Raw genomic sequence first — 96,132 nt, 5'->3', positions numbered from 1 at the left:
TTTCGGTTTGAATAGCAATGCTCCGATGAAGCCGAAAATAATAGCTGCGGATACACCGGCGCTTGTTACTTTAAACATGCCGGTAATAACGCCAACGATGCCATGTTTTGCGGCTTCTTCCATTGCGCCGTGAACGAGGGCATTACCAAAGCTTGTAATAGGTACGGTTGCCCCAGCTCCAGCGAAGTCAATTAATGGTTCATACAAATTGAATCCATCTAATATAGCTCCAGCAACAACGAGTGTTGCCATTGTATGAGCGGGCGTTAGCTTGCCGACATCAAACATAAGTTGGCCGATTACACATATGAGTCCGCCAATGACGAAAGCCCAGAAAAAAATCATTGCGTTGCACCTCCGAATTCAATTGAAACGGCGTGAGCGATGCACGGAATCGTTTCTTCTTGTTGGAATGTAAGTGGAGATAGTAAAGCGCCTGTCGCAACGACAAGTATTTTTTTGAACTCTCCTCTTTTCATTCGGTTTAATAAATGACCGTACACGACTGTTGCGGAACATCCTGGTCCGCTAGCCCCAGCTATGACAGGTTGCCCTTCTCTATAAATGAGTAGCCCGCAATCTTGAAACTGTTCGCTCGTTACTTTCGTTCCGTGTTTATGTAGTAAGTCATAAGCAATTTCACGTCCTACATGCCCGAGGTCACCGGTTACGATTAAATCGTAGTAAGAGGCGTCAATTTGACGTTCGCGTAAGTGAGCTTCAATTGTATCGACGGCGGCTGGAGCCATTGCGCCTCCCATATTAAACGGATCTGTTAATCCCATATCAACCACTTTTCCGATTGTTGCGGATGTTACCCTAGGGCCATGTCCAGTATCGCTTAAAATAGCGGCTCCTGCTCCAGTTACTGTCCACTGTGCGGTAGGTGGCTTTTGTCCACCATATTCGGTAGGGTAGCGGAACTGTTTTTCTACAGCGGTGTTATGGCTTGATGCCCCGGTTAATAAATATTTTGCGCCTTTTGCATTTACGATACTCGCCCCAAGTGCTAAACCTTCCATAGAAGTAGAACAAGCGCCGAATAATCCGAGATAAGGAGTGCCCAGTGTACGGCAAGCAAAGCTTGTAGGGGTAATTTGATTAATTAAATCTCCTGCGAGTACAAATTGGATATCATCTTTACGAAGTTCTGCTTTTTCAGTGGCGCGGCTACAAGCTTCTTCGAATAAAATTTTATGTGCTTTTTCATAGGAATCTTGTCCGAGCCATAAATCTTCATGAAGGATATCGAAGTCTTCTGGGATTTTTCCTTTTGCTTCAAACGGCCCGCCGACGACTCCTGTCGAAATAATAACTGGTTTGTTTTCAAATACCCACGTTCGGTGTCCTTGTAACATTTATAGCCCTCCCCATTGAACGAGAATCGTTTTAATAAGTGCGATGACGAAAGCTGAAAATACACCAAATAAAATAACGGAGCCGGCTAATTTAAACATGTTAGCTCCAACACCAAGGACAAATCCCTCTGTTCGGTGTTCGATGCATGCTGCGATAACAGAGTTACCAAATCCAGTGACAGGTACAGCTGTTCCAGCACCTGCAAATTGACCGAGACGATCATATACACCGAATCCAGTTAGTAACATCGAGATGAAAATAAGAGTTGCTACTGTTGGATTCCCTGCTGAGCGTTCAGTGAAATCGAAATACGTAATATAAAAAGTAGAAATGAGTTGCCCAATTAGGCAAATGAAACCACCAACGAAAAAGGCTTTTATACAGTTTTTTAAGACAGGACGCTTCGGTTCGCGTTCTTGCTCGAATTTTTTATATTCCTGTTGTACAGGGGTTAAGTTTTTATCTTTACTAGACATTTAAATCCTTCCTTTTCTATTCGAAAGCGTTAAGTGTTAGATTCCATTTCTGATCCGATAAGTTTTAACTGTTTTTTGATTTCATCTTTAGATATTTCTTTTTTCTTGATTCTGTTTTCAAGCTTTTCGAGTAACATAAAGATTTTTTTATCGGTGCTAACACGAACATCGAAAGTGGGATATTCGTCACTTAGTTGCTTTTGAAGTTTCTTGCGTAAAGGTTTTAACCCAAATCGTTCATGATGCTCAGGCTTAACTGCTATGTAGAGATCTAAATTTGAATTCACAGCTGCGCTCTTTATAATTTCATCCATAGCGAGAGCTCTTTTCTTCGCTCCCTGTGATATAGATTGATTAAAGGATTCCGTACTCGTCTTTGTTAATTTGGGACCTTTCTCTTTCTCTGTTCGTTTTGCTTCTTCTTTTTTTACCTTTTTATCTAATGGGCTGTGATCACAACCGGTAAAAGAACTAAATAGAAGTATAAATAACGCGGTAATGAGTCCGATCTTTCGCATAATCATCATTCCATTTCTATTGCAATATGTAATGTGATAGAAAAAGGATGACTGCATATCACCCTTTTTCTATTTCACAGCAAGACTGATTCGTTATTGCTGTGAGTATTGTGGTTCTTCTTGTTGGACTTCTTCAACACGTGGGTTTAAAGAATCGATAATTGTTTGTGTTTGCTGCGCAGCTGTTTGGAAAAGTTGCTTAGCTTGTTGGTTATCCGTATCAAGAGCGAATCCCTCTAAGCTAGCTTGTGCACTTTTTAATCCAGAAACAGTTTGCTTTAATTTCGTAATTACAGTCATTGAATGAAGCCCCCTTTGGAATATCAATTCAAAGATTATAATTTGTGAGTTGGAGTGAATTTATGATTGGGAATTTTAGGGATGAAGCATCTGAGCATTACAATTTTGTAATGAACATGTAAGGAAAAGCGATAGTGACAAAAACTTTTTTCTCCTAGAATAAAGAAGGTAAAATAAGTTAAAAGCATATTTTAAGGAGAGAAAAATGAAGAAATTATTATTGGGTTTAATTGGAGTTTTTATATTAGTTATTGGTGTGGCAAGTGTTTCTCATAATGAGATAACAGATAGATACAATCCGCTTGTGAAAGAGGACTTTGTATATGTAAAAGCGAAAGAATCTGGCCGACTATCCAAAATTGGAGAGGTAGCTGGGGATTATAAACTAATGGGTTATTATACTTCAGGTGAAGAGAGAGATGTTAAGTTTTATGCACCTCGTGGACTTAGAGAGGGAGCGTATGTAAAGGTTAAAACAAAAGGTGAATATATTGAAACATATCAAGAAGTACAGCCGAATGAAATTCCAAAAGAGATTAAAGAGAAACTAGATAAATAAGACCGTTAAGAATTGCCTCCTAAATATAGAAATTAGGGGGCTTTTTTATGTGAAAAATAGTGTATATATAAAGTGCAATCAAAGAGTTTTTATTGATTTAAATGGTTTTTATTGCTATTATTATGAAGAGAAAATGAAGTGTATTTTATAATCATGCGCCCATAGCTCAGTCGGATAGAGCGGTGGTTTCCGGTACCACGTCTGCCGGGGGTTCGAATCCCTCTGGGCGCGTCAAAAAGTCCTAACTTACGTTTTGTAGGTTAGGACTTTTTTTATTTCCCTCTTGTTATATCTGATAATAAGATTTACTATTAGTACTTGGTTATAATTAAATTCCGTTATTATTTTCTTTCAATATTATTCAAATTTCGGTTTTAAGTTGTAAATCTCATTAATACATATAAATTAATAATATTTTGGAATGGGTGTCTGTGATAGCATTCTCCTTTTACCAAACTTATTGTACAATAGAAACAAGGGGGAGATTAGTTTGAAGGCAAGTCTTTTACAAGAACAAAGCTTACGTTTGGCAATGACACAAGAGTTAAGGCAAGCGATTACAATGCTCCAGTATAATGTACAAGAATTATCGGAGTTTTTGTATGAGCAATCGTTAGAGAATCCCCTTATTGAGTTAGGTGGTTTTGAGAGGGAGAAGAAAAAGAGCTCTAACAACAGTAAAAGTACCAGCAAACAAGTCGAGAATCAGATGGAAATCTACAGTGTGGATTCTACAACGATTCAGCAACATTTATTAAATCAAATACAGTATTATAAAATAGAGGAAGAAGAGCGAAAAGTAGCTTTTTTCATTATTATGAACATGGATGGAAATGGGTATTTACAAGAAACGAATGAGGAGTTAGCAAATCTCCTTTCCGCACCGCTACATGTAGTTGACCGCTCTGTAGAGCTTGTCCAATCACTTGAGCCAGCAGGGGTAGGAGCGCGTAATATTCAGGAATGTCTAACTTTGCAATTGAAGCGCTTACAAAGACGAAATGGATTAGCAGAAGAGGTTGTAGAAGATCATTTCGCTTATTTCGTGAAGAAAGATTGGCGAAAGCTCGTTCAAGTGCTGAAGTGTAGTAATGAGGAATTGCAATCGGCGGTGAACTGTATTACGTCATTACAGCCGAAACCAGGTCTTGCGTTTTCTTCTGATAAACCACTTTATATTGTGCCTGATATGGCTGTGAAAAAAGATGGTGATCGTCTCGTTTTACAAATGAATGAGAGAAATATGCCGAGAATTGAAATTCATTCTGAATATAGTGCGCTTCTTAATAATAGTGAAAGTGAAGTAGCATCTTACGTTTCAGAAAAGTATCAGCATGTACAGTGGATTATGCGTAGTTTGAAACAAAGAAAACAAACGCTTTTGCAAGTGATGACCATTATTATGGAAAAACAACGTGATTTCTTCTGGAAAGGTCCGGAGTATTTAAAGCCACTTGCTTTAAAAGAAGTAGCAGAAGAGTTAAGCGTCCATGAATCGACAATTAGTCGGGCAACGCGAAATAAATATGTGCAAACACCACACGGTTTATTTGAGATGAAATCGTTCTTTAGTAATGCCGTTTCGACTACTGAAGATGAAGCGGTTTCTACAAAGCGTGTAAAACAATTTATTCAAACGCTTGTTGAGGCGGAGAATAAGAAAAAGCCACTTTCAGACCAAAAGATTTCAAAATTGTTAGAAGAAGAGCATGAAATCGTTATTTCTCGAAGAACAGTGGCGAAGTATAGGGAGCAAATGCACATCCCAGCGTCGTCATTACGAAAAACGATCGGATAGGTGAAGAAGATGAAAGTTGTACTGTATACAAAAAATGATTGTGGCCTTTGCGTGAAGGCGAAACAAGTTTTACAGGAAGTACAATGTGAATATTCTTTTCAAATTGAGGAAATAGATATATATGAAGATAATGACCTTTTAGAAACATATCACCTAATGATTCCGGTTGTAGAAATAGACGGAAAACAAGTAGAATATGGTAACATTCACAAAGGTGTCATAATAAACTATATAAAGAATGCAGTTAAGAGTTGAATAAGTTTCTATCTCCTGTTACAATAATACACGTAGCAGGGATTATTTTTTTAACCTATGTGGGACACAAAATGTCACTACGGGACGTAAAGTGACCACGAGGGAAAATGAACCGATGTAGTGAGGAGAAAAGATATGCGCTCATGGATTCAGAACACAAAAAAATTATTACCTGATCTGCTACCTGTTATGCAAACGAGAATGCAAATTCTTCAATACATTAGGCTTATGCAGCCGATTGGAAGAAGAAATTTATCAGCAAGTCTCGGTATGACAGAACGAGTATTGCGAAGTGAAGTTCAAGTTTTGAAAGAACAAAACTTAGTTCACGTCGCTTCTTCTGGAATGACTTTGACAGAAGAAGGAACAGCTTTAGTTCTTGCTTTGGAAGACTTTATGAAAGAAATTTCCGGGTTAAAGGTTTTAGAAAAGCAACTTAAGGAAACATTAGACTTGGATGAAGTTTTCGTTGTCCCTGGTGATAGTGATGAATCGCCTTGGGTCAAACTGGAGATGGGCCGTGCTTGTGTGACTTGTATAAAAGACCGTCTGACAGCGAATAATATCGTTGCTGTGGCTGGAGGAACTACGCTAGCTGCTGTTGCGGACATGATGCAGCTTGATTGCAAAGATTTACATATGCTATTTGTCCCAGCACGTGGTGGAATTGGAGAAGGCGTCGAGTTAGAAGCCAATACTATTTGTGCCAAGATGGCGCAAAATACGATGAGTAATTATCGCTTATTGTATGTTCCAGACCATGTTAGCAGCGAAGCATATGCGTCTATTGTGACAGAGCCTTCCGTGAAAGAAGTTCTTGAGTTGATTCGATCTTCCAATATCGTCATTCATGGAATAGGTGATGCGTTAACAATGGCACGTCGCAGAAATACTTCAGAAGCAGATTGGTTAAAGATTCAGGCAAGCGAAGCAGTTGGCGAAGCTTTCGGTTACTACTTTAATGAACAAGGAAATGTTGTTCATAAAGTAAGAACAGTTGGTATGCAACTAGAGGATTTACAAAATGTATCTCACGTTGTTGCAGTCGCTGGAGGTTCTTCAAAGGCAAAGGCAATACAGGCTGTAATTAAACAAGGGCACACTTCAATTCTAATTACAGATGAAGGTGCAGCAAAACAATTAACAAAGGGTATTACCCTTTAATATAATCCCCCAAGGAGGAAATTCAAATGACTAAAATTGGTATTAATGGATTTGGACGTATCGGACGTAACGTATTCCGCGCAGCACTTAACAACCCAGAGGTAGAAGTAGTAGCAATCAACGACTTAACAGATGCTAAAACTTTAGCTCACCTTTTAAAATATGACACAGTTCACGGAACTTTAAACGCAGAAGTATCTGCTAACGAAAGCAGCATCGTTGTTAACGGTAAAGAAATCAAAGTTATCGCTGAGCGTGACCCAGCACAATTACCATGGAGCGACTACGGAGTAGAAATCGTAGTAGAATCTACTGGTCGTTTCACTAAAAAAGCAGACGCTGAAAAACACTTAGGTGGATCAGTTAAAAAAGTTATCATCTCAGCTCCAGCTTCTGACGAAGATATCACTGTAGTTATGGGTGTTAACCACGAACAATACGATGCAGCTAGCCACAACGTAGTATCTAACGCTTCTTGTACTACAAACTGCTTAGCTCCATTTGCTAAAGTATTAAACGAAAAATTCGGCGTAAAACGCGGAATGATGACAACAATTCACTCTTACACTAACGACCAACAAATCTTAGACTTACCACACAAAGATTTACGTCGTGCTCGTGCAGCAGCTGAAAACATGATCCCAACATCTACTGGTGCAGCTAAAGCAGTAGCATTAGTATTACCAGAACTTAAAGGTAAATTAAACGGTGGCGCTGTACGTGTTCCAACTGCTAACGTTTCTCTAGTTGACCTAGTTGTTGAACTTGACAAAGAAGTAACAGTTGAAGAAGTAAATGCAGCATTCAAAGCAGCAGCTGAAGGCGAATTAAAAGGTATCCTTGGATACAGCGAAGAGCCATTAGTATCTATCGACTATAACGGATGTACAGCTTCTTCTACAATCGATGCATTATCTACAATGGTAATGGAAGGTAACATGGTTAAAGTACTTTCTTGGTACGATAACGAAACTGGTTACTCTAACCGCGTAGTAGACCTAGCAGCTTACATGACTTCAAAAGGTCTTTAATTCTTAATTATATAAGTTATCAATGACAAAACGAGGGAGAGGGTTTGTTCCCTCTCTCTCTTCTTTCGTTTTAAAAGCAAATGTGTTAAGCTTTTGAGTGGGTTTTGTCAATCCTAACTAGTAGTCGGAGGGAAATCCAATGAACAAAAAATCAATTCGTGACGTAGATTTAAAAGGTAAGCGTGTATTTTGCCGCGTTGACTTCAACGTACCTATGAAAGAAGGCAAAATTACAGATGAAACTCGTATCCGTGCAGCTCTTCCTACAATTCAATATTTAGTAGAGCAAGGTGCGAAAGTTATTTTAGCAAGCCACTTAGGCCGTCCAAAAGGTCAAGTAGTAGAAGAAATGCGTTTAACTCCAGTAGCAGCACGTTTAGGCGAGCTTCTTGGTAAAGACGTTAAAAAAGCAGACGAAGCATTCGGACCAGCTGTACAAGAAATGGTTGCAGCAATGAACGAAGGCGACGTATTAGTTCTTGAAAACGTACGTTTCTATGCGGGCGAAGAAAAGAACGATGCAGAACTTGCGAAAGAATTTGCAGCTCTTGCTGACATCTTCGTAAACGATGCATTCGGTGCAGCTCACCGTGCTCACGCTTCTACAGCAGGTATCGCGGACTACCTACCAGCAGTATCTGGTTTACTAATGGAAAAAGAGTTAGATGTTCTTGGAAAAGCACTTTCTAACCCAGATCGTCCATTCACAGCTATCATCGGTGGTGCGAAAGTAAAAGATAAAATCGGTGTAATTCGTCATCTATTAGACAAAGTAGATAACTTAATCATCGGTGGCGGACTTGCTTACACATTCGTTAAAGCTTTAGGTCATGAAATTGGTCTATCTCTATGTGAAGACGACAAGATTGAACTAGCTAAAGAATTTATGCAACTTGCAAAAGAAAAAGGCGTAAACTTCTACATGCCAGTTGATGTTGTAATCACTGAGGAATTCTCTGAAACTGCAACAACTAAAATCGTTAATATCGATTCTATCCCTTCTAACTGGGAAGGCGTGGACATCGGTCCTAAAACACGTGAAATTTATGCAGATGTAATTAAAAACTCTAAGCTTGTTGTATGGAATGGACCAATGGGTGTATTCGAAATGACTCCATTCGCAGAAGGTACAAAAGCAGTAGGACAAGCATTAGCAGATGCAGAAGGTACATACTCTGTTATCGGCGGTGGTGACTCTGCAGCAGCTGTTGAAAAATTCGGTATGGCTGATAAAATGAGCCACATTTCTACTGGCGGCGGTGCGTCATTAGAATTCATGGAAGGTAAAGAGCTTCCAGGTGTAGTTTGTCTTAACGACAAATAAGTAGCAGCCAAAGAAAAAGGACGGTGCAAAGCATGCGTAAACCAATTATCGCAGGTAACTGGAAAATGAATAAAACTCTATCTGAAGCAGTTAGCTTCGTAGAGGAAGTTAAAGGTCAAATCCCAGCAGCTTCAGCTGTTGATGCAGTAGTTTGCTCTCCAGCTCTATTCTTAGAGCGCCTTGTAGCAGCGACTGAAGGAACTGATTTACAAGTAGGTGCACAAAACATGCACTTCGAAAAAAATGGTGCATTTACTGGCGAAATTAGCCCAGTAGCACTTAGCGACTTAAAAGTAGGCTACGTAGTACTTGGCCACTCTGAGCGTCGTGAAATGTTTGCTGAAACAGATGAGTCAGTAAACAAAAAGACTATCGCAGCATTTGAACATGGTTTAACACCAATCGTATGTTGTGGTGAGACTTTAGAAGAGCGCGAAAGCGGAAAAACATTTGATCTAGTAGCAGGTCAAGTGACAAAAGCACTTGCAGGTTTAACTGAAGAGCAAGTTAAAGCAACTGTTATCGCTTATGAGCCAATCTGGGCTATCGGTACAGGTAAATCTTCTTCTTCTGCAGATGCAAACGAAGTATGTGCGCACATCCGTAAAGTTGTTGCAGAGGCTGTTTCTCCAGCTGCTGCAGAAGCTGTTCGTATTCAATACGGCGGTAGCGTAAAACCAGAAAACATTAAAGAGTACATGGCACAATCTGACATCGACGGCGCTTTAGTTGGCGGTGCTAGCTTAGAGCCTGCTTCGTTCTTAGGTCTTCTGGAGGCGGTAAAATGAGAAAGCCAACAGCTCTAATTATTCTTGACGGTTTCGGACTTCGTGAAGAAACTTACGGGAATGCTGTAGCACAAGCTAAGAAACCTAATTTTGATGGTTACTGGAACAAATTCCCTCACACAACGCTTACAGCTTGTGGTGAGGCAGTAGGTCTTCCAGAAGGTCAAATGGGTAACTCTGAGGTTGGTCACTTAAATATCGGTGCTGGCCGCATTGTATATCAAAGCTTAACACGCGTAAACGTTGCAATTCGTGAAGGTGAGTTCGACAAGAACGAAACGTTCCAAAGTGCAATTAAAAGCGTAAAAGAAAAAGGTACTGCACTTCATTTATTCGGTTTACTTTCTGACGGTGGTGTGCACAGTCACATGAACCACATGTTTGCTCTTCTTCGCTTAGCAGCTAAAGAAGGCGTTGAGAAAGTATACATTCATGCATTCTTAGATGGCCGCGATGTTGGACCAAAAACAGCACAAAGCTATATTGATGCAACAAATGAAGTAATTAAAGAAACAGGAGTAGGACAATTCGCGACTATCTCTGGTCGTTATTACTCCATGGACCGTGACAAGCGTTGGGATCGCGTAGAAAAATGTTACCGTGCTATGGTGAATGGTGAAGGCCCTACTTATAAATCAGCAGAAGAGTGTGTAGAAGACTCTTATGCAAATGGTATCTACGATGAATTCGTATTGCCGTCTGTAATTGTTAACGAAGATAACACGCCAGTTGCAACAATCAATGATGATGATGCAGTTATCTTCTATAACTTCCGTCCAGACCGTGCAATTCAAATTGCTCGTGTATTTACAAACGAAGACTTCCGTGAGTTCGATCGTGGTGAAAAAGTACCTCACATTCCAGAATTCGTATGTATGACACACTTTAGTGAAACAGTAGATGGTTACGTGGCATTCAAGCCAATGAACCTTGATAACACTTTAGGTGAAGTTGTTGCGCAAGCGGGATTAAAGCAACTTCGCATCGCGGAAACTGAAAAGTATCCGCACGTTACATTCTTCTTTAGCGGTGGTCGTGAGGCTGAATTCCCAGGAGAAGAGCGTATTTTAATTAACTCACCGAAGGTTGCAACGTATGACTTGAAACCTGAAATGAGCATTTACGAAGTAACGGACGCTTTAGTAAATGAAATCGAAAATGATAAACATGATGTTATCATTCTTAACTTTGCGAACTGTGATATGGTTGGCCATTCTGGGATGATGGAACCAACAATTAAAGCAGTAGAAGCAACTGACGAATGTTTAGGAAAAGTTGTAGAAGCGATTCTTGCAAAAGATGGTGTAGCACTTATTACTGCTGACCATGGTAATGCTGACGAAGAATTAACTTCTGACGGAGAGCCAATGACAGCTCATACAACTAACCCGGTTCCTTTCATCGTTACGAAGAACGACGTAGAATTACGTGAAGGTGGTATCTTAGGTGATATCGCTCCAACAATGCTTACACTTCTTGGTGTTGAGCAACCGAAAGAAATGACAGGTAAAACAATTATTAAATAATTTGCTTATATAAAAAGGAGAGAATTTATTATGTCAACAATTATTGATGTTTATGCTCGCGAAGTCCTTGACTCTCGTGGTAACCCAACTGTAGAAGTAGAAGTTTACACAGAAAGCGGCGCTTTCGGACGCGCTATCGTACCAAGTGGTGCATCTACTGGTGAACACGAAGCAGTAGAATTACGTGACGGTGACAAATCTCGTTACCTTGGTAAAGGTGTTGTTAACGCAGTAAACAACGTTAACGAAATTATCGCTCCAGAAATCGTTGGTTTCGACGTAACTGACCAAGCTGGTATCGACCGTGCTATGATCGAATTAGATGGCACTCCAAACAAAGGTAAACTAGGCGCTAACGCTATCCTTGGTGTATCTATGGCAGTAGCTCACGCAGCAGCTGACTTCGTAGGTCTTCCATTATACCGTTACCTTGGTGGATTCAATGCAAAACAATTACCAACTCCAATGATGAACATCATCAACGGTGGTTCTCACGCTGATAACAACGTAGACTTCCAAGAGTTCATGATCTTACCAGTTGGTGCTCCAACATTCAAAGAATCAATCCGTATGGGTGCTGAAGTATTCCATGCACTTAAAGCTGTATTACATGACAAAGGTCTTAACACTGCAGTAGGTGACGAAGGTGGATTCGCTCCAAACCTTGGTTCTAACCGTGAAGCATTAGAAGTAATTATCGAAGCTATCGAAAAAGCTGGTTACAAAGCTGGCGAGAACGTATTCTTAGGAATGGACGTTGCTTCTTCTGAGTTCTACAACAAAGAAACTGGTAAATATGACCTTGCAGGCGAAGGCCGTACTGGCTTAACTTCTGCAGAAATGGTTGATTTCTACGAAGAGCTTTGCAAAGACTTCCCAATCATCTCTATCGAAGATGGTTTAGACGAAAACGACTGGGATGGTCACAAATTATTAACTGAGCGTATCGGTGATAAAGTACAATTAGTTGGTGACGACTTATTCGTAACTAACACTCAAAAACTTGCTGAAGGTATCGAAAAAGGTATCTCTAACTCAATCTTAATTAAAGTTAACCAAATCGGTACTTTAACTGAGACTTTCGAAGCTATCGAAATGGCTAAACGTGCTGGTTACACAGCAGTTGTATCTCACCGTTCTGGTGAAACTGAAGATGCTACAATCGCTGACATCGCAGTTGCAACTAACGCTGGCCAAATCAAAACTGGTTCTATGAGCCGTACTGACCGTATTGCTAAGTACAACCAATTATTACGCATCGAAGACGAACTAGGCGAAATCGCTGTTTACGATGGTATCAAATCTTTCTACAACATCAAACGATAATTGTAGAAAATAACGACAGACCGTGAGAAATCACGGTCTGTTTTTTTATGTTAAAATTCTTCCCCCGTCATAAGTGACATGAAATGTTTAAAGAAGCGGTTATAATCAAAATCAATTGCGATTTGATGAATCGGCCGATCAATAAATGGTTTAGATTCTTCTAAAGAGCGGAATTCCCCAATGCTTGCCCCTTGTGCATAAGATTCGGTCATGATAACGATAGGTGATTTGTGATACGTAAACATAGAGTTATCAAGTAAAGCGAGTATTGGCATTGTGTCATGGAAGGGGCTACCCTTTAAATGTGGTAGAGCATTTTTATAATAACTATAGTAATAATGATCGAATAAAGGTTTGACGAGTGGGGCTTTTCCTTTTGCTTCAATATATTCAGCCATTTCTGGTGTAATGATGGAATATTGGGTGACGTTTAATGGATAGATGTACATGTTAGGTGAGGATTGAAGGACTATATTAGCGGCAGCAGGATCACCATAAAAGTTTGCTTCAGAAATAGGGGTAACATTACCCGGGTGTAAAAAGGCACCGCCCATTATGTAGTAAGATTTAATTTGCTTCATTAACTGTTTACATACGATGAATAAAATTGCGAGGGAGGTAAGTCTTCCTAAACTTACAATGATTACTTCACCTTTATACTGTTCAATAAGAGGAATAACTTCGAAAAAATTCTCCATTTCCCCGTTAGTTACATTCCCTTTTGGAATAATTGGCCCGAGCCCTTGTTTCCCATGTACATCGGTAAAAAAAGCAGGTGGGGCACCAGTAAGTGGACGCTCTGACCCACCAAATATCTTAATATTTCTATTCATTGTTTCATTCTTAAGAAAATGAGCATTTTGTACGGCCATCTCTTTTGGAACATTGCCGTAATCAGCAACAATGCCGATGATTTCTATTTCATCAATAAAGAATGCTAAGAGGAGAGCCATCGTATCATCAATCCCAGGATCACAAAAAATGAGAACTTTTTTGGGCATATGTTCACCACCTATCTTGTTTATCCCACTTTAATGGGCAGTAAGACCTCCACCTCGAAATACAGCGAATTAGTTCAACTAATAATCAGTGGGGGATAAAGAACCCCCACTGATTAAAGTTTCACTTTATATATATGTAAGCTTAAGGATAAAAAGATTATTTTATTGAAATAACAACCTTTAAAATTCAGAAAATAAAAACTTCTTATATTAGGTCAAGGTTTTTGACTTAATTTTCTTTTAGAAATGTAGTCATATCAAGGTTGTAAGCGTATAACATAGGCGTTTTTTGCTGTCAAGTTGATAAATTGCAGCTTTTTACAATTTATACTATGATAAAGATATTAACAGAAGATCGTATAAACAAGAGGGATGATGAACATGAAATTTACAAAGATTCTTGTCCAAATTGCTGCTCTTTACGTTTTTTATATGGTTGGAACTTGGGTACAAGAAATGTTAAATATTCCGATTCCAGGAAGTTTGATTGGAATGTTCCTCTTACTTGTTTTACTTAGCCTAAAAGTTCTTCCAGTGAAATGGTTCGATTTAGGAGCAGAAACACTCGTTGCTATTATGCCGTTTTTATTAATTCCGCCAACACTTGGCCTAATGAATTACGGTGCTTTTTTTATGAGTAAAGGAATTTCTCTTTTCATTACAATTGTAGCGAGTACATTTTTAATTATTATTGTCGCAGGACATACAGGACAATATCTTGCGAATAGAAAGGAAAGAGAGTCGCGATGAGCCAAATATTGATCGGAATCGGTTGGGTTATTTTTACGGTGCTATTATACCAATTATCTAAAAAAATCTATAAATTATTTCCAACACCATTCACCATTCCAATGCTTGTAGCAACAGGATTAATGGCTTTCTTATTTATTATGCTTGATATACCGTATCAACATTATATGGAAAGTGGTGGCGGTTGGATTGCAAAACTGCTCGGACCCGGTGTTGTAGCATTTGCAATTCCTCTTTATAAACAACGCCACGTTCTTCAAAAATATGTTGTACCGATTGCCGGCGGGGTACTAGTAGGTACAACAGTTGCCATTGCAAGTGACTTTGCTATTGCGTCACTTATGGGAACAGATAAAAGCTTAATTTTATCTTCTTTACCAAAATCAGTGACAATGCCAGTTGCGATGAGTGTTTCAGAGCAAGTTGGTGGTGTACCGTCATTAACAGCAGCCTTCGTTGTTATTGCAGGTATTACTGGAACGATTACCGGCCCGCTTTTATTAAAATGGAGCCGCGTTACAAACTCAGTTGGTAAAGGTATCGGATTTGGATGTGCTTCTCATATTATGGGCGTGATGAGAGCGATGAAAAATAATGAACATGAAGGTGTTATTGGATCGGTAACAATGACATTAACAGCGATTTTAACATGTTTGCTCGGGCCGCTATTTGCAATGATGTTCATGTAATAGAAGAAAAGCGAGAGCAACCTTATAGCTCTCGCTTTTCTATAGAATTTATGCTACAGTTACAATAACTGAATCTTTGTAGGAGGTACGCCAAGTGCATACGTTATTATCCGTTTTACTTATTATTGTATCGATTTTAATGATTGTTATGGTACTTATGCAGTCTAGTAATAGCTCAGGCCTTTCAGGTGCAATTTCAGGCGGTGCAGAGCAATTATTTGGTAAGCAAAAAGCACGTGGAATTGAAGCGGTATTAAACCGTATTACAATTGTTTTAGCTGTATTGTTCTTCGCATTAACAATTGGTGTTACGTACTTAAACTTATAGAATTGAAAGAAGAAGCGTTAGTAAGATGTACTAATGGTTCTTCTTTTTTTTGTTTTGTCATTTGAAAGATGTTTCTAATTAGATTATAGAAATATAAATATGGTACACTAGATATAGAAAGAATACGACTAGATTACAGAAGAGAAAGAGGAGAAGTACATGATGAAATTAGCATCTCCGAAACCATTTACATTTGAGGGTGGAGACCGCGCTGTTTTATTACTACATGGATTCACAGGAAACTCAGCTGATGTACGTATGTTAGGGCGTTTCTTAGAAAAGAAAGGCTACACTTGTCATGCCCCAATTTATAAAGGGCACGGTGTACCACCAGAAGAGCTTGTTCATACAGGTCCTGAAGATTGGTGGCAAGACGTAACGGAGGCATATCAGCTTTTAAAAGATAAAGGTTTTGAGAAAATTGCTGTCGTTGGATTGTCACTTGGCGGTGTATTTTCTCTAAAATTAGGTTATACAGTACCGGTTTTAGGTGTAGTGCCAATGTGTGCACCGATGTATATTAAGAGTGAAGAAACGATGTACCAAGGTATATTGGCATATGCCCGCGAATATAAAAAGCGTGAGCAAAAATCACCAGAGCAAATTGAACAAGAAATGTTGGAATTCCAAAAGACACCGATGAATACATTAAAAGCATTACAACAATTAATTGCTGACGTACGTAACAATGTGGACATGATTTATGCCCCAACATTTGTTGTACAAGCGCGTCATGATGAAATGATTAATACAGATAGTGCGAACATTATTTATAACGGTGTAGAATCAACGTTAAAAGACATTAAATGGTATGAAGACTCTACGCATGTCATTACACTTGATAAACAGCGTGACGAGCTACATGAGGATGTATATAACTTCTTGGAGCAACTAGATTGGTAAGATCTAGTTGCCTCTTTTTTTCATAAGGAATTTTTTGTGAAAACTGTAAAAATCATAAGGGGAGTATTGAAGTTTCGCTTTATACATCCCCTATCTTTCGGATACACTAAATAATATAAGGTTTTAAAGGAGGTATTTTTGCTTGGAAGAAATCATACAAGAACATATTGATAAGTTGTTATTATTTATGAGAGAAGAAGCGTATAAACCGCTAACGATACAAGAGTTAGAAGAGGCATTTGGAATTGAAGGTTCTGAGGGCTTTAAAGATTTCGTAAAGGCACTTGTAATGATGGAAGAGAAGGGACTTATTATTCGTACTCGTAGCAACCGTTACGGTCTGCCTGAAAAAATGAATTTAGTACGTGGTAAGTTAATTGGACATGCACGTGGCTTTGCATTCGTTGTACCAGACGAGAAGAAAACAGGAGACGACGATCTTTTCATCCCGCCTACAGAATTAAACGGTGCGCTTCATGGCGATACAGTATTAGCACGCCTTAGTTCCCAATCGAGTGGTTCGCGTCAAGAAGGTTCCATTGTACGCATTTTAGAACGCGGAACGAAAGAACTAGTTGGTACATATACAGAATCGAAAAACTTTGGATTTGTTATACCTGACAATAAGCGCTGGACGAGTGACATTTTCGTATTGAAAAGTGCATCAATGGGCGCTGTAGAAGGGCATAAAGTAGTTGTGAAAATTACGAGCTATCCAGAGAATCGTTTAAGTGCAGAAGGTGAAGTTATTCAAATTCTAGGTCATAAAAATGACCCAGGAGTAGATATTTTATCTGTCATCCATAAACATCATTTGCCTTTAGCATTCCCTGAAGAAGTGATGGAGCACGCAAACAGTGTACCAGAAACGATTTCAGAAGAAGATTTAAAAGATCGCCGTGATCTTCGTGACCAAATGATCGTAACAATTGACGGTGCAGACGCGAAAGATTTAGATGACGCTGTTACAGTAACGAAGCTCGAGAACGGTAACTATAAGCTTGGGGTTCATATTGCAGATGTAAGTCATTACGTTCAAGAAGGTTCTCCAATTGATGTAGAAGCAGCGGAGAGAGCGACGAGTATATACCTTGTTGACCGTGTAATTCCGATGATTCCGCATCGTCTATCTAACGGTATTTGTTCATTAAATCCGAAAGTAGACCGTCTGACGTTATCTTGTGAAATGGAAATCAACAATTTAGGTGACGTTGTAAAGCACGAGATTTTCCAAAGTGTAATTAAAACGACAGAGCGTATGACGTATGCTGACGTAAGAAGCATTTTAGAAGATGAGGACGAAGAATTAATTAAACGCTATGAGCCGTTAGTACCGATGTTTAAAGAGATGGGGCAATTAGCACAAATTTTACGTGAAAAACGTATGCGCCGCGGTGCAATCGACTTTGACTTTAAAGAAGCGAAAGTATTAGTAGATGAAGAAGGAAAACCGACTGATGTTGTCATGCGTGATCGTTCAGTATCAGAGAAGTTAATTGAAGAATTTATGCTTGTCGCGAACGAAACAGTAGCAGAGCACTTCCACTGGATGAACGTACCATTCATGTACCGTGTCCATGAAGATCCGAAAGAAGATAAGCTAGAGCGTTTCTTCGAGTTTGTAACGAACTTCGGATATGCAGTAAAAGGACGTGCAAATGAAGTACACCCTCGTGCGCTACAACAAATTCTTGAAATGGTTCAAGGGCAACCAGAAGAAGTAGTCATTTCGACAGTAATGCTTCGTTCTATGAAGCAAGCACGTTACGATGCAGAAAGCTTAGGACATTTTGGTCTATCAACTGAGTTCTACACGCATTTCACATCACCAATTCGTCGTTACCCAGATACGATTGTTCACAGATTGATTCGTGAATATATCATTAACGGTAAAGTCGACAATGAAACGCAAGCAAAATGGCGTGAAAAATTACCTGAGATTGCAGAGCACTCTTCTAATATGGAACGTCGTGCTGTTGAAGCTGAGCGTGAAACAGACGAGCTGAAAAAAGCAGAATATATGCTTGATAAGATTGGCGAAGAGTATGACGGTATGATTAGCTCTGTAACAAACTTCGGTTTATTCGTAGAGCTTCCAAATACAATTGAAGGTCTTGTACACGTTAGCTACTTAACGGATGATTACTATCGTTATGATGAGCAGCACTTCGCAATGATCGGAGAACGTACAGGTAACGTATTCCGCATCGGTGACGAAATTACAATTCGTGTTATTAACGTAAACAAAGACGAGCGTGCAATCGACTTTGAAATCGTTGGTATGAAAGGTACGCCTCGTCGTAAGTTCAAAGATCGTCCAGTCGTGATCGAACAACCAAGAACAGGCAGAAAGAAACGCGGCGGACGTAGCGAACGCAGTAATGAGCGCGGCGGAGAACGTGGCACAGGTAGAAAATTTGACCGTGGTGGCAAAGGTAAAGGAAGAGGATCTGCATCCGCGTCCGCTAGCCAACCAGGGAAAAAAGATGGTAACGGCAAGAAGAAAAAAGCATTCTTCGAAAACGTACCAGGATTCAAGAAGAAGAAGAAAAAGCGTAAGTAAGAAAAGGATGGCTTCGCTTTGATAAAAAGCGAGGCTTTTTCTTTTTTATTGGTGGCTCGAGAACGAGTCACTTTCGCTTTTTATGGGAATCCAGCTACAGTGGCTAGAATGTTCGGCGGCTTCGCTTCTTCCCGAGAGGCAAAGGGCGCCTCAAGGTCAGAAGCTCCATCCACCTCACATTCTAAGCGAGCCACTTTCGCTTTTTATTAACATTTGTTACAATAGTAAAAATAGAGGAGGGACGTTATATGCCAAAAGGTTCAGGTAAGGTTATTGCACAAAATAAAAAAGCATTTCATGATTATTTCATCGAAGAAACATACGAAGCAGGGCTTGTCCTTCAAGGAACGGAAATTAAGTCGATTCGCGCTGGACGCGTGAACTTGAAAGATGCATTTGCTCGTGTACATAATGGTGAAGTATGGGTTCATAATATGCATATTAGTACGTACGAGCAAGGAAATCGTTTCAACCATGATCCGCTTCGTACGAGAAAGTTACTTCTGCATAAAAAAGAAATTGATAAATTAGCAGGAGCTGCAAAAGAAACAGGATATGCATTAGTTCCACTTAAAATCTATTTGAAAAATGGATTCGCGAAAATGGCACTTGGTTTAGCAAAAGGTAAGAAACAATATGATAAGCGTCACGATTTAAAAGAGAAAGAAGCAAAACGTGAAATTGCACGCGCGTTCCGTGATCGCCAAAAGATGTAATACAGATATTTACATTTGTAAAACGGCGCGCGTATGTTATAATAACTTATGTAAGATTGTTGCACATTGAAAAACAGCTCTTAGTAGCTATCACGAAATTTTCTTCGTATGCTCCATTTTTATCATGGGGACGTTACGGATTCGACAGGGATAGTTCGAGCTTAGGTTGCGAGTCGAGGGGATCGGCCTCGTTAAAACGTCAAAGCCTATAATTGGCAAACAAAACAATCTTTCTTTAGCTGCTTAATTGCACTAAAGGTTCCTCCCTCCATCGTCCATGTGGTAGGGTAAGGGACTCAAACTAAGTGGACTACGCCGGAGTTCGCCGTCTGAGGACAAAGGAAGAGAACAACCAGACTAGCAACTTGGAAGCCTGTCGATAGGCCGAAGAGTTCGCGAAATGCTAATATATCGACTACACTCGTAGAAGCTTAAGTGCCGATATTTTTGGACGTGGGTTCGACTCCCACCGTCTCCACCAATACATATTTGGTGGTTTTTTATTTTGTATGATATGAACCATAATTTTGCCAGTTTGGTGAGGTTATGGTTCTTTTTGTTTTGTGCTTTTATAAAATACTTAAGTTGATAGGGATGAGGCAGTACCCCTGAAACAGAAAATAAAGAAATGGTTATGGATGATAAGCAGGTAGATACTATAGCTGCTCGTAAACGCCTGATTGGTGAGTTTCTATTAATAAAATCACTTTATTTAAATGTTAATATATTTTGTCTTTTTATCCATACCTATTGTAAGATTATATAGAGTTCTCCTAATAAGCTGTTATAATGACTTTTTTTAGGAGTTTAATACCTATAAATTTTAAATTATTTTTGGGGAATAATTTTTTATTTAACCAAGTTATATTGAAGTAGAGGTGAACCATCGGTGAGGCAGGTGTTAGTAATTAAGAATGAACGGTCTTTAGCGAAGAAAATCGTAAGTGGTTTAAAGCAAGAAGGCCATTTCATTTTAAAACTTCACAATGAAAACGAAGGTTTAAATATAGTATATGAACAAGATTGGGATATTATCATATTAGATTGGGATTCATTAAGCATATCCGGACCAGAAATTTGCAGGCAAATACGACTTGTTAAAATGACACCGATCATTATTGTGACCGACAATATTTCTAGCAAGGATTGCGTAGCAGGGTTACAAGCAGGAGCGGATGATTATATAAGAAAACCATTTGCGAAAGAAGAATTAGTAGCAAGAGTTCAAGCTATTTTAAGGCGAAGTGATTATACTCAGCAAAATGAGCCGAATTTTGTTCAGTTTAAAGATCTCCTTGTTGATGTATCTAGCAATATTGTGAAAAAAGGCGGTAAAAATCTCTCGCTTACGAAACGCGAGTACGACTTACTTGTATTTTTAATCAAGAATAAAAACACAATATTGAGCCGTGAAATGCTTTTGAATCAGGTTTGGGGATATAACGTAGTAGTAAATCCAAATGTAGTAGACTTATATATTGGATATGTAAGAAAAAAGTTAAAGTGTGAGAAGAAAGACAGATATATTCAAACGATACATGGCAGAGGCTATTCAATGATTGAATGATAAAATAGTTTATGTGAAATATAAAAAATTAGCTATTAATGGTCATTTTTTTTACAGTAGAAATCACAGTTTATAAGGTGCTAATCTACTGGTTAGTACGTGTGGGGGATGAATTTGTTGCGCATTAGTTGAGATTATATCTAAGTTATGTTTAATTTTATTAACTCACACCATTCACAAGATTTTCACAGAATTAATGACTATACTTATTTACAGGATATTCAAATGAAAATGATTATCAATATTGATTTAGGTGAATAGTAGTTACTATCTAATTCAATCTTTGGAAGTCATCATTTTCGAAATAAATTACATAATAAGGAGTATACGTATGAAAAAAACTATGCTTTTAAAATTAGTAAGTATTCTAGCAGTTTTCACTTTAATGTTAGTAGCCTGCTCAGATGCAGGTAAAGAAACTTCGAAGGCTACTAAAGGTAATGGTAGTGATAAGCCAAAAACGGTTGAAATCACTGATGCGCATGGAAAAGTTACTGTTCCTGTAAATCCAAAGAATGTAGTTGCTTTAGATAATAGAACTTTTGAAACTTTATCTGATTGGGGAATTAAATTAGCGGCTGCTCCAAAGGATGTAATGCCCGCTGATTCAGCATATGTAAAAGATAATTCAGTTCAAAATATTGGGAATCACCGCGAACCAAATCTTGAAATTATTGCAGCTGCAAACCCTGATCTTGTAATCGTTGGCCAAAGATTCGCTAGCCATTATCAAGAAATTAAAAAATTAGTACCAAATGCAGCAGTTATTGATCTTAACGTTGATGTTTCTGAGAAAGCTACTAAGCCTGGTGAAAACTTAGTAAAAGGACTTAAAGATTCTACAATTACTTTAGGAAAAATCTTTGATAAAGATAAAGAAGCTAAAAAATTAGTAGCTGATTTTGATAAATCTATTGAAAATGCAAAATCTGCTTATAACGGAAAAGATAAAGTTATGAGTGTTATCGTTACTGGTGGTAATATTGGTTTTGCTGCGCCGCACTCTGGTCGCGTTTGGGGACCAATGTATGAAATTTTCGGTTGGACTCCAGCGTTAGAAGTTTCTAATTCTACTGCAGGTCATAAAGGTGATGACGTTTCTGTTGAAGCTATCGCACAAACAAATCCTGATTGGCTGTTCGTATTAGATCGTGATGCTGCAACATCTGATGCAGCTAAGTCAGCTCCTGCTCAGGATGTTATTTCTAAATCACCAGCTCTTCAAAACACAACTGCTGTTTCTAAAAAACAAGTTATTTATGCACCAGCAGATACTTACACAAATGAATCAATTCAGACTTATATAGAGTTATTTGGAAATATCGCAAAAACTTTAGCTAAGTAGTGTAAAGGGGTACGAAGCAGTGTCAAAAAATATAATTTCTAGGGTTGAGAATATTTCTCAACCCCAGTTTTATAATCACAATAAATTATGGACAAAATCTTTTATAATAGCGATTATAGTTGTTCTAATTTTAGGGATTATATCACTGTTTACTGGCGTTTATGATATACGTGGACAAGAGGACGGAATGGAGATGTTTTTCATCACTCGTGTTCCGAGAACAGTTGCATTAATGCTTACTGGAGCTGCAATGGCGATGGCAGGGCTTGTCATGCAACTTATTACACAAAATCGATTTGTTGAACCTACTACAACGGGGACTATTGAATGGTCAGGCTTAGGCCTGCTTTTTGTGTATTTACTATTCCCTGCCCCAACTTTAGTTCAAAGAATGACTGGTGCAATCATTTTTTCTTTTATAGGAACTATGATTTTCTTTCTATTTTTAAGAAGAGTTAAGCTTCGTTCGTCTTTAATTGTCCCGATTATTGGATTAATGCTTGGAGCAGTTATTTCTGCAGTGTCTACTTTTTTGGGACTCCTTTTTCAAATGACGCAAAGTATTGAAACTTGGTTTGTAGGTTCTTTTGCTAACATTCAGGTCGGAAGATACGAATATTTATGGCTGATTGTTATCGTTACTTTGCTTATTTTTATGTATGCGAATAGATTGACTTTAGCTGGACTAGGAGAAGATGTCGCAACAAGCCTTGGCGTTAATTACAACCGAATTGTTCTTTTTGGAACAGCCCTTATTTCTTTTGCCGTTGGGATTGTTGCAGCAGTTATTGGAAATTTACCTTTCTTAGGGTTAATTGTTCCAAATATTGTTTCCATGTTTAGAGGTGATGATCTTAGAAGTAATTTACCTTGGGTGTGTCTGATCGGAATGGGTACAATAACTGCCTGTGATATCATTTCTCGAACAATTATAAAGCCTTTTGAATTACCTGTTTCTTTAATACTTGCATCAGTGGGAGCAGTCGTGTTTATTACTATTTTATTGAGAAAAAGAAAACCAAGGAGGCCACGATGATCACATTAGATTATAGAAATAAAGAAAATGTCGAAGTCGATTCTAGCCTTCATAATGAAAGTAGATCAGCTAGCGCTTTTCGTTCTAAGAAGGAAGCAAGACGTTATTGGATTGTACTGATAACATTGATTGCTTTAGGCCTCCTTTCTTCATATGGACTGTTAGTGTATAACAATCCAGTTCCGATAGATTCACCTTCTTTTATCCCAGTTGTTAAGAGAAGGATTGTAGCTATTGTTGCAATGATTATTGCAGCTGTTTGCCATAGCTTGTCGACAGTTGCTTTCCAATCCATTACGAATAATAAGATTATTACTCCTTCACTGTTAGGTTTCGAATCACTTTATTCAGCAATTCATACGAGCACAATATTCTTCTTTGGTGCTAGTGCATTGATCAATTTTAATGGAATTGGATCATTTTTATTTCAAGTCGTTCTTATGGTCCTCATGAGCTTGATACTTTATGGATGGTTACTTTCCGGTAAATACGGGAATTTACAACTTATGCTTTTAGTCGGAATTATTATTGGTGCGGGACTAAATTCTATGTCAACTTTCATGAGAAAGTTACTTGCGCCTTCAGAGTTTGATCTTTTACAAGCAAAATTATTTGGTTCTGTTAATCATGCAGATCCTGCATATTTTCCTATTGTCATTCCGATGATCATAATTGTAGCAGTATTAATTTTTGCTCATTCTAAGAATTTAAATGTGTTATCACTAGGAAAGGATGTTGCTACTTCCTTTGGAGTTAAATATCAACCTAGTGTAATTTATACGCTTGTATTAGTAGCTATTTTAATGTCTATTTCAACAGCTCTAATTGGGCCACTTACTTTCTATGGGTTTTTAGTAGCAACTTTGAGTTATCAGGCGGCGGCAACTTATGATCATAGATATATTTTCCCAATGGCTTTTGCAATCGGATTTTTAATAATGACGAGCGCATACTTTTTAATGTATCATGTATTCAATGCTCAAGGTGTAGTTTCAGTTATTATTGAATTATTTGGTGGAATTATATTCTTAACTATAGTTTTAAGGAAGAGGGCTTTATGATAAAAATCGATAATGTTAAAAAGTTCTATACTGATAAGGTAAAAATAGGACCTTTGGATATTGAAATACCAAAAGCGGGCTTTACTTCTTTAATTGGACCAAATGGTGCTGGAAAGTCTACGACACTTTTGATGATAGGAAGACTTTTAGATATGGATGAAGGTCAAATCCAAGTAGCAAATATGGATGTTTCTGAATCCAAATCAAAAGACTTAGCAAAAGTTTTGACTATATTGCGACAAGAAAATCATTTTGTAACGAGGCTTACTGTTAGACAATTAGTTGGATTTGGACGCTTTCCTTATTCAAAGGGAAGATTAACGAAAGAGGATGAAGTTATTATTTCTAAATATATCGACTTCCTAGATTTAACGAATTTAGAGAATAGATATTTAGATGAGCTTTCTGGTGGTCAAAGACAAAGGGCATATGTAGCGATGGTATTGTGCCAAGAGACGGAATATGTACTTTTGGACGAACCTTTGAACAACCTTGATGTTGCTCGTTCTGTTCAAATGATGGAGCATTTGAGACGTGCAGCTAATGAATTTGGAAGAACAATTTTGACTGTTATGCATGACATAAATTTTGCAGCAAAATACTCTGACAAAATTTGTGCTATGAAAGATGGACAAATTGCTGCTTTTGGAACAGTAGAAGAGGTTATGGACCCAACACTTTTGACAGATATTTTTGAAACAAAAATAGAGATTATTGATGGTCCTTATGGGCCGATCGCTGTTTATTAGTTATAAAATGTATACTGTAGCTGCTGTCTATATTTTGTAGGCAGCAGCTTTTTTGCGATTGCATTTATAAAAAAGTTATTTTACATAAGGTGAATGTGATTCTCTCGTTTTTAAAATGTCGTAATCAAAAGGGAGGAGTAACATTATGCTTACAGTGCGATTTTAGATGTGGTGATATACTGTTTATGAGTGTTTGTTGTGTCGTTTTTTGTCGGTAAGTCGATATATTATGAAAATCGCTGATATAAATTGAGTTGCGCTGATATATTTCGAAAATCGCCGATATAATTGGAGTTGCGCTGATATATTTGAAAAATCGCTGATATATTTTGGAGGGGATAAAGATGATTGTGAAAGAACGGAAAATGCCCGTACATTTGCTCCAATTAGAAGCTTTACTTAGAAGATTGCCTGCTCATCATCCAAAAAGGAACGTGGTGGCTGAAAATTTAGCGAAATTTATGGCTGGCTATAAAGGAGAGCAGGCAATTGAATATCCGCTTAGTTTTCTATCTGAAACAAAATATAGCATTTTACATGACATTAGATTGTTTGATCAGAAACATTATTTCCAAATTGATGCCCTCATAATTTCTTCATGTTTTCTTCTTTTTCTTGAAATAAAAAATATCATTGGTACGTTAATTTTTGATGCAAAGTTTAATCAACTCATTCGAATCGTAGATGGTGCTTCAGAAGAGGGTTTTCCAGATCCGCTTTTACAAGTGAAACGGCAAGAGATGCAGCTGAGAAAATGGCTGAGTTTGCATGGTTTATATAATATTCCGATTGAATCTCTCATTGTAATTAGTTCTCCTCGTACAATTATTAAAACTTCAGATGAAATGCTTCCTAATAAAATTATCCACGGTGCAAATTTACCTAATAGAATCAAACAGATGGAAAATCAATATAAAGAAGATATAATTGGTAATGTAGATGGACTTATAAATCAGATTATGAATGAGCACATTCCGCAACGACAAAATATTTTTGCACAATATAAATTAAAAAAAGAGGAATTACTAAATGGCGTGCAGTGTGAGGAATGTTTTACAATGGCAATGTTAAAAGAAAAACAGGGCTGGCGTTGCTCAAACTGTAATAGTACGTCTAAAAATGCTCATTTACGTGCTTTACAAGACTACACACTTCTGTTTGGAACAATAACTACCAATAGCAAATTGAGGGACTTTCTTAATATGCAATCTAGTTCTGCGGTTAAAAGACTCCTCAAAACAATGAACATCCCACACACCGGCACCAACAAAGGGCGAAAATATGATTTAACCCACCTCCAATTATAATTTTGCTATAATAAATAAGTATTTACGTGAAGGAGAGTGTGAAATGAAGTTTAATATCGATCATTACATAGCTAGCGTTTTACAGTGGATATTGAATATAGCGTTAATTATATTATCCATTGTCTTATCTATCTTTTTAATTAACGAGACTATCACATTTATTCAATACATATTTTCAACAAAGGAATATACGTCGTATAAATTGGTTGAAAGTATCATCGTCTATTTCTTATACTTCGAGTTCATCGCATTGATTATTAAGTATTTTAAGTCGAACTACCATTTTCCGTTACGTTATTTTATTTATATTGGAATCACGGCGTTAATTCGATTAATTATTGTGTCTCATGAGGAACCGATGGAGACGTTATTATACGCAGGAGCAATTCTTATTTTAGTTATCGCTTTATACATATCTAATATGAGGGATTTGAGAAAAGAGTAGTAGTGCAGACAAAGGTTTGCACTACTTTTTTATCCCGCTTTAATGGGCAGTAAGACCCCCACCTCAAAATGCAGCGAAAGCAAAGAAGTTAGGTGGGGATCGGGCTGATTAAATCTTGACCTTTAAGTTACTTGAAAGTTTACAATGTAAATAGGGCGTTTGAAATTGAAAAAAATTGAGAAATTAAGTGAAGAGGTTTCTTTTACTTGGAGGTTATAGAAATGAGTCAGGAATTGAAATTGCGTCCATTAGAGCGAGAAGATTTAAAGTTTGTACACGAACTGAATAATAATGCACATATTATGTCGTATTGGTTTGAAGAGCCGTATGAGGCATTTGTAGAGCTGCAAGACTTATACGATAAACATATACATGATCAAAGCGAACGCCGATTTATCGTTGAAAAGGACAATGAAATGGTTGGATTAGTTGAGTTAGTGGAAATCGATTATATTCACCGTAGAACGGAATTCCAAATTATTATTGATCCGAACTATCAAGGATATGGTTATGCAGCGGAAGCGACGCGTTTAGCGATGGATTACGCTTTTTCTGTATTAAATATGCATAAACTCTATTTAGTTGTTGATAAAGAGAATGAAAAAGCTGTACATGTTTATAAAAAGGTTGGATTTATGGTGGAAGGTGAACTGTTAGATGAGTTTTTCGTGGATGGTAACGATCATAATGCAATAAGGATGTGTATGTTCCAAAAGGCATACTTTGGAACGAAATAACCGATTGAAAAAGCTATAGATACTATTGTGTCTATAGCTTTTTTGTAATGTAAACAGAAATCATTTATCGAAAAACAATAAATAATTATTGACTTGTGATACCGCTGGGCTTATTATGATGGTAATAAGATCAATGAAAATTAAAGGAGAGTACAAGATGAAAAACAAATATGTAGTAGCTATTTCTTTCATGATTTTAGCGATTATTACTTTAGCTATACATGCTTCAAACAGTAAAGTAGGAGCGAATGGATTCCTTGAAGAACCTTTCTTTTTCCTAGTACCAATAAGTTATGTATTGTTCTTTAGTGGTATTGGTGTATTATTATTTGGATTTATTACTTCAAAGCTGAAAAAGGGCAATAGATAGGGACTACCAATAGGGACAAAACACTCACTATGAGATAGAAACATACCATATGGAAGAAAAAGAATAAGTGAGATGAATCATGATGAACCATCATTTTTATAATGGAAGACAAGTAGGAGCAGCTATTACTTTGGCTGGGGCACAGGGAACCATTCATGCTGTGAATCAAGTGATTCAAATGCAGCAACAAGCATATTTGGCACAAATGATGCAAGGACAGTATATGCCATACTCACAACTTCCAATGCAAAGTGTGCATTATGATGTGCATCCAGCGGGGTTACTTTCCATTCCATATGGCGGGACTTACTTCTTATAAAAAGAAAGCGACTGATAAGAGTCGCTTTTTTTATATTCCGCCTAGCTGCATTCCAAGGAATGCAAAGAGGATACCAATGATATAAGTAGCACTTAAATATAGAAATAGTATGCTAAGGTTTTTACGATTGAAGAGCTGAATGGACTCTAGCTTAAATGTTGAAAACGTCGTGAAGGCACCCATAAATCCAGTGCCTAACAATAATTGCCAACCTGTAGTGACTCCGTTGCCAATTATATATCCGAGTAAAAATGCTCCTGTTATATTAATGAGAAATGTAGCGATTGGAAAGGAAGTTTTAGTTCTTTTTTTAAACCAATTGCTAATTGCAAATCGTGTAATCGCACCGAAAAATCCTCCTGTTGCTACTAATAAAGCTTCTATCATAAATGATCACCTTCCGTAAGATGTTTCTTAATTAAGAAATCACCTAATGTATAGCCAAGACCAGACATAATGAGACCACCAAGTATGCTGCATGATACATATAAGAAGGCTATGCTCCACTCAGAATGATTGATCAATTGAATAGTCTCTACACTAAATGTTGAAAACGTCGTAAAGGAACCGATGAATCCAGTCCCGATGCTTGTGATAATTTCTGAAGGCAAGATGTTAAGCTTAGCGATATACATAGTCAGCCATGCTAATAAGAAGCATCCGGCTAAGTTAATGAGTAATGTAGCTAATGGAAATGTATGATACCAAAATTCATGAATAGTAAGACCTAAATAATAACGAGAAAGGGCTCCTAATATACCGGCAATGCCAACGATAATATAAATCAATTTTCTCACCTCTTTAAATAGCTTGCTCAAAAAAATAGACTCCTACCAGTAGTGATACTGGTAGGAGTCATTAGCTAAGCAGCGTTTATGGCGAACTCCATCGCCTATAATTATTACATATAGTGTACTAAACATTGCGCTTGATTTCCAGTGAAGGAGTTAGGGGATTTTGTATTTTTGATAATGTAAGAGCAAGAGTTATTGTTTATAAACTAAATATAGTGATATAAGGTTTTTGATATGATAAAATATTTGTTATGTCTGTCATTCAGTTTTAGTTAACTGAAAATAAAGATAATTAAGTTATGTGTTTTAGAAAAGGGGCGTTTATTTGAAGAAGTTATTAAAAATAGTACTTATATGTATTTTAGTAGGGGTAGGAGTTGTAGGTGGTTTTTTAGGGTATATGACACTTACTAAAGAACAGCCTGCTGATGTTGTAAGTTTGAAGGTGGAAAATAATAAAGAGCGCGTATTAGCGACAGGAAATGAATTTAAAGTTACAACATTTAATATTGGATATGCCGGATTAGATAAGGACCAAGACTTCTTTATGGATGGAGGAAAGGGGTCTGGTTCAAGTAGTAAAGAGCAAACGGAAGTTAACCTAAAGAATATGCTTTCGTTTTTACAAAATGAGAATAGTGATTTTGCGTTATTACAAGAAGTCGATATAAAATCAATGCGATCTTTTGATGTAAATGGGCATGAATTTTTGAAAAATGGATTACCTGATTATGCTTCATCATTCGGAAAGAACTATGATACAAAATGGGTCCCTGTCCCAATTACAAGTCCAATGGGATATGCGGAGGCTGGATTAAGTACATTTTCTAAATATAAAGTTCAAACAGCGGAGAGGTTCCAACTTCCTGGAATGGAGCCTTGGCCGAAGCGTTTGTTTGATTTAGATCGAGCGATTGTTGAGCATAAAATTCCTGTTAGTAATGGGAAGTTTGTTAGACTCGTAAATTTACATTTGTCTGCGTATGATGAAGGCGGGAAAATTAGAAAACAGCAAGTAGAGTTTTTAAAAGAATATATGAACAAGCATTATAAAAATGGTGATTACGTAATAATGGGCGGAGATTGGAATCAATTACTTTCTAACGTTCAATTAAGTGATCCGAAGTTTGTGAAAGAGCGTCCTGAATGGTTGGTAGAGTTACCGAAGGACTTTACTGATGGTGGCTTTAAGTGGGCTGTAGACTCATCTGTTATGACGGTGAGAGACGATGTGAAGAAGTATGTAGAAGGTGAAAACTTCGTCACGATTATTGATGGCTTTATCGTTTCACCGAATGTTGAGATTGTAAATGTGCAAGGAAAAGATTTAAAGTTTGAAAATAGTGATCATAACCCAGTGAGTGCGGTATTTAAGCTGAAGTAATTAGGTGCAGAAGGTGGGACTATATATGGAATGGTTAAAGAAAACTTGTTTTTCTAACCTTGAGAAAGAATCACAGAAAAATCATTTATTGCTGTTTATTACAATTTGTAGTTTCTTCCTTGGAATCATCGCGATTGGGTATTACGGATATATTTTTACAGAGAGAGCAATCGCGTTTTGGGTTTGTGGTATTTCTGTCGTTGTATTTGGAACGCTTCTTACTTTTATAGAAAGCATGGAAGCGATGTATAAATATATCATGACGTTTATGTTACTTACGATGTCTTTCATTATGGTACAAGCTTTTAATGAAAGCCCAGCTGTATTTCAAATGGTCTATTTTACACTAGCCGTTTCACTTATTTATTTAAGTGAACGTCTCGTTGTAATTCTCGGCGGAGTGGCAGTTGTAATCACATTTATTCTTTGTAGTTATTGGCCCGAGCAATTCTTTGCTTATACAGCAGCATCTGAAGCTGCAAACTTCGCAAGCTTGTTAGCGATCGTGACAATCGCTATGTGGGGCGTCACGAAAATTGGTTCTAACTTACTGGCTCGTTTAAGTGATGAGAAGCAAGAAGTAATGAGAAAAGCTCAGGAGTTAGAAGAAACGCAAAGGCTTATTGAGGAAACGGTTGTGAAACTAGATCGTAATTTCAATTATTTAAGACAAAATATGAATACATCGATGGAGTCAATGAGTGAAATCAATTTTGCTTTTGAAGAGGTAGCAGTTGGCACGCAATCACAATCAGAGATGATGCATCGTTCGGTAGAAGTATTGAACGATATGGAGGGAAATATTGAACAAATCATTTCTCAAGTAAGAAATGCATCGATTCGTGTTGATGAAAGCTTAGAAATTTCAAAAGGTAGTGTACATACTCTACGAAGTTTTGAAGCGAATATGAGAAGTTTAAATGATGTTGTTTCACAATCAGGAATTATATTTAGAGATTTAATGATGCAATCGAAACAAATTAATGAAATTGTAGATGTAATAACGAATATTTCAAGTCAGACGAGTTTGCTAGCTTTAAATGCAAATATTGAAGCTGCAAGAGCAGGTGAGCATGGAAAAGGATTTGCTATTGTAGCGAATGAAGTATTAAAGCTTGCTGAGGAATCGAATCGTTCTGCGGGAAGAATTCAAGGGATTTTGAAGGATTTTAGTAATCAAGCAAGTAAGGTAGAAGTGCAAGTAGAGAAATCAGAAAGAGTACAAGAAGAATGTAATGAAATGCTAGTTAGTGTTTTAACAAATGTAACGGATTTAGGGAAGTTTATTGATGAAATTAATGATGTAATGAGAGAAATCGTTGGTCATCAAGAAAGTTTCCAAGTTAAAACGACGAATATCGTAAAGGATGTTACACATGCTTCCAATGTAATCCAGCAAACTTCTGCAGCTACAGAAGAAGTGTTAGCAAGTGTGGAAGAAGAAAAACATCGAAATGATACATCTGTGAAGACATTACATACTGTTAGCGAGCAAGTGAAATTGTTAGAAGATATTTTAGAAAAGTAATATCACTTAAAAAGGGCGCAACGTTTGTGCCCTTTTTTCATTTAAACGAAGACTTGCTCGGATTTTAATTGCTTTTCTGCTCGTTTTCTGCCAAGCTTAAGAAGATGAAATTCAGCTAATAGCGGAATTAAAATACTTCAAAGAAAGAATTAAATAGGTGACGTATATGATCGAAGTTAAGACTTCTGAACTTAGTGATGGAGAATTTAATAGAGGTGTATTTGCAACTCGTGATATTAAAAAAGGTGAGTTGATACACGCAGCGCCAGTTATCTCTTATCCGAATGAACAGCATGAACACATTGAGAAAACATTACTTGCTGACTACGCATTTGAGTATGGGATTAATCATACGGCAATCCTTTTAGGATACGGCATGTTATTCAATCATTCATATACACCGAATGCGACGTATGATATTGTCTTTGAGAATCATACATTTAACTTCTATGCTTATAAAGATATAAAAGCAGGAGAAGAAATCTTAATCAATTATAATGGTGAAGTGGATAACGATGAACTGTTATGGTTTGATAAAGAAAAAGAAGAGAACGAAAAGTAATTTAAAATAAGTAATGAAAAAGATGTTTTTACATAGGTAAAAGCATCTTTTTTATTGATGAAAATAAAGCAAAAATTACAAAAAAATACCACTTTATTTTCGTGTGGTATAGTAAGATACTGAAGGGTAGTGTTTTGAAAAAGTAATATATTTTACAAATTGTTGTCTTTCTGATGACATGTCAAGTTTAGTAGCCTATTTGGGTTGCTTTATTATGCAATATATATTTTAATATGAGTGGCACCTCTTATAAATTAAGAGGTTAATAGGTGTCTCGAATTGATTTTGGGTACACTGTATCCACCACTTTAGGTTCATTTCATGTATGTGGGGATATTATGGGCCCGTATAACGGGATAAAAAGAATATAGAAATAGAGGAATCGTAAAATGAATATGCAAGAGGTTTATGAATATTTAAGTACGGTATTGCCTGAAGGTCATGTGAAACAAGATGAAATGTTAAAGAATCATACGCATATTAAAGTTGGCGGAAAAGCAGATGTTTTTGTTGCGCCGACAAATTATGACGAAATTCAAGAAGTTATTAAATATGCGAACAAATATAATATTCCAGTTACGTTTTTAGGAAATGGATCGAATGTTATTATTAAAGATGGTGGAATTCGCGGGATTACAGTAAGTTTAATTCATATTACAGGTGTTACTGTAACAGGAACGACGATTGTAGCACAGTGCGGTGCAGCAATTATTGACGTATCACGTATTGCGTTAGACCATAACTTAACGGGTCTTGAATTTGCTTGTGGTATTCCAGGTTCAGTTGGCGGAGCATTATATATGAATGCAGGTGCATACGGCGGTGAAATTTCGTATGTATTAACAGAAGCTGTCGTAATGACAGGTGATGGAGAGCTACGTACTTTGACGAAAGAAGCATTTGAATTTGGATATCGTAAGAGTGTATTTGCGAACAACCATTACATTATTCTTGAAGCGAGATTTGAACTTGAAGAAGGTGTATATGAAGAAATTAAAGCAAAAATGGATGATTTAACGTTTAAACGTGAGTCAAAACAGCCTCTAGAATATCCTTCATGTGGTAGTGTATTTAAACGCCCACCTAATAACTTTGCTGGTAAATTGATTCAAGAATCAGGACTACAAGGTAAGCGAATTGGTGGAGTGGAAGTTTCTCTAAAACACGCTGGATTTATGGTGAATGTTGATAACGGAACGGCACAAGATTATATCGATTTAATTCACTTCGTACAAAAAACAGTTGAAGAGAAATTTGGCGTGAAGTTAGAGCGTGAAGTAAGGATTATTGGAGAAGATAAAGAATAACATATACGTATGAAACTGCGAATTATTTTAAAATAACATTTGGGTATTGTTGACAATTTGTTTGCAATTCAATATAATGGCTAATAATTTAACAAATAACATACGTTGAAAGAGCCCAGTAGCAGTTTGTCACTGTTAACGAGAGAGCTAGGGGATGCTGGAACCTAGCACAAACAAACTTGTGAATTACACTCTGGAGTATCTTAGGTAATGCTAAGCGGATTGGCAATCGATATTATTGCTGAGAGTGGTATGAGTAGCTATGCTATTTATACAAACTGGGTGGTAACACGGTGAATCATCGTCCCTATGTCATAGACATAGGGATTTTTTGTTTTTAAAAAATAAAGGGGATGACAAAAGATGAACATTATTGATGAATTAGAATGGCGCGGCGCCATTAATCAACAGACTGACGAAGAAGGTTTACGTAAGCTAGTAGAAGAGAAAAAGATTTCGCTATACTGCGGAGTTGATCCGACTGGTGATAGTATGCATATCGGACATTTGATTCCGTTTATGATGATGAAAAGATTTCAGTTAGCTGGCCATCATCCGGTTATTTTAATTGGCGGAGCCACAGGAACAATTGGTGATCCGAGTGGACGTCAATCAGAACGCCAACTTCAAACGTTAGAAGTAGTTCAACATAATGTGGATGCGTTAACAGCGCAAATGAAAAAGCTATTTGATTTTGGCGGAAATAGCGAAGTAAAGATGGTAAATAACTACGATTGGACACATGAAATAAATATTATTGAGTTTTTACGTGATTACGGGAAAAACTTTAGCATTAATAGTATGTTAGCAAAGGACATCGTAGCAAGTCGTTTAGATACAGGAATTTCTTTCACAGAATTTACGTACCAAATCCTGCAAGCGATGGACTTCCATCATTTATACACGAAAGAAGATGTTCAACTGCAAATTGGCGGTAGTGACCAATGGGGAAATATTACGAGTGGTTTAGATTTAATTCGTAAGTTAGAAGGGCACGAAGCGAAAGTATTCGGATTGACGATTCCGTTACTATTGAAATCTGATGGTACGAAGTTTGGTAAATCAGCAGGTGGTGCCGTTTGGCTTGATCCTGAAAAAACAACACCATTTGAATTTTACCAGTTCTGGGTGAATACAGATGACCGTGATGTCGTTAAATACTTGAAATACTTTACGTTCTTAACGAAAGAGCGCATCGATGAGTTGGCAGTGAAGGTAGAGACAGAGCCTCATAAACGTGAAGCGCAAAAAGTATTAGCGGAAGAAATGACGAAATTCGTTCATGGAGAAGAAGCATTGCTGCAAGCTGTGAAAATTACAGCAGCGTTATTTAGTGGAGATATTAAATCGTTAACAGCCGATGAAATTGAACAAGGCTTTAAAGAAATGCCAACATTCCAGTCTTCAAAAGAGACGAAAAATATCGTAGAATGGCTCGTTGATTTAGGAATTGAACCATCTAGACGACAAGCACGCGAAGATATTAATAATGGAGCGATTTCCATGAATGGCGAAAAAGTAACGGATGTAGGTACAGATGTTACGGTAGAAAATTCATTTGATGGACGATTTATTATTATTCGTAAAGGGAAGAAGAACTACAGCCTTGTGAAGTTAGGATAGTAAACAAGACGGAAAAATTATATCGGCGATTTTTTGAATATATCGACCGTAACTAGAATTATATCAGCGATTTTCTCAATATATCGATTTACCGACAAAAGGTGACAATAAAAGCTGTTCCAAAACGGGACAGCTTTTATTGTGAAAAAGTCAGTATATTTAGATAAATTTAAAGGGTATATCATTTTTTTGACGAATAAATAAGTTAGAGAAAATTACGGATAAAGTGAAACTTTAATCAGTGGGGGTCTTACCGCCCATTAAAGCGGGATAAAAATAGCCCGAACCATGCAGGGCATGATTCGGGCTTATATTCAGATTAGTAAGCTAAGCTGAATAGACCTTTAATGTGCGATAAGTAACGAACGTTACTTGCTTCTTTCATTAATGATGCTGGTAAGCCTTTAAGTGGAGTATTGCTTGCTCCGATTGTAGCAACAGCATCTTTACGTCCTAGACTAGCAAGTGTTCCAGAGTTTACAGGTGCGAACTCTTCGAATGCTTTGCCTTCTAGTGCTGCGTATAAGTTGTATCCAATTAACTCACCCATTTGCCAAGCGATTTGTGCAGTTGGTGGGTATGGACGTCCGTCTGGAGCGAAGACAACAGCGCTGTCTCCAGCAACGAATACGTTTTTGTGAGAAGTAGATTGTAGGTATGCATCAACTGTTGCACGACCACGGTTTACTTCAAGACCTGATTCACCGATTAGTGGGTTACCTTGAACGCCACCTGTCCAAACGAATGTGTTAGCAACAAGTTTTTGACCGTCTTTTAAGTCAATTTCATTGCCAGCAACGTTTGTTACAGGAAGACCAGTTAAGAATGTAACGCCGCGTGCTTCTAGGCTAGTAGTTGCACGTTCGATTAAGTGGTCTGGTAATACTGGAAGGATTTTTGGACCTGCTTCAACAAGAAGAAGTTTAACTTCTTTTGGATTTACGCCGTGGCTTTTTGCAAGTTTAGGCATAATGTCAGCAAGCTCACCAACTAGCTCAACGCCAGTTAATCCGCCACCACCGATTACGATTGTAGCATCAGCTTCGTTTTTCGTTTTCGCGTATTCACGAATACGGTCTTCAACGTGTTTGTAGATTTTGTTTGCATCAGCAGCAGATTTTAATACCATGCTGTTTTCTTCTAGTCCTGGAATACCGAAGTAAGCAGTTTTACTTCCTAAAGCAACTACAAGTGCATCGTAAGATAAAGTAGTGCCGCCAGCTAATTTGATTTCTTTGCTATCAACTGAGAATGACTCAACTGTTGCGATTTTAAGATCGATATCTTTACCTTTGAAAAGCTTTGTAAGTGGCATTGCAACTGCTTGCTCAGACACGTTACCAGCTGCAAGGCGGTGTAGTTCAGTGATGATTTGGTGTGTTGGGTATTGGTTAATCACTGTAACTTGTGCTTCTGATTTGCTGTAATATTTACGTACGTTTAAAGCGGCAAGAAGACCGCCATAACCAGCGCCTAAGATGACAATTTGTTTTGACATAGTATGATATCCCCCGTCTTTACTAATTGTTGTTATAAGTTAACTTATTTATTGTTACGTTCTGCACTAATTTGAAGATATGCGTTCACAAAGCGGAACATTTTTTGTGCTTGTGGATCTTTTAGTAATTTTAAAAGACCGAATAGGCCGATAACTTCGTTGCTTTCGTCAGCACGGTCTTTCGCTTCGATTGCAGTTGCAGCCATGCTTTTCACTGTATCTTTTACAGGTTCTACAAGCTCTGTGATTGCACCAACAGTGTCGCTTTTTAATACTTCATCAGTAGCAACAGTTTGAGCGAAGTCATAAGACTTAGTTAAAATGTTAACAAGCTCAGTTAATTTTGGAAGCTGTTCTACTAGTGTTGTTAATGATTCTTGTACCTCAGGTTTTAACAACTGATCAAGTACATCAAGTTGTCCTTGGCTAGCAGAAATTTGTACAGTTTCTTGTTCTGGCTTTGTTTGAGTCATAGTTTCTGGCATCTCCAATTCTCCTTTACGATAGCAATACTCTTATTTTTGATAAGTAAGATAGTAAACGGTTACGAAACTTTATACAAAGTTTCACAAAACACAATAAAATGCTTTTAAATTTATGACAGCAAGTAAGCTGCAAACATAAATCTAAAACCATAACGTCTTACTTATTATTTATGAACTGTCCGATATATGGCTTGTCCGCATAATGGAAAAGCTCCGTTACCGGAAAGTGTATATAATATATATCCTATATTATATACTATATACACCTATGTTAACATAAAAATGATTCCTAATTATTTCATATCGAGCGTATAACGTAGTACTGACAAGGTATGAAAGCGTATAAAATATTTTGTTTCAGTTAGAAATGTACATATATAATAAGAAAAAAAGGAAAAAATGAACAAATTCATGTTCGTTTTTTCCTTTTTCCTATTATTCACCTTCCGCAATTAGCATCGATGTCTTACCTTCTTTTTCAAGATGGCATTCGCCCCAAGAACAAAGAGAATCAAGAATGGATTCTAAAGACCAACCGTAATCAGTAAGAGAATATTCTACTTTTGGTGGGACTTGGTTGTATACTTTTCTTTGAATAACGCCGTCGTCTTCTAATTCACGTAATTGTTGTGTTAACATTTTTTGTGTAATACCAGGCATTGAGCGTTTTAATTCACTCGTTCTCTTTGTACCTTTCGTTAAGTGACAAAGGATAACAACTTTCCATTTGCCGCCGATAACTTCTAAAGTTGCCTCTACAGGAATATTGTATTGCTTCATATGAAACCCTCCCATTGTGAGTAAAATAAGTTAAATCATACAAATGTTACTTTTTAGTACCTATAGCACTTTAAAGTACGTACTTTTTATCATGTTAAATATGTTTCATAATAGCACATGTAAGAGGCAAATGAGTAGTACGGTACTGAAAAGTGACTATGTTACTTTTTGGTGCCTATCATACTTTAAAGTGCGTTCTTCAAAAAAAGAATGAAACCATTCATAATAGCATTTGTAGAGATTAAATATATTTTTTAGAAGATAAAAGGGCCTTTTTATCGCACTATTATGATTGGATTTCTTGTAATAAGGAGGAATTCAATTGAGTTCATATACAGTACCATCTTCGGAAGTTCAGACGAATCGAAGAAGTATGTTTGCTTTATTAGCACTAGCAATTAGTGCGTTCGGAATTGGTACAACCGAATTTATTAGTGTCGGTTTATTACCATCTATTTCAGAAGATTTACATGTTTCTGTTACAACAGCGGGTTTAACCGTTTCTTTATATGCTTTAGGAGTAGCGTTCGGTGCCCCGGTATTAACGTCAGTAACAGCTAGTATGTCGCGAAAGACGTTATTAATGTGGATCATAATTATTTTCATTATCGGTAATGGAATTGCAGCGGTGGCAACAAGCTTTACTGTGTTACTTATCGCAAGGGTTGTATCTGCGTTTGCGCACGGTGTTTTTATGTCGATAGGATCGACAATTGCGGCTGCGCTTGTACCAGAGAATAAACGTGCGAGTGCAATTGCATTTATGTTTACTGGTTTAACGGTTGCGACCATTACAGGTGTGCCAATTGGAACATTTATCGGTCAGCAATTTGGATGGAGAGCATCGTTTATGGTAATTGTGGCAATTGGAATCGTTGCCTTAATCGCTAACAGTATGCTCATTCCTTCTAATTTAAAAAAAGGTACGTCTGTATCATTTCGCGATCAGTTTAAGCTGATTACGAATGGAAGACTATTACTTGTATTTATCATTACTGCATTAGGGTACGGGGGAACATTCGTAACATTTACGTATTTATCGCCGCTATTACAAGAAGTGACAGGATTTAAAGCAAGTACCGTTACAATTATTTTGTTAGTGTACGGAATTGCAATTGCGATTGGAAATATGGTCGGCGGAAAATTATCAAATCATAATCCGATTCGAGCGTTATTTTACATGTTCTTTATTCAAGCAATTGTATTATTTGTTTTAACATTTACAGCGCCGTTTCAAGTCGCTGGATTCATCACAATTATTTTTATGGGACTATTCGCATTTATGAATGTTCCAGGACTACAAGTATACGTTGTTATATTGGCTGAACGATTTGTACCTAGCGCTGTTGATGTGGCATCCGCGATTAACATTGCGGCATTTAACGCTGGAATCGCTCTTGGTGCTTATTTAGGTGGTATTGTAACGAACTCGTTAGGATTAATTCATACAGCTTGGGTAGGCGGTGTGATGGTAGTAGGTGCTGTTATTTTAACGGCGTGGAGTATGACTTTAGAAAAAAGAGATCAAGTGAAATAGAAGGAGAGAAAATATAATGAAAAATTTACAAAGTACAACAACATTGCATAACGGTGTAGAAATGCCTTGGTTCGGTTTAGGCGTATTTAAAGTAGAAGATGGGCCAGAACTTGTAGAAGCTGTAAAATCAGCGATTAAAGCAGGATACCGCAGCATCGATACAGCTGCAATTTATGGAAATGAGAAAGCAGTAGGAGAAGGAATTCGTGCAGGTATAAAAGAAGCAGGCATTTCTCGTGAAGATTTATTCATTACTTCAAAAGTGTGGAATTCGGATCAAGGATATGAAACGACACTTGCTGCATATGAAGAAAGCTTAAAAAAATTAGAGCTAGATTATTTAGATTTATATCTTGTTCATTGGCCTGTAGAAGGGAAATATAAAGATACGTGGAGAGCGTTAGAAACACTTTATAAAGAAGAGCGCGTACGTGCAATTGGCGTAAGTAACTTCCAAATCCATCACTTACAAGATGTAATGAAAGATGCAGAAATTAAACCAATGATTAACCAAGTGGAATACCACCCTCGTTTAACACAAAAAGAACTACAAGCTTTCTGTAAAGAACAAGGTATTCAAATGGAAGCATGGTCACCATTAATGCAAGGGCAATTATTAGATAATGAAACATTACAAGCAATTGCGGAGAAACACGGTAAAACGACAGCTCAAGTTATTTTACGTTGGGATCTTCAAAATGGAGTAATTACAATTCCAAAATCAACGAAAGAACACCGTATTATTGCAAACGCTGATGTATTTAACTTTGAATTAACGAAAGAAGATATGGAAAAAATCGATGCGTTAAACCAAAATCACCGCGTGGGTCCAGATCCTGATAACTTCGATTTCTAAGATTAGGGTAAGAAAGAAGAGTGCGTAAAAGCACTCTTTTTTTGCATAAAAATAGTTTCTAAATAAATACTACTTAGTATCAAGTTTGTTATAAGGGGCTGTAAACATGAATATAAAGCAATCGTTCAAACTTTTAGTTATGTTTTTAAGTGTTTTATTTGTGTTATTCCCGCTTCAAAAAGCATTTGCAGAAGTCATGGACCATACAAAGTATCAAATGGATTGGAGTTACAGTAAGTCTAAGAAGAAACCAATCCGAACAGAGCTTATTAAAACGGCAGATGGCAAAATTGCTTTTTGCTTAAATGTAGATTTAAAATCTCCAAGCGGTCAAGATTTACCGGAAATGGGGAAAGTGGATATTAACGTATACCGTGTATTATTAAATGGATATCCACAAAAGAGCCCGCAAGAATTAGGTGTTTCTGATTGGAGAGAAGCTCATTATGCAACGCAGCTTGCAGTATGGAATGCGTTAAAACAAATTGATATTAATGATTTAGATTTCCGTAATAAAAATGTAGAAAAGGTAACGAAAGATATCGTTGCAAAAGCAAGCGCTAGTGAAGAGTTACAAGAAATTACGATGAGTGTCGTACCAACAGAAGAACAAGAAGCAGTATTGAAAAATGATTTCTTTGAAACAGGTTTATATACAGTAGAAACAAATGCAAAAAGCGGAACGTATAAAGTGCAAGCAACAGGTGCACCAGCGGGAGCCAAATTTGTAAATGAAAAAGGCGAAGCAAAAACAGAATTTAATGTAGGAGAAAAGTTCCGCATTTTAATTCCGAAACAAACACCAGCTGGTGGTTTTAGCTTTAAAGTAATAGGGAAATTAACGAAGCTACAAGGGATTGCACATAAAGGTACACCAACAATTCAAAATGCAGTTGTATTACTTGAGCGTAGTGAAGAAGAAACAAGTCCGGAGTTATCAGTGAGTTGGAAAAAAGGAAATGGTCATGATAATAATAAACCACATACTCCAAACGAACCACATAAACCGAATCAATATAAAAGGTAAGGATGAAAGCATTGGTGTTAACCAATGCTTTTTATATATGAACTTTAAAGTTATATTAAAATAATTATTAGCTGTATAAAACACTGTTCTAATAGTAGAAAAACTATCTAAAAATAACAAAATATAATAAAATCTAAACGTTACGATTAATAGATTAAATTCACAAAATTGTAACATTATTCTAATTGAAAAGTCTATCAAACAAAATGTAAAGCGTGTACAATTCAGTTGGAAAAACTACCTATAGATGGTCATATATGAAGAAAATGTAAGATTCTATTGCTGTTTTTATTTTTAGATGTATAGATGACAATACTAAAGTGTATCTTTTACTATTCTCTTTTTATGTACAAAGAGAACTCATCACAAATAGAGAGAAGTGAGGAGGGCATATTACATAAAAATTTTACAATGTAAGAAAGCGAATACATGGAGGGAAATGCGGTAGTAATAGATACAGGTGCGCGAGGTGTTCGTCTATTCATTAAATGTTTTTATAAAAATAATAGGATTTTTTATTGAATGGATATATATAGGATAGTTTCTCTAAATAAAGGAATAGGGGACACAGATTATGTCGAAGAAGAAAAAGAGTAGGGTATTGGTAGCTGGTGTTTGTTTAGCTACGTTGTTAACGCCATATGGACTTGAATTACCTAAGGTGTATGCAGAGATGGCAGTTGAAGACAAGGAGAAACAGCAAGAAGAGCGAGTGTACCAATTGCTGCCAAAAGGTGATGTAGAAGGGATGCGTGAGTTGCATCAGCGTGGAATGAGTTTTTCTCCTTATGAACCAACGGGCATTTATGTAAAGCCAGATGAAGAAGTAGTTATTCAAGTAGAAGGGACTCAACAGATTAAAGCTTATATTGGTACATATTCTTATGAAAAGGAAGAACCTAAACAATTCAATTTACATCCTGGTGAGAATAAAATTTCTTCTTCAAATGGGGGACTATTATACTTTTACAATTATCACAACACAGGAGAAGTAGTCGCTAAAGTGAAAAAAGGTGGTACACCAAATCCTTTATTTATTTTAGGAAAGCATACGACAAAAGATTGGAAGCGTATGTTGGCAGAAAACCCTGATCCATATGCAATAGAAATGAAGGGAGAAAATAGTTTATTAACTATGCATCCTGAAACTGTGGCGGAACATTTGAAGCAAGAAGATCCAGCTGCGCTATTAAAGAAGCACGATGAAATAATTAATATAGAACATAAGATATCAGGTTTATCAAAAGATGGTGCGGGTGTTGCGAATCAAGGTAAACATTCCATTCATTTTGTTGAAGACTGGTATACAGACGATTATATGTATGCAACTTATTATCGAACAGCTTATAGTAAAGGCAATTTAGAGTCAGTACTAAATCTAGAAGAGTTAACTAATGATGGATGGGGGCCTTGGCATGAAGTTGGACATCAACATCAACAAGACACTTGGTTATGGGATGGACTTGGAGAAGTAACCGTTAATATTTATTCTTTGGCAGTTCAAACTACATTCGGGCATAAAACAAGGTTAGAGCAAGAGGGGCGCTATGAAGCTGCATTTGCTTATTTAGGTAAACCGGATGCACAAGAAAAGATGAATGAATTTGAGAAATTAGTTATGTTTTGGCAGTTGCATTTAGCCTATGGGGATCAATTCTATCCAAATTTACATCAAATGTATCGTTTGTTACATGATACAGAACTGCCTAAATCGGATGAAGAGAAAAAGCAGATGTTTATTTATATGACGTCAAAAGTGGCAGGACAAAATTTAATTCCTTTCTTTGATAAATGGGGATTAAGTGCAAATGATGCTACAAGAGAAAAAATTGAAAAATTAAATTTACCAAAATTAGAAAAAGAAATTTGGTTATCTACAGATAGTAATCCAATTCGTGAAAAACAAATTGAGTTATACGAAGCTCCATATGGCGAGCCAAATAATGAAAAAATACAAAATATAGTAATCGGTACTACATATGATGAGGAAAAAGCAAAGGAACTTGTACAGAATTTAGGAGAAGGTGTAAAGACAACAGGTGTGATTATGCAAGATAAGCCTGAAGTTGGAGAAAAAACTGTAAAAGTAGAAATTGTAGATGGAAAAGGAAATAAGAATTTCATTCCAGTTGTAGTGAATGTTGGATATGGGGATAGCCTACTTGTATATGGATTGAACTATACCTGGGGGGGAGACTTGAAGTCAACCGTAACTCTACATCATGGTACGAAAACATTTAGTGCAACAGATACAAAAAATTTAATTCACGATTACTTTAAAGATGAAAAGTATTTTGAGTTCACGCTGTACGATAAAGAAGGAAGAGAGAAGAAAAATGTAGCGGTAAAAGGCTTGGAGAATACAGAAGCTTTTGCCAAGGAATTAAATGGGTTAGCATTTGAATATGGTGATGTGGTGAAAGTATATCATGCAGAGTCTTCACGTTTACATTGGTATCAAAAAGGTTTATATGTGGGAGAAGGGAAAAATAAAGAAATAAAAGAATTATTCTTCAAAATTACTGAAAATGGATTTGAAAGAGTAAAATCATTGCAAGAAGTAACAGCAAAGCCACAAACAGTAGTAGTCGGAACAGAAGTAGAAAAGCTAGAAGCGAAAAACTTTATTGAAGTGAAAGACGGAGAGGTAATTGGCTTTGTAGAAAAACCAACTACAACGAAAATCGGAAAACAAACAGCAAAAGTAGAAACGAAAGATCGTTTTGGAAATAAGCAAGTAACAGAAGTTCCGGTAGAAGTGGTTTATGGAGATAGTATTGCATATGCAGGATATGGCGATGATATTGCTTCAATCGTAACTTTAAAGCACGAAGAGAAGAGATTTCATGCAACTGATATGGATAGCGAAATTCATGAGTATTTTAATAAAGAGCTATACATGGGGATCACGTTATACGATGGAGAAGGAAAAGAGAAAAAACATGTAACAGCAGAGGGACAAGAAACATCAGAGAACTTTGCGAAGCAAGTGAATGGTATGCAGTTCGAGTATGGAGATGTAGTGAAAGTATTCCACGCAGAACCGAATCGCTTGAAATGGTATCAAAATAATAACCTTACTGGTCAAGGTGAGAAAAAAGGGGCAAAAGAACTATTCTTCAAAGTGACAGAAAAAGGCTTTGAGAGAATGGATATGTTGCAAGAAGTAACAGCGAAACCGCAACAAGTAGTAGTCGGAACAGATGTTGAAAAGTTAGATCCAAAAGCTTTTGTTGAAGTGAAAGATGGAGAAGTAATTGGTTTTGTAGAGAAACCAATTACAACAAAAATCGGTGAACAAAAAGTAAAAGTAGAGACGAAGAATCGTTTTGGAAATAAGAAAGTGACAGAAGTACCATTAGAAGTGACGTATGGAGATAGTATTGCATATGTGGGATATGACAATGATATTGCTTCAATCGTAACGTTAAAGCATGATGATAGGAAATTCCATGCGACTGATATGGATAGTCAAATCCATAAATATTTTAATAAAGAGCTATACATGGGAATCACGTTATATGATGGAGCAGGAAAAGAGAAAAAACATGTAACGGCAGAAGGGCAAGAAACTTCAAAGAACTTTGCGAAGCAAGTGAATGGTATGCAGTTCGAGTATGGAGATGTAGTGAAAGTATTCCACGCAGAACCAGACCGTTTGAAATGGTATCAAAATAACAATCTTACTGGTCAAGGTGAGAAAAAAGGGGCAAAAGAACTATTCTTCAAAGTGAGAGAAACAGGCTTTGAGAGAATGGATATGTTGCAAGAAGTAACAGCGAAACCGCAACAAGTAGTAGTTGGAACAGAAATTGAAAAGCTAGATGCGAAAAACTTTGTTGAAGTAAAGGGCGGAGAAGTAGTTGGATTTGCGGAGAAACCAGATACAACTAAAATCGGAAAACAAACAGTAAAAGTAGAGACGAAAGATCGTTTCGGAAATAGGCAAATAACAGAAGTTCCTGTAGAAGTGATTTACGGAGATAGCATTATGTTCTTCGGTACATGGCACGACGGAATGAATATTAAATCGATTGTTACATTAAATCATGAAGAAAAGAAATTCAGTACAACAGATTCAGAAGGTCCAATGCATACTTCATTTGCAGATGAGAAGTATATGGGAATGACTGTATATGATAAAGATGGAAAAGAAAAGAAAGCTTTATCAGTAAGAGCATCTGAAAATACAAAAGAATTTGCAGCACAATTCAACGGTATGGCTTTTGAATATGGTGATATAGTAAAAATTTATCAAAAAGAATTTGATCGTTTTAAAGTGTATAAAAAGAATGAATTCGTTGATGCGAAGTATGGTGTTAACGAAGTGTTCTTTAAAGTGACAGCGCACGGTTTTGAACAAATGGGAGCGCAGCAAGAAGTAAAAGCTTTGCCACAAAAAGTGGTAATCGGAACAAACAGTGAAACATTAGATGCGAAGAAGTTTGTTGAAGTAAAAGGTGGAGAAGTAGTAGGTTTTGTAGGGATGCTAGATACATCGAAGATTAGTAAACAAACGGCGAAAGTAGAAACGAAAGATCGCTTTGGAAATAAGAAAGTGACAGAAGTTCCTGTAGAAGTTACATATGGAGATAGTATAGTATATCAAGGTGTGTCCAATGTAACGCGTTCGATTGTTACGTTAAATCATGATGAAAAGAAATTACATGCAACATTTACAAATGATACAATTCATTATCGTTTTGTAAATGAACAGTATATAGGTCTTACGATTTATGATGGAAATGGAAAAGAGAAAAAACATGTAACAGCAGAAGGGCAAGAAACGTCGCAGAATTTTGCGGAACAAGTAAATGGTATGGTGTTTGAGTATGGTGATGTAGTAAAAGTGTATCATGCCGAATCAAATCGTTTAAGCTGGTACAAAAATAGTGAGTTCGTTGGAAAAGGAGATAAGAAAAAGTTTAAAGAAATTTCCTTCAAAATTACTCCAAGTGGTTTAGAACAAGTGCAATAATAAAAAAAGCTCGTAAAACATAACGTTTTACGAGCTTTTCTTATTATTCAGCCTCAGAAACAACTGTGAAGCGTTCGTTTACGTGTTTTGGATTTTCAATTTCATCAAGTGCTGCGACTGCGAAGTCTTCGTAACTTACGTAGCTATCACCTTTTGCGTTAACAAGAAGGTTGTCTTTACCAGCTGTATAAGAGCCTGTGCGTTTTCCTAATGCAAATAGTGCAGAAGGGCTGATGAATGTCCAAGTGATGTCATTTGTTTGTTGTAAAATTTCTAAGTTTTTACCTTGGTTTTGAGCAGTTGCAAGGTATTCTTTCGGGAAACCTGGTGTATCAAATACACGTGTTGTTTTCTCTTCGTCTACAAATAAGCTTCCAGCGCCGCCAACTACAAGTAATTTTGTGTTAGGTGCACCTTTCATAGCTTCAATTAGTACATTTCCTGCATCTACGTGAAGGTGTTCTTCGCCTGCTGGAGCACCGAATGCATTTACAACTACATCGAATGCTTGTAGGTCGTTAGATGTAAGAGAGAATACATCTTTCTCTAAAACTTTTACATTTTCTTCTGTAATTTTTGCAGCGTTTCTTACGATTGCAGTTACTTCATGTCCGCGATCTAATGCTTCTTTTAAAATGCGACTTCCTGCTTTACCAGTTGCTCCGATAATTCCGATTTTCATAATAAATCCCTCCAAAGTGTTTTGTTAAAGTGTATATCTGAAAGTAAATGAATTTGTTGTAATTAGGTTTGTTACAACCCGATGTAATCATTATAGTTACAGGGTGTTATTTTTGTCAATAGGTTTGTTTGTGAATTATTTTTTGTTTTAGTATGCACAGTTAGAGGGAGAACAGTCATAGAGATATTTTTACTGCAAGACTGGCTAATATTTGGAAATTGTAAATTGTCGAAAAATGTTGATTTTTGAATGTTTTTTAAATATAATTCGTTTTATGGAGAAAAGGAGGGGGTTAATTGTATGAATATTTTAGAGCAATTTATTTCATCAACAAATACAATTCTTTGGTCATATATTCTTATTGCAATGTTAATTGGTTTAGGTCTTTATTTTTCTATTAAATTGAAATTTGTACAAATCACTCATTTAGGGGAAATGGTTCGATTAATGAGTGATGGATTAACTGGAAAGACACGTAAAAAAGGTAGTGTATCTTCTTTCCAAGCGTTTTGTATGAGTTCAGCAGCTCGTATTGGAATCGGGAACTTAGCCGGTGTAGCTTTAGCGATTTCTATGGGAGGACCTGGAGCAGTATTTTGGATGTGGGTTATTGCGATTATTGGGGCGTCTTCAAGTTTTGTAGAAAGTACGCTTGCCCAAATTTATAAAGTAAAAGATGGCAGTGGCTTCCGTGGTGGTCCTGCTTATTATATGGAAAAAGGTTTAAATAAACGTTGGATGGGAATTTGGTTTTCTATCCTTATTACAGTTAGTTACGGTTTAATTTTCAACTCAGTACAAGCAAATACAGTTACATTAGCGTTTAAAAATGCATTTGGTTTAGAACGTTATATTGTTGGGATTGTATTGGCTGCATTAGTTGCAGTTATTATTTTTGGTGGTGTAAAAAGTATCGCACGTATGTCGGAAATGATTGTTCCGCCAATGGCGCTTATTTATATTGCGGTAGCTATTTTCGTTGTCATTAAAAACTTCTATTTAATACCAGATGTGTTTACAGAAATCTTTAAAGGTGCATTCGGCTTAGATTCAGCTGTAGGTGGCGGTATCGGTGCTGCGATGAAATATGGTATTCAGCGCGGATTATTTGCGAACGAAGCAGGTATGGGTAGTGCGCCGAACGCGGCAGCAACAGCTGATGTAACGCATCCAGCAAAACAAGGTTTTATTCAAACAATTGGCGTATTAGTAGATACATTCTTAGTATGTACATCAACAGCATTTATCGTACTATGTTCTGGTGCATATAAAGCAACGAATTTAGAAGGTATTGAACTAACACAAAATGCATTAAGTTCACAAATCGGCCCATGGGCAAGTAGCTTCTTAGCGATTATTATTTTCTTATTTGCGTTTAGTTCACTTTTAGGAAACTACTATTATGGTGAAACGAATATTGAATTCATTAAACAAAGTAAAACTTGGTTAACAATTTACCGTATTGCGGTAGTGGGAATGGTATTATTCGGTTCTGTTGCGACGCTTCAAGTTGTATGGAATATGGCAGACTTATTTATGGGTCTAATGGTAATCACAAACTTAATTGCGATTACACTTCTTGGCCGATTTGCGTATGCGGCATTGGCAGACTATGTAAGGCAAAAGAAACAAGGAAAAGATCCAGTCTTCCGTGCAGATTCTATTCCTGGTTTAACGAATACAGAGTGTTGGGATAAGTCAGCGGTAACGGATAAAGAAAAAGCAGTGTAAATGAAAAGGCGAGCATCGAGTTGAATTCGATGCTCGCCTTTTTTGTTGTAGTAAAGGATGAAAAGGGTGAGGGTGAATTATTAATATAATTTTGTTTGTTCATTATTCTCTTTATTTGTAGAGAACGCACTGCCTTAAAAGTATGACTAGTCGAATGAGATGAGTGATTTAGTATTGGATAAATGCGCGTACTAGTTATAATTTTGCGTAAAAAAACACATGTGTTAAGTAAGTTAACTTACTTATGTTAGAAAACCTAACATAAAATTCTTGATTACTAAGAGTTTTTAGAATATAATTTTCTTATTGTTAGGAAGAGGGGGCAATGCAATTATGGATTTTTTAGCTAAGGTAATTGGGGATATAAATAATGTCCTTTGGTCATATATCATTATTGCGATGTTAATTGGGTTAGGACTTTACTTTTCATTTCGTGTGAAATTTGTCCAAGTTCGTTACTTCGGTGAAATGATTCGATTGCTTGGGGATGGGGCGAGTTCGAAAACGAGGAAAGCACAAAAAGAGAAGAGTGGTGTATCATCATTCCAGGCTTTTTGTATGAGTACAGCTTCTCGTGTAGGTACTGGTAACTTAGCTGGTGTAGCTATTGCAATTTCAGCAGGTGGTCCAGGAGCAGTATTTTGGATGTGGTTAATCGCGGTAATTGGGGGTGCTTCTGCATTTGTCGAGAGCACATTAGCGCAAATTTATAAAGTGAAAGATGGGAATACGTTCCGTGGTGGTCCAGCGTATTATATGGAAAAGGGTTTAAATAAGCGCTGGCTTGGAGCTATTTTCTCTGTATTAATAACAGTAAGTTTCGGATTAATTTTTAACGCTGTACAATCTAATACTGTAGCAGCTGCTTTTGATGGGGCATTCAAAACAGATAGTAGATTAGTAGGTCTTGTAATGGCTGGTTTACTTGCAGTTATTATTTTTGGCGGAGTAAAGCGAATTGCACGCGCGGTTGAAATGATTGTTCCAGTGATGGCGATTATTTATGTAGCAGTAGCATTATTCGTTGTTGTAACAAACATTACGGCAATTCCGTATGTATTTAAAGAAATTTTCTTACATGCTTTCGGAATTAAAGAAGTATTAGGTGGAGGATTAGGTGCTGCGATTTTATTAGGGGTAAAACGCGGATTATTCTCAAATGAAGCAGGTATGGGTAGTGCGCCGAACGCAGCTGCGACTGCAAACGTAACGCACCCAGTTAAACAAGGTTTCATTCAAACTTTAGGGGTATTTACAGATACATTATTAATTTGTAGTTGTACAGCATTTATCATTCTTTTATCAGATGTGCATAATGCAGCTGATTTAAATGGTATTCAATTAACGCAACAAGCATTAAGTCAACATATCGGACCATGGGCATCTATATTTGTAGCAGTTGCAATCTTCTTGTTTGCATTTAGTTCATTAGTAGGTAACTACTACTATGGTGAAACGAATATTGAATTCTTAAATGGAAGTAAAGTGCTATTAACAGCTTACCGCATTGCTGTACTTGGTATGGTTATGTTAGGGTCTGTCGCAACAATTCAAATCGTTTGGGATGTAGCAGATCTATTCATGGGTATTATGGCTGTTATTAACTTAGTTGCAATCGTATTCCTTTCTAAGTATGCTTTTGCAGCGTTATCAGATTACGTAAAGCAAAAGAAACAAGGAAAAGATCCAGTCTTCTATGCGAATTCAATTCCAGGCCTGAAAAATACAGAGTGCTGGGAAGAGCAAGTAGCAGATAAAGAAAAAGCGGTATAAGGAAATGGGTATCAAGTGAAACTTGATGCCCATTTTTTTATTTTATCTAAATCTTTGCAAGAAGTAAAAGACGAACATTAATGAATGTTTCTTAATAAAATGTAATTTTTTAAAGAAAAGTGCGGATATGAGTTGTGATTTATGTTAGAATGGAAAATGCCTTTGAAACAAGAGGTTTTATGATTTTTCTTATCCGATTGAAGATTTTGGAGGAGAAATGGAAAGTTCGGATTATTTCTTGTTTTTAGTGGTCAGACGTTCAACGTTAATGAAGAGTTAAATGGAGGATTTTATTAATGAAGTTTGTTATGTTTCTTGTAGGATTACTCGTTGTATTTGTACTCGGTTTTCTTATAAGCTCCGATCGAAAGAAGATTAAGTATAAACCAATCGCAATTATGCTTATTATTCAGCTAGCATTATCTTATTTCTTATTAAATACGCAAATTGGTTATATTTTAGTAAAAGGAATTTCAGATGGATTTGGCGCACTTCTTGGATATGCGGAAGCTGGAATCGTTTTCGTATTTGGTGGTCTTGTTAATAAAGGAGAGGTTTCATTCTTCTTAACAGCGTTATTGCCAATCGTATTCTTTGCCGTTTTAATTGGAATTCTGCAGCACTTTAAAATTTTACCGATATTTATTCGTGCTATTGGTACTTTGTTAAGTAAAGTAAATGGTTTAGGAAAATTAGAATCATATAACGCAGTAGCAGCTGCCATTGTTGGGCAAGCAGAAGTATTTATTACAGTAAAAGATCAATTAAGTAAAATCCCAAAACACCGTTTATATACATTATGTGCATCTTCTATGTCAACAGTATCGATGTCAATCGTCGGTTCTTACATGAAAATGATCGAACCAAAATATGTAGTGACAGCACTTGTATTAAATTTATTTAGTGGTTTCATTATTATTCATATTATTAACCCGTACGATATTACAGAAGAAGAAGATACACTGAAATTAGAAAATAAGAAAAAACAGTCATTCTTTGAAATGTTAAGTGAATATATTATGCTTGGTTTCACAATCGCGATTACAGTAGCAGCGATGTTACTTGGTTTCGTAGCATTAATTACAGCAATCAATAGCTTGTTTGATTCAGTTTTCGGTATTACATTCCAAGCTATTTTAGGATACATTTTCTCGCCATTAGCATTCGTAATGGGTATCCCGCAAGCAGAGATGGTAACAGCGGGACAAATTATGGCAACGAAATTAGTATCAAACGAGTTTGTTGCGATGCTTGATCTTGGAAAAGTAGCTGGTGATTTATCAGCTCGTACAGTTGGTATTCTTTCTGTATTTCTTGTATCATTTGCGAACTTCTCATCAATCGGAATTATCGCAGGTGCAACGAAAGGTATCGATGAAAATCAATCAAATGTTGTATCATCATTCGGTTTACGCCTTGTGTACGGTGCGACATTAGTAAGTATTTTATCAGCGATTATCGTTGGTGTTATGTTATAAAAAAGATGGTCCTAGCTCATAGCTAGGGCTATTTTTTTTATGGTAAATTTGCATAGAAAAACCAATTAATTAGGAATATATTAACATATAAAAATCTTTTTAAATTTATATTGCTTTTCAGTTAGATAACGCTTACAATTTGATTTGTAGGTGGTATCAATTTCAGACTTTCAAGTATGGTAGGAGAGAAGAGGCTACCTTTAATAAATTGCAATTTATGTAAACGCTTACTGATTTTAGATAACAGTTGAATAGTATTTAGGGGTTTTAAATTTTTTAACATCAATGGTCAGACGTCATTCGTTATACGTTATACGTTATACGACCAATAACTCGTGGGAGAAGTGGAGGATTCACATATGAAAATAGTAATGTTTCTAGTCGGTTTACTTGTAGTATTTGTACTAGGTTTCCTTATCAGTTCAGATCGTAAGAAAATTAAATATAAACCAATTGCACTTATGCTTGTCATTCAATTGGTACTTGCATATTTCTTACTGAATACAAAGGTCGGATTTGTATTAGTAAAAGGGATTGCAGATGGGTTTGGCGCTATTTTAAAATTTGCGGAAGCAGGGGTTAATTTCGTATTTGGTGGTCTAGCAAATGATGGACAAGCACCATTCTTCTTAACGGTATTATTACCAATCATTTTCTTAGCAGTATTAATTGGGATCTTACAACATATTAAAATTTTACCGATTATCATTCGTGCAGTCGGTTTCCTATTAAGTAAAGTGAACGGTTTAGGAAAACTAGAATCATATAATGCAGTAGCAGCTGCGATTGTTGGTCAAGGGGAAGTATTCATTACAGTAAAAGATCAATTAAGCAAATTACCGAAAAATCGTTTATACACACTTTGTGCATCTTCCATGTCTACAGTATCGATGTCAATTGTCGGTTCTTATATGAAAATGATTGATCCAAAATATGTAGTAACGGCACTTGTATTAAACTTATTTAGTGGATTCATTATCGTTCATATTATTAATCCATATGACGTGAAAGAAGAAGACGACATTTTAGAATTACAAGAAGATAAAAAGCAAACATTCTTTGAAATGTTAGGCGAATATATTATGCTTGGTTTCTCTATCGCTGTAACAGTAGCGGCGATGTTAATTGGTTTCGTAGCATTAATTACAGCAATTAACGGTGTGTTCGATTCAATTTTCGGAATCACATTCCAAAGCATTTTAGGATACATTTTCTCACCATTAGCATTCGTAATGGGTATCCCAACATCAGAGATGCTAACAGCAGGACAAATTATGGCAACGAAATTAGTAACGAACGAATTCGTTGCAATGCTTGACCTTGGTAAAGTAGCTGGTGATTTATCAGCTCGTACAGTAGGTATTTTATCTATCTTCCTTGTATCATTTGCGAACTTCTCATCAATCGGAATTATCGCAGGTGCAACGAAGAGTATCGATGGCAAACAAGCAAACGTTGTATCATCATTCGGCTTAAAACTTGTATACGGTGCAACGTTAGTAAGTATATTATCAGCGGTTATCGTTGGGGTTATGCTTTAATAAATAGTAAAAAAGTCGTTTATCTCTCGCTTAGAGGATAAACGACTTTTTTTGTTTTGGTATGATAAATAATACAGAGAAGGGGAATTAGGTTGGAAGAACAGGATATTTTAAAGGAGTTTGACGAGATTATAGATAACATTGATCAATTAACTGGAGAAGATGCTAGAGCATTTTTGAAATTGACACATGGATATTTGAGCATAGTAGAAGAAGGCGATGGGACTTTTACTCATAGTGACTTTGTTGAAAAGGTTTCTAGGTTTTATAAGAAAGATGTGGCGAGGGTTATTCAGCTGAGAGAAGAAATAAAAAAATCACCTTAATCCATTCATTAAGGTGATTGAAATACTACTCAGCTGGAGGCGTAAATGTACGTTTCTCTAATTCAGCATCTAACATAAATAATGCGTTTGAATCGCTTGTAATACGTTTTAATTTTTGGATGATGCTATCGAATGAAGCTTCTTCTTCTACTTGCTCATCGACAAACCATTTTAAGAATGTAATTGTTGCGTGTTCACGCTCATCCCAAGCGATATCAGATAAGTTGTAAATACGTTTCGTTACTTCACGCTCGTGCTCAAGTGCCACTTCAAAAGCGTTCAGTACAGAGTCATATTCGTTATTCGGATTATCAAATCCAGTAATAATAGCACGCTCACCGCGGTCATTAATATAGTTGTAAAGCTTCATCGCATGGAAACGTTCTTCTTCAGCTTGTACAAGGAAAAAGTTAGCGAATCCATCATAGCTTTCGGCTGTACAGTAAGCAGCCATTGCCATATAAGCGTGGGCAGAGTAAAACTCAAAGTTCATTTGATCGTTTAGTGCATCGTGCAATTTTTTTGATAACATAAAATCCCCCTTAGTATTGTGACAAGAATATTATATCACAATTGATAATATTCTCATTTGGATGTTTCAAACCTTTTCGAAAGCTTTGTGACGTGTGCGTCCATAATGTCTTGCAAATCTAAATCATATTTTTGTGAAAGAATAATAAGATTAGATAGTACATCACCAAGTTCTTCTTTTAGTTCTTGTTTTAGCTCTTCTTCTGTCTTAGTGTCTTCATCAGGACGATCGCGACCGATTTCGATTGCGCGAACAACGCGTGAAACTTCCCCAACTTCCTCTGTTAAGAAATTTAAGCGAATAAAGGCATTATACTGTGACCAGCTTCGTTTTTCGTAAAATTCCTCAACCCATCTTTGAAATGCAACGATATCCATTTCTTTCTCATCCCCTCAATATGTTGTACAATGTTCATTGTATCATAACAATATATAGTTTCGGGGTGTAAGGATGAGAAAGATTTGTGTGTTTGCAGGTTCCAACTTAGGGGAGAGACCAGAATTTAAAGAGCAGGCAATAGCGTTAGGGAAAATGTTTGTTGAGAACGATTATGAGCTTGTATACGGTGGTTCTTGCGTTGGATTAATGGGAGAAGTAGCAAATGAAGTACTTCGTTTAGGCGGGCGTGTAACAGGTGTTATGCCGCGCGGTCTATTCCGAGGAGAAATCGTTCATACAGGGTTAACAGAATTAATTGAAGTAGAAACGATGCATGAACGTAAAGCGAAAATGGCAGAGCTTTCGGATGCTTTCATCGCACTGCCGGGGGGATACGGAACGTTTGAAGAGCTATTTGAAGTAGTATGTTGGTCACAAATTGGTATACATAATAAGCCAGTTGGTTTATTGAACATAAAAGATTTTTATGGACCAATTTTGCAAATGGTTGAACGCGCAGCGGAAGAAGGATTTATGAATCCGTCAAATAAAGAGTTAATCGTTTCAGCTGAGACAGCCGATAAATTAATTCATGAAATACAAAATTACGAGCGTCCTGTTTTAGGAACGAAGTGGAAGCAGTTATCATAATACAATTGTATAGAGATTATTGGAAACACATGTCACTTTATCTTCAAAAGGCATGTGTTTTTAATTTGGTTAAATATGTTAATGTTGAGATATAATGTTTTGGGAAAAGGAGAAATAGATGGAGGAGTTTGTGTATTTACGTCCTGTTTTTAAAAGTATTTTAGCAGCATCTATTCTTGTTATGCTAATTGTTTCAATACAGAAGAAAGAGCTGATTAATGAATTTTCTCTTTGGTTTATTTCGATATTGTGTATCGGTGTTTCGGCGATCACGTTGTTTATGTCTGGGTTTATTGTTGATGAGTATAATTTAGGTGGAGATTCGGTGTCGTTTGATATGTTTATTGGGATAGTTTGTATTAGCGGTTTGAATTTCATTATTTATTATAGGCGGAAATAAAAAGAAGGCATTCCGTATTACTTTGGAATGCCTTTATCATTTTGATTATTTTGTTTTTTATACAAGTACCAGCCACCCCAGCCGCCACCAATTGCTACTACAACGAGGAAAGCATAGTCTTTCACTTCGATACGTATGCTGAAAATATTAGCTATAAGTAAGACAATCCCAACTGTTATTAACGCAAAAAATGCTCTAATTAAGTAGTCTTTCAACTGAACCACTCCCGCCATTTAAGTAGTAAATGATGAATATGGAAAAGCTTTTTTTGAATCTATGTTACTATATTTTAACATAAAAGAGATTGTAATATATTGATGAAAGTAGGGGAGAGGGACGCAGATCTTGTCGTGATTTTTCGGTAAGTCGATATCCTATGTCGAATCGTCGATATAATGAAAAAATCGTCGATATATAGGGAAAATCGTCGATATATAGGGAAAATCGTTGGTATAAATTTCATGTACTGATACGCGCGACCATTCCATAGAAAAAAGCGACTCTAAACGAGCCGCCTCCGCTTTTAAGTAATATCCAGCTCCAGCTGCTAGAATCTCCGGTCATTTCGCTCTCTCGCTCGAAGCAAAAAGCGCTTCAAGGTCGAGAGCTCCAATGCCCTGCGATTCTGAGCAAGCCGCTTCCGCTTTTAAGTATTACTGATTCAAGAACGCACGTAGCATCCAAGCGTGTTTTTCTAGTTCTGTGTAGATGCCTAGTAGTAGGTCAGATGTCATTTCGTCATCAGAGTCTTGAGCGATTTCCATGCCTTTTTTCAGTTCGACTAGCATCATTTCGTAGTCTTTCATGATTGCTTCGACCATCCCTTCTGCAGTTTCTCCGTATGCTGCTTCTTGAATAGAAGATATTTCTAAGTATTCTTTCATTGTTGCTACTGGTTTGCCGCCAATTGCTAAAATACGTTCTGCAATTTCATCGATGTGAGTAGCTGATTCTGTGTAAAGTTCTTCGAATTTCTCATGTAATGTGAAGAATTGAGGTCCTTTTACGTACCAATGGAAGTTGTGTAATTTTGTGAATAAAACGCTCCAGTCTGCTACTTGTTTGTTTAATACTTCGATTACTTGTTTGTTCATTATGATCAATCTCCTTTTGAGTTGTTATGTGATATCAATTACTAATTTATAATTATTATAATCTAGTAATTCGTATAAATCAACCCTTTTGCTGGAATTAATTTGAACAAATTATGAACTGTTGTAAATAAAAATCCCTATTACGTTGAAGTAATAGGGATTTTGTTTGATATATAGCTGTTGTTCTAAACGAGCTGCTTTCACTTTTAGTGATATCCAGCTCCAGCGGCTAGAATCTCCGGGCATTTCGCTCTCTCGCTCGAAGCAAAAAGCGCTTCAAGGTCGAGAGCTCCAAATAGCCTGCGATTCTGGACGAGCCGCCTCCGCTTTTAATTATTACACAGCCTTCTGTTTTTCTTCTATATCCTGTCCATCCCAACACTCTGTATTTTGTAAGCCAGGGATAGAACTTGCAATGAAAACAGGATCTTTTCCTTGTTTCTTTTGCTTAATATAGTCTACTAATGCTGCGTAGGCGAATTTGCTTAGGAATGAGATGGCAATTAAGTTTGTGAATACCATTAGTCCCATGAATAAATCAGCTAAGCTCCAAACTGTTTGAAGGGCAGCGATTGATCCGAAGAATACCATTCCGACAACTGCAACGCGATAAATCATTAACCATGTTTTACTTTCTTTAATGAATGCGATATTTGTTTCACCATAATAGTAGTTTCCTAGTAAAGAACTGAAAGCGAATAGGAAAATAATAATCGCTAAGAAAGTGCTTGCCCACGGTCCGATTTGTGAACTTAATGCATTTTGTGTTAATTCGATACCTTTTAAATTTGAACCTTTGTAAAGTCCAGAACATAATACGATAAATGCTGTTGATGTACATACTAAGAATGTGTCTACGAAAACACCTAATGCTTGAACAAGTCCTTGTTTTACAGGGTGAGATACATCTGATGTTGCAGCTGCGTTAGGGGAGCTACCCATACCTGCTTCTGTTGCGAATAGACCGCGCTGAATTCCGTACTTAATTGCTGCTCCAATACCACCAGCGATGGCTTGGTCTAAACCGAATGCACCATTAAATATTTCCATAAAAATGCTTGGTAACATAGTAAAGTTGTTAATCACGACAAAAATAGCCACACCAATATAAATGATTGCCATTGGAGGAACAATCATTTCCGTAATACGTGAAATGCTCTTAATGCCACCGAAAATAATAACTGCAACTAATAAAGCTAATAGAGCTCCTACGATCGTTCGCTCTAGTCCAAAAGCATTTTCAAATGCAATTGTTACTGTATTTGCTTGTACAGAATTGAAAATTAATCCGTATGCAACTGTAATAAGAAGTGAGAACCAAACACCCATCCAGCGTTTGTTTAATCCTTTTTCCATGTAATATGCGGGTCCACCACGGAATCTGCTGCCATCTTTTACTTTATAAATTTGTGCGAGCGTACATTCTACGAAACTAGTAGCTGCTCCGAGGATGGCGATAAACCACATCCAAAACACTGCGCCAGGTCCACCCATTGAAATAGCTAATGCTACACCAGCTAAATTTCCGATACCGATACGTGCTGCTGCACTTAAGCAAAATGCTTGGAACGGAGAGATGCTATCTTTCTTTTTTTCTTTTGGATTAAATCCTTTACTAATTAAACCGACCATCTCACTGAAATGAGTAATTTGGACAAATTTTAATTTAAAAGAGAAATAAAGACCGAAGCCGATTAGCATTGCAATAAGAATATATGACCATAAAATATTATTCGTTACCTCAAGGAATCTGCTAAAGATATCAACCATATAATACACTTCCTTTTTTCCGTAATAAGAAAATTATATGCAAAAAATATACGAGAATCAATTTTTCTAAAAAATTATGTTACTTAAACTAATTTTATGTTATGATTATGTTACATCTTAATATTTTTAGAATTATTTACATTTTAAAAAACTAAATGTAACGCAAGAAAGAGGGGATAATTTGAAAGAAGAAACTTTATGGAAAGTAAGCCTTAAGAGTTTGAAAATGAGAAGTAATATATTTTTTATCATTACATCTTTAAGTATCTTTTTAGGAGCCACTTATTATTACAATAAAAGATTTCCAAATCACAGGTATCCTGAATGGTTAGAGTTTCTAAAGTTGATTGGATGAATAAAAGACAGAAAAACAGAAAATTCAAATAAAAATTGTTGTGGAGGAGCTAAATATGAATATTAGAGAAAGTGAACTTCCGGGTATTGGTTATAAGTTTCAAATCGTTACGAAAGGTAACGAGAAGATGGTGATTGTTATTCATGATGACGGGCGTAGAGAAATGTATCATTTTGATTCAGACCATGAAGAAAGTATCTCAAGTATTTCATTACGTGACTCAGAGGCAAGACAAATTGCAGCCATACTAGGTGGAATGGTATATAAGCCGAGAGCATTAGAAAATGTTGAAATGGTTTTTGAAGGTTTGGCGATTGAGTGGTTTAAAGTGGAGAATGCTGCGCCAGCAATCGGAAAAACAATCGGCGATCTGGAAATAAGAAAAACATATAGCGTAACGATTATTGCAGTTATGAAAAAGAATATGAAAAAGCTATTTAATCCAGGACCAGAAACAGTAATTGAGGAAGGCGATATGCTTGTAGTTTCAGGTGAGAGAGAAGAAATAAAAAAAATTATTAATGAGTTACTTTCGAATAGGGGGACTGACTAGATGGATACGTTAATTTTTGAAGTTGGTACAGCGTTAGTATTAGTTGCAATTGCAGCAGTAATTGCTGGTAAGTTTAAATTCTCAGTTATTCCGTTTTTAATTGTTCTTGGGATGTTAGTGGGGCCACACGCGCCGACAATAGGTGTGATCGATTTCAAGTTTATTGAAAGTGCAAGTGTCATTTCCTTCCTTGGACGGATTGGAGTTCTGTTCCTTCTGTTCTATCTAGGACTAGAGTTTTCGATGAAAAAATTAATTAAATCTGGACGTTCTATTGCGATTGGCGGAACGATCTATATTTTAATTAACTTTTCACTTGGGTTATTGTACGGATTTATCATGGGATTCCCTTTACTAGAAATCTTAATTATTGCGGGGATTATTACGATTTCTTCTAGCGCTATCGTTGCAAAGGTGTTAGTGGATTTAAGAAGAACTGGTAATAATGAGACCGAATTAATTTTAGGAATTATCATGTTCGAAGATATATTCCTTGCTGTATATTTATCAGTCGTTTCTGGATTAGTTCTAGGGGATCACGCTTCATTCTTAGGTGCCCTTACTTCAATTGGAATTGCTTTAGGATACATGCTTCTATTCTTTATTGTAGCTAGAAAGGCGACGCCGTTATTAAATAAATTGCTTAATATTAGTTCGGATGAAATTTTCATTATTGTAGTATTTGCTTCATTATTCTTTATTGCAGGATTCTCGGAAACAATTCATGTTGCCGAAGCAATTGGAGCACTTCTTTTAGGATTAGTTTTCTCTGAGACAGAGCATAGTGACAGAATTGAACATCTCGTTGTTCCATTTAGAGACTTTTTCGGAGCTATTTTCTTCTTCAGTTTCGGATTAAGCATTGATCCGTTCTCATTGGGCGGAGCGATATGGTTAACGTTAGGTGCAGTTCTTCTTACAATCATCGGGAACTTTGTAGCGGGGATGATTGCAGGACGACAAGCTGGATTATCTCATAAAGCGTCAACAAATATTGGATTAACAATCGTTTCAAGAGGAGAATTCTCCATCATTATGGCCAATATCGGTATCGCTGGTGGTTTAATGTCAGTCTTGAAGCCATTCTCAGCACTATACGTGCTTATACTATCTATCTTAGGTCCACTTCTGACAAAAGAGTCAAAGAATGTATATAAATTTTTAAATAAAATCTTTAAGTGGGATACGAAGACTAACTAAATTAAAAAAATAAAAGTAAAAGATATGTATGAAAAAGTGATTACGGAAAAGGAATCTATGTCGGCATAGGTTCCTTTTTTATTGGTATTTTTTCAAGGATGAAAGAATATGTTTAATATTTACCATATTGTGGCATACATATAGAAAAAGGGTGCTTGGAAAGGGGAATAAAGAGAAATGGAACTCCAGTTTCAAAATGTATATCAACAGGTGGAGAATTGGTATGTGTTGGATTCGGAGCTTCCTTGGGATGTCAAAAGGCTTAGAGACGATTTATTTTCACTGATTGAAGTATGTAAAACACCGGTTATTTTTTGTGATACGTGTGATGCGAATCATGTCCTTTTATCACTAGGAGAAGAAGAAGAGGAATTTTTATTCCCGGTAGGTGGTTTTTATCATAAAGAAAAACAATTAATTTTTGTTTGTATGTGGGAAGAGTATGAGCAAGTCCTTAAAACACTACTGCATGAATTTCGTCATGCAATGCAGCATAAGAGCGAAGTATTGTATGTTGGAAGTGAATTGTACGAAGATAGATGGATTGAGAAAGATGCGAGAAAGTTCGCGGAGAGGAAGTTAGATGAATATAAAAATAGAAAGTTAATGTAAAGCATAGTGGAGAAATAGCGCTGTGCTTTCTTTGCTTCTTACTAAAAATAAGTAATTGACTTTTATGAAGTTTAGTTCTAAACTAATGGTATGAAATGAGCGAGGTGATGAAATGAAAACAGAAGATAGACTAGGTTTACTACTATGGTTTCGTTTATCACGTTTTTATAACAAAAGTATTCGTGAGACGAATCAGCATTTGAAAGAATGGAAAGTATCTGCCGCTCAGTTTGATGTACTAGCTCAAGTTGGAGGGCATGGCCGTTTAACGCAGCAAGAGCTTGGAAATAAGCTATTTGTTACGAAGGGAAATATTACGCAGCTTTTAAATAAAATGGAGCAGCTCGAATGGATTCGTCGTGAACAAGAAGGTACTACAAAATATATTTCGTTAACAGAAAAGGGAAGAGCTTTATATGAAGAAATCATCCCGCCTCAAGAAACATTCCAAGCGGAGCAGTTTCAAAATTTAAATGTAGAAGAACAACATCAATTACTACAATTACTAAAAAAGTTACAGTGAGAAAAATTTTAAAATAAATCTCGAATTCGAGATAATATGAGGTGAAGGATATGTTTAGAAAAGTTGATCATAAAAATATGGGAAGAGCAAATCACGGTTGGTTAAATACACATTTTCATTTTTCATTTGCAAATTATTATAATCCTAATAACATGAACTTCGGTGCATTACGTGTAATTAATGATGACTTAGTAGCACCGCAAACTGGTTTTGATATGCATCCCCACCGCGATATGGAAATCATTTCGTACGTTGTAGACGGTGCTTTAACACATGAAGATAGCATGGGGAACCGCGGAACAATTGAGCGTGGACATGTTCAATATATGAGTGCGGGTACGGGTGTATTTCATAGTGAGCATAATTTAGGAAATGAAACATTACGTTTACTACAAATTTGGATTTTACCAGATCGCGCGGACCATAAACCAAACTATGGTGAGTTTAAATTTGATTGGAGCAAGCGTGAAAATGAATGGTTTCATATGGTATCTCAAGTAGAAGGTGGGGCACCAATTCAAATTCATCAAGATGCGAATTTATATGCTTTATCGTTACATGCTGGAAAAGAAATTCATTTTCCAGTGAAAGAAGGCCGTCAATTGTATCTTGTACAAATTGAAGGTAGTAGTGTAATCAATGGTGAGACACTTGTTATGCGTGATGCAGCAGAAGCGGTGGAAGAAGATATTCATATTGTAGCGAAAGAGCAATCTCACTATTTAGCAATTGAATTGAAAAAACAATAAAAGGTTTGAAAAGAGGACATCCGATAGATGTCCTCTTTTTTTGAGTGGAATTGTCAGAAAAAACTTTCTCAAATTTTAGGGAAAGGTATCAACTTGAAAAACAAGAATTGTATAAAAGTGTCAAAAATCTTTATGGGAATGGGGAATGTTATAGTGAAAAAGCAAGTCATTTCATCAGCATTAGCGTTAACTGTTATCGCCGGGGGATTTGGAACATTTGGAGCAACGACAACGAAAGCGGAAGAACAAAAAATTCAATACCATCAAGAATTTAAAACGCCTGCATACATAGGTGAAGAATGGAAAGCACCGGAAGGACTAGATAAAAAAGAAACGGTCTTTCAATATTTAGAGAGTAAGAAAGATATGTTCAAATTAGCAGGAAATATGGATAAACACTTTAATGTCGTTGGGGAAGAAAAAGATGCTGAATCCGGTACAACACACGTGAAGCTAGTTGAGAAACATAATAATATTCCTGTGTACGGTTCAGATCAAACAGTTACACTAGATAAAGAGAATAATGTAAAAGCATTCTTCGGACAAGTTATTCCGAATTTGGAGGATAAAAATATTCCTGCATTTGCAAAGATTAGTGCAGAGCAAGCAGAAACAATTGCAAAGGCAGATATTGAAAAAGAAGTTGGTAAAGTAAAGAATTATGACGGTGTGAAAAAAGATTTATATGTGTATGAAAAAGATGGGAATTACTATCTTGCATACTTAGTGAAAGCATCGATTTCAAAGCCAGCTCCAGGGTATTGGCATTACTTTGTTGATGCGACAAATGGAAATGTGATTGAGAAATATAACGCTGTAGATAACATTACAGGATTTGGTTACGGAGTATTGGGCGGTAAACAATCATTTGAAATTGCTCAAGATACGAAAACAGGAGAATTCAACTTATTTGATGGTAAACGAGGACAAGGTATCCATACATTTGATGCAGAGAATATGGACGAAAACTGGTTTAATCTATTCTCACAAATTCTTGGGTATACGGGAGAAGAAGTTAAGAGTAAATCTAAGTTCTTCGAAGATAAAGCGGCAGTTGATGCGCATGTAAATGCAGGGAAAGTATATGATTACTACAAAAAGACATTTAATCGTAACTCTTTCGATGATAAAGGTGCGAAGCTAATTTCTACTGTTCACGTTGGAGAAAGCTGGAATAACGCAGCTTGGAACGGTGTGCAAATGATGTATGGTGATGGCGATGGTAAAACATTCATTCCATTATCTGCTGGACTAGATGTTATCGGTCACGAATTAACGCATGCTGTCACTGAGCATACAGCAAATCTTGTTTATAAAAATGAGCCGGGTGCGTTAAATGAATCGTTATCTGATATTATGGGTGTTATGGTTGAGAAGAAGAGCTGGGATTTAGGTGCTGACATTTATACACCTGGTAAACCTGGTGATGCACTTCGCTCTCTGAAAGATCCAGCATCTATTCCGAATCCATTAAAACCAGGTGAAGGTTACCCAGATCACTACAATAAGCGCTACACTGGAACAGCTGATAATGGCGGCGTTCACATTAACAGTAGCATTAACAATAAAGCTGCATATTTAGTATCTGAAGGCGGGGAGCATTACGGCGTGAAAGTAACAGGAGTAGGCCGTGAAGCGACAGAAAAAATTTATTACCGTGCTCTTACGAAATATTTAACTGCAAACTCTGACTTTAAGATGATGCGTCAAGCAGCACTTCAGTCAGCTGAAGATTTATATGGTAAAAACTCTAAAGCTGTACAAGCTGTAACGAAAGCTTATGATGCAGTAGGCGTAAAATAATAAGAGAAAAAGACCTGACTAGGATGTCAGGTCTTTCTGTATTTAGTCGCGAATACCTAATGCGATTTTCGCCATACGTGACATACGTTCTTTAGACCAGGGCGGATTCCATACGACATTTACTTCTATTTCATTGACTTCAGGTACGTTCGTTGATAATACTTTTTTTACGTCTGATACAATTTGCCCAGCCATTGGACAACCGATAGAAGTCATCGTCATCGTAATGACAGCATTATTATTTTCATCTGCTGTAACGTCATAAACTAATCCAAGATTAATAATATCAACACCGAGTTCAGGGTCAATAACAGCTTCTAAGTTTGCATATAACTTTTCTTCAAATGCTTGTTGTGACATGTGTAGCACCCCCTACATATTAATGATATCGATTCTCATTATAACGGATATATGTATAAAGTGCAGGAAATGAGCTCAAAAAAATATTCCTCTTGGAAGAGGAATATTTTTGGAATGGCTATTCAGTTTTAAAATGAGATACGAGTTGATCTAATTCTTCAACTGTTTGTTTCATTTGTTTAGCTGTTTGTGTCATTTCATTCATCGTAACGACTTTTTTCTCAGCAGATTGTGCTGTTGCCGCTGTTTCACTAGATACTTCGGTAGAAATAGAAGCGATGTTATTCAGTGAAGCGTTCATTTCTTCAGCACTTGCAGCCATTTCTTCAGCAGTTGCTGAGATGTCTTGCATTTGAGTAGATACTTTGTTTACTTGTTCTACAATTGTTGTGAAAGAATTGCCAGCTTCACGAATAACATGAATGCCTTCAGATGCTTCCGAACGGCCTTGTGACATCATAGAGTTAGCAGTTTCAGTGTCTTGTTGAATTTGATGTAGTAGCTGGTTAATATCTGTTGCCGCTGTTTTAGATTGTTCAGCAAGTTTTCGAACTTCGTCAGCTACGACAGCGAAACCTTTTCCTTGTTCGCCAGCACGAGCTGCTTCAATAGAGGCGTTTAAAGCAAGTAAGTTTGTTTGTTCTGCGATATTAGAAATAGATTGTACAGCTGTATCAATATATTTTGTATGAGTGATTAGACGTTCGACCACTTCTGACGTAGCATTTACCGCGTCGTGTATCGTTGTCATTTGTGAAACAGATTTTTGAATAACAGTATTTCCATCGTTAGCTTGTTCAGATGTAGCTACAGCAAGTTCAGTTACAGATGAAGCAGATTCAGCAATGCGCTGAACACTTACTGTCATATCGTCCATTGCGGTTGAGCTTTCTTCCATGCTAGCAGATTGCGATTGAATACTTGCATTTAAGCTAGACATCGAGCTTTGAACTTTTATTGTTGCCTCACGTGATATATTCGTTTTTTCTAGCATATTTTCAGAAGCGTTTTGTACTTCCACAGATGTTTTTTGAACACGATTAATAATATGTTGTAGATTTTCTAACATTTTATTAAATGATGTTGCAATCGTACCAATTTCATCATTACTATTTACTTGTAGGCGGGCTGTTAAGTCACCTTCTTGAGATGATAATTCTTTTAGCTTGCTATCAATTTGTTGAATTGGTTTAACAAGTTTACCAGAGAACCACCATGCAAGTGTGATAGCTACGATAATACAAATAACAAGTGATAAGAAGACAACATATTCAATTTGTAGTGAAGATTGATCAATTTTTGCGATAGATTGATCACGTAGCTTAGCTTGTTCATTACTATAATTTGTGAAGTCACCAATTACTTTATAAACAGTACCATTTTCTGCATAAGCTACTTGTAAAGCTTCTTCCCACTTTTGTTCTTTTGCAAGAGGGAAAACTTTTTCTTCAATAAATTTTCTCCAAGCCGATCCTGATTCCATTGTGCTTTTCACAGATTGAGAAAGATTAGGATTTGAAAGAAGCTCATTCTTCTTATCTTCAAGAAGTTTACTCATTTCATTAAATTTGTCTAATTCAACTTGATCGTGCTGTAATAAATACCCTCTTAAAGCAGAGAGCTGTACTTGGTAAGCATCCCCGCGCTCTTTTAATTGTGTTGCAAGGGGGGAAATCTCTTTTTGTAATGCTTCAGCTTGACGAGATTGATCAATAGCAAAAAATAAAATAAAAGCTAAGGCGATTCCAAATAAAGCGCAAATCGTTCCCATCATGAACATTAGTTTTTTTCGAATGCTAATAAAACTCATATAATAAAATCCTCCTTTGTGAAATCATAGTATTAGAATTAATTAATGTAAAAAATTGAAAGAAAGCTTTACTCCGTCTGGAATAAAGCTTTCTTCTTTCCTTTAGGAATTATAGCAGACGGAATGAGAGATAGAAAGAGATATTTTAAAGTGAAAAAAGAGAGATTGTAAATCTCTCTTTTTTCACTTTAAGCATTTGTTTTGAAATGAGAAACGAGAACTTCAAGTTCTTGTACGGTCGTTTTCATTTCAGCTGCTTTTTTAGCAACGACACTCATTTTGTTTACTTGGTCACCAGCTGAAGTTGCTGTTTGTGATGTTTCAGCGGCAACTTCATTTGAAATAGAAGCGATGTTATTTAAAGCTGCATTCATTTCTTCAGAACTTGCGGCCATTTCTTCAGCAGTTGCAGACACCTCCTGCATTTGTGTAGAGACTTTGTTAATGTGGTTAACAATTTCTGAGAATGAAGATCCAGCAGTACGAATGACTGTAATGCCTTCAGAAGCCTCTGACTGACCTTGTGTCATCATTTCATTTGCTATTTTTGTATCTGCTTGAATTTGATGAAGTAAATGGTTAATATCAGTTGCTGCTAGCTGAGATTGTTCAGCAAGTTTTCGTACTTCATCAGCAACGACAGCGAAGCCTTTTCCATGTTCACCAGCACGGGCTGCTTCAATAGAAGCATTTAAAGCGAGTAAATTCGTTTGTTCCGCGATATTAGAAATGGATTGAAGTGCAGTATCAATATGATTTGTATGTGTAATGAGTCGCTCTACTACTTGTGATGTAGCGTTAACAGCTTCATTAATGGTATGCATTTGTGTAATAGATTTCTCAATGACTTTATTACCACTATCAGCTTTTTCTGAAGTTGTAACAGCTAGGCTAGCAACAGAAGAGGCGGATTCTGCAATACGCTGAACACTCGTTGCCATATCGTCCATTGCAGTTGAACTTTCTTCGATGCTGGAAACTTGGGAACGAATATTGTGTTCGAGAGCATTCATAGTTTCTTCAGTTTTTGCAGTGTTTTCCATAGAAGCAGTTGTTTCGATAAACACATTTTCAGACGCTTCTTTTACACTTGTTGATGTTTGTTGCACTTGTTTTATTATACGTTGTAAGTTAGCGAGCATTTGATTAAAGGAATTGGCGATATCACCAATTTCATCTTTACTCGTTACGTGTAATCTAGCAGTTAAATCGCCATCTTGAGAAGCTAATTCTTTTAATTTCTCATCAATTTGTCGTATCGGTTTAACGAGTTTACCAGAGAACCACCATGCTAATAAAATAGATGTTACTGTACATGTAATAAGTGAGAAGAAAATAATATATTGAATAAGAGATGAAGAAGATTCTACGTCAGCAATTAATGCGTCACGTTTATCATTTTCTTCATTTGCATATTTCGTAAAACGACTTAAAAGGTCGTTTACATAATCAGTTTGAGCTAAAGCGATTTTGGATGCTTCGTCCCATTTTCCTTCGCGAGCGAGAGGGAGGACTTCATTATCTATGACGCTTCGCCATTTTCCGCCCATTAAAATGGCTTCTTTCATTCCTTCCGAAAGTTTTTTATCACTAGTTACTTTTTCACGCGTATCGGCTAGTTTTTTTCCTTCTCGGTTGAATTTATCCAATCCTTTTTGATCATGTGATAGTAAATATTCTTGTAAGCCCGCAACTTGTGCTTGGAACCAATCGCCACGTTCTTTTAAAATGGTTGCTCTTTTTGATACATCATTTTTTAAGGTTTCGACTTCATTTGCTTGATTCATAGCGAATGAAAGAATAACAATAAGAGCAATGCTAAATAAGGAACAAATACTTAAGAGTGTGAAGAGTAGTTTTTTTCGAATGCTAACATATTTCATCGTTACCCCTACCTTTAAAAACTATTTATTATAATTTATAAATATTAAGAACGAAATTAATAAAAACATTATTATGAAGTTATTAATCTGTTCAATGAAAATTATAGCAGATAATGGAATATGGCAGATTGATATGAGTAAATGTTCTTAAAATGTATACATTTGTATATCGAAAAATTCATAAATAAAAATTAGAAATGCTATTGTAATTTGAAAAAACATCATGTATACTTCTAATTAGTTGATAACGATTATCAGTATCAACTAATAACATTACTCTTCGTTATGTTGGTCATACCCCTTTTTGACGACGTAAGTCAGAGACGAAATGTTGAAATATCTTGTGTCCTATTCTACAGAATTATGGTAATCTCCAACCTCAACTTATATGCGTGAGCATGCAAAAAGGATCCTATCCGTGAAGGGATCCTTTTTGCATGCTGTTGCAATTAATGTATATAGACCTGGCACACGTTCTTCCATTCCGTCCGGTGCAGTAGGAGGGAAGACCCATTTTTGATGTGCCCCGTGTTCTTCAACTAGTTTTTCAATTTTAAAATGTGCTTCCGCGAGCGTTGTAATGATTTCTCCTAGCGTCCAGCGACGGATAGTTGTTTTAGGTAGCGATTCTTTCTGTGCTTCTGTAAGAAGGATGCTATAAGCAACATCATCTTCAATCAATTCTTCATCAAAATAATTTCCATTGGCCTGAAATGATGGGTGGTCGACTCCTAATAATTTCGTGTAAACAGGATGATAGTCACGAAGGATAAGCATTCCATCTTGCTTAAGCAAGGTAGCAATTTTTTGAAAAAGCGGTTTTAAATCGAGAAAGTAATGGAGTACACCAAGTTCCAGCAGTACGACATCGAATGACTCTGATAGCTGCACATGTAATACATCAGAAACGACATACTGAATAGAGACACCTGCTGCGTCCGCAAGTTCATTTGCATATTTTGCATTACTTGCTGAAATATCAACAACCGTTACGTCAGCTCCTAAAAGGGCGAGAGCAACAGCTTTATTTCCTTTTGACCCGAGTAAATTAATAATACGTTTTCCTTTCGGAGATTGTATGTAAGGTAAATAGTGATCTACCTCGCGCATGGGATCTTCCATAAGCTTTTTTGCATAATCTGCTGGCGCCCCGTGGCGATTCGTCCAAGCTTCATAAGCAGCTGCATTCCAGCTTTTTTCATTACGCGCGCTTAGTTGTTTTTGACTCAATCATATCACTCCTTTTGTGAACGTATAGGTATTCGGCGGGAGGATGGGATTTCCTTTTCTTTTCGGACAAAAGTTTGATTTTTCTGTTATTAATTCGTACAATACTTGTTATACGTAAAAGCGTTGAAAAGGAAAAGTAGAATGAAATCATTCTGTCCAGAGAGCTTCGGTAGCTGAGAAGAAGCAAGAATATTCATTTGAACAATGGCCTTTGAGCTTCGTCCTGAACTTATGAAATGATAATAGTAGGCGGCGACGAGAGTTGGTACTCGTTATCAAAACCACAGTATAAGAGCATATAGCTCCGTACTTGTTAAGGCTAATTATGTGAGTAATTGGCGAAATAAGGTGGTACCGCGACTGTTTATACAGCCCCGCCCTTATCTTTTTTTTAGATAGGGGCAGGGCTTTTTATATTTAAAAGGAGGAATGTAAGATGAGTATTTTTATTGGAGGAGCTTGGCCATATGCAAATGGCTCATTACACCTTGGGCATATTGCGAGTTTGTTACCTGGAGATATTTTAGCACGTTATTACAGGGCAAAAGGTGAGAATGTGTTGTATGTGTCGGGAAGTGATTGTAATGGAACACCAATTGCAATTCGGGCAAAACAAGAAGGTGTGACGGCGAAGGAAATTGCTAATAAGTATCATGAAGAGTTCCAGCGATGTTTTCGTAACCTTGGTTTTACGTATGATTGCTATACACGTACAGATAGTGAGCACCATCATAAAACGGTTCAAAAAGTTTTTTTACGTTTATTAGAAGAGGAACATATTTATAAAAAAACAGTGGAACAAGCATATTGTGAAACGTGTACGCAGTTTTTACCTGATCGTTATGTAGAAGGAATATGTCCGCATTGTCATGAAGCAGCAAGAGGAGATCAATGCGATGCGTGTTCAGCTATTTTAGATCCACTCGATTTGTTAGAAAAGAAATGTAAGTTATGTGGTAGTACACCATCCGTACAGGAAACAGAGCATTTCTATTTCGCATTGCATACATTTCAGGAGCAAATCAAAGCGGCTGTATAAACAGCAAAACAAACAGGAACATGGCGCGACAATGCAATTCAGCTAACAGAAAGATACGTAAAGGAAGGGTTACTAGATAGGGCTGTATCACGTGATTTACCAATTGGGGTACCAATTCCAGTAGAAGGGTATGAAGATAAGAAAATTTACGTATGGATTGAAGCAGTGACAGGATATTATTCGGCGAGTAAACATTGGGCTGAAAAAACAGGGAAAGATGATCAAGAGTTTTGGGATAGAGAAGCGAAAACATATTATGTGCACGGAAAGGATAATATTCCGTTTCATTCCGTCATTTGGCCAGCGGTATTGCTTGGAATAGGAGAAGGGGCAATTCCTCGTCATATCGTTTCGAATGAATATTTAACAGTGGAAAAAAGAAAATTATCTACGAGTAAAAACTGGGCAGTATGGGTGCCTGATATATTAGAACGCTATGATCCGGATTCTATTCGTTACTTTTTAACAGGGAACGCACCAGAAAATCGTGATACTGACTTTTCATGGCGGGAATTTATTTACAGTCATAATATTGAATTGTTAGGTGCATACGGAAACTTTGTGAACCGAACATTAAAATTTATTGAAAAGTACTATGGTGGTATCGTGCCGAAGGGAAGTATTGATGTAGAGCTGAAAGATAAAATAGAAGGATTATATAAACATGTAGGAGAGGCGATTGAGCAAACTAAATTTAAGGTGGCGCTAGAATCAATATTTGATGCAGTACGTTTTGCAAATAAATACTTTGATGAGAGGCAGCCTTGGAAAGAAAGGGAGGATGATCCAGTTTCATGCGAAGAAACGATTTATAATTGTGTGTATCTCATCGCTAATTTTGTAAATCTTCTTGAACCGTTTTTACCATTTTCATGTGAAAGAGTTAGAAACACATTAGCAATTGTGAAACGAAATTGGGAGCCTCAAAACACGTTGCCGAATAGAATTGATAGTGTACAGCCACTATTTGAACGGATTGATGTAAAACAAATTGAGCATGAGATAGAAAAGCTATATGGAGCGGTAAAGTGAGATAGAGAAAAAGACCTTTCAAATACATGAAAGGTCTTTTGTTATGCACTATGCACGCTACTATGTTTCTTTTCTTTCCTAGCGGTAAGTAGCTGAGGAGTGAAAATCCCAAGTAGTATAAAGATGATCCCAATCCACTGCATAAACGTTACGACTTCATGTACAAGTGTAATAGAAGCGATAATCGCTGTTGGTAATTCAGCTGCTCCTAGTATTGTCCCAAGTCCTGTTCCTACTTTCGGTACGCCAATTGAAAAACAAATGACAGGTACGACAACGCCGAACAACCCGAGGAAGAAAGCATATTTCCATAGGCCATCTTGCAAAGCACCGTCTGTTAAAAAGGTTGGCGGGAAGAATAGACATACGATAAGAGTAGCGCTTGTTGTCATAAGAAAGCTTTTCGTATAAGGCGGAACTTCTGTAGCAACACGTCCACTTGCAAAAACATAGAATGAAAAAGAGACAGCGGCTAATAGACCAAAGATCATACCTTTTGTGGAAAAGTTTTGTCCGAGGCCTTCAAAGACACCGCCTGCAAACAATGTACCAGTAAATAAAATAATGATAGATATAACTTTCTCACGACTTGGAAATGTTCGATTTGCAATGGCTTCAATAACGACACCAATCCATGTGAACTGGAAAAGTAGGACGACAGCGATAGATGCTGGTAGTTCTTCTACAGAAATAGCGTAGAAGATACCGGTCATACTCATCGTTGTGCCAACTGTTAGTAAGGAAAAGAATTGCTTTTTTGTTACTTTATGACGTGAAACGAAAAGAACGAGCAGAAGAAGACCGATCCATCCGAAGACATATTGACCTCCTAATAGTTGATGGGCTGAAAATCCATCAATGAATCCGAGTTTGAAAATAGTTGAAAGTACGCCGTAGCTACAAGCTCCGAATAAAACGAGTAATGAATACTTAAATTTCTCCATGAAAATCCTCCTTTTACATAATAAAAAACGCCCGCTATCCAAATAAGGATAACGGGCGAACGAAACAGAGTCATATACTCTACAAAATTCCGCCACTCATACGAAGTATGAATTTGGGATATGAAATTGTAGTAGGTTTTTACATTGCTTTTGGGAATACAATAGAACATTTTACACCTTGAGGCGTGTTTTGTATACCATAAGGGAATTGATGTTTATCTAGTATTTGTTTTACAATGTATAACCCAAGACCACTACCTTGTACTAAGCCGTGTTTGTCAGGGTTTGCGCGATAGAATGGCTCAAATAAATGGGCAAGTTTATCCTCATCTATTTGTGAACCTGTATTTAATACTTCTAATGCGTAACCGTTTGGCTTTTCATAAAGCTTTATATATACATGCTGATGGTCAATTGTATAATGAATTGCATTTGAAATAATGTTAAAAATGGCAGTTTGAATAAATTTAGGATCAGCTAAAACTTGTACATCTTGTTTAATGTTAGATTGAACATTTAACTGCTTTACAGATACGAAATAATCTACTTTCTTCATAACGTCCTCAATAATATTAGTTAATGAGATAACTTTTAAATCAGGTTTAAATTGAGGGTTTTGTATTTTGGATAATTCCGACATTTTTTCCGTTAATATGTTAATGTCTTGCATCATTTCATAGGAACGTTTTAAATATTTATCTCTATCTTTATAAGCTCCAATTCCGTGAATCATGCCATCTAGTTGTCCCATAACGGCTGCGATTGGTGTTTTTAATTCATGGGAAACCATAGACATAAATTCTTTACGGGATTGTTCTAATTGTTGCTCCTTTTTGAGTTCATTTCTTAAATCTTGATTGCTCGCATGCAAATTCTTCACTATGTTTGGTATTTGTGAAGCAGCTACTTGTAAATTAAAATCTGTTTGATCAGTATTTTTGTTGAGTAGCTTTTTATCTGAGAAATCAAGATTCATAATATCTTTTAAAGCATCACTCATATATTGAAAAGGTTTAGCAATTAGTTTTGCATAAATTAAAGATCCAAGCAGAGAGAGTGCAAGCATTGTTGCGCCAATATGTGGAGCTAATTGCTGCAGTACATCTGTTAATTTTGGATTATCTTGTGCATCATTTGCTTTACTTGCTGCATTTTGTTTATGTAAGGCATCATTAGTAGCGACTTGCTTTTCCGTTTCTGTAAGTGGAGCAGAAGCGCTATTTTTCCCCGAAATATTTTGAGTATGTTCTTTTGCTTTTGCAGTTTGGCTAGGCTGCAAAAGGTGATTGATAGCTGTAGAGAGAGAATTATAATCTATAATAGCAGATTGGAAATTAAACATGTCCCCCTGTGATACAGCTTTATTTTGATTCGTTTTACTTTGGTCGTTTTGTTTATCTGAATCCGCTTGTTCTGTAGTATGCGTTCCATTTTCTTTCGCAAAACGTTCTTTATCGTAGTTTGAAGCTAAGAAGTAAATAACTTGATAAAGACAAAGTGATAAAAGAATACAAAATAATAAGGTTTTGATGAAAATATTTTTGGTGATGTTGTCTTTGCTACGATTCGATTTTGTAGCCAATGCCTTTCACCGTTTTAATATAAGGAATTCCTAATTTTTTTCGTAAGTTTTTAATGTGTGTATCTATAACTCTTACATCACCATAATGTTCATAGCCCCATACCTTATTCAACAAATCACTTCTTGATAATACTTTTCCTCGATTTTGCAGTAAAGTATAAATAATTTCAAATTCTTTTGTTGTCAATTCAATTTGATTACCATGAACATAAGCGGCGTATGCTGTAGAATTTAACATCAATTCATGGAATTGTAGTATAGTCGCAGCTTCGGCTTCCTTCGTTGCTGCCCTTCTTAATACAGCTTCTACACGTTTAATAAATACGGTGTAATGGAACGGTTTCGTAATATAGTCATCAATACCTAATTCAAATCCTTTAATTTCACTTTCTTCATTATGTAAGCCTGTTAACATAATGATTGGTACATCAGATTGTCCTCGCATAATTTTACAAATACTATAGCCATCTATATCTGGTAACATCACATCAAGGAGGACAAGATCGTATGAATTTTTTTGGAAAAGAAGTATACCTTCTGTTCCAGCACCAACGACATCAACAGTAAAGTTTTGTGCCATTAGAAATTCACGAATTAGTTCTTGTATATCTGGGTTGTCTTCAATCACCAGTATATGCGTCATAGTAACACCTCCTAAATAACGCTTTTAACTGCAATATTCGAATTCATCATTTTTTCGATGACTCAGATTGTTTATACATATAATAAGCCCCTGCCATAAAATAATCATGAAAGTAGCAAGGGGAGTTGTTTAGTGAAACTGAATATTTAAGAATTACAGTAATTCTATTATAGTATGTATTATAAAATTTATAAAATATTATAACTGTATAATTTTAATATCCATGTTTATCAATGTTTGGATGTTACCTAACACAATCTATTCCTATTATATATGTAAATACAGTTGTTTTGCTACTGTAAATGAAGAAATAAAATAAGCCAAGACATAAAATTCTTGGCTACACGTAAATCGCGCTTTGAGGTTATTTTACAGTGACAGTAGCTTGCTGGGGAATACGCTCAAATAACCAGTGTATATCATTGTTATACATACGAATACAACCTAGTGTTGTCCACTTACCAATTGCCTGATTATTGTTCGTACCATGAATCGCATAAGTTGTTCCGTAAGTTCCTGCCATGTTTAGTCCGAGCCAACGGTCACCAAGTGGATTGCGCGGATCGCCGCCTTTAATTTTGCCTGTGTAATAAGGACGATTTTTAATTTTATTTACGATTTGAAAAGTACCTTTAGGTGTAGGAGTAGCTGCCTTTCCAGTAGCGACAGTAAAACTTTTTATGAATTTTCCGTTTTGATAATAATCCATTTTATTTAACTGTGTATTCACGATAAGCTGATCATTTGTTGCAGCTGCCTCAGCATTTGTGAATGGAATAGTTAAAAATCCTAATGATAATAGTGCGCTTAATAATAGTTTTTTCATTATGTTCTCCTTTTTACTATTGTAGTAGTCTTACATACAATGAATTTGCAATCCTCGTAATACTTTATTTACATTTTCATCTAATGTTTCAAAGAAGGTAGTAATTTTGGCATTGTGTTTGTTGTTTTTATCAATAAGTAATCTTTCATTTAATAAAAGTTCGCCATGTAGTCCAAAACTTTGAATTTGAATATTTAATTCATCTTCAGTTTCAGAAATAATTGGTAAGAAGTAGTGGAAAGCTTTCGTTGGAATGATGTAGCTTTTGCCAATCATGCTTTCTTGATTTGAATTAATCCATTTTTTCGTAACAATCTTAATGTTCTTTTTTGAAACGATAAAAGACAGTGTTGTAGACTTTGTTAAACTTACGTCAAATTCATTTGTTTCACATATGTGCAAATTAAAAACGGTTTCATTTTGGTGAGATTCAACATTTGTATTAATAAAATCGTGCATTTTATAAGCTTCCATTTTTTATTCACCCTTTTTTCAATTTCGAAAAGCGATTAATATTTATTCAAATTAATGTTTAGTCATATATTGGTTAAATTTTTCAACAAATTCCGATATAATCTTACAATACGTATATGAAGCTAATATGAAGTTAGTATGAGTTTGTAGTGGTTTTTTATTAAGAACAAAATATAACGATTTTTAAGTGTTAAAAAATGGATAAAAAGTGCATATTAAGGTCCTGATTTTTCGCAGTGTATACTTGTTAAATTGTTTTAAAATGAGAGTACATAATGAACGTAAAAGTTTAGTGAGAGCCTTACAAAAATGTAATAAAAATGTAAGCTATTGTGATAGTTATTTCGACAATTTTTTTATACAATATTAGTAAGAAGTTGCACGTGATTGAAAGGAGAGATGACATGGAATGGATTCATGAATTATTTCAGCAATACGGGTACTATGTTGTACTTGTTGGTTTGCTGTTAGAATATATTGCACTTCCGTTTCCGGGAGAGCCAACGTTAGCATATGCGGGATTTTTAGCACATAAGGGTGATTTAAGTTTACCGATTTTAATTATCCTATCCTTTATTGGGACAAGTGTAGGAATGACAATCCAATACTTTTTAGGAAATAAATTAGGAATGCCCTTTGTTCAAAAGTATGGGAAATACGTATTTTTAACACAAAGAAAAATCGACTTAACAAGAATGTGGTTTGATAAGTATGGATACTTCTTGATTTTTATCGGTTTCTTTATTCCTGGTGTACGTCACTTTACAGGATACTTTGCAGGAATTATTAACTTACCATTCCGCCGTTTTGCAATTACAATTTACTCAGGTGCTCTATTTTGGGTATCATTCTTCTTAATCGGTGGTTACTGGTTAGGTGGAAACTTACATGATATTTTTGGAGCGCTAGAAGGTCACATTGGTAAAATTATTTTTGGAGTGATTGCGATTGTAGCAATTACGTTAGGAGTTCGTTTCCGCAAACAGTTAAAACGAGCATTCTTACAAAACGCAAGTTAATATGGAATCCATTCTATGTCAAAAATTAGGGAGGCAGTGCAGATGCACTGCCTTTTTTATTTTAATAAGCTTTTGTTTGTTTATCAGTTTAAAATCCCATAGGTTATAATTGTCAATTATTAACGTCAAAATGACAATTATAATTGACAAAAATAAGGGTATTATTTACAATTTGATTAAATAAATGAAAAAGAGGGAAGACATGAAGCTTCAAAATCGAGTGAGAGAATTGCGGGCAAAGCATCGTTTATCACAAGGGGATTTAGGGAAAGCGATTGGATCATCGCGGCAAACGATTAGTTTAATTGAGCGCGGGGATTATGCACCATCTATCGTATTGTCGTTAAAAATTGCACAAATTTTCAACGTACCGGTGGAGGAAATATTTATGTTGGTGGAGGGGGAAGATGATGGTGAAGAGTAAGCGAAAAAAACAATTTGATTTTGTGGGGAAAATGGCATTAAGTATGATGGGTGGGTTTTTAACATCTTATATAGCTTTAGATTTACTCTCGGATGAACCGAGAAAATTATCATCTAATACATTTATAGGTATATGCACCATTTTTGGAATCTTAATGATGTACTACACTTGGAAGAATACACGTATGTTAGCGGAGGCACGTGATGAAGAGGAGAGTGTACAAGGCAGAAAATTAGGCATTATAAGTATATATTTACGTGTAGGTGATATAGTTACGCAAGCATGGTTTGTATATGCAGTTATTGCATGTAGACGTGCACTGTTGCAGGATACAAATGTTTCATTTGCAGTGTGGAATTTAGTAGCTTCTATCGTTTGTTTAACTATTGTAGTGATTAGTGGGCTCATAACAAAAAATCGTTATAATAAGCTATATCCTGAACAAGGTGTAACATATATGGAATCTATGAAAATGTGGACGAAAAACGCAGATGAAGGATTAAAACATATTGTGCATGAGGCTGGATATAAAGCATATGAATTTACGAATACAATATTGGCATATGTATGGTGGGCTGCCGTTATATATACGGTGGCTAGTGATATCAATTTTGTATTAATTGGCTTAATCTCATTTATTTGGATATTGCATCTTGGAAAATTTATGTACGAAATGCATAGAAAAATGATTTATTAAGGGGAGAAAAAGGTGGATATTTTAAGAAGGCCAGCTGGTTCTATGACGGCGGCGTTAATTCTGTCCATTTTATACGGAGTAATCCGAACTGGGAAATTAGAAGTAATTTTGAACCTATGGGCAATAGTTGGAATTGCATTGTTAGTGTTAGCCATTCATGAGCTAGGACATGTAGTAGTTGGTTTAATAGGCGGTTTGAATTTTAAATTTATGACAGTAGGGCCGATTACTTTTCAAAAAGAGAAGGGGAAAGTACGCATTCGAGAAAATAAATTGTGGATGTACTTTGGAGGCGTGGCGATGTTAGTGCCGCCTTCTATAGAGACACCGAATCTTTCGAAAAAATGGGCGTGGATGACTTTAGGTGGACCGATTACGAGTTTATTATTTGGTATTACTTCCGGTTACATATACATGGTGAGTTATTATCAATATCTTTTATATTTTTCTGTTTTACACTTTGTCATTTTTACAGCTACAATCGTACCGATAAAAGGAACGTTTTTGAGTGATGGCATGCAATTTCTTATTTTAATTAAAGATGATGAAAAGGCTAAGCAGCATTTATATAACATTCAAGTATCAAGTGAGTTATTTAGTTATAAGAGGCCGAAAGATTGGGATAAGAGATTAATAGAGCTTAGTGAGGAAAAAGTAAAAGAGGATAAAAGTATAAGAGATATAATGAGTGGACTTATGCTCATTTTTTATGCTAGAGCCGATCAAGAAGGAATGGAAAGAGCAATACCATATATAGAAACAGTTGTTCAACTACCTGTAACGAAGGAAAATAAATATTTCGTTAGTAGTTTTCATAGTTGGTATCTTTTATATAAAGCCCTTTATCAGATGGATAGTCTTTCTTTGCAAGAAGCAAAGGAACATGGGAGGGCTATTACAAAAATAGACTTACATGGATATTATCGTACACAAGCGATTGTTAAATATTTAGAGGGTGATATGGAAGCGTCCCGTACTTATATGAAGAAAGCCGATAAAGAATTGAAGAGCGCTGAGAAGAGTGAAATGGGATATTTACAATTAGAGAGAGAATGGTTTGAGCAGCTAAAGAAGAGGGTATCTTACGATGGGTGAGGTATCCTCTTTTTTCTATGTCGTCTTATGCCGTTCCATAAAAAGTGTGGGGCGAGTAAAATAAGATGTGAAGAGCAAAGCTTGGAGGAATTCTAGATGGAAATTTTAACGATTATTTTAATCGTCTTGCTCATTTATGTTGTTTTTAAAGTGGCATATGTAGCATTAAAAATACTCGCGATCCTATTAATTATCTTTTTAATCGTAGAGTTCGGCAGTAAATTGCTTGGGGGATAGGGTATGTTGAGCGTCTTAATTGTCGAAGAATGTCGGTAAGTCGATATCCTGTGTCGAACCGTCGATATAATGAAAAAATCGCTGATATAAGTGGAGAAATCGTCGATATATTTGAAAAATCGCTGATATAATCCGATTGATACTGGATGGGGTATATGGGAAAGAAGTTGCCGTGAGGGTAACTTCTTTTTATTTGTTTATAAATTGTTTATTTTTACCTTCTATTCTTAGAGTAAGGAGGCGGTAGAGATGAAAAAAGCGGTTTTAGAAGTAAGAGATGTGACGAAAAAGGTGAAGGGGAGAACGTTGCTAAGTCATATGTCTTTTTCTGTTTATAAAAATGAGATTTGTGGTTTTGTTGGGCCAAATGGTTCTGGGAAGACAACTCTTATTCGAACAATTATGGGGTTAATTCGACCAAATGAAGGAGAGATATTAGTTAATGGTATTAGCGTACAAAAAAATCGGAAAGAAGCTCTTCAGCATGTAGGCGCAATTGTAGAGGCTCCAATTTTTTTCCCTTATATGTCAGGACGAAAAAATTTGCGGAATCTAGGGAGGATTACGTTACGTACTGGTGGAGAAGTTCTTGAAAATAAAGTGCAGCAAGTATTAGAAATCGTCGGTTTAGAAAATCGTGCTGACGATAAAGTTGGTACGTATTCGTTAGGGATGAAGCAGCGTTTAGGGATTGCGCAGGCACTTCTTGGGGATCCAGATTTTATCATTTTGGATGAACCGTCTAATGGATTGGATCCAGTTGGAATTAAGCAGCTTCGTAAAATTGTACTCGATTTACAGCGTGAGAAGGGCATTACTTTTTTCATTTCTAGTCATTTAATTCGTGAATTGGAGCTTATGTGTGATTCATGGGTCATGATTCGAGAAGGATCATTAATATGGCGGGGAACGACGGAAGAATTGCAAGGAAGGAATAAAGAATTAGAAGATATTTTCGTGGAGATGATGAGCTCATGATGATGTTAGTACGCTCGGAATGGGAGCGGCTTTGGGCGAAGAAAGTAACATGGCTTTGTTTTTTGATGATACCAGTGATGTTACTTGGGGCTGCTAAGTACTATTTAAAACATAATCAAGAGGTCGAAAGGATAGCGGTTGATTATACATATGCGAATTCGTTCCCTGTCCTTGCATTATCTGAAATGCTTATGAGTATATGTAATCTTGTTTTACTCGTTTTAATTGTTCTTGTGTTTGCTCAAGAGTATCATAGCGGTCAAATTAGGATGGTAATCCAAAGATCATATACGTATTCGGAGGTTCTGATTGCAAAAATAATTACGATAGTAGCGGTAAGTTTGCTATTTATAAGTGTTTATTTTATTTGCAGTTATTGTATTGGCTATATTTTCTTTGAGCATGAACCGAATATTCTTTTGTTTTATCATACGGAAAAAACGAATGCACTTGGCGTGTTCTTATACTGTATTTCTTATTACGGAATTGCTTATCTTACTTTAGTAGCAATGGCTAGCATATTAATTATGCTGTCGGTTATAAGTAAATCGACAACAAGTGCGACTCTTCTCGGTATGGGATTCATTATATTTTCCTTTGGATACCCAGCGATGGCGTTAGTGATAGGCCAATCCCCGACTTTTCTTTATATTAATTATTCTTCTTTAATTAAATTGCAACATGAAGGAATTGCTATATCTTTATCTGGTAGTTCAAGAATGATTCTTTTTGGATCTGTAGTTTTACTACTATACATTGTTGTTTGTAATACTGTAACAGTTTATTGGATAGGGAAAAAAGATAATTTTGTGTGAGGTGTGAAGAATGAGACAAATACTTATAAGTGAATTTGAACGGATTTTTAATAGAAAAAAGACGAAAGCATTAATAGTTATTTTTGGGCTGCTACTTATTTTGCATAGCGTATGGGTTCATACTTTTGGAGTTGCTATTTATGATACAAAAGGAACAGAAGCAATCTTAAGTAATTTAAACTTTCCTGTCGCAGTTACAAGAGAATGGTATTTTACGTTATTCTTATTAATTTTTCCAATCTTATTTATTGATAGTTTTAATAGTGAAATTTCATCTGGTGCGTATCGGCTTGTTATGATTCGTCCCGTAGGTAGATGGGAATTATTATTGGCGAAATGGATTGCTCAAATGAGCATTGTAAGTTTGTTTTTGTTAATGGCATTCATTGAGAGTTATATATATGGAACATTTTTTATAAGGCGTGCAGAAGAGACATTCTTTTTAGATAAACAAGTCATTTATAGTGCGAATGCTTCTATTTTATATACTGTAAAATATTATTTAATACTATGGTTTATAGCAAGTGCTTTAACAATGTTGAGTAGTTTTGTAAGTCTATGGTTTCAAAACGCTATCATTACGTATTTTGTAATAGTTGGTTTATTAGTAGCAAGTTTATATGTGAATGAAGAATTAAGTTATTTTGTAATTGGAAGTGGATCAATTCTAAGAATATTAAGTGAGGGGAAAGGAACATTTTACCTGATAAATGGTACAATTTTAGGAGGATGTGCAATAGCGGCTATGTTTAGTTGGTGTAAAAAAGATATATTTAATTAGGGGGGACTTGCCGTGACGAGCAAAATACTACTTGTAGACGATGAACCAGATATTCTTACATTTATTGAAGATAGTCTTGTCATGGAAGGGTATGAAGTAAGAAGTGCATTAAGTGGTGAAGAAGCTTTGAAGAAATTAGATAATAGCGTGGATCTCATTATTTTAGACGTTATGTTGCCAGATATGAATGGGTTTAAAGTTTGCGAGAAGATGAGAGAGTCTTATGCATGCCCAATCTTATTTTTAAGTGCGGATAGTAGTGAACGGTCTCGGATAGAAGGTTTATTGATTGGTGGAGACGATTATATTAGTAAGCCATTTAGTTTAAAAGAGTTGAAAGCGAGAATTGTTGCCAATTTGCGCCGTACGACAGATTTAAGAATGGTGGATCAAAAGGAATTTCTACGCTATGGAAGTATATTAATAGATTTGCAAAACTACGAAATAATGACTGGGAAAGAAAAAATTCATTTTACAAAAAAAGAGTATGAAGTTGTGAAAATGTTAGCACTTCATGCTGGTCAAGTTTTGACGAAAGAGCAGCTGTTTGAAAAGATTTGGGGATATGATAGTGAAAGTGATGTCTCTACTGTAGTTGAGCATATAAAGAAAATTAGAACAAAGCTTAGTGTATATGACAGAGAAAATACATATATTCAAACGGTGTGGGGAATTGGATATAAGTGGAGTGTACAGAATTGATGCAAAGGTTAAGGATTAAACAACAGCTAGTAGCCGGCTTCTTAATAGTTCTACTTGGTAGTTTAATACTAACGGTTTTAACAGCGGCTAGTGGTTGGTATTGGCTAACGAAGAATGGGAAAGTATTTCCTGCGAATTATTATGAACAGAAAATACCTATGATAAAAGAATATGTAAAAGATAAAGGCATACTATTGTTAAATGAGAAAGAGCGAAATGGATTAGAGAAAATTGTCCCTAAAGAGGGAATTAAATATCAAATTGTTAATAGGCAAGGAGATATTTCTTATGGTACATATAACAAGAAATTAATAACAAATGAGAGACCGATTTCGAGTGTTATTAATACAAATATTTATGGTGAAGAAGACGATAATGAAGTTACGACATATCTGCCTTTAGTAGATAGGAATGGAGATTTACAAGGAGCGATAGGGTTTAATTATCATTTAACAATATCTACTGCTTCGGCAGTTGATTCCTTTTTTGTAATTTTATTTTTAGCTTCACCCTTTATATACATTACAATTTTGTCCTACATTATTTCAAATCGAATGGGAAAAAGAATAAAGAAACCACTAGTTGAACTATCAGAGGCCTCAAAAAGAATTCAAGAGCAGGATTTAAATTTTCATTTAGAGTACAACGCGAAAAATGAAATTGGTGAATTAGTCAGTTCGTTTGAAAATATGCGTGCAGCACTAGCTACTAGTTTGTCACGACAATGGGAGTTAGAAGAAGAAAGGAGAGAATATATTAGAGCTATTTCTCACGATTTGAAAACGCCATTAACGATTGTGCAAGGTCATACAGAAGGTTTGCAAAGTGGTTTATGGAAAAATGAAGATGTGTTACATCGGTATTTACAAACGATTGAAAGAAACACAAACAGAATGACAAAGCTTCTTGAGGAGTTCCAAATAGTAAATGAGCTAGAGAGTTTCTCATTTCAATTACGTTTAAATAAAGTACATATAAATCCATTCTTTCTTAAAAAACTAGAAGAATATGAATGCATAGCTAGAAAAAAAGAAATTGATTGGGATGTCATCTTTGAAAATAATGAGGATATGCAAAGCTTAGTATTTGATCAAGAGCGAATCAGTCAAGTAATGGACAACATCGTAATGAATGCAGTTCGATTTACTCCGGTGTCAGGGAAGATGCTTTTGAAAGTATGTGCTTGGCATGACGCAATAGAGTTTCATGTATATGATTCAGGGCCTGGTTTTCAAGAAGGAGATTTGAAAAAAGTATTACAACGTTTTTATCAGGGAGATCAGTCGCGTGCAGGAAGCAAGGAGCATTTTGGACTCGGGTTATATATTGCTAAGACAATTGTTGAGAAGCATGGTGGTAAAATTCAGGTAGAAAATAGTGAGGTGAGAGGCGGGGCACACGTTTCGTTTCGGATTCCGAGCGGAGGTATATAGATGAAAATTGATTGTCGAAAAATGTCGGTAAGTCGATATCCTGTGTCGAACCGTCGATATAATGAAAAAATCGCTGATATAAGTGGAGAAATCGTCGATATATTTGAAAAATCGCTGATATAATCCGATTGATACTGGGCGGGGTATATGGAGAAGGAGTTGCCGTGAGGGTAACTTCTTTTTATTGTGATGCCGTGGTATGCAAACCAACATAAAAAAAGCTGGAAGAATCCCTTCCAGCTTACGAGTTACTTTCAATTTGGCGACCGTTTTCTTCTTCATTGTCTTGTAATAGGTTGAATACATCTGCTAGACAGAATGCAATGAACCAAGTCCATAGACCGTGGAAGAAAGCTGAGCTTAATTGAAGTGGTAATGTATAGTTAGTCATTGAGTAGGAAATACATCCGCCAACGATTCCGATCATTGTTAATAACATTGTTTTTTGCGCATTTTCTTCTGGATTAAAGAGGAAGAAAATGTATCCACCTAAAATTGAAGCGCTTACAAGTGTTTCGATTCCATTAAAAATGATATTCTCTCCAAGCTGAGTGTTTGTCCAGAAGCAGATTGTTCCGCCGATAATAGCAAACAGGACAGCTATTGTATATCGTATATATTGATTCATATGTTCATCTCCTTATGTAATAAGATGATTTGGAAGTCAAAAAGGTAGGTATAGTATATTGAAGTGAGTTTTAGTTGTACGTATCTTTTTATAAAAAGATCATTGAAGAGTGATCGGTTTTTTAAACCGTTACGTGTATGGTGTCTGAAATATACCCGACTGCTCGTTTCTTTTTGCTTGTAAAATAAGAGAAACTTCCAAGTCTATATACTCTTTTTTTGTGAGTCTGTTTTCATTATAACATATTTAGAGGCATAATAATAGAATTATCTGATTTTGTAATAAGTGTAAAAAATAAAAAGCGCAAGGAAATACCATTCCTTGCGCTTTTTTATATACGTTTGAAACGGCCGACAATTTCAACTGTTTCAGTAATGTTCATAAATGCTTTGTTATCCACTTGACGGATAATACGTTTCATTTCGCCTAACTCATAGCGAGTCACGACAGTGTAAATCATTTTTTTCTTATGGTTTGTATAGCCGCCGACAGCATCTACCATCGTCACGCCACGTATGCCGTGATGTAGTAGGGCGCTTTTTATTTCCTCGCCTTTTTCTGTAATTGTCATTATCGTCAATTTAATATGTTTCGTATGCACAGCATCGATCACTTTGCTGACTACAAATCGACTAATTAACGTATAAAGTGTAATATCCCATCCGAAAATAAATCCTGCTACAACAAGTAAGATTAAGTTGAATACAAATATGATTGCTCCAATTGAAACATCGCGATATTTCGCTACAATCAATCCAACGACATCAAATCCACCTGTTGAAGAAGCAAATCGGAATATGATTCCTGAAGCTGCTCCGCAGATTACACCGCCGAATACAGAAGATAGTAAAATATCGTCTGAAACTTGGTGTACAGGGATAATGTTCATCGCTAATGATGATACAGCTACAAAGTACGCTGTTAAAAAGGTTGTCTTCTTGCCTAAGTAAAAGTGACTTAAAATAAGAAGAGGAATGTTTAGTAAAAAGATAAGTGCACCGATATTGTAGTGCATTAAATAACCGATAATCATCCCTACTCCAGCGAATCCACCGCTAATCATGTTATGCGGGATAAAGAACATATTCATAGAAATTGCATACAAAATAGAAGCTACGAAAATAACAACCAACTGTATGATAAATTCTAAGTGAAATGTTTTAGCTGCTGGGAAGGATAAAAAGGCGGTGTCGGGAACGTAATCGGCGTCTCCTAGTTGACCCATAGTATGTTTCATCTCCATATTCATTTTTGATTACAAGAAGAGAATAAAGGTTTTTTCAAAAACTGGCAATAGTTTTATTATAATGCAAAAATTTTATAAATTTCTAATAAATCAAGCCTATTCATTGATGTGTGTGAATATACTAAAGAAAGCGAATACAATGTTTCTTAATTATTGTTTTCTTGAGAAAATATGCAAAATACTTTTTTTGACGATAAAAGGAAATAGAGAATGTTTGCCGAATGTGCTAAAATGACCTTATTAAGGATGTGAAGCGATGGAATTTTTATTGCAGGATGCAATTCTATATATATCGTTTGTAACGACAGCACTTTGTTTATTAGAAGTTTTCTTCCTTGCTAACGTTTCTCGCTTTGTGCGTCAGCAAGCATCAAGCGGTAGACAAAGAGCATTTGCGTTAGTTGATACGTGTGAAGATAGTGCGGGGAATGTACCGCTATTTTCGATTTTTTATAAATATGGAATGATTCGTTCTGTACGCAGACAAGAATCGAGTGAAGAGAATGACGAGGTCGGTCCGTATACACCAATGTTTCGCTAAATAATTACGAAACATTGGAGGAATGAACATGTTAAAATCATACCGAACTGCGCTCGTTAGTTTATCATTATTACTTGTTTTTGTTTTATCTGGTTGCAGTAATGCAGCCCCAATTGATGCACATAGTACGGGAATTTGGGATCATTATTTTGTATATCCAATCTCGTTTATGATTCAATTTGTTGCTCATCATATACCGGGAGCTAGCTTCGGGATTGCTATCATTATTATGACGCTCGTTATTCGTTCAGCAATGATTCCATTAGCTGTTTCGCAATATCGTAGCCAAGCGAAAATGAAGAAAATGCAACCTGAATTGCAGAAGTTAAAGAAAAAATACGGTGATGTAAGTAAAGATCTTGAAAAACAAAAACAGTATCAAAAAGAAATGTCAGAACTAATGAAATCAGGCGGTTGGAATCCACTTGCTGGTTGCTGGCCAATCTTTATACAAATGCCGATTTTCTCTGCTTTGTATTATGCCATTAGCCGAACAGAGGAGATTCGCACATCTTCGTTTTTATGGGTGAACTTAGGACATGCAGATCCTTATCATATATTACCGATTATTGCAGCATTAACGACATTTATTCAAATGAAGGTTTTCCAATCAAATATTACACCTGGAGAACAAGTACAGATGCTGAAAATGCAGCAAATTATGATGCCGGCAATGATTTTATTTATGGGATTTGCGGCACCATCAGGTCTTGTGTTGTACTGGATAACAGGTAACTTATTTACAATGACACAAACAATTGTATTAAGAAGAATAATGGAACGTGAAGAATTACAATTACAAAAAGCATAGAAAAACACCGCTCATTATGAGCGGTGTTTTTTTGTTAAGTCGTTAAGGAAATTTTAAGAAACCAACATTACTATAGGCATTGTATACGAGAGTGTACATGCATTAGAAATATGAAGGAGGAAATTTCCTATGAAGAAGAAAACAGTTGGGTATTTAGCGATTGCAGGTGCTTTATCATTCGGAATCATTGGGGGAGTCGGCATCCCGGCATTCGCGGCAACGAATACTCCAGCAGCTGAGCAATCTACAAAAACGGCGAAAAAAGATTTAGATGACGCTACAAAACAAAAAGTAAAAACGATTATGGATGATACAAAGAAACAGTTAGAGGAGCTAGGTGTAAAGCTTCCAGAGAAAGAAAAACGTAAAGAAATGTTTGCGGGATTAGATGAAGCGACAAAAGAAAAAGCGAAATCAATTTTAGAGCAAGAAAAGTCTGGGAAATTAACACGTGAACAAGCAAAAGAAGAATTAACAAAATTAGGCGTGAAGTTCCCGGAAAAGGGTAAACACAAAGAAATGTTTGCGGGATTAGACGAAGCAACAAAAGAAAAAGCAAAATCAATTTTAGAGCAAGAGAAATCCGGCAAATTAACACGTGAACAAGCAAAAGAGGAATTAACGAAGTTAGGCGTGAAAATGCCAGAGAAGGGTAAGCATAAAGACATACTTGCTAACTTAGATGAAGCAACAAAGGAAAAAGCAAAGTCTATTTTTGAACAGGAAAAGTCCGGGAAATTAACGCATGAGCAAGCAAAAGAAGAATTAACAAAACTAGGTGTGAAACTCCCAGAGAAAGAGAAACATGAAGACATGTTTGCGGGATTAGATGAGGCAACAAAAACAAAAGCAAAAGCGATTTTAGACAATGAAAAGAAACAATTAGAGGCATTAAATGTGGATCTTCCGCATCATAAGTTTTTTATGAAAAAAGAAGGTAAATAATTGAATTATGTATCTTTCGTGTGGGCAACCGGAAGATACATGCGAGGACCGATTTCTGTTGACAGAAATCGGTCCCTTTTAATGATTTAATAAAATTCTTTTCATTGTTAGTATGTATCCAAAGACGCAGTAGAAGATTGCAAAACCGATAAACACTTCCGTATATTGATATTTACCTAATACGTAGAAGGAAACAGCTGGTATAATAGCTACCGCTAAAATGCTATAACTAGGATACTTGTACCTGAACATGATAGCGAATAGAACAGAAAGAAATGTAGCGATGATACAAAAAACAGCAATCATGATTGATGCACCTCCTATATGGATTATACCATTTTTAGGGAATTAGAGAAGTGGCGTAACTTCTGTTATAATATAAGAAAAGAAATATTTCATATGTTATATAAAAAATATATTGATTTTTTCTAACAATTCAATATAATGAACAATAACTACAAAATTCGACATCAAGAAGTGATGATGAGGACATGATCAATTTTTTACGATTCTCAGAGAGGGAAGCCTTTGGCTGTGAGCTTCCTAATACGGAAAAATAGATTACCACCTCTGAACTGCAGCAGTGAACGAACATCTAGTAATTGCTTGCCGGCAAAAACCGTTATGTAGACTTGAGAAATTGGTGAAGTGTGTTACTTTGCGAATTGAAACAAGGGTGGAACCACGAATACAACACTCGTCCCTTTTTTAGGGAGGAGTGTTTTTTTATTTCATTTTTGCATCACACTAGGATTGGAAGGAGGATACGCAGCATGCATCATGATGAGAAGAACAAAATTGGTTTAACGGTAGCACTTTCTATCGTAGTAGGAACGATTATTGGGTCTGGTGTGTTTATGAAACCAGGCAGCGTATTAGATTACTCGGGGAGTTCTAATATGGCGATTCTTGCTTGGATAATTGGTGGTCTGTTAACGTTAGCAAGTGGTTTAACAGTAGCTGAAATTGGAGCGCAAATCCCGAAAAATGGTGGGTTGTATACGTATTTAGAGGAGATTTACGGAAGTTTTTGGGGATATTTATCAGGCTGGATGCAAACGATTGTTTATGGGCCAGCTATTATTGGAACATTAGGGTTATACTTTAGCTCTTTAATGATTAATTTTTTCTATTTAGATAAAGTATGGAATTTACCAATCGCGATCGGAACAGTTGTGTTCCTTGGCGTTGTAAATAGTATGGGAACAAAATACGGAGGTATCGTTCAAACGATTACGACAATCGGAAAGATGATTCCAATCGTATTAATTGTTGTGTTAGGTTTCTGGAAAGGGAATAGCGATATTTTTAACGTAGTTGTACCGATATCAGAAAATCAAAGTATCGGGATGGCAATTTTAGCAACGTTATTTGCTTATGATGGCTGGATTTTACTTGCTTCGATTGGCGGGGAAATGAAGAATCCAACAAAGTTATTACCGAAAGCAATGACAGTTGGGATTTTAATTGTAACAGCTGCTTACGTATTAATTAATTTGGCGTTACTGAATGTATTACCAGCAACTCAAATTGTAGACCTTGGAGAAAATGCAACAGCGACAGCTGCAGGAATGCTACTTGGAGAATATGGCGGGAAAATTATTAGTATCGGTATTATCGTTTCTATTTTCGGTTGTTTAAATGGAAAGATTTTAACGTTCCCACGTATCCCGATGTCGATGGCAGAACGTGGACAACTTCCATTTGCTAAGTTTATTGCGAAGGAAAGCCCAAGATTTAAAACACCAGCAAATGCGATTACTGTTGAAATCATTTTAGGAATTATTTTAATGATTATTAGCGATCCGAATAAGCTATCTGAGATTTCCGTATTCATTATTTATATTTTCTATGTAATGACGTTTATTGGCGTCTTCATTTTAAGAAAGCGTAATAAGAATAAAGAGCGTGCATACAGTGTACCGTTATTCCCAATCGTACCAATCGTTGCCATTTTCGGCTCGCTCTTTGTAATTGGTAGTGCCATTATCAATGATCCGGTAAGTTGTTTCTTATCAATTGGAATTGTATTTACGGGGCTGCCGGTATATTGGTATTTAAATAAGAAGAATAAAAATGAAGTATCATGAGTGAAGGGTAGGCGTATAATACGCCTACCTTTTTTACTGTAAAAAAATTGTACTTGTGTTCAACTTCTATTTTGGTTACTATAGTCGTAGTAACCAAAATAGAAAGCGTGGGGAAAGACTTGAATTTTCGTGTGTATATTTTAGCTATCGCGGCTTTCGTAGTCGGAACGGTTGAGCTAATTATAGGAGGAACGCTTGATTTAGTTGCCAATGATTTAGGAGTATCTATTAGTGCAGCTGGTCAGCTTATAACAATATTTTCAGTAGTATTTGCTTTATCAGGTCCTGTTTTATTAGCATTAACGGGGAAATTTGAAAGAAAAACATTGTATGTTGGGGCATTATCGATTTTCTTAATCGGAAATATTATTTCAGCATGTAGTGTGAATTATGGGATGTTAATGTTCTCAAGGGTGATTTGTGCGGCGAGTGGTTCGCTTATTATTGCACTGTCAGTAACACTCGCTTCTAGCGTTGTAGAACCGCATTTTCGTGCGCGTGCAATTGGAATCATTTTCATGGGGATTAGTGGGTCACTTGTACTTGGAGTACCGCTTGGCCTTGTGCTCGGAAATGCATATGGATGGCGTGCACCATTTGTGCTCATTTCAATCTTAACAGTGATGGCAATCGCTTGTATTTCATTATTCTTAACGAAAGTACCACCGACATCGGTATTATCAATAAGAGAACAAATTGCTACGTTAAAAGATAAAAAAATCGTCAGTGCACAGTTAACGTCGTTCTTATTTTTAACGGGTCATTTAACACTATATGCATATTTAACACCATTTTTAAAAGATGTTATGCATGTGGAAGCGAATTGGATTAGTGTATTTTACTTCATCTTCGGAATCGCAGCAGTAATTGGGGGCGGCTTCGGAGGCTGGCTTGCTGATAAATGGGGATCGAAGAAAAGTATTATCTCAATTATTATCGTATTTGCGTGTGCAATCTTCCTATTGCCAATGATGACATTCTCATTCCCGCTGTTCATTATTATGATGGGACTTTGGAGCATGCTGAGCTGGGCTATTTCGCCAGCACAACAAAATTATTTAATTGAAATTGCACCAGAATCAGCTGGTATTCAGCAAAGTTTAAATAACTCTGCCCTTCACTTAGGGATTGCGCTCGGTTCAACAGTAGGCGGAGTTGTTATTGAAAAATCGTCTGTTATATATAACGCTTGGGTAGGGGGCGGCTTTATTATATTGGCGCTGCTTTGTGCAATTTTCTCGATTACAAGAGGACGTTCTGCCCAGCTTGCAAAAGAAGAATCTATCGTTTGATAGGTTCTTTTTTTGATTTGTAAAAAATTGCAGGTTTTAGTAGGGAAATGGAGAAAGTGTATACAGCGAGGTGATGGAAAATGATGTCTAATTTCTCGGTATTCGGTATGATAATTGCACTACTACCGATATTGATATTTGTTTTTGTATTAAGATGGGTTCGTTTCATCTATCAAAACTCTGAGAAACAAGTGGAGCAGAATGAGAAAATGATTGAGTTGTTGACGGAGATAAAGGAAAAAGATAAGTAATATGTATTCGTTTGAAATTTGTTTTCCGTAAGTTAAAAAGGCACTTATAAAGTGCCTTTTTTATTATGTTTGAAAATTGAAAACATGTAATATTTATTTGTCAATAGCACTATGACAACAAACAGTTTTAAAGTTGCTTATTACTTTGGAACTTTCTCAACAATTCGACAAGATACTACAAAAAAACCACCTATTCTCTTTTTTTCACTATAAGTACAATGAAACAGTAAGATTGATTCATGTAGAAATTTATATATGGTGGTGGAGAGAATGAAACGAAAGATGGCAGGAAAATGGTTTAGTTTTTTAGGTGCTCTTATTATTTTATTAGGAATTGCAATGCCACAAGTAAAGGCAGAAGTAATGAACAGAGAAACATATAAGATGGATTGGAGTTATAGTAAGTCGAAACAGCGTGAAATAAAGACAGAAGTAATTAAAACGGCTTCGGGTAGTATTGCGTATTGTTTAACGCCTGATTTGCGTTCTCCAAATGGAGATGATTTGCCTGAGATGGGGAAATCATCTGATGCTGTATATCGTGTTTTATTAAATGGGTATCCTCAAAAAAGCCCATCTGAATTAGGTGTAGCGACAGCAGAAGAGGCGCATTATGCTACACAATTAGCAGTATGGATTGCAGCAAATGAATTAACGGAAGAAGATTTAGTTGCAAAAAATGAACGAGTACATAATCTTATGAAGCGTTTAGTAGAGGTTTCAAAAAAAGAAACTGGATCACAAGATACATTCTTTAAAGTTAATCCTGTAGATCCGCAAACTGCTACACAAAAAGGTGATTATTTAGAAACAGGATTTTATGCAGTGCAAACAAATGCGGTTTCTGGCTCTTATACAATTCTTCCTGAAAATGCCCCTAAAGGGCTTCGAATTGTAAATGAAAATGGAGAAGAGAAAAGTATATTAACAATTAACGAAAAATTCAAAATTCTAATCCCGAAAAATACGAGTAGTGGTAATTTTAAAATGAAAGTGAAGTCTACTTTAACAAATTTACAAGCAATAGCTTTTAAAGGATCAGAAAAAGTTCAAAATACAACGGTATTGTTACAAAGAAATAGTGAGAAAATCAGTACAGATTTAGTTGTAAATTGGGAATCAGTAGGATCTTTAAAGATTATGAAATTAGGAGAAAAAAAGGAAGTATTAAAAGGAGCGGTGTTTGAAGTTTCTAATGAAAACTTTAAACAAAATGTTACGACTAATGATAAGGGGATTGCGGAGTTAGGTAATCTTCCAATCGGTATATATAGCGTCAAAGAAATTCAAGCGCCAGTTGGATATGTGTTAGACGGAAGCGTTAAAAAAATTGAAGTGAAAACTGGTGAAACAGCTGTATTAGAGCTGAAAAATGAAAATGTAAAAGGTGAATTAGAAATAACGAAAGTAGATGTAACGGATGGGAATACGAAGCTGCCGAATGCAGAATTTACAATCTACAACGAACAAGGGAAAGAAGTAGTAAAAGGGAAAACGGATGAAAAAGGTGTAGCGAAATTTAAACTACCATACGGAAAGTACACGTATAAAGAAACAATAGCACCGAATGGATATGTAATAAATGAAGAGACATTCGGATTTGAAATAAAAGAGAATGGAGAAATTATTAAACATATTGTTCAAGATAAGAAAGTAGAAGGTGAGTTAGAAATAACGAAAGTAGATATAGCGGATGGGAATACAAAACTACCAAATGCAGAGTTTACAATCTACAACGAACAAGGGAAAGAAGTAGTAAAAGGAAAAACGGATGAAAAAGGTGTAGCGAAATTTAAACTACCATACGGAAAGTATACGTATAAAGAAACAATAGCACCAAATGGATATGTAATAAATGAAGAGACGTTCGCATTTGAAATAAAAGAGGATGGAGAAATTATTAAACATATCGTTCAAGATAAGAAGGTAGAAGGTGAGTTAGAAATAACGAAAGTAGATGTAGCGGATGGGAATACGAAATTACCAAATGCAGAATTTACAATCTACAACGAACAAGGGAAAGAAGTAGTAAAAGGGAAAACGGATGAAAAAGGTGTAGCGAAATTCAAACTACCATACGGAAAGTACACGTATAAAGAAACAATAGCACCAAATGGATATGTAATAAATGAAGAGACATTCGCATTTGAAATAAAAGAGGATGGAGAAATTATTAAACATATTGTGAAAAATAAGAAAGAAGAAAAGGCATCGCTTCCTTCTAAGCCAAATAAGCCAACACCAAATGGAGAAGTGAAACCTTCCGCTGATGTGAAGCCGATGCAACAACCTAGTACTCATAATGAAGTGCGATTACCAGCTACAGGCGGCGTCGGCAATGAATTTACGGTTTTATCCGTTTTAGGACTTGTTTTTATTATTGCTGGTGCTTATGTGTTAAGGATGAAAAATAGAAAAGAAATGTAGAAAAAAACGCCTTGTAATAGAGGCGTTTTTTTAATATCTCAACTTCATCAACAAACTCTTAATTTCCTCATCTTCCATAAAGAGATCATGGTGTTTCTGGGTAATCTTTGCAAGTGCAACGTCGTGATAGAAAAATTCTGTAAAGAACTTTACGAAAGGTTGTGACATTGTTTTCATTGCTTGCCATGACTCTTGCTCTACACCAGCAAATAAAATTTCGCGGTCGTCAACGATGAGCAGTAAATAGCGCTCTAATGCGTTAGGCTCTTCAGCTGGAATTAGAAAATGCATGTTTTCTAAGTCTGTTTCGACTTTTCCCACTATAAGGGACTCGGTTTTGACGCCTTGTTTTGCTTTTTCCTCTAATAACGGAAGATATTCTAAAAGAGTATCGTTCCAAGCTGAAATGCGAATCGATTCTTTTGCACTTTCGATGAGCTCTTTACTTTGAACGCGAATAGAAGATTGCATTTTTAAGCTCCATACACGGTCATCTGTAAATGATTTTTTTGATATAGTTGTCTCCAATTCTTTAATATTAGATTGGAATTCTGTCGTTAATTTTTCAATTGCTAGCTTGAGTGGTAATGCTGTGTACAGCTTTTTCTTTTCTGAAACAGAATCCATTACCATTCCTTTATCGATCAGGCGTGCAAGCACTTCATATATTTTAGCTTTTGGCACACCAGAATGCTTCACAATCGTTGTAGCATCTAATGGTTCGTTGCTTGATACGACAACTTCGTAAGCTTGGCTTTCATATTGTGAGAAACCGAATTTTTGTAACATAGTTCCCTCCGAACGAATGAGATGATATAGCTTAAGGATAATGAACTATTTGTTTTTACACAAGTGGTAGTAGGTTTTCTGATGAGATTGAGGTGAGAATTAATTTCAATTTTTTAATTTCATCCATTATACTTAATATAATGATTAATATGATTATAATACAACGAGAAGGGTAATTAACTGTTACGATTTATTTAACCAATTATAACGAAAGTTAATTAAATATATCAGTAAGCCCTGCTAGTCAAGTGATTGGCTAGTAGTGAGGGTTAACTGCGGGCAATCCCT

The 96,132-nt window shown here is 36.2% G+C and carries 95 protein-coding genes, 1 tRNA gene, 1 other RNA gene, 1 pseudogene, 1 riboswitch and 3 other annotated features; of the genes and pseudogenes, 68 read left to right on the top strand and 30 right to left on the bottom strand.

Features of this window, described 5'->3' with window-relative positions; translation table 11 throughout:
• The 5 genes from spoVAE to ACTFRN_RS24225 form a co-directional block, all read right to left on the bottom strand.
• Positions 1-345, bottom strand: a 345-nt coding sequence (spoVAE, locus tag ACTFRN_RS24245) for a stage V sporulation protein AE (RefSeq protein ID WP_319608525.1), incomplete at its 3' end; no start/stop codon positions are given.
• On the bottom strand, positions 342-1,358 hold the full coding sequence (gene spoVAD / locus ACTFRN_RS24240; RefSeq protein ID WP_000938952.1) for a stage V sporulation protein AD: 1,017 nt from the start codon (positions 1,356-1,358) through the stop codon (positions 342-344). The genes spoVAD and spoVAE, both read right to left, overlap by 4 nt.
• Complete coding sequence (gene spoVAC, locus ACTFRN_RS24235) at positions 1,359-1,835, bottom strand: stage V sporulation protein AC (protein ID WP_000095406.1); 477 nt, start codon at positions 1,833-1,835, stop codon at positions 1,359-1,361.
• A gap of 29 nt (positions 1,836-1,864) precedes the next feature.
• The gene (locus tag ACTFRN_RS24230; protein WP_001226063.1) at positions 1,865-2,353 is read right to left on the bottom strand and encodes a YhcN/YlaJ family sporulation lipoprotein; all 489 of its coding nucleotides are present in this window, start codon (positions 2,351-2,353) and stop codon (positions 1,865-1,867) included.
• A 93-nt stretch (positions 2,354-2,446) separates the two neighbouring features.
• Entirely contained in the window at positions 2,447-2,653 is a 207-nt protein-coding gene (locus ACTFRN_RS24225) for a DUF1657 domain-containing protein (RefSeq protein WP_000216166.1), read from the bottom strand.
• A gap of 205 nt (positions 2,654-2,858) precedes the next feature.
• Here ACTFRN_RS24225 and ACTFRN_RS24220 point away from each other — a divergent pair, with 205 nt between their 5' ends.
• The 10 genes from ACTFRN_RS24220 to eno all read left to right on the top strand — a co-directional run bounded on the left by ACTFRN_RS24220 (position 2,859) and on the right by eno (position 12,424).
• Entirely contained in the window at positions 2,859-3,212 is a 354-nt protein-coding gene (locus tag ACTFRN_RS24220; protein WP_000734942.1) for a YxeA family protein, read from the top strand.
• 155 nt (positions 3,213-3,367) lie between these two features.
• Positions 3,368-3,443, top strand: a tRNA-Arg gene (locus ACTFRN_RS24215).
• A gap of 259 nt (positions 3,444-3,702) precedes the next feature.
• Positions 3,703-5,010, top strand: coding sequence for an RNA polymerase factor sigma-54 (rpoN, locus tag ACTFRN_RS24210; RefSeq protein WP_088106291.1), 1,308 nt, complete (start codon positions 3,703-3,705; stop codon positions 5,008-5,010).
• A gap of 9 nt (positions 5,011-5,019) precedes the next feature.
• Positions 5,020-5,265 carry a glutaredoxin family protein gene (locus tag ACTFRN_RS24205; protein ID WP_000869739.1) on the top strand — a complete coding sequence of 82 codons (246 nt, stop codon included), beginning with the start codon at positions 5,020-5,022 and terminating at the stop codon, positions 5,263-5,265.
• A 135-nt stretch (positions 5,266-5,400) separates the two neighbouring features.
• The gene (cggR, locus tag ACTFRN_RS24200; RefSeq protein WP_001258187.1) at positions 5,401-6,429 is read left to right on the top strand and encodes a gapA transcriptional regulator CggR; all 1,029 of its coding nucleotides are present in this window, start codon (positions 5,401-5,403) and stop codon (positions 6,427-6,429) included.
• Positions 6,430-6,455: 26 nt separating this feature from the next.
• Positions 6,456-7,460 (top strand): type I glyceraldehyde-3-phosphate dehydrogenase, encoded by a 1,005-nt coding sequence (gene gap, locus ACTFRN_RS24195; RefSeq protein WP_000161231.1) that lies wholly within the window; start codon positions 6,456-6,458, stop codon positions 7,458-7,460.
• Between the two features lie 139 nt (positions 7,461-7,599).
• Positions 7,600-8,784 carry a phosphoglycerate kinase gene (locus ACTFRN_RS24190; RefSeq protein ID WP_001036347.1) on the top strand — a complete coding sequence of 395 codons (1,185 nt, stop codon included), beginning with the start codon at positions 7,600-7,602 and terminating at the stop codon, positions 8,782-8,784.
• Between the two features lie 32 nt (positions 8,785-8,816).
• Positions 8,817-9,572 (top strand): triose-phosphate isomerase, encoded by a 756-nt coding sequence (gene tpiA, locus ACTFRN_RS24185; RefSeq protein WP_001231036.1) that lies wholly within the window; start codon positions 8,817-8,819, stop codon positions 9,570-9,572.
• Entirely contained in the window at positions 9,569-11,098 is a 1,530-nt protein-coding gene (gpmI, locus tag ACTFRN_RS24180; RefSeq protein WP_001231150.1) for a 2,3-bisphosphoglycerate-independent phosphoglycerate mutase, read from the top strand. The genes tpiA and gpmI overlap by 4 nt, the downstream gene beginning before the upstream one ends.
• Positions 11,099-11,128: 30 nt before the next feature.
• Positions 11,129-12,424, top strand: coding sequence for a phosphopyruvate hydratase (gene eno, locus ACTFRN_RS24175; protein WP_000103956.1), 1,296 nt, complete (start codon positions 11,129-11,131; stop codon positions 12,422-12,424).
• 50 nt (positions 12,425-12,474) lie between these two features.
• Here the strand turns inward: eno and ACTFRN_RS24170 are convergent, their stop codons facing one another.
• Positions 12,475-13,425, bottom strand: a complete 951-nt coding sequence (locus tag ACTFRN_RS24170; RefSeq protein ID WP_088106292.1) for a nucleoside hydrolase — start codon at positions 13,423-13,425, stop codon at positions 12,475-12,477.
• A gap of 381 nt (positions 13,426-13,806) precedes the next feature.
• Between ACTFRN_RS24170 and ACTFRN_RS24165 the strand changes: the two genes are divergently transcribed.
• The 17 genes from ACTFRN_RS24165 to ACTFRN_RS24085 all read left to right on the top strand — a co-directional run bounded on the left by ACTFRN_RS24165 (position 13,807) and on the right by ACTFRN_RS24085 (position 28,310).
• Positions 13,807-14,175 (top strand): CidA/LrgA family holin-like protein, encoded by a 369-nt coding sequence (locus ACTFRN_RS24165; protein WP_000673220.1) that lies wholly within the window; start codon positions 13,807-13,809, stop codon positions 14,173-14,175.
• Positions 14,172-14,864, top strand: coding sequence for an LrgB family protein (locus ACTFRN_RS24160; protein ID WP_000078293.1), 693 nt, complete (start codon positions 14,172-14,174; stop codon positions 14,862-14,864). Before ACTFRN_RS24165 ends, ACTFRN_RS24160 begins: the two co-directional genes overlap by 4 nt.
• A 94-nt stretch (positions 14,865-14,958) precedes the next feature.
• Positions 14,959-15,192 carry a preprotein translocase subunit SecG gene (gene secG / locus ACTFRN_RS24155; RefSeq protein WP_000557262.1) on the top strand — a complete coding sequence of 78 codons (234 nt, stop codon included), beginning with the start codon at positions 14,959-14,961 and terminating at the stop codon, positions 15,190-15,192.
• Between the two features lie 162 nt (positions 15,193-15,354).
• Positions 15,355-16,095: a carboxylesterase gene (gene estA / locus ACTFRN_RS24150; RefSeq protein WP_000761976.1), complete on the top strand. Its 741-nt coding sequence runs from the start codon at positions 15,355-15,357 to the stop codon at positions 16,093-16,095.
• A 142-nt stretch (positions 16,096-16,237) separates the two neighbouring features.
• On the top strand, positions 16,238-18,658 hold the full coding sequence (gene rnr, locus ACTFRN_RS24145; RefSeq protein ID WP_000391075.1) for a ribonuclease R: 2,421 nt from the start codon (positions 16,238-16,240) through the stop codon (positions 18,656-18,658).
• A 248-nt stretch (positions 18,659-18,906) separates the two neighbouring features.
• Positions 18,907-19,374 (top strand): SsrA-binding protein, encoded by a 468-nt coding sequence (gene smpB, locus ACTFRN_RS24140; RefSeq protein WP_001123901.1) that lies wholly within the window; start codon positions 18,907-18,909, stop codon positions 19,372-19,374.
• A 126-nt stretch (positions 19,375-19,500) separates the two neighbouring features.
• Positions 19,501-19,855: a transfer-messenger RNA gene (gene ssrA, locus ACTFRN_RS24135) on the top strand.
• Between the two features lie 408 nt (positions 19,856-20,263).
• Positions 20,264-20,941, top strand: coding sequence for a response regulator transcription factor (locus ACTFRN_RS24130; protein ID WP_088106293.1), 678 nt, complete (start codon positions 20,264-20,266; stop codon positions 20,939-20,941).
• Between the two features lie 331 nt (positions 20,942-21,272).
• Positions 21,273-22,286: a siderophore ABC transporter substrate-binding protein gene (locus ACTFRN_RS24125; RefSeq protein ID WP_088106294.1), complete on the top strand. Its 1,014-nt coding sequence runs from the start codon at positions 21,273-21,275 to the stop codon at positions 22,284-22,286.
• 19 nt (positions 22,287-22,305) lie between these two features.
• Positions 22,306-23,322, top strand: a complete 1,017-nt coding sequence (locus ACTFRN_RS24120) for an ABC transporter permease (protein ID WP_000041834.1) — start codon at positions 22,306-22,308, stop codon at positions 23,320-23,322.
• A complete protein-coding gene (locus ACTFRN_RS24115) occupies positions 23,319-24,383 on the top strand; it encodes an iron chelate uptake ABC transporter family permease subunit (protein ID WP_000631127.1) in 1,065 nt (354 codons plus the stop codon). The genes ACTFRN_RS24120 and ACTFRN_RS24115 overlap by 4 nt, the downstream gene beginning before the upstream one ends.
• Entirely contained in the window at positions 24,380-25,132 is a 753-nt protein-coding gene (locus ACTFRN_RS24110; RefSeq protein WP_000590065.1) for an iron ABC transporter ATP-binding protein, read from the top strand. The genes ACTFRN_RS24115 and ACTFRN_RS24110 overlap by 4 nt, the downstream gene beginning before the upstream one ends.
• Positions 25,133-25,476: 344 nt before the next feature.
• The gene (locus ACTFRN_RS24105) at positions 25,477-26,439 is read left to right on the top strand and encodes a nuclease-related domain-containing protein (protein ID WP_000635731.1); all 963 of its coding nucleotides are present in this window, start codon (positions 25,477-25,479) and stop codon (positions 26,437-26,439) included.
• Positions 26,440-26,482: 43 nt separating this feature from the next.
• On the top strand, positions 26,483-26,884 hold the full coding sequence (psiE, locus tag ACTFRN_RS24100) for a phosphate-starvation-inducible protein PsiE (protein ID WP_000671177.1): 402 nt from the start codon (positions 26,483-26,485) through the stop codon (positions 26,882-26,884).
• A 221-nt stretch (positions 26,885-27,105) separates the two neighbouring features.
• Positions 27,106-27,621 carry a spermidine N1-acetyltransferase gene (gene speG, locus ACTFRN_RS24095; RefSeq protein WP_088106295.1) on the top strand — a complete coding sequence of 172 codons (516 nt, stop codon included), beginning with the start codon at positions 27,106-27,108 and terminating at the stop codon, positions 27,619-27,621.
• A gap of 133 nt (positions 27,622-27,754) precedes the next feature.
• Positions 27,755-27,991 (top strand): DUF3955 domain-containing protein, encoded by a 237-nt coding sequence (locus ACTFRN_RS24090; protein WP_113712794.1) that lies wholly within the window; start codon positions 27,755-27,757, stop codon positions 27,989-27,991.
• 79 nt (positions 27,992-28,070) lie between these two features.
• Positions 28,071-28,310 (top strand): DUF3947 family protein, encoded by a 240-nt coding sequence (locus tag ACTFRN_RS24085; RefSeq protein ID WP_000980933.1) that lies wholly within the window; start codon positions 28,071-28,073, stop codon positions 28,308-28,310.
• A 30-nt stretch (positions 28,311-28,340) separates the two neighbouring features.
• Here the strand turns inward: ACTFRN_RS24085 and crcB (ACTFRN_RS24080) are convergent, their stop codons facing one another.
• On the bottom strand, positions 28,341-28,697 hold the full coding sequence (crcB, locus tag ACTFRN_RS24080; RefSeq protein ID WP_000568600.1) for a fluoride efflux transporter CrcB: 357 nt from the start codon (positions 28,695-28,697) through the stop codon (positions 28,341-28,343).
• Positions 28,694-29,098, bottom strand: coding sequence for a fluoride efflux transporter CrcB (crcB, locus tag ACTFRN_RS24075; protein WP_176359591.1), 405 nt, complete (start codon positions 29,096-29,098; stop codon positions 28,694-28,696). The genes crcB (ACTFRN_RS24080) and crcB (ACTFRN_RS24075) overlap by 4 nt, the downstream gene beginning before the upstream one ends.
• 54 nt (positions 29,099-29,152) lie before the next feature.
• A riboswitch (Fluoride riboswitch) is annotated at positions 29,153-29,212 on the bottom strand.
• Positions 29,213-29,429: 217 nt separating this feature from the next.
• Between crcB (ACTFRN_RS24075) and ACTFRN_RS24070 the strand changes: the two genes are divergently transcribed.
• The 5 genes from ACTFRN_RS24070 (at position 29,430) to tyrS (ending at position 35,508) form a co-directional block, all read left to right on the top strand.
• Complete coding sequence (locus ACTFRN_RS24070) at positions 29,430-30,488, top strand: endonuclease/exonuclease/phosphatase family protein (RefSeq protein ID WP_000734866.1); 1,059 nt, start codon at positions 29,430-29,432, stop codon at positions 30,486-30,488.
• A gap of 25 nt (positions 30,489-30,513) precedes the next feature.
• The gene (locus ACTFRN_RS24065; protein ID WP_000455050.1) at positions 30,514-32,016 is read left to right on the top strand and encodes a DUF4077 domain-containing protein; all 1,503 of its coding nucleotides are present in this window, start codon (positions 30,514-30,516) and stop codon (positions 32,014-32,016) included.
• A 166-nt stretch (positions 32,017-32,182) separates the two neighbouring features.
• Complete coding sequence (locus ACTFRN_RS24060; protein WP_000573649.1) at positions 32,183-32,578, top strand: SET domain-containing protein; 396 nt, start codon at positions 32,183-32,185, stop codon at positions 32,576-32,578.
• 389 nt (positions 32,579-32,967) lie between these two features.
• Positions 32,968-33,885, top strand: coding sequence for a UDP-N-acetylmuramate dehydrogenase (murB, locus tag ACTFRN_RS24055; protein ID WP_001057090.1), 918 nt, complete (start codon positions 32,968-32,970; stop codon positions 33,883-33,885).
• 96 nt (positions 33,886-33,981) lie between these two features.
• Positions 33,982-34,197 (top strand) — a binding site (T-box leader).
• A gap of 51 nt (positions 34,198-34,248) precedes the next feature.
• A complete protein-coding gene (gene tyrS / locus ACTFRN_RS24050) occupies positions 34,249-35,508 on the top strand; it encodes a tyrosine--tRNA ligase (RefSeq protein WP_001021076.1) in 1,260 nt (419 codons plus the stop codon).
• A 319-nt stretch (positions 35,509-35,827) separates the two neighbouring features.
• On the opposite strand, the gene ACTFRN_RS24045 is transcribed toward tyrS, so the two are convergent.
• The 3 genes from ACTFRN_RS24045 to ACTFRN_RS24035 form a co-directional block, all read right to left on the bottom strand.
• Positions 35,828-37,006 (bottom strand): NAD(P)/FAD-dependent oxidoreductase, encoded by a 1,179-nt coding sequence (locus ACTFRN_RS24045; protein WP_000043204.1) that lies wholly within the window; start codon positions 37,004-37,006, stop codon positions 35,828-35,830.
• Between the two features lie 44 nt (positions 37,007-37,050).
• On the bottom strand, positions 37,051-37,491 hold the full coding sequence (locus ACTFRN_RS24040) for a DUF1641 domain-containing protein (protein WP_001115309.1): 441 nt from the start codon (positions 37,489-37,491) through the stop codon (positions 37,051-37,053).
• 435 nt (positions 37,492-37,926) lie between these two features.
• The gene (locus ACTFRN_RS24035) at positions 37,927-38,271 is read right to left on the bottom strand and encodes a winged helix-turn-helix transcriptional regulator (RefSeq protein ID WP_000816344.1); all 345 of its coding nucleotides are present in this window, start codon (positions 38,269-38,271) and stop codon (positions 37,927-37,929) included.
• 373 nt (positions 38,272-38,644) lie between these two features.
• Between ACTFRN_RS24035 and ACTFRN_RS24030 the strand changes: the two genes are divergently transcribed.
• The 4 genes from ACTFRN_RS24030 to ACTFRN_RS24015 all read left to right on the top strand — a co-directional run bounded on the left by ACTFRN_RS24030 (position 38,645) and on the right by ACTFRN_RS24015 (position 46,669).
• Positions 38,645-39,808, top strand: a complete 1,164-nt coding sequence (locus ACTFRN_RS24030) for an MFS transporter (RefSeq protein ID WP_176359592.1) — start codon at positions 38,645-38,647, stop codon at positions 39,806-39,808.
• A 16-nt stretch (positions 39,809-39,824) separates the two neighbouring features.
• Positions 39,825-40,664, top strand: a complete 840-nt coding sequence (locus tag ACTFRN_RS24025) for an aldo/keto reductase (RefSeq protein WP_000793576.1) — start codon at positions 39,825-39,827, stop codon at positions 40,662-40,664.
• A gap of 106 nt (positions 40,665-40,770) precedes the next feature.
• On the top strand, positions 40,771-41,691 hold the full coding sequence (locus ACTFRN_RS24020; RefSeq protein ID WP_088106297.1) for a thioester domain-containing protein: 921 nt from the start codon (positions 40,771-40,773) through the stop codon (positions 41,689-41,691).
• Positions 41,692-42,265: 574 nt separating this feature from the next.
• Positions 42,266-46,669, top strand: a complete 4,404-nt coding sequence (locus ACTFRN_RS24015) for a putative mucin/carbohydrate-binding domain-containing protein (RefSeq protein WP_088106298.1) — start codon at positions 42,266-42,268, stop codon at positions 46,667-46,669.
• 43 nt (positions 46,670-46,712) lie between these two features.
• Here ACTFRN_RS24015 and ACTFRN_RS24010 read toward each other — a convergent pair whose 3' ends face one another.
• A complete protein-coding gene (locus tag ACTFRN_RS24010) occupies positions 46,713-47,351 on the bottom strand; it encodes an NAD(P)-dependent oxidoreductase (RefSeq protein WP_014893420.1) in 639 nt (212 codons plus the stop codon).
• 300 nt (positions 47,352-47,651) lie between these two features.
• Here ACTFRN_RS24010 and ACTFRN_RS24005 point away from each other — a divergent pair, with 300 nt between their 5' ends.
• The 5 genes from ACTFRN_RS24005 (at position 47,652) to ACTFRN_RS23985 (ending at position 54,200) form a co-directional block, all read left to right on the top strand.
• Positions 47,652-49,082 (top strand): alanine/glycine:cation symporter family protein, encoded by a 1,431-nt coding sequence (locus ACTFRN_RS24005; protein WP_001022933.1) that lies wholly within the window; start codon positions 47,652-47,654, stop codon positions 49,080-49,082.
• A 333-nt stretch (positions 49,083-49,415) separates the two neighbouring features.
• The gene (locus ACTFRN_RS24000) at positions 49,416-50,855 is read left to right on the top strand and encodes an alanine/glycine:cation symporter family protein (RefSeq protein ID WP_088106299.1); all 1,440 of its coding nucleotides are present in this window, start codon (positions 49,416-49,418) and stop codon (positions 50,853-50,855) included.
• Positions 50,856-51,151: 296 nt separating this feature from the next.
• On the top strand, positions 51,152-52,333 hold the full coding sequence (locus ACTFRN_RS23995; RefSeq protein WP_000673860.1) for a NupC/NupG family nucleoside CNT transporter: 1,182 nt from the start codon (positions 51,152-51,154) through the stop codon (positions 52,331-52,333).
• A gap of 359 nt (positions 52,334-52,692) precedes the next feature.
• Positions 52,693-53,874 (top strand): NupC/NupG family nucleoside CNT transporter, encoded by a 1,182-nt coding sequence (locus ACTFRN_RS23990; protein ID WP_000706846.1) that lies wholly within the window; start codon positions 52,693-52,695, stop codon positions 53,872-53,874.
• A gap of 92 nt (positions 53,875-53,966) precedes the next feature.
• Complete coding sequence (locus ACTFRN_RS23985; RefSeq protein ID WP_000392430.1) at positions 53,967-54,200, top strand: hypothetical protein; 234 nt, start codon at positions 53,967-53,969, stop codon at positions 54,198-54,200.
• 25 nt (positions 54,201-54,225) lie between these two features.
• Here ACTFRN_RS23985 and ACTFRN_RS23980 read toward each other — a convergent pair whose 3' ends face one another.
• Both ACTFRN_RS23980 and ACTFRN_RS23975 read right to left on the bottom strand, forming a co-directional pair.
• Positions 54,226-54,732 (bottom strand): ferritin, encoded by a 507-nt coding sequence (locus ACTFRN_RS23980; protein WP_000949389.1) that lies wholly within the window; start codon positions 54,730-54,732, stop codon positions 54,226-54,228.
• Between the two features lie 53 nt (positions 54,733-54,785).
• Positions 54,786-55,109: a MazG nucleotide pyrophosphohydrolase domain-containing protein gene (locus ACTFRN_RS23975; protein ID WP_000355754.1), complete on the bottom strand. Its 324-nt coding sequence runs from the start codon at positions 55,107-55,109 to the stop codon at positions 54,786-54,788.
• An 88-nt stretch (positions 55,110-55,197) separates the two neighbouring features.
• Between ACTFRN_RS23975 and ACTFRN_RS23970 the strand changes: the two genes are divergently transcribed.
• Entirely contained in the window at positions 55,198-55,761 is a 564-nt protein-coding gene (locus ACTFRN_RS23970) for a TIGR00730 family Rossman fold protein (protein ID WP_029141228.1), read from the top strand.
• 118 nt (positions 55,762-55,879) lie between these two features.
• Complete coding sequence (locus tag ACTFRN_RS23965; protein ID WP_088106300.1) at positions 55,880-56,161, top strand: hypothetical protein; 282 nt, start codon at positions 55,880-55,882, stop codon at positions 56,159-56,161.
• Between the two features lie 17 nt (positions 56,162-56,178).
• On the opposite strand, the gene ACTFRN_RS23960 is transcribed toward ACTFRN_RS23965, so the two are convergent.
• The 3 genes from ACTFRN_RS23960 to ACTFRN_RS23950 form a co-directional block, all read right to left on the bottom strand.
• Positions 56,179-56,376, bottom strand: coding sequence for a hypothetical protein (locus tag ACTFRN_RS23960; RefSeq protein WP_014893421.1), 198 nt, complete (start codon positions 56,374-56,376; stop codon positions 56,179-56,181).
• Between the two features lie 438 nt (positions 56,377-56,814).
• Positions 56,815-57,255 carry a Dps family protein gene (locus ACTFRN_RS23955; protein ID WP_001041889.1) on the bottom strand — a complete coding sequence of 147 codons (441 nt, stop codon included), beginning with the start codon at positions 57,253-57,255 and terminating at the stop codon, positions 56,815-56,817.
• Between the two features lie 336 nt (positions 57,256-57,591).
• The gene (locus ACTFRN_RS23950; RefSeq protein ID WP_000227583.1) at positions 57,592-59,025 is read right to left on the bottom strand and encodes an alanine/glycine:cation symporter family protein; all 1,434 of its coding nucleotides are present in this window, start codon (positions 59,023-59,025) and stop codon (positions 57,592-57,594) included.
• 410 nt (positions 59,026-59,435) lie between these two features.
• Here ACTFRN_RS23950 and ACTFRN_RS23945 point away from each other — a divergent pair, with 410 nt between their 5' ends.
• The 6 genes from ACTFRN_RS23945 (at position 59,436) to nprB (ending at position 64,820) form a co-directional block, all read left to right on the top strand.
• Positions 59,436-59,933: a cation:proton antiporter regulatory subunit gene (locus ACTFRN_RS23945; protein WP_001026069.1), complete on the top strand. Its 498-nt coding sequence runs from the start codon at positions 59,436-59,438 to the stop codon at positions 59,931-59,933.
• Positions 59,934-61,133 carry a cation:proton antiporter gene (locus ACTFRN_RS23940; RefSeq protein ID WP_000380218.1) on the top strand — a complete coding sequence of 400 codons (1,200 nt, stop codon included), beginning with the start codon at positions 59,934-59,936 and terminating at the stop codon, positions 61,131-61,133.
• A 177-nt stretch (positions 61,134-61,310) separates the two neighbouring features.
• On the top strand, positions 61,311-61,745 hold the full coding sequence (locus tag ACTFRN_RS23935) for a DUF3920 family protein (RefSeq protein ID WP_000422825.1): 435 nt from the start codon (positions 61,311-61,313) through the stop codon (positions 61,743-61,745).
• Between the two features lie 112 nt (positions 61,746-61,857).
• On the top strand, positions 61,858-62,268 hold the full coding sequence (locus tag ACTFRN_RS23930; RefSeq protein WP_000845455.1) for a MarR family winged helix-turn-helix transcriptional regulator: 411 nt from the start codon (positions 61,858-61,860) through the stop codon (positions 62,266-62,268).
• Positions 62,269-62,318: 50 nt separating this feature from the next.
• On the top strand, positions 62,319-63,017 hold the full coding sequence (locus tag ACTFRN_RS23925; protein WP_000488943.1) for a pirin family protein: 699 nt from the start codon (positions 62,319-62,321) through the stop codon (positions 63,015-63,017).
• A gap of 153 nt (positions 63,018-63,170) precedes the next feature.
• Positions 63,171-64,820, top strand: coding sequence for a neutral protease NprB (gene nprB / locus ACTFRN_RS23920; RefSeq protein WP_014893422.1), 1,650 nt, complete (start codon positions 63,171-63,173; stop codon positions 64,818-64,820).
• Positions 64,821-64,862: 42 nt separating this feature from the next.
• On the opposite strand, the gene ACTFRN_RS23915 is transcribed toward nprB, so the two are convergent.
• The 4 genes from ACTFRN_RS23915 to ACTFRN_RS23900 all read right to left on the bottom strand — a co-directional run bounded on the left by ACTFRN_RS23915 (position 64,863) and on the right by ACTFRN_RS23900 (position 70,103).
• Complete coding sequence (locus tag ACTFRN_RS23915) at positions 64,863-65,180, bottom strand: metal-sulfur cluster assembly factor (RefSeq protein ID WP_000082521.1); 318 nt, start codon at positions 65,178-65,180, stop codon at positions 64,863-64,865.
• 118 nt (positions 65,181-65,298) lie between these two features.
• On the bottom strand, positions 65,299-66,990 hold the full coding sequence (locus ACTFRN_RS23910; RefSeq protein ID WP_000008435.1) for a methyl-accepting chemotaxis protein: 1,692 nt from the start codon (positions 66,988-66,990) through the stop codon (positions 65,299-65,301).
• 188 nt (positions 66,991-67,178) lie between these two features.
• Entirely contained in the window at positions 67,179-68,873 is a 1,695-nt protein-coding gene (locus ACTFRN_RS23905) for a methyl-accepting chemotaxis protein (RefSeq protein ID WP_049113734.1), read from the bottom strand.
• A 384-nt stretch (positions 68,874-69,257) separates the two neighbouring features.
• Positions 69,258-70,103, bottom strand: coding sequence for a class I SAM-dependent methyltransferase (locus ACTFRN_RS23900; RefSeq protein WP_088106301.1), 846 nt, complete (start codon positions 70,101-70,103; stop codon positions 69,258-69,260).
• Positions 70,104-70,217: 114 nt separating this feature from the next.
• Positions 70,218-70,488 (top strand) — a binding site (T-box leader).
• Between the two features lie 51 nt (positions 70,489-70,539).
• Between ACTFRN_RS23900 and metG the strand changes: the two are divergent.
• A pseudogene (gene metG, locus ACTFRN_RS23895) lies at positions 70,540-72,174 on the top strand (methionine--tRNA ligase).
• A 41-nt stretch (positions 72,175-72,215) separates the two neighbouring features.
• On the opposite strand, the gene ACTFRN_RS23890 reads toward metG, so the two are convergent.
• From ACTFRN_RS23890 to ACTFRN_RS23870, 5 genes are all read right to left on the bottom strand, one after another.
• The gene (locus tag ACTFRN_RS23890; protein WP_000410497.1) at positions 72,216-73,118 is read right to left on the bottom strand and encodes an EamA family transporter; all 903 of its coding nucleotides are present in this window, start codon (positions 73,116-73,118) and stop codon (positions 72,216-72,218) included.
• Positions 73,119-73,257: 139 nt separating this feature from the next.
• Entirely contained in the window at positions 73,258-74,700 is a 1,443-nt protein-coding gene (locus ACTFRN_RS23885) for a sensor histidine kinase (RefSeq protein WP_000201975.1), read from the bottom strand.
• Positions 74,678-75,343 (bottom strand): response regulator transcription factor, encoded by a 666-nt coding sequence (locus tag ACTFRN_RS23880; RefSeq protein ID WP_000148833.1) that lies wholly within the window; start codon positions 75,341-75,343, stop codon positions 74,678-74,680. Before ACTFRN_RS23880 ends, ACTFRN_RS23885 begins: the two co-directional genes overlap by 23 nt.
• A 364-nt stretch (positions 75,344-75,707) precedes the next feature.
• Positions 75,708-76,169, bottom strand: a complete 462-nt coding sequence (locus ACTFRN_RS23875) for a L,D-transpeptidase (RefSeq protein ID WP_000735048.1) — start codon at positions 76,167-76,169, stop codon at positions 75,708-75,710.
• A gap of 30 nt (positions 76,170-76,199) precedes the next feature.
• Complete coding sequence (locus ACTFRN_RS23870; RefSeq protein WP_000388750.1) at positions 76,200-76,643, bottom strand: DUF3978 domain-containing protein; 444 nt, start codon at positions 76,641-76,643, stop codon at positions 76,200-76,202.
• A gap of 404 nt (positions 76,644-77,047) precedes the next feature.
• On the opposite strand from ACTFRN_RS23870, the gene ACTFRN_RS23865 reads away from it, so the two are divergent.
• The 11 genes from ACTFRN_RS23865 to ACTFRN_RS23815 all read left to right on the top strand — a co-directional run bounded on the left by ACTFRN_RS23865 (position 77,048) and on the right by ACTFRN_RS23815 (position 84,947).
• Positions 77,048-77,662, top strand: a complete 615-nt coding sequence (locus tag ACTFRN_RS23865; protein ID WP_000454756.1) for a DedA family protein — start codon at positions 77,048-77,050, stop codon at positions 77,660-77,662.
• 202 nt (positions 77,663-77,864) lie between these two features.
• On the top strand, positions 77,865-78,086 hold the full coding sequence (locus ACTFRN_RS23860; RefSeq protein WP_000776164.1) for a helix-turn-helix transcriptional regulator: 222 nt from the start codon (positions 77,865-77,867) through the stop codon (positions 78,084-78,086).
• Entirely contained in the window at positions 78,073-78,783 is a 711-nt protein-coding gene (locus tag ACTFRN_RS23855) for a DUF3169 family protein (RefSeq protein WP_000240935.1), read from the top strand. The genes ACTFRN_RS23860 and ACTFRN_RS23855 overlap by 14 nt, the downstream gene beginning before the upstream one ends.
• Before the next feature lie 42 nt (positions 78,784-78,825).
• Entirely contained in the window at positions 78,826-79,878 is a 1,053-nt protein-coding gene (locus ACTFRN_RS23850) for a M50 family metallopeptidase (RefSeq protein WP_049113736.1), read from the top strand.
• Between the two features lie 96 nt (positions 79,879-79,974).
• Entirely contained in the window at positions 79,975-80,115 is a 141-nt protein-coding gene (locus ACTFRN_RS23845; RefSeq protein ID WP_000404784.1) for a DUF3985 family protein, read from the top strand.
• 249 nt (positions 80,116-80,364) lie between these two features.
• Positions 80,365-81,093 carry an ABC transporter ATP-binding protein gene (locus ACTFRN_RS23840; protein ID WP_049113727.1) on the top strand — a complete coding sequence of 243 codons (729 nt, stop codon included), beginning with the start codon at positions 80,365-80,367 and terminating at the stop codon, positions 81,091-81,093.
• Positions 81,090-81,908: an ABC transporter permease subunit gene (locus ACTFRN_RS23835; RefSeq protein WP_016718855.1), complete on the top strand. Its 819-nt coding sequence runs from the start codon at positions 81,090-81,092 to the stop codon at positions 81,906-81,908. Before ACTFRN_RS23840 ends, ACTFRN_RS23835 begins: the two co-directional genes overlap by 4 nt.
• Positions 81,909-81,918: 10 nt before the next feature.
• Positions 81,919-82,689 (top strand): ABC transporter permease, encoded by a 771-nt coding sequence (locus ACTFRN_RS23830; protein ID WP_049113723.1) that lies wholly within the window; start codon positions 81,919-81,921, stop codon positions 82,687-82,689.
• A gap of 12 nt (positions 82,690-82,701) precedes the next feature.
• Positions 82,702-83,391 (top strand): response regulator transcription factor, encoded by a 690-nt coding sequence (locus ACTFRN_RS23825; protein ID WP_016718853.1) that lies wholly within the window; start codon positions 82,702-82,704, stop codon positions 83,389-83,391.
• Positions 83,391-84,824, top strand: coding sequence for a sensor histidine kinase (locus ACTFRN_RS23820; protein ID WP_088106302.1), 1,434 nt, complete (start codon positions 83,391-83,393; stop codon positions 84,822-84,824). The genes ACTFRN_RS23825 and ACTFRN_RS23820 overlap by 1 nt, the downstream gene beginning before the upstream one ends.
• Positions 84,825-84,947: a hypothetical protein gene (locus ACTFRN_RS23815; RefSeq protein ID WP_016718851.1), complete on the top strand. Its 123-nt coding sequence runs from the start codon at positions 84,825-84,827 to the stop codon at positions 84,945-84,947.
• Between the two features lie 118 nt (positions 84,948-85,065).
• Here the strand turns inward: ACTFRN_RS23815 and ACTFRN_RS23810 are convergent, their stop codons facing one another.
• Positions 85,066-85,452 carry a DUF3938 domain-containing protein gene (locus tag ACTFRN_RS23810; protein ID WP_001077770.1) on the bottom strand — a complete coding sequence of 129 codons (387 nt, stop codon included), beginning with the start codon at positions 85,450-85,452 and terminating at the stop codon, positions 85,066-85,068.
• A 331-nt stretch (positions 85,453-85,783) separates the two neighbouring features.
• Positions 85,784-86,677, bottom strand: coding sequence for a YitT family protein (locus ACTFRN_RS23805; RefSeq protein ID WP_000530037.1), 894 nt, complete (start codon positions 86,675-86,677; stop codon positions 85,784-85,786).
• Between the two features lie 277 nt (positions 86,678-86,954).
• On the opposite strand from ACTFRN_RS23805, the gene ACTFRN_RS23800 reads away from it, so the two are divergent.
• From ACTFRN_RS23800 to ACTFRN_RS23790, 3 genes are all read left to right on the top strand, one after another.
• Positions 86,955-87,239, top strand: a complete 285-nt coding sequence (locus ACTFRN_RS23800) for a hypothetical protein (protein ID WP_000394930.1) — start codon at positions 86,955-86,957, stop codon at positions 87,237-87,239.
• 28 nt (positions 87,240-87,267) lie between these two features.
• The gene (yidC, locus tag ACTFRN_RS23795; RefSeq protein WP_073531269.1) at positions 87,268-88,050 is read left to right on the top strand and encodes a membrane protein insertase YidC; all 783 of its coding nucleotides are present in this window, start codon (positions 87,268-87,270) and stop codon (positions 88,048-88,050) included.
• A 129-nt stretch (positions 88,051-88,179) separates the two neighbouring features.
• Entirely contained in the window at positions 88,180-88,995 is an 816-nt protein-coding gene (locus tag ACTFRN_RS23790; RefSeq protein ID WP_049112064.1) for a hypothetical protein, read from the top strand.
• A 78-nt stretch (positions 88,996-89,073) separates the two neighbouring features.
• On the opposite strand, the gene ACTFRN_RS23785 is transcribed toward ACTFRN_RS23790, so the two are convergent.
• Positions 89,074-89,301, bottom strand: a complete 228-nt coding sequence (locus ACTFRN_RS23785) for a hypothetical protein (RefSeq protein ID WP_014893426.1) — start codon at positions 89,299-89,301, stop codon at positions 89,074-89,076.
• A gap of 165 nt (positions 89,302-89,466) precedes the next feature.
• Positions 89,467-89,703 (top strand) — a binding site (T-box leader).
• A gap of 65 nt (positions 89,704-89,768) precedes the next feature.
• Here ACTFRN_RS23785 and ACTFRN_RS23780 point away from each other — a divergent pair.
• The 4 genes from ACTFRN_RS23780 to ACTFRN_RS23765 all read left to right on the top strand — a co-directional run bounded on the left by ACTFRN_RS23780 (position 89,769) and on the right by ACTFRN_RS23765 (position 95,055).
• The gene (locus tag ACTFRN_RS23780) at positions 89,769-91,085 is read left to right on the top strand and encodes an APC family permease (protein WP_016718849.1); all 1,317 of its coding nucleotides are present in this window, start codon (positions 89,769-89,771) and stop codon (positions 91,083-91,085) included.
• Positions 91,086-91,192: 107 nt separating this feature from the next.
• Positions 91,193-92,377, top strand: coding sequence for an MFS transporter (locus ACTFRN_RS23775; protein WP_124878387.1), 1,185 nt, complete (start codon positions 91,193-91,195; stop codon positions 92,375-92,377).
• A gap of 83 nt (positions 92,378-92,460) precedes the next feature.
• Positions 92,461-92,628 (top strand): hypothetical protein, encoded by a 168-nt coding sequence (locus ACTFRN_RS23770; protein WP_162495407.1) that lies wholly within the window; start codon positions 92,461-92,463, stop codon positions 92,626-92,628.
• A 270-nt stretch (positions 92,629-92,898) separates the two neighbouring features.
• A complete protein-coding gene (locus ACTFRN_RS23765) occupies positions 92,899-95,055 on the top strand; it encodes a SpaA isopeptide-forming pilin-related protein (protein WP_088106303.1) in 2,157 nt (718 codons plus the stop codon).
• A 30-nt stretch (positions 95,056-95,085) separates the two neighbouring features.
• Here the strand turns inward: ACTFRN_RS23765 and ACTFRN_RS23760 are convergent, their stop codons facing one another.
• Positions 95,086-95,844, bottom strand: a complete 759-nt coding sequence (locus ACTFRN_RS23760) for a TrmB family transcriptional regulator (RefSeq protein WP_000939486.1) — start codon at positions 95,842-95,844, stop codon at positions 95,086-95,088.
• Positions 95,845-96,132 lie beyond the last annotated feature (288 nt).

Source organism: Bacillus cereus group sp. MYBK245-2, from assembly GCF_051916145.1.
GTDB lineage: Bacteria > Bacillota > Bacilli > Bacillales > Bacillaceae_G > Bacillus_A > Bacillus_A pacificus.
This window is presented reverse-complemented; position numbering and strand designations above follow the sequence as displayed.

Excerpts from the sequence above, each read along its gene's own strand:
- spoVAD (WP_000938952.1), bottom strand. The coding sequence starts at position 1,358 with ATGTTACAAGGACACCGAACGTGGGTATTTGAAAACAAACCAGTTATT.
- spoVAC (WP_000095406.1), bottom strand. The coding sequence starts at position 1,835 with ATGTCTAGTAAAGATAAAAACTTAACCCCTGTACAACAGGAATATAAA.
- ACTFRN_RS24230 (WP_001226063.1), bottom strand. The coding sequence starts at position 2,353 with ATGCGAAAGATCGGACTCATTACCGCGTTATTTATACTTCTATTTAGT.
- ACTFRN_RS24225 (WP_000216166.1), bottom strand. The coding sequence starts at position 2,653 with ATGACTGTAATTACGAAATTAAAGCAAACTGTTTCTGGATTAAAAAGT.
- ACTFRN_RS24220 (WP_000734942.1), top strand. The coding sequence starts at position 2,859 with ATGAAGAAATTATTATTGGGTTTAATTGGAGTTTTTATATTAGTTATT.
- ACTFRN_RS24205 (WP_000869739.1), top strand. The coding sequence starts at position 5,020 with ATGAAAGTTGTACTGTATACAAAAAATGATTGTGGCCTTTGCGTGAAG.
- cggR (WP_001258187.1), top strand. The coding sequence starts at position 5,401 with ATGCGCTCATGGATTCAGAACACAAAAAAATTATTACCTGATCTGCTA.
- gap (WP_000161231.1), top strand. The coding sequence starts at position 6,456 with ATGACTAAAATTGGTATTAATGGATTTGGACGTATCGGACGTAACGTA.
- ACTFRN_RS24190 (WP_001036347.1), top strand. The coding sequence starts at position 7,600 with ATGAACAAAAAATCAATTCGTGACGTAGATTTAAAAGGTAAGCGTGTA.
- tpiA (WP_001231036.1), top strand. The coding sequence starts at position 8,817 with ATGCGTAAACCAATTATCGCAGGTAACTGGAAAATGAATAAAACTCTA.
- gpmI (WP_001231150.1), top strand. The coding sequence starts at position 9,569 with ATGAGAAAGCCAACAGCTCTAATTATTCTTGACGGTTTCGGACTTCGT.
- eno (WP_000103956.1), top strand. The coding sequence starts at position 11,129 with ATGTCAACAATTATTGATGTTTATGCTCGCGAAGTCCTTGACTCTCGT.
- ACTFRN_RS24170 (WP_088106292.1), bottom strand. The coding sequence starts at position 13,425 with ATGCCCAAAAAAGTTCTCATTTTTTGTGATCCTGGGATTGATGATACG.
- ACTFRN_RS24165 (WP_000673220.1), top strand. The coding sequence starts at position 13,807 with ATGAAATTTACAAAGATTCTTGTCCAAATTGCTGCTCTTTACGTTTTT.
- ACTFRN_RS24160 (WP_000078293.1), top strand. The coding sequence starts at position 14,172 with ATGAGCCAAATATTGATCGGAATCGGTTGGGTTATTTTTACGGTGCTA.
- estA (WP_000761976.1), top strand. The coding sequence starts at position 15,355 with ATGAAATTAGCATCTCCGAAACCATTTACATTTGAGGGTGGAGACCGC.
- smpB (WP_001123901.1), top strand. The coding sequence starts at position 18,907 with ATGCCAAAAGGTTCAGGTAAGGTTATTGCACAAAATAAAAAAGCATTT.
- ACTFRN_RS24125 (WP_088106294.1), top strand. The coding sequence starts at position 21,273 with ATGAAAAAAACTATGCTTTTAAAATTAGTAAGTATTCTAGCAGTTTTC.
- ACTFRN_RS24115 (WP_000631127.1), top strand. The coding sequence starts at position 23,319 with ATGATCACATTAGATTATAGAAATAAAGAAAATGTCGAAGTCGATTCT.
- ACTFRN_RS24110 (WP_000590065.1), top strand. The coding sequence starts at position 24,380 with ATGATAAAAATCGATAATGTTAAAAAGTTCTATACTGATAAGGTAAAA.
- ACTFRN_RS24105 (WP_000635731.1), top strand. The coding sequence starts at position 25,477 with ATGATTGTGAAAGAACGGAAAATGCCCGTACATTTGCTCCAATTAGAA.
- psiE (WP_000671177.1), top strand. The coding sequence starts at position 26,483 with ATGAAGTTTAATATCGATCATTACATAGCTAGCGTTTTACAGTGGATA.
- speG (WP_088106295.1), top strand. The coding sequence starts at position 27,106 with ATGAGTCAGGAATTGAAATTGCGTCCATTAGAGCGAGAAGATTTAAAG.
- ACTFRN_RS24090 (WP_113712794.1), top strand. The coding sequence starts at position 27,755 with ATGAAAATTAAAGGAGAGTACAAGATGAAAAACAAATATGTAGTAGCT.
- ACTFRN_RS24085 (WP_000980933.1), top strand. The coding sequence starts at position 28,071 with ATGATGAACCATCATTTTTATAATGGAAGACAAGTAGGAGCAGCTATT.
- crcB (WP_000568600.1), bottom strand. The coding sequence starts at position 28,697 with ATGATAGAAGCTTTATTAGTAGCAACAGGAGGATTTTTCGGTGCGATT.
- ACTFRN_RS24065 (WP_000455050.1), top strand. The coding sequence starts at position 30,514 with ATGGAATGGTTAAAGAAAACTTGTTTTTCTAACCTTGAGAAAGAATCA.
- ACTFRN_RS24060 (WP_000573649.1), top strand. The coding sequence starts at position 32,183 with ATGATCGAAGTTAAGACTTCTGAACTTAGTGATGGAGAATTTAATAGA.
- murB (WP_001057090.1), top strand. The coding sequence starts at position 32,968 with ATGAATATGCAAGAGGTTTATGAATATTTAAGTACGGTATTGCCTGAA.
- tyrS (WP_001021076.1), top strand. The coding sequence starts at position 34,249 with ATGAACATTATTGATGAATTAGAATGGCGCGGCGCCATTAATCAACAG.
- ACTFRN_RS24045 (WP_000043204.1), bottom strand. The coding sequence starts at position 37,006 with ATGTCAAAACAAATTGTCATCTTAGGCGCTGGTTATGGCGGTCTTCTT.
- ACTFRN_RS24040 (WP_001115309.1), bottom strand. The coding sequence starts at position 37,491 with ATGCCAGAAACTATGACTCAAACAAAGCCAGAACAAGAAACTGTACAA.
- ACTFRN_RS24035 (WP_000816344.1), bottom strand. The coding sequence starts at position 38,271 with ATGAAGCAATACAATATTCCTGTAGAGGCAACTTTAGAAGTTATCGGC.
- ACTFRN_RS24030 (WP_176359592.1), top strand. The coding sequence starts at position 38,645 with ATGTTTGCTTTATTAGCACTAGCAATTAGTGCGTTCGGAATTGGTACA.
- ACTFRN_RS24025 (WP_000793576.1), top strand. The coding sequence starts at position 39,825 with ATGAAAAATTTACAAAGTACAACAACATTGCATAACGGTGTAGAAATG.
- ACTFRN_RS24020 (WP_088106297.1), top strand. The coding sequence starts at position 40,771 with ATGAATATAAAGCAATCGTTCAAACTTTTAGTTATGTTTTTAAGTGTT.
- ACTFRN_RS24015 (WP_088106298.1), top strand. The coding sequence starts at position 42,266 with ATGTCGAAGAAGAAAAAGAGTAGGGTATTGGTAGCTGGTGTTTGTTTA.
- ACTFRN_RS24010 (WP_014893420.1), bottom strand. The coding sequence starts at position 47,351 with ATGAAAATCGGAATTATCGGAGCAACTGGTAAAGCAGGAAGTCGCATT.
- ACTFRN_RS24005 (WP_001022933.1), top strand. The coding sequence starts at position 47,652 with ATGAATATTTTAGAGCAATTTATTTCATCAACAAATACAATTCTTTGG.
- ACTFRN_RS24000 (WP_088106299.1), top strand. The coding sequence starts at position 49,416 with ATGGATTTTTTAGCTAAGGTAATTGGGGATATAAATAATGTCCTTTGG.
- ACTFRN_RS23995 (WP_000673860.1), top strand. The coding sequence starts at position 51,152 with ATGAAGTTTGTTATGTTTCTTGTAGGATTACTCGTTGTATTTGTACTC.
- ACTFRN_RS23990 (WP_000706846.1), top strand. The coding sequence starts at position 52,693 with ATGAAAATAGTAATGTTTCTAGTCGGTTTACTTGTAGTATTTGTACTA.
- ACTFRN_RS23980 (WP_000949389.1), bottom strand. The coding sequence starts at position 54,732 with ATGTTATCAAAAAAATTGCACGATGCACTAAACGATCAAATGAACTTT.
- ACTFRN_RS23975 (WP_000355754.1), bottom strand. The coding sequence starts at position 55,109 with ATGGATATCGTTGCATTTCAAAGATGGGTTGAGGAATTTTACGAAAAA.
- ACTFRN_RS23965 (WP_088106300.1), top strand. The coding sequence starts at position 55,880 with ATGGAGGAGTTTGTGTATTTACGTCCTGTTTTTAAAAGTATTTTAGCA.
- ACTFRN_RS23955 (WP_001041889.1), bottom strand. The coding sequence starts at position 57,255 with ATGAACAAACAAGTAATCGAAGTATTAAACAAACAAGTAGCAGACTGG.
- ACTFRN_RS23950 (WP_000227583.1), bottom strand. The coding sequence starts at position 59,025 with ATGGTTGATATCTTTAGCAGATTCCTTGAGGTAACGAATAATATTTTA.
- ACTFRN_RS23945 (WP_001026069.1), top strand. The coding sequence starts at position 59,436 with ATGAATATTAGAGAAAGTGAACTTCCGGGTATTGGTTATAAGTTTCAA.
- ACTFRN_RS23940 (WP_000380218.1), top strand. The coding sequence starts at position 59,934 with ATGGATACGTTAATTTTTGAAGTTGGTACAGCGTTAGTATTAGTTGCA.
- ACTFRN_RS23935 (WP_000422825.1), top strand. The coding sequence starts at position 61,311 with ATGGAACTCCAGTTTCAAAATGTATATCAACAGGTGGAGAATTGGTAT.
- ACTFRN_RS23930 (WP_000845455.1), top strand. The coding sequence starts at position 61,858 with ATGAAAACAGAAGATAGACTAGGTTTACTACTATGGTTTCGTTTATCA.
- ACTFRN_RS23925 (WP_000488943.1), top strand. The coding sequence starts at position 62,319 with ATGTTTAGAAAAGTTGATCATAAAAATATGGGAAGAGCAAATCACGGT.
- ACTFRN_RS23915 (WP_000082521.1), bottom strand. The coding sequence starts at position 65,180 with ATGTCACAACAAGCATTTGAAGAAAAGTTATATGCAAACTTAGAAGCT.
- ACTFRN_RS23910 (WP_000008435.1), bottom strand. The coding sequence starts at position 66,990 with ATGAGTTTTATTAGCATTCGAAAAAAACTAATGTTCATGATGGGAACG.
- ACTFRN_RS23905 (WP_049113734.1), bottom strand. The coding sequence starts at position 68,873 with ATGAAATATGTTAGCATTCGAAAAAAACTACTCTTCACACTCTTAAGT.
- ACTFRN_RS23890 (WP_000410497.1), bottom strand. The coding sequence starts at position 73,118 with ATGGAGAAATTTAAGTATTCATTACTCGTTTTATTCGGAGCTTGTAGC.
- ACTFRN_RS23880 (WP_000148833.1), bottom strand. The coding sequence starts at position 75,343 with ATGACGCATATACTGGTGATTGAAGACAACCCAGATATACAAGAACTA.
- ACTFRN_RS23875 (WP_000735048.1), bottom strand. The coding sequence starts at position 76,169 with ATGAAAAAACTATTATTAAGCGCACTATTATCATTAGGATTTTTAACT.
- ACTFRN_RS23870 (WP_000388750.1), bottom strand. The coding sequence starts at position 76,643 with ATGGAAGCTTATAAAATGCACGATTTTATTAATACAAATGTTGAATCT.
- ACTFRN_RS23865 (WP_000454756.1), top strand. The coding sequence starts at position 77,048 with ATGGAATGGATTCATGAATTATTTCAGCAATACGGGTACTATGTTGTA.
- ACTFRN_RS23860 (WP_000776164.1), top strand. The coding sequence starts at position 77,865 with ATGAAGCTTCAAAATCGAGTGAGAGAATTGCGGGCAAAGCATCGTTTA.
- ACTFRN_RS23855 (WP_000240935.1), top strand. The coding sequence starts at position 78,073 with ATGGTGAAGAGTAAGCGAAAAAAACAATTTGATTTTGTGGGGAAAATG.
- ACTFRN_RS23850 (WP_049113736.1), top strand. The coding sequence starts at position 78,826 with ATGACGGCGGCGTTAATTCTGTCCATTTTATACGGAGTAATCCGAACT.
- ACTFRN_RS23845 (WP_000404784.1), top strand. The coding sequence starts at position 79,975 with ATGGAAATTTTAACGATTATTTTAATCGTCTTGCTCATTTATGTTGTT.
- ACTFRN_RS23840 (WP_049113727.1), top strand. The coding sequence starts at position 80,365 with ATGAAAAAAGCGGTTTTAGAAGTAAGAGATGTGACGAAAAAGGTGAAG.
- ACTFRN_RS23835 (WP_016718855.1), top strand. The coding sequence starts at position 81,090 with ATGATGATGTTAGTACGCTCGGAATGGGAGCGGCTTTGGGCGAAGAAA.
- ACTFRN_RS23830 (WP_049113723.1), top strand. The coding sequence starts at position 81,919 with ATGAGACAAATACTTATAAGTGAATTTGAACGGATTTTTAATAGAAAA.
- ACTFRN_RS23820 (WP_088106302.1), top strand. The coding sequence starts at position 83,391 with ATGCAAAGGTTAAGGATTAAACAACAGCTAGTAGCCGGCTTCTTAATA.
- ACTFRN_RS23815 (WP_016718851.1), top strand. The coding sequence starts at position 84,825 with ATGAAAATTGATTGTCGAAAAATGTCGGTAAGTCGATATCCTGTGTCG.
- ACTFRN_RS23810 (WP_001077770.1), bottom strand. The coding sequence starts at position 85,452 with ATGAATCAATATATACGATATACAATAGCTGTCCTGTTTGCTATTATC.
- ACTFRN_RS23805 (WP_000530037.1), bottom strand. The coding sequence starts at position 86,677 with ATGGGTCAACTAGGAGACGCCGATTACGTTCCCGACACCGCCTTTTTA.
- ACTFRN_RS23800 (WP_000394930.1), top strand. The coding sequence starts at position 86,955 with ATGGAATTTTTATTGCAGGATGCAATTCTATATATATCGTTTGTAACG.
- yidC (WP_073531269.1), top strand. The coding sequence starts at position 87,268 with ATGTTAAAATCATACCGAACTGCGCTCGTTAGTTTATCATTATTACTT.
- ACTFRN_RS23790 (WP_049112064.1), top strand. The coding sequence starts at position 88,180 with ATGAAGAAGAAAACAGTTGGGTATTTAGCGATTGCAGGTGCTTTATCA.
- ACTFRN_RS23785 (WP_014893426.1), bottom strand. The coding sequence starts at position 89,301 with ATGATTGCTGTTTTTTGTATCATCGCTACATTTCTTTCTGTTCTATTC.
- ACTFRN_RS23780 (WP_016718849.1), top strand. The coding sequence starts at position 89,769 with ATGCATCATGATGAGAAGAACAAAATTGGTTTAACGGTAGCACTTTCT.
- ACTFRN_RS23770 (WP_162495407.1), top strand. The coding sequence starts at position 92,461 with ATGTCTAATTTCTCGGTATTCGGTATGATAATTGCACTACTACCGATA.
- ACTFRN_RS23765 (WP_088106303.1), top strand. The coding sequence starts at position 92,899 with ATGAAACGAAAGATGGCAGGAAAATGGTTTAGTTTTTTAGGTGCTCTT.
- ACTFRN_RS23760 (WP_000939486.1), bottom strand. The coding sequence starts at position 95,844 with ATGTTACAAAAATTCGGTTTCTCACAATATGAAAGCCAAGCTTACGAA.